Source organism: Aquabacterium humicola (genome assembly GCF_030167915.1).
Lineage (GTDB): Bacteria > Pseudomonadota > Gammaproteobacteria > Burkholderiales > Burkholderiaceae_C > Pseudaquabacterium > Pseudaquabacterium humicola.
The window spans coordinates 288,358-399,378 of the sequence record NZ_JARGNB010000003.1; the positions used below are offsets into that span (position 1 = coordinate 288,358).

Genomic DNA, 111,021 nt, shown 5'->3' on the forward strand with positions numbered 1-111,021 from the left:
CGAGGTGGAACTGCGGGTGCCCGACGGCCACGCCTACGTTGCGACCACGCAGGCCCGGCACTGGTGGCATGCGCTGCGGCGCGAGCGGGCGCCCGCGGAAAACGCCGACCGGCCAGGCCAGCACACTTGAGAAGCCCCACGCACCGGCGCCCTGGGCGGGGCAGGACCGCGGCGGCCCGGCTCGTCAGGGCTCCCAGCCGCCCCCCATCGCTTCGCTCGTGCACTTCTTCACCGACGACGTCTTCGCGGCGCCGGCCAGTTTCTTCTCGGCGGCGGCGGCTTCGCACTTGGCAGCGGCGTCCTTCTCGCACTTCTTGAGGAAGGCGGTGCGCGCGGCGCCGGCCAGCTTCTTCTCCTCGGCGGCCTTGGTGCAGGTCTGATCGGCCGCCCAGCCGGGGGTCGCGACGAGCAGCAGGCTGATGAACATCACGGTACGCATCGTTCGACTCCTGTTCAGGGCCTCGTTCCGGTGCCGGGACGAGCGGCCACCGTCGATCCTGCGCGCAACCGCGGCAGCGCCCAACGGTGACTTCCCCGAGGGGGCCGTGTGCGGGCCGTGTGCGGGCCGTGTGCGGGCCGGGCGCCGGGCCGCGCGGCACGCGACCCGCCTCAGCGCTTCCAGAAGCGCCGGGTGCGCTCGACGTTGCGCAGCGCTGCGCCCGCCGCGCCCGCGGTGACCGCCTGGTGCGCGCGCAGGAAGCCGGCGGCGAAGAGCGACAGCGGGTCGTGCTGCGCATCGGCCTGGAACTTCTGCTGCGCCACCACGATGTCGTTGTGGCGCCCCAGGGCGTCCTGCGCCGGCGCCAGCCGCTTCAGGTAGCGCCGGGCCGGCTTGCGCGGCCACAGCGAGGCGACGAACTCCGCAAGGTAGCGCAGGCGCTTCAGGCGCTTGCGCACCTGGTGCTGTTCCTCCGACGGCAGCTGCTCGAAATCCCGGCCGGCGCGGGCCGCCTGCTTGTGCAGCGTCGACAGGCGCCGCGCCACCTGCGTGCGCGCCGCCGCGGCGGACAACGCCGCCGCCGCGCCGGGCGCGCTCGAGGTCCAGCGCAGCAGCCCGATCAGGGTGTCCTGGAAGGTCGCCTCGCGCACGATCGCGGCGGCATCGGCCGCTGTCGTCTCCACCGGCCAGGCGAGCTTCGGCGCGCCGGCGCCCTCCAGCAGCCCGTGCACCGCGCGGGCCACCGTCGCATCGTCGCGCAGGCGCCCCAGGCGGCCGAAGGTCTGCGCCAGCGCTGGAGCCCACGCGGCGTCGATGCCCTGCGCCAGCGGGCCCAGCTCCTGCAGGGCGATGCGCAGCCGGCGCAGGCCGACGCGCAGCTGGTGCACATGGCCCTCGTCGGTGCTGCCGGCGGCCAGCTCGCTGGCGTTGGCCAGCACCTGCTCGAGCGCCGTGTCGACCACCGCGCGCACCAGCGCCTCGCTGTCCATCGCGGCATCCAGCAGCGGCAGGCGCGATGGCACCGCGGCGCCGTGCAGCAGGCCCTCGGCCAGCTGCGATCCACGCTGCGACTTCGGCCGCGCATCCAGCCACAGCTGCCCGGCACCGCGCCACAGCCGGGCCAGCTCGAACAGCTCGTGCAGACCGCCGGCGCAGTGCTCGAGCTCGAGCTCGCAGATCGGCAGCGCACGATCGCCGGCCCGCACCTGCCCGATGTCGAACGCCGCCTCGACCTCGCTGTCCGGCCATTGCAGGCGCACCGCCAACCGGGTCACGTCGGTGGCATAACGCTCGATCAGCGCGTCCTCCGGCCGGTCGCCGAGCGCCTCGCGCAGGCGCCGGCCGACCTCGGTGCCGTCGTGCCGCGCCAGGACCGGCACCGGCCGCGTGCCGGCCGCCACCCGGATCGGCACGTTGTGCTCCAGCCGGTCCAGCGCGCTGCCGCCGGCGGCCTTCAGCGTCTGCACCCAGCGCCGGCCTTCCTTGCGCAGGCGCAGCGCGACGCGGTGCTGCGCGAGCAGGCCGTCCGCGGTGTCGAAATAGAGCGCGGCCAGAGCGATCGATCGGGCGCCGCGGCGCCGCAGTTCGTTGCCCAGCGCGAGCCGCGCGGCCTCCGGCACCTGGAACTTGATCTCGAACTCGCGCATGCGCCCTGCCCCGGTCGAAAGCATCGATTGTGATCGGCCGCCGCCCCTGCCCGCCGCCCCCGGGCAGCCCGCAGGCCGCGCCACCCGGCCGCTGTCACGCGGCTGTCGCATGCCGGTCATAAACTGATTCGATGATTGCCGCCGTCAGCGCCGCACCCCGCATCGCGATGCCGCCGCTGCTCAACCGCGAGCGGGCCATCCTGGCGTTCAACCGGCGCGTGCTCGCGCAGGCCTGCCGCGACGACGTGCCGCAGCTCGAGCGGCTGCGCTACGTGACGATCGTCTCGTCCAACCTCGACGAATTCTTCGAGGTGCGCTTCGCGGACGCGCTGGAGAGCTCGCGCCCGTCGCCGCCGGACAGCGAGCAGCGTGCCTCGTTGCGCGAGGCCGCGCGCGAAGCCCACGCGCTGATCGACGAGCAGTACCGCATCCTCAACGACCAGATCATGCCGGCGCTGCAGCGCGAGGGCATCGTCATCATCAACCACGCCGAGCGCAACGAAGCGCAGCGCCAGTGGACCGACGCCTACTTCGAGCGCGACGTGCGGCCGCTGCTGGTGCCCGTCGGGCTGGACCCGGCGCATCCCTTCCCGCAGGTCGCCAACAAGTCGCTGAACTTCATCGTGCGGCTGGGCGGCCGCGATGCGTTCGGGCGCGACAGCTCGATCGCCATCGTCAAGGTGCCGCGCGCCCTGCCCCGCGTCATCCGGCTGCCGCAGGCGCTGTGTCCCCCCGGCGTGCAGGCCTTCGTGCTGCTGACCAGCGTCATCCGCGCGAACCTGGAGCGGCTGTTCACCGGCCGGCCGGTCGTGTCGTTCTCGCAGTTCCGGGTCACGCGGGATTCCGACCTCGAGGTCGATGGCGTCGACGTGGCCAACCTGCGCCAGGCGCTGCGCAGCGGCCTGACGACGCGCCACTACGGCCAGGCGATCCGGCTCGAGGTGGTGCAGAGCTGCCCCGAGGAGCTGTGGCGCTTCCTGCTCGACCAGTTCGGGTTGCCGGAGGCCGCGCTCTACCGCGTCAACGGGCCGGTCAACCTCGGCCGCCTGAACGAGCTGATCGACCAGGTCGATGCGCCGCCGCTGCGCTTTCCGCGCTACGAGCCGTCGTGGCCGAAGCGCCGGCTGGTGATCGGCAAGTCGATCTTCGAGCAGCTGCACGACGGTGACGTGATGCTGCACCATCCGTTCGAGAGCTTCGAGCCGGTGGTGCAGTTCCTGCGCGAGGCGGTGCACGACCCCGACGTGCTGGCCGTCAAGCTGACGATCTACCGCACCGGCAACGAGTCGGTGCTGATGGACCTGTTGATCGACGCGGCGCGGCGCGGCAAGGAAGTGACGGTGGTCGTCGAGCTGAAGGCGCGCTACGACGAAGAGGCCAACATCAACTGGGCCGAGCGGCTCGAGGCGGTGGGCGCCCAGGTGGTCTACGGCATCGTCGGCTTCAAGACCCACGCGAAGCTGATGCTGATCACGCGGCGCGAGCCGGGCTCCGACGGGCGGCCGGCGCTGCGCCGCTACGCCCACCTGTCGACCGGCAACTACAACTCGAAGACGGCCCAGCACTACACCGACATCGGCGTGCTGACCGCCGACCCCGACCTGACCGCCGACGCCGACTCGGTGTTCCTGCAGCTGACCAGCCTGACCCGGGTGCGGCCGCAGCGCGCGCTGCTGACCGCCCCCTTCGCGCTGCACCGCGGGCTGATGGGCCACCTGGCCGACGTCGCCCAGGCCGCGGCCGACGGCCAGCCGGCGCGGGTGGTGGTCAAGATCAACGCGCTGACCGAACCGCGCCTGATCGGCGCGCTGGCCGCCGCCGCGCAGGCGGGCGCGCAGGTCGACCTGATCGTGCGCGGCGCGTGCATGCTGCCGGCCGGGCTGCCGGGCGTCACCGACCGCATCCGCGTGCGCTCCATCGTCGGCCGCTTCCTCGAGCACACCCGCGTCATGTACTTCCGCTTCGGTCCGCGCGAGCAGGACGAGGTGCTCTACCTGTCGAGCGCCGACTGGATGGGCCGCAACATGTTCGGCCGCATCGAGGTGGCCTGGCGCGTGAATGACGCGGCCATGCGGCAGCGCGTGATCGACGAGTGCCTGGTGCCCTACCTGCACGACCGGCGCGACGCCTGGGTGCAGGCCTCCGACGGGACCTATACGCGCATCGACGACCCGGACGGCCCGTCGGCGCAGCAGGCGCTGATGGGGCGCTTCGGCGGCGGCTGAACGGTCGGCGGGCCGGCGACGGCACGCCGACCTGTCGTTACGCGGAACGTGCGCGGAACGTGCGAGGATCAAGGCGATCCTCAGTTGCCTGCCGTGCTCCGATGAAGCTTCGCGTCCCACGTGCGATGGCCGTCAGCGCCACGGTGCTGGCAGGCCTGTTCGTGGCGTGGCTGCTGTTCGCCTGGCTGGTCTTCGACCCGCTCGTCAGGTGGGCGCTGCCGCGCCAGGTGGCGCAGCACGGCGGCTACCAGCTGGCGATCGGCCAGGCGCGGCTGCATCCGCTGCGCCTGTCCGCCACGCTGCAGGACGTGGCGCTGCGCGAGCCCGGCGGCCGGCCGCTGCTGGCGCTGGGCGCCTTGACCTTGGACCTCGATGCCACCGGCCTGCTGCGCCGCGCCTGGACGTTCGATGAACTGACCATCGATGCGCCGGTGGTCAGCGTCGAGCTGCGACCCGACGGCCGGCTGAACTGGCTGGACTTCGCGCAGGCCTGGTCCGATCCGGCGGCACCGCCCGCGCCGCCCGAGGCGGCGCCGCCGCGACTGCTGGTGCGGCGCCTGGCCATCACGGGCGGCGCGGTGGACTTCGAGGACCGCCAGGTCGGCGGCGGCTTCCGCACGCGCGCCGACGCGCTGGCGCTGGAGCTGCATCGGCTGTCGACCTTGCCGGAGGACCGCGGCGACCACACGCTGTCGGTGCGCACGGGCCTGGGCGCCGAGCTGCGCTGGCGCGGCAGCTTCGGCCTGAACCCGGTCGCCGCCAGCGGCGAGCTCACGCTCGACACGCTGCTGCTCGACCGCCTGTGGCCCTACCTGCGCGGCCGCCTGCAGATGGCCCCGCCGCAGGGCGAAGCGGCGCTGCGGCTCGCGTACAACGCGCGTTATGCCCAGGGCCGCACCGAGCTGGCGCTGGAACGCGTCGAGGCGCGCCTGACGAAGCTGGCCCTGCGCGGTGCCGGGGCCGCCGAGCCGACGCTGGCGCTGGACGCGGTGGTGCTGCGCGGCGGACGGCTCGACCTCGGCAAGCGCGAGGCCGGCTTCGAGCAGGTGGAGATCGGTCCCGGCCGCCTGGCGCTCGTGCGGGCGGCCGACGGCCGGTTCGACGTGCAGGACTGGCTGCGGGCGCAAGCACCGGCGCCCGCAGCGGCGGCATCGGCTGCCGCGGCTGCTTCGGCGGCCTCGGTGCCGGCGGCCCGGGCGGCCCCGGCGACCCCGGCGACCGCCGCCTCGGTGCCGGCTGCCGCGTCGCCGGCCGCGCCGCCCTGGCAATTGCGGCTCGGCCAGGTCGACCTGCGCGGCCTCGGCGTGCAGTTCACCGATCGCGGCTTCGCGACGCCGCTGGAGGTGGTGCTGGACGCCGCGCAGGTCGGCCTGCGCCTGAACGCGCGCGTCGGCAGCGCAGCGGCACCGACGCTCGACGTCGAGGGCCTGAGCGCGCAGCTCACCGGACTGCGGCTGCGCGACGCTGCCGATGCGCCCCCCTGGCTGGAACTCGCCTCGGCCGCGCTCGACGGCGCCAGCCTGTCGCTGCACGAGCGCCGGGTGCTGGCCGGCGCGCTGACCCTGCGCGGCGCGCGTGTGCAGGTTGCGCGCGGCCGCGACGGCCGCATCGCGCTGGCCGAACGCTGGCGGCGCACCGCGGCGCTCGCGGCCGGGCCGGCGTCCGCCGAAGCCGCCGAGGCCGCCGAGGCCGCCGAAGCGCCCTGGCGCTTCCGCCTGGACAAGCTGCAGGTGCAGGACGCCGGCATCGGCCTCACCGACCACGGCGTGCAGCCGGCCGTCGCGCTGGCGATCCGCGACCTGCAGGCCGAGGCGCAGGCGCTCAGCGAGGACCTCGCCGCCGCGGTGCCGGTGGCGCTGCAGTTACGCATCGACGGCGCCGGCCGCCCCGGCACCCCGCCGGGCGGCCGCTTCGAGGCCCGCGGCCGCCTCGTGCCCGGCGCGCCCTCGGCCGACCTGCAATTGACGCTGCAGGACCTCGCGCTGACCCCGCTGCAGCCCTATGTCGCGCAGGCCACCACGCTGACACTGGCCAGCGGGCGCGCGTCGACACGCGGCCGGCTGCGCGTCGATCCGTCCCGCTGGCGCTATGACGGCCGCTTCGACGTCGCCGCGCTGCGGCTGGACGAGGCCGGCGAACGCCTGGTCGGCTGGGAGCGGCTGCACAGCGACACGCTCGCGCTCGGTCCGCAGGGCCTGCGCATCGGCGAGCTGCGGATCGACGGCCTGGGCGCGAAGCTGATCATCGCCAAGGACCGCAGCGTCAACGTCGCGCAGGTGATGAAGCCCGCGACAAAGGCGCCGGCCGCCTCGGCACCGGCGCCGGCCGCGTCAGTGCCCGGTGGCGCGGCGGCCGCACCACCCTCGGCCGCGTCACATTCTCGTTATGGCATCGCGATCGATCGCATCCGCGTCGCCGGCGGCAGCGTCGACTTCGCCGACCTCTCGCTGGCCCTGCCCTTCGGCACCCGCATCCACCAGCTGCAGGGCCAGCTGGTCGGGCTGAACAACCAGGGGCCGGCGCCGGCGCAGGTCGAGCTCGACGGCCGCGTCGACGAGTTCGGCCTGGCGCGTGCCGCCGGGCAGATCCGGCTGTTCGACCCCACCGCCTACACCGACCTGACGGTGGTCTTCCGCAACGTCGAGATGGCCAACCTGACCCCCTATTCGGCCACCTTCGCCGGGCGGCGCATCGCCTCGGGCAAGCTGTCGCTCGACCTGCAGTACAAGCTCGACCGCCGCCAGCTCGCCGGCGAGAACCGCATCGTGATGGACAAGCTGACGCTCGGCGAGCGCGTGGAGAGCCCGGACGCGAGCAACCTGCCGCTGGAGCTCGCCATCGCGATCCTGGAGGACGCCGACGGCCGCATCGACCTCGGGCTGCCGGTCTCGGGCAGCCTGGACGATCCGAAGTTCAGTTATGGCGCGCTGATCGGCAAGGCGATCCTCGGCCTGCTGACGAAGCTGGTGACGGCGCCTTTCCGCGCGCTGGGGGCGCTGTTCGGCGGTGGTGAGCAGGCGCCCGAGGCCATCGGCTTCGACGTCGGGCGCAGCGAGCTGCTGCCGCCGGAGCGCGAGAAGCTGCAGCGCCTGGCCGGTGGGCTGGCCAAGCGGCCCGGGCTGGCGCTGACGGTGCAGCCGCGTTTCGACGCCCAGGCCGATGCGCAGGCGCTGCGCGAGCTGGCGCTGCGGCGCGCGCTGGCGCAGGCCGCCGGCCGCGCGCTCGCCGAGGGCGAGGACCCCGGTCCGGTGAGCACCGCCGAGCCGGCCACGCGCGCGGCGCTGGAGAAGCTGTTCGCGCAGCGTTTCGGCGCCGCCGAACTGCAGGCGCTGCAGCAGCGCCACGCGCAGGCCAACCCGGCGCCGCCACCGGCCGGCGCCGGCGCGCAGGTGCTGTCCCGCCTGGGCAACCTGCTGAAGACCGCGCCGCCGCCGCTGTCGCCCGAGGAGGCCGAGCGCCTGCGCGGTGCCGATCTGCCAGCGCTGCTGCTGCAGCGGCTGCTGGCCGCGCAGGTGGTCGACGACGCCGCGCTGCGCCGGCTGGCCGAAGCGCGCGCGGCGGCGATCCGCGCCGAGCTGGCGGGCCGCGGCGTGGCGGCCGAACGCCTGCAGCTCGGCACGGCCGAGGCCCAGGCCGGCAGCGGCGACGGCCGGGTCGTCTCGCTGCCGCTGGGCCTGGCCGCCGGCCCACGCGCCGGGGCGACACCACCGCCGGCCGCGGCCAGCCTGCCGGGCGCCGGTGCCGCGGCCGGTGCCGCAGCCAGCGCGCCATCCCGATGACACCGAGGCCGAGCACTTTGCGCGTTGGCATCCGTGGCCTGCCGGCCGCGATTCCCGGCGCGCTGTCGCACTGGCGCGACCTGCTGCTGGCGGCCGGCCCGCTGCTGCTGCTCGGCGCGGCGCTGCTGGTCGCGGCCTACCTGGTGCTGCAGCCGCAGCCGCCGCGCCGCGTCGTGCTGGCCACCGGCATCGCGCAGGGCGCCTACGCGGAATTCGGCCAGCGTTACGCCGCCTGGCTGGCGGGGCACGGCATCACCGTCGAGCTGCGGCCGACGCAGGGCGCGGCCGAGAACCTGGCGCTGCTGCGCGATGCACGCTCCGGCGTCGACATCGCCTTCGTGCAGGGCGGCGCCGACCCGGCGGGCGACGCCGCGCGCGATGCCGACGCGGGCCTGGTCTCGCTGGGCAGCCTGTTCTACGAACCGGTGTGGCTGTTCTACCGCGAGGATTCGGCGCGGCGCCTGGCGCGCGCGCCGTCGATCAGCCACCTGACGCAGCTGGCCGGCTGGAAGCTCAACATCGGCGCACCCGGCAGCGGCGTGCCCCCGCTGGTGCAGCTGCTGCTGGAGGCGAACCGCATCGACCCGGCCACGATCGCGCTGTCGCGCCAGTCGACCACGCCGGCCGTGGTGGACCTGCTCGAGGGCCGGCTCGATGCGCTGGTGCTGTGCTCGGCCCCCGAGTCGTCGATGGTGCAGATGCTGCTGGCCACGCCCGGCATCCGCCTGCTCGATTTCGCGCAGTCCGAAGCCTATGCCCGCCGCTTCGCGTTCATGAGCCCGGTGGTGCTGCCGCGCGGCGTGATCGACCTGGCCCGCGACCAGCCGCCGGCCGATGTGCGCCTGGTCGCGCCCACCGCGACGCTGGTGGCGCGCGAATCGCTGCACCCGGCGCTGATGCAGCTGTTCGTGCAGGCGGCGCAGCGCGTGCACGGCGGCGCCGGCTGGTTCCAGCGCAAGGGCGAGTTCCCGAACGCGGCCAACAACGAGCGCCCCGTCGCGGCCGAAGCCCAGCGCATCTACCGCAACGGCGTGCCCTGGCTGCAGCGCTACCTGCCGTTCTGGCTGGCCAACCTGGCCGACCGCATGTGGGTCGTGCTGCTGGCCATCGGCGCGGTGCTGATCCCGCTGTCGCGCATCGTGCCGCCGATGTACGAGTTCCGCGTGCGCTCGCGCGTCTTCCGCTGGTACGGCCGGCTGCGCGACGTCGAGCACGCGCGGGGACAGCGCCGCACCGAGGACCTGCTGGCCGAGCTGGACGAGATCGAGCGCCATGTCGGGCAGGTGGCCGTGCCGCTGAGCCATGCCGACGAGCTGTATGCGCTGCGCAGCCACATCGAGGCGGTGCGCGCGCGGCTGCAACAGCAGGCGCCGGTCTCGGCCGAAGGTGATCGTCCGCCGTCGGCGTGACGCCGCGTGACGCCGCGTGCAGCGGCCGCGCGTCGGCCTGGCCGGGGGCCGCGCGGCGACTGACATCCGTCAAGCGCCGGCCGCAGGCGCTGGCCAGAATCGATGCATGCGCCTGCTGCTGGTGGAGGACGACGACCTGCTGCGCTCGACGCTGAAACGCGACCTGGAGCGCCTGGGCTATGCCGTCGACACCGCCGCGGACGGCGAACAGGGCGAGTTCCTGGGTGCCACCGAACGCTACGACGCCGCGGTGCTCGACCTTGGCCTGCCCGGGCTGCCCGGCCTGGAGGTGCTGCGGCGTTGGCGCGCTGCCGGCCAGGTCCTGCCGGTGATCGCGCTGACCGCGCGCGACCAGTGGCACGAGCGCGTCGAAGGGCTGAAGGCCGGCGCGGACGACTACCTCGGCAAGCCCTTCCACTTCGAGGAGCTCGCGGCCCGCGTCGCGGCGCTGCTGCGGCGCGGCGCGGCGCGCCACCCGCGCCTGGGCAGCTGCGGCGTCGAGCTCGACGAGGAGCACCAGAGCGCGATCATCGACGGCGCGCGTGTCGAGCCGCTGACCGCCCTCGAGTTCCGGCTGCTGCGCTGCTTCATGCACCAGCCCGGCAAGGTGCTGTCCAAGGCCTGGCTCGGCGAACACCTCTACGAGCTCGACGCCGACCCGGACAGCAACGTGATCGAGGTGTACATCAACCGGCTGCGGCGCAAGCTCGGCAAGGACCTGATCAGGACGCGCCGCGGCCAGGGCTACGTGTTCGACGGGGAGCCATGAACTCGCCGGTTGTCGTTGGCGCGCTTCCCACGGCGCGCCGGGAGGGTCCGCGGCCCGCGGTCTCGCTGCGCCGCCGCCTCGGGCGCATCGTGCTGGTGCTGCTGGGCGGCTTCGCGGCGCAATGGTTGATTGCCGACCGCATGATCGTGCACGTCGGCGAGAGCGAGATGGCCACGCGGCTGCAGCACGACGCCGATTCGCTGGTCACCACGCTGTCGGTCGACGCGCAGGGCGCGCTGCAGGTCGATGCGCGGCGGGCGGGCGTGGTCTACGAGCAGCCGTTTTCCGGCCACTACTTCGTGCTGCGCACTGGCGCGCAGCTGCTTCGTTCGGCATCGTTCGGCGAGGTGCCGCCGTTCGAGCCGCCGCCCGCCGATCGCGACGCGGTCGACCGCATCGACGGGCCGCGCGGCCAGCCGCTGCTGGTGCTGACGCGGCGCATCGACGTCGCCGGCCGGCCCGTGGCGCTGGCGGTGGCCGAGGACCTCACGGCGCTGCGCCACCAGCTGCGGGAGTTCCGCCTGCTGTTCTTCAGCGCGTCGCTGGGGGTGCTGCTCGCCGCGCTGCTGCTGCAGGCCCGCGAGATACGCCGCGCGCTGGCGCCGATCGAGTCGGTGCGCGACGCCATCCTGAAGCTGCCGGCCGGCGGCGAGCCGGTGGCGCTGGAGGGCGCGCCGGCGGAGATCCAGCCGCTGATCGACGAGATCAACCGGCTGATGGCGTTCGTCGAGACGCGCCTGCGCCAGTCCCGCACGTCGATCGGCAACCTGTCGCATGCGCTGAAGACGCCGCTGGCCGGGCTGTTCCGCCTGCTCGACGACGAGCGCCTGGCGCCCCATGCCGACCTGCAGCGGCAGATGCGGCAGCAGGCCGACGCGATCCGCACGCGCATCGAGCGCGAGCTCAAGCGCGCCCGCCTGGCGGGCGACCAGCGCGCCGGCACCCGCTTCGATCCGCGCGCCGAGATGCCCGCGCTGGTCGAGCTGCTCGGCCGCATCCACCGCGACAAGGCGCCGGTGATCGAATGGCACGCCCCCGCCGGCGTGCTGCCGTTCGAACGGGAGGACCTGCTCGAGCTGATCGGCACGCTGGCGGACAACGCCTGCAAGTGGGCTGCGCGCCGCGTCGTGATCGAGCTGCGGCTGCAGCACGGCCTGGACCTGGTCGTCGCCGACGACGGGCCGGGCTGTGCCGACGAGCTGCTGGCCTCGCTCGGCGCACGCGGGCAGCGCGCCGACGAGTCCGTGCCGGGCCACGGCCTGGGGCTGGCCATCGCCCGCGACATCGTCGAGGCCGCGGGCGGCCAGCTGGCCTTCCGGCGCTCCGCGGCGCTGGGCGGCCTGGAGGTGTCGGCGCACCTGCCGGGATAACCGAGGGCCGCGCTGGGGCTTGCATTGTTAAGCCTCGATTTATGTTCGATGCGTAGAACCCCGTACCTGGCACTCACCGCACCGCCAGGAGGATGATCATGGCCACTTTCACACCCTATACCGGAAACGGAGCGGGTGATACCGCCCTCGTCGCCGCGCTGTCGCCGAGCGCAGGACTGGCCATCGATGCCGCGTCGATCGTGCTCGTGCACGCGGGCGACGGTGCCGGCGGCAGCGTCAACTTCTACGACGGCTCGCTCGCCGCGCTGGGCATCGGCGCCGGGCTGCTGCTGACCTCGGGCACCACGCCCGGAACCGCCAACACGATGCCCTGGTTCGGGCAGGACAACAGCGGCGGCCCGGGCACCTTCTACAACGGCGATGCCGACATCGACGCGGTCGTCAACGCGGTGTTCAAGACGCAGTCCTTCGACGCCACGACCCTGTCCTTCGACTTCACCGTCACCGACCTGTCCGCGACGTCGATCAGCTTCGACCTGGTGTTCGGGTCCGACGAGTATCCCGAGTGGGTCGACCAGTTCGTCGACGCCGCGGTGGTGCTGGTCAACGGCGTCAACGTCGCGCTGTTCAACCACGACCCGATGCACCCGCTGAGCGTGATCGGCTCGAACCTCGCCGCCGGCTACTTCCAGGACAACGAGAACCCGGCGACCGCGCTGCCGATCGAGTACGACGGCGTCAGCCACGTGCTGAAGATCGTCGCGCCGATCCTGCCGGGCGGCGTCGTCAACCACCTGAAGATCGGCATCGCCGACACCGGCGACCACATCTACGACAGCGGCCTGTTCATCGCCAACCTGACGGCCGGCAACATCCCGGGCTCCGGTGTCGTCAATCCGGGCACCGGCTGCGACGACGGCGACAACAGCGTGTCCGGCAGTGCGCAGGACGAGTACTTCGACCTGAAGGCCGGCAACGACACGGCCTATGCGGGCGGCGGGGACGACATCGTCGTGGCCGGCGCCGGCGACGACCAGGTCTACGGCGGCAGCGGCAACGACCAGCTCGAAGGCGACGCCGGCAATGACCTGCTCGATGGCGGCAGCGGCATCGACACGGCCTGCTACGCCGGCAGCAGCGCGGATTACACGGTCGCGCCGGCCGGCGGTGGCTTCAGCGTCAGCGCCGGCCCCGGCGGCAGCGACGGCATCGACACGCTGCTGAACATGGAGCAGGCCAAGTTCAGCGACGGCCTGTTCGGCATCGCCGCGGACGGCAGCTTGCTGCCGGTCACCGATCCGGGCGTGACGCCGCCGGCCAATACGCCCGGCACGGTCTTCGTCACCGGCATCGCCGCCGCGGGCAAGACGCTGAGCGCCACCGTGAGCGATGCGGACGGCGTGGCCGGTGCGGTGACCTGGCAATGGGCGTCGTCGGCCGACGACGGCGCCACCTGGACGCCCATCGCCGGTGCCGACCAGAGCAGCTACGTGGTCGGCGCCGCCGACGACGGGCTGATGCTGCGCGCCGGCGCCTCGTTCATCGACGGCAAGGGCCATGCGGAGCAGGCGCTGAGCGAGGGCAAGGCCTTCGTGTCGTCGGACGACGGCGACTTCAGCGTCGAGCTCATCGTGCTGGCCACCCCGGCCGGCGCCAGCGTGATGAACCCGCTGACGACGCTGCTGGCGCAGGCGATCACGCTCGGCGTCTCGCCCAACCTGGCGGCGCAGACCATCAACCAGGTGCTGGGCATCGATCCGCCGATCGACCTGAAGCACCACGACGCTTGGGAGGCGCTGCAGTCCGGCCCGCCCGACGTGCCGCCGCTCGACGCCGCCGCGTTCGCGGTCGAGAAGCTGGCCGTGCAGGTGGCGGTGCTGGCGTCGCTGTCCGGCGACCAGACGGCCCTAGCGACGGCGCAGGCGGTGGTCTTCGCCGGCCAGGCCGGTGCGACGCTCGACCTGACGGACCTCGATCAGATTGCCGCCATCCTCGGCCTGCCGGCCGACGATCCGGTGGTGGCCGAGATCCAGGACCGCAACTGGAACATCTTCGAGGCCACGACGGTCGCCGACATCGAGGCCGTGTGGGCCGACATCCTCAACGGCGGCCTGTCGACGACGCTGGCCGACCTGAGCCTGCACGTCAACCAGGCGCCGACCGGCAGCGCCAGCGCCGAGCTGCCGCCCGCGCTGCAGGACACCGGCTACGACCTCGCCGCCGCGACGCTGCTGGCCGGCTTCAGCGACGCCGACGGCGATGCGCTGTCCGTCACCGGCCTGGGCACCGACCAGGGCAGCGTGACCGACCACGGCGACGGCCACTTCACGATCGAACCGCCGGCCGGATACGCCGGCCCGATCGAGCTGAGCTACCAGGTGAGCGATGGCCAGGGCGGCCTGCTCGACGCGACGCAGCTGCTCATCGTGCTGCCCGGCGACCACGAGGCGACCGGCGCACTGGCGATCGGCGGCACCGTGCAGGAAGGGGCCACCCTCTTCGCCAGCACCGCCGGCATCAGCGACGCCGACGGCAGCTTCGGCGCGAGCTTCCAGTGGCAGATCGACGGCGCCGGCGGCTGGACCGACATCGCCGGCGCGCACGCCGCCAGCCTGGCCATTCCCGCCGACCAGAGCTACGTCGGCCACCAGCTGCGGGTGCTTGCCACCACGACCGACAGCCAGGGCGGCACGACCGACTTCGTCAGCGCAGCGCAGGTGGTCGCCAACGTCAACGATGCGCCGACCGGCAGCGTGACGATCCAGGGCGCGGCGGTGGCCGGGCGCGCGCTGCAGGCGCAGCACACGCTGGCCGACGACGACGGCATGGCCGCGGCCGCGGTGACCTACCACTGGCTGGCGGACGGCGTGGAACTGGCCACCGGACCGACCTTCACGCTGACCGCGGCCGAGGCCGGCAAGGGCATCACCGTGGTCGCGAGCTACGTCGACGCGATGGGCACGCCCGAACAGGTCGGCAGCGAGGTGCTGGGCGCGGGCCTCACGCTCACCGGCGGAGCGAAGGCCGACACGCTGGTCGGCAGCCCCTGGAACGACGTGCTCAGCGGCGACCGCGGCGCCGACGTGCTGCTCGGCCAGGCGGGCGACGACAACCTGATCGGCGGCGCCGGCAACGACACGCTGTCCGGCGGCCTCGGCAACGACACGCTGATGGGCGGCACCGGCGCCGACCGCCATGTCTTCGACACCGCCTTGCAGGCGGCCCAGAACCTGGACCGCATCGTCGGTTTCCAGCACGGTGTCGACACCATCGTGCTGGCCCCGGCGATCTTCAGCCGGTTCGCAGGCCCGCAGCAGGTCACGCCCGACAACCTGGCGTTCGGCAGCGCGGCGACCACGCCGACCCAGTACCTCGTCTACGACCCGCTGCAGGGCACGCTGTCCTATGACGCCGATGGCAGCGGCGCGACGGCCGCGGTGGCCTTCGCGACGCTGGTCGGCGTCCCGGCGATCGACTGGACCGACTTCGGCGTCGGATCGTGATTTGAACGCCTGACCCCGCAATCCTGAGAGGCACCCCCATGCGACTTTCCACTCCCCTGCTGCTCGCCGCGGCCGCGCTGCCGTCGGTTCTCGCCGTCGGCGCCGCCGCCCAGACCAGCGTCCAGATCGGCACCAGCGGCAAGACCTATGCGTCGACCGCGGTGTCGTGCACCGCCCATCCCACCACCGGCTTGCGCACGCCGGCCGTCGAAGCCGGGCTCTTCAATCCGAAGCGCGGCGCGACCGCCAGCGTGTCGCTCGACGGCGCGCCCGTCGGCACCGTCACCACCGAGAGTCCCTCGGCGACCGTCTGGCTGTCCGACGGCTCGCACCTGGTCGTGGTCGCGCCGAGCCGCAAGACGGCCGACAGCTATCGCTTCACCGTCCCGGCCGGCTTCTGCGCCACACCCGATACCTCGGGCAACTGGTTCAGCGCCGACGGCACGCTCGAATACGCCGCCAGCGGCAAGTCGTACGCCACGGTCACGCCCGGCTGCGCGCTCAACGGCGCCACCGGTCTCGCGCAGCCCTACGTGCACCTCTTCGACAACGGCGGCTTCCTGCTCAACGTGTCGGTCAACGGCACGCCGCTGACGCAACTCAGCGCGAGCCGGCCGCACACCCCGGTCTTCCTGCGCGCCGGCCTCAACGTGATCTCCGCGGCCAACGGCAGCCTCTCCGTCGACTACTACGTGCGCGACGGCGGCAGCGGGACCTGCACGCTGCCCTGAGCAAGCCCGGAGATCCGGCACCTGCCGCGCGATGGCCTGCTTTCGTCAGCGCGTGGTCGAGCACGGGGGCCGCATCGGTGCAGCCCCCTCCCTCAGGCGTTGAAGTTCGAGCGCCTGCTCGACGACGGTCCGGCGCAACTGCTGGTTCTCCTGCTCGACGCGGCTGGTCGCGGGGTCGTGGTGCGCGGGAACGATCGGTTCGCCGCAGGCCAGCAGCGACGGGATGGCCCGTGTCAGATCCAGGCGCATCGTCTTGTGGATCTCCTGCAGCGTCTCGCCCAATTCGTCATCGGACCTCTGCGCCAGATGAGGGGGCATGTCCACCAGGTGGGTCCTGAAGCTGCTGCCGTTCCTGCCGCGCTTGTCGAGCGGTTCGGCACGCATCGAGATCTCTCTGGGATTCGCGGGATCGCTGCTGTAGGTGATGCGGCACACCGCAAGTCCGGCGATGTGTCCCGTGGAATCCGCGTAGACGGCGAGTTTCATGGCCGGCTCCTCATTCATGGCCGAGGATGTAGAACGACGTGTTCTGATAGGCCGTGGCTGTCAGGAAGAAGCGCGCGTACGGATCGGGTCCGTTCGAGGCCTCGCCGATGCTGGGCTGCTGGCTGCCCTGGTCCCTGGACGAGATGGTGCCGAACGACGAGGTGTTGGCGGGTTCGACGCCCACCAGCACCCCGGTCGGATCGGAATGAAAGCCCGAGACCCACCAGCGTGCTTCATGGCCTGCTTCCATGAAGGCGGGACCGCTCGCCCATCTGATTCCCATGGCATTCCCCTGTTATGGAGAACTCACGGTGGGCGCATTCAACGCAGATGCATACCCCTAGGATCGCGGCGAATGAAATTGAGATCCGGCGTGTGCGCTGCCCCACAGAGGCGAATGGGTGACGGGTGCGATAGTGCTGCGCCTGCGGGAGCCGCCGCGACGCGGCGGCCGTCCGCAAGGACCGATTCCACTCGCCTCTGCGCCCATGCAAGGCCCGCTGCAGCAGCGGGCGCCTGCCACGGGTCAGCGCGGCATCACAGCCACAGGCGCAGCAGCCCGAAGTCGTTGTTGCTGCCGCTCACTTCGCCGCCCAGGATCGCGCGCACCGTGGGCACGCGGTCGTCGCTCTGCAGCACCAGGCCACGTGCGCTGTCGGCCTTGGTGCCGGCGGCCACCGGACGGATCGCGATGCCACCTTCGCCGAAGAGCGCATCGAGTGCACCGCCCGGCAGCAGGCGCACCGCGACGAAGTCGCCGGCCGAGCTGTTGTCGCGGTAGCTCCAGCCGCCGAGCAGCAGCTTGCCGTCGGCCTGGCGCACCACCGCGGTCGCGTTGTCCCAGTTCGTCGGGTTCACAGCCACCGTGACGAGGCCGCCCTGGCCGAAGCTCGGATCGAGCGTGCCCGCAGCCGTCAGCTGTGCGGCGGCGAAGTCGTTGTAGATGCCGCCGGCCAGCACCATGCGCCCGCCGGGCAGCAGCGCGACCGACCGCGCGGCGCCGATGTTGCGGCCGAACAGGCCCACCACCTTGCCGCCGTTGCCGAAGCTGGCATCGAGCGTGCCGTTCGGCAGGTAGCGCGCGGCATGGAAGTCGCCTTCGCCGCCGACCGCGAGGATGCGCTGCTGGCCGTCGATCACCGGCAGCGCCAGCGCGTAGACGATGTCGCCGCCGCTGTTGGCCGTCATCGGCGTCACCACCTTGCCGCCCTGGCCGAAGCCGCTGTCCAGCGTGCCGTCGGTGTTCAGGCGGATCAGCGCGAAGTCCTGGCCGGTGATGCTGGTGCTGGTCAGCGTGGTGCCGCCCACGACGATCTTGCCGTCGTCCTGGATCGCGACCGCGAAGGCCCGGTCGGTGCCGTTGCCGGCGCCGATCGGCAGGATGAAGCGGCCGCCATCTGCGAAGGCCGGGTCCAGCGTGCCGTCGGCGCGGTAGCGCAGCACCAGGAAATTGGCATCGACACCGGTGGCGTCGGTCCAGCCGGCGACGACGATCTTGCCATCGGCCTGCACGGCGATCGCCCGGGCGCTGTCGCCGCGCGCGCCGACCTGGGTGACGACCTTGCCGCCGTTGCCGAAGGCCGGGTCGAGCCCGCCGTCACGCCCGTGGCGGGTCAGCGCGACCACGGTGCCGGCGCTGATCGCGGTGGTGCCCGCGGTCAGCACCTTGCCGTCGGCCTGCACCGCGACGGCATGCGCATAGTCCTCGCTGGTGGCGACCTGCGTGACCTGCGCGCCGCCGCCGAAGGAGGTGTCGATCGCCCCCGGCACGCCGCGCACGGTGAGCGTCAGGGGGCCGGTGGCGACGGCGGTGCGGGCACCGAAGGCGGCACTGGCGTTCAGCTGCACGGTGGTCGGCAAGGTGTGCGGCGCGGCGGCCTGCGCGGCGATGGTGAATTCGGCGAAGGGCGCGCCGGCGGCCACCGTGACCGGCGCCGCGCTGACGCCGGCCGGCAGGCCCGACAGCGACAGCTGCACCGGGCCGGCGAAGCCGTTCAAGCGCTCGACGTTCACTCGCAGCGTCGTGTGGCTGCCCTGCACGACCTGCAGCTTGTCGGCGGCCGGCGTGCTGCGCGCACCGGCGGCCGTCGGCACGATGAAGTCGGTCAGCGCGCCGACGTGCACCGGGTCGTTGCCGAAGGCGCCGCCCATCACGTAGACGCCGTTGCGCACATAGGGGCCGTCGTCGGTGACGACACCCAGGTAGACGCCGGTGGCCGGGTAGTGGCGGTAGGCGAACGGCGCCAGCGACCCGGTGGCCGCATGCCCCGGGAAGTGCTGCGGGAAGCTGGACTCGGCGAAGTCCATCAGCTGGTTGGCCGCGGCCAGCGGGTCGTGCACCGTCAGGCTCGCGGAGGCCTGGGCGGCCGCCAGCGCCTGGCGGCGTTCGCCGCCGGCGGCGGCCAGTGCGGTCGCCGCGGCCTGGGCCACGGCAGGGGTGGCGGCAAGGGTGGTGGCAGGGGTGGCGACCGCGGGCGCGGCGCTGTCATCGCCGCCGCCGCAGGCGGACAAGGCGGCGGCCAGCAGCGTGGTGATGGCCCATCGGGCAAGTCGGGAGTGCATCGGAAAGTCCTCGGTGACGATGCCAGGCACTCTAGGAAGCCGGCTTGCCGCCGGCATCGCCCGAACGGGCCATGGCCCGTCGGCGGTGGGCCATGCCCCGCACCGGCGCTGCGCGGGCGCGCGCGGCCGGTGCGCGCGTCAGCCGACCCGGTCCGTCGCCCGCAGGCGCACGCACTGCGGGTGCGCCTGCCAGCGCGCCTTCGCGCACTGCTGCTGCATGCAGCGGTACAGCGCGAAGTCGCTGCGCCCGCCGCACGACTGCCGCGGGCCGGTCGCCTTGCGGGCGGGCGGCGGCGGCTCGACCGCTGCGCCGGCCCGCGCGACGGGGGCTGGGGCCGGCGGCGTGGCGGGGGGCGGCGTCGTGGCCACAGCCGGCGCGGCCGGGGCGACCGTGGCGGCGGGCGGTGGCGGGCTCGGGGCCGGCGCGGGTTCGGGCGCGGGCGCGGCTGCGACCACGGGCGCGGCGGTGGTCGGCGTCGGCGCCGCGGGCGCAGCCGATGCCACCGGCTGCGACGCCGGCGGCGTCGATGGCGGGCGCCACGACCAGGCCAGCGCCGCCGCCACACCGGCGAGCGCGATACCCGCCAGCACGCGCGCGCCGGTGACTTGGCGCCGGGGGGGCGCCGGCAGCGGCGGATCGGGCAGGTCCAGCGCCGGTGCCGCGGCCTGTGTGACCGCCGCGGCCGGCTCGTCGCGCTCCGGGATCGACTCGAGCACGCGCCGGATCAGATCGACGGTGGCCGGGTCGACGGCCTCTTCGTCCGCGGCGGTCGCCACCGGTGCCGCGGCGGTCGCCATGGGTCCCGCGGCGGGCGCGGGTGGCCCGGGGATGGCCGGGGCGTCGGGTGGCGGGACGTCGGCCGCGGCCGGCGCCGGCCGCATCGACGGCGGCTTCACGCCCTGCGCGAGCCATTGCCGGAATTCGGCGACCGTCTGCGGCCGCTCGTCGATCTCCGGCGAGCCGGCGGCGTCCAGCGCCTGCAGCAGCCGTTCGCCGTAGCGCAGCTGCGGCAGGTCGAAGTACAGCTGCTCGATGGTGGCCGCCAGCGGTTCCGGCGCCGTGCCGTCGGGCGGCGGCAGCAGGCCGGTGAGCATGAACCGCAGCGTGCGCGACAGCGCGAAGAAGTCCGTCCACGGCCCGGTGCGGCGCTCGGCCGAGGGCTGCAGCAGCTCCGGTGCCAGGAAGCCCGGCTCGGCCGGCCGCGGGTCCACAAGCCGGGTCGCGCCGGCATCGGGCCGCCGCAACGTCGGCCCGAGCAGCAGCACCCGGCCGTCGTCGCCCAGCAGGATTCGCGACGGGTTGACGCCGCCGTGCACGCCGCCGAGGCGCTGGAAGGCCTCCAGCGCACCCAGCAGCGCCGTCAGCAGCCGGCGCAGCGTGGCCTCGTCGGGCGGCGTGCTGCGGTCGTGCCGGGCCTGGCGCCACGTGCGGCCGGCGAACCACGGCATCACCCAGTACGCGGTGCCGTGCAGGCGCAGCAGCTGGTGCACGCGGACCAGCGACGGGTGGTCGCAGCGCGCCAGCAGCCGTGCTTCGTCGATGAAGGCATCGAGGCCGCGCCGGAAGTCGGCCGGTGGGCGGTCCGGCAGCGGCTCGACCTGCCCGTCGTCGCGCCGTCGCGCGAGCGCCGATGGCAGGTATTCCTTGACCGCCACCGGGATGCGCAGCGCATGGTCCCAGGCCTGGTACACGACATGGTCGGCATCGCGGTGCGCCACCCGCTGCAGCTCGAAGCTGGCGAGGCGATGGCCGGGCGGCGCAACGCCGTCGAGCGGGTGGGTCGCGGGATCGGAGGCCTTCATCGGCAACGTCGTCGGCGGATCATCGGCGCGTCATCGTCGCGTCTTTGTGGGAAAGGGATGCCCATGGCGCGGCACGCTAGCCCAGCGGCCGCCGGCCCTGTTAGCCGATGTTGTGCCGGCGCCGCGGCGCCCCCGGGCAGCGGCCGAAGGCGGCTTACCTCCGCTTGCGACAAAGGCCGCGGCAACGAACGAAACGCGGTGCGCGGGCCGTCGAGACCGGCCTGCAACGGGCGCGTCGCAGACTGCGTGCTTCGACCGCCACCGCACCCGCTGCACCCCTGCCATGCGCACCCTGCCCTTCATTCCGTCGCTGCTGCTCGTGGGCGCTGCCGCGCTGCTGGTGGCCGCCCCGTCCGCCGAAGCGGCCGACGACGCGCCGCTGGAGCAGCTGGCCGCCTGCCAGCAGTCCTGGCTCGACTGGAAGCAGGACAACGCGGTGGCGGCGCGTTTCCGCGACTGGTTCCTGCCGCGCTTCGAGCAGGAGCCGCGCTCGCCGGCCTGGAAGCCGCGCCAGGCCTTCACCGTCTTCGGGCTGCCCGGCGTGGTGGTCTATCCGCAGAGCGTGGGCATGGCGCTGGGCTTCTCGGTCGAGGTGAACGCCGATGCCGCCACCGCCCAGCGCGCGATGGAAGCGGCGATCGGCCGGCCGATGAAATGCGAGAAGAGCGAGGGCGCCTGGGCCTGCGAGATGAAGCTCGGCGAGCGCCGCACCGCGCTGACGATGACCGAGAACGGTGGCCGCGGGCCGAAGACGCTGATCGGCTGCTACTACTTCTATCAGCAATGATGAGCGGCCAGCGCGGCGCTGCCGCGCGGCGCTATCGCGTGGCGGCCTCGCCGCGCAGCGCCGCGCCGATCGCCGCGGTGACCGCGCCCGACCACGCCGGGTCGAGCCAGCGCAGCACCACCACCGCGTCCAGCGCCGGATCGACCCACACCGTGTGGCCGCCGGCGCCGAGCATCATCATCGCGTCGTCCGACGCACCGGGGAAGGCCCGCCCGCCGCGGTTCAGCCACACCAGGCGGCCGTAGAACGGCGCGACCGGACACGGTTCGGCCATCGCGGCGATCCATTCGCGCCTCACCGGCCCCACCGTGCGACCGTCAGTGCGACCGCCAGTGCGTCCGGCCAGCACGTCCAGAAGGTGCTGGCCGATGCGCGCCTGGTCGCGCGCGCTGATCGACACGCCGCCGCCCCAGTGCGCGCCACCCGGCACCGAGGCCACGCGGCCCAGGCCCGGCACCTCGGCCCAGGACGCGTCGTAACCGCGCCACGCGAAGCCCTCGCCACCGCCGAGCGGCCGCAGCAGCGCCTCCAGGAAGAGCGCGGGCAGCGGCTCGCGCAGCAGGTGCAGCAGCGCCAGCGACAGCTGGTTGATGCGCACGTCGTTGTATTCCCAGTACGTGCCGGGCGCCTGCAGCGGGCGAGCCCCGCCCTTCGGCCCGCCGGCCGGCCGCGGATCCTGCGCCACCTGGCGCCAGCGGTCCACCGTGTCGGGCAGGCCGAAGCAGGTGCCTTCCCATTCGCTGGTCTGCGTCAGCAGCTGGCGCCACGTGACCGCGCGGTTGTGCGCGTTGTCGTCGAAGCCGATGCCGGGCAGGGCCTGGTGCACCGGCTGGTCGAGCACCAGCAGGCCGCGCGCGTCGGCGATGCCGGCGATCAGCGCGAGGTACGTCTTGGCGACGCTGAAGGTCAGATCCGCGCGCTCGGGTTCGCCCCAGGCGGCGAGCTCGCGGCCGTGCTGCAGCAGCACGCCCGATTGCGGCCCGCGCGCATGCACCGGCCCGAACAGCCGGTTGTACGGCGGCGGGTCGTCGTGGTGCACGCCCCAGGGCTGCTGGCCGGGCGCCGGTGCGGCGAACGGGTCGCGCGGCCACGGCGTTTCATGCGCTTGCGCGAGCTCGATCGCGTGGGCGAGGGCATCGTTCATCGGCCCGATGATGCCCTGCCCGCACGACACGAGCAGCGCTACAGCCGCACGTCCTCGATCGTGCGGCTCAGCCGGCTGCGTTCGGCGGCGAAGGCCATCAGGTGGCTCTCGACCGAGTCCTCGATCGACGACGACAGCAGCGCCGGGTTGCGCTGGCCCACCGCCTGCACCCAGTCCTGCACCAGCCGGTGGTCGCCACCGCCGTGGGCATCGGTCTTCATGCTCCAGGTGCGGCGCGTGCCGCCCTTGAAGGTGGTCAGCGTGAACGTCTCCATGTTGCCGACGATGTCGCCCATCGAACCCATGATGCGGGTGTGCCGGCCCTCGTAGGACACCAGCGCCTCCATCGAGAAGCCGGCGGTGACCCCGTTGCGGAACAGGATGTTCACCGTCAGGTGGTCGGGCTGGTCGTTGTCCATGCGGTAGACGCAGCGGCCGTAGTCGGTCTCCTTCAGCGCCTGCAGGATGATCGGGTCCCAGTCGCGCTCCTTCGGCGGCAGGTCGAAGACGTACAGGCGCTTGCGGTCGCGGTAGTAGATCTGCAGCGCCGAATACGGGCAGGTCGCCTCGACCGCGCAGCCGTCGGTGCAGCGTTCGGTGCTGCCGGGCGGCGCGTTGGCGTTGGTGAACCACTTCAGGTTGCCGAAGCAGTGCACGTTGTCGGCGTGCGCGTTCACCAGCCAGCGGATGATGTCGGTGTCGTGGCAGCTCTTGGCCAGGATGATCGGCGTGGCCGAGCGGCTGCTGCGCCACTTGCCGCGCACGTACGAGTGGCTCATGTGCACGTGCTCGATCGGCTCGAGGTGCTGCACGCTGACGATCTGGCCGATCATGCCGGCGTCGATCAGCGCCTTCAGCTCGCGGAAGTACGGCGTGTAGCGCAGCACGTGGCAGACGCCGACGATGCGCCGCTTGGCCTGCGCGGCCGCCAGGATCGCGCGGCACTCCGATTCGGTGGGCGCGATCGGCTTTTCCAGCAGCACGTGGTAGCCCTGGCCCATCGCCTGCAGGCAGGGCGCGGTGTGCTGCTGGTCGGGCGTCGCGATGATCACCGCGTCGGCCAGGCGCGGCTGGCGCAGCGCTTCTTCCCAGCTGTGGAAGCGGCGTTCCGCCGGCACCCGGTGCAGGTCACCCAGGTGCTCGCGGCGGCGCGGGTTCGGCTCGGCGATGGCCGCCACCTGCATCTCGCGCGGGCTCTTCGTCGCGTAGTCGGCATAGATCGAGCCGCGGTGGCCGGCGCCAATCAGCAGAACGCTCACCGGCCGCGCCAGCTCGCGGTGCAGCGGGTTCTCGTACAGGTCCTCGGCGAGCCCGAGGCGCTCGGCGACCTCCGACCAGCTGTAGACGACCGTGTTGCGCAGCGCGGACAGCGTGCGCACGAGCGTGCGGGTGGAGATGAACTCTCGCAGCGACATCGATCGGTGGCCTGGGTCTCCTCGCGGCAGCGTGCGCGCGTGTTCGGCGGTTGTCTGTAGGACGACGGCGCGATCGGGCATCGGCGGTCCTCGATCGGCGCATATCGATACGCCGTCCGGCCGCATGAGCAGCCGCGATTCGCTTCGTTCCCCCCGCTGCAGGCGCTGCGTATCGTGAAGCCACTCCCGATCCGCGAACGCCCGCCATGCACCTCGTCACCCTCGCCGGCAGCCCGTCTGCGCACTCGCGTTCCAGCTGGCTGCTGCAGCGCGCTGCCGCGGCCCTGAGCCGCCCCTCCCGCACGTCGCATCACATCGTGCTGCGCGAGCTGCCCGCCGAGGCGCTGCTGCACGCCGATGCCCGCCATCCGGCGCTGGCCGCCGCCATCGAGCAGGTGCTGGCGGCCGACCTGCTGCTGGTGGCGACGCCGATCTACAAGGCGGCCTACAGCGGCCTGCTGAAGACCTTCCTCGACCTGCTGCCGCCGGACGCGCTGCGCGACAAGCGCGTGCTGCCGATCGCCACCGGCGGCTCGCCGGGCCACCTGCTGGCGCTGGACTATGCGCTGAAGCCGGTGCTCGCCGCGCTCGGTGCGCGCCACATCGGCGATGCGGTCTACGTGCTGGACAGCCTGCTGCCTCTCGATGTGAGCGGCCAGTACCGGCTGGCCTCCGAGCTCGATCAACGCCTGCAGCGCGCGTTGCACGGCCTGCTTCCCACCCCTTCCCCCCTCGCCCTGGAACCCGCCTGATGACTGCTTCGCTGAAATCCTGGCTCGCCGCCGCCGCGCTGCTGGCCACCACCTCGATCGTCGCCGCGCAAGGCAGCGAGCTGCTGCGCATCGGCTACCAGAAGTCGGCCAGCCTGCTGGCGCTGCAGAAGGCGCAGGGCACGCTGGAGAAGCGGCTCGCGGCGCAGAACGTCGCCGTCAAGTGGGTCGAGTTCCCTGCCGGCCCGCAACTGCTCGAAGGCCTCAATGTCGGCGCGGTCGACGTCGGCTTCGTCGGCGAGGCGCCGCCGATCTTCGCGCAGGCCGCCGGCGCGAACTTCGTCTACATCGGCAACGACCCGGCCGCGCCGGAGGCCGAGGCCATCGTCGTGCCGAAGGACTCGCCGCTGAAGTCGGTGGCCGAGCTGAAGGGCCGCAAGGTCGCGCTGAACAAGGGCAGCAACGTGCACTACCTGCTGCTGCGCGCGCTGGAGAAGGCGGGGCTGAAGTACGGGGACATCACGCCGGTGTTCCTGCCGCCGGCCGATGCGCGCGCCGCGTTCGAGAAGGGCGCGGTCGACGCCTGGGTCATCTGGGACCCGTTCCTCGCCGCGGTGCAGAAGCAGAGCCAGGCGCGCATCCTGGCCGACGGCCGCGGCCTGGTGAACAACTACGCCTACTACCTCGCCGAGCGCACCTATGCCGCGAAGCGGCCCCAGGTGGTGCAGGCGCTGTTCGACGACAGCGTCGAGCGCGCGGCCTGGCTGAAGGCCCACCTCGCGCAGGCCGCCGCGCTGATCGCGCCGCTGCAGGGGCTGGAGGTCGAGGTGGTCGAGCTGAGCCTGAAGCGCTACCAGTTCGGCGTCGTGCCGGTCACCGCGGCCGTGGGCGCCGAGCAGCAGAAGATCGCCGACGCCTTCCACGAGCTGAAGCTGATCCCGAAGCCGATCCGCATCGCCGATGCGCTGCCGGGTGCGGCGGTGACGGCGCAGGCCACGAAGTGAGGCGGCGATGAGCGACATCAGCTTCCGCATTACCCGCCGCGAGGCGCTGCTGCTCGGTGCGGCCGCGATCGGCAGTGGGGCCGGCCTCGCGCAGGCGCAGCAAGCCGCCCTGCCCGAGCTGCCGACCTTGCGTGTGGGCTTCCAGAAAGGCTCGATCAACCTCGCGCTGCTGAAGAGCCTGCAGCTGCTCGACAAGCACCTGCCCGGCACCGCGGTGAAGTGGGTCGAGTTCCCGGCCGGCCCGCAGCTGCTGGAGGCGCTGGCGGTCGGCAGCGTCGATGTCGGCGCGGTCGGCGACTCGCCGCCGGTGTTCGCGCAGGCCGCCGGCAAGGACGTCGTCTACATCGGCGCCGAGCCGCCGAAGCCCGACAGCTCCGCGGTGCTGGTGGGGCCCGACAGCCCGCTGAAGACCCTGGCCGACCTGAAGGGAAGGCGCATCGCCGCGCAGAAGGGCTCCAGCGCGCACTTCCTCGCGGTGCAGGCGGTGAAGAAGGCCGGGCTGCAGTGGAGCGATGTGCAGCCGGTCTACCTGCCGCCGGCCGATGCACGCGCCGCCTTCGAGAAGGGCGCGGTCGACGCCTGGGCGATCTGGGACCCGTATTACGCGGCCGCCGAGATCGCTGGCAACGTGCGCGTGCTCGCCACCAGCCGCGGGCTGACCGGCAACAACAGCTTCTACCTCGCGTCGCGGGCCTTCGCCGAACGCGAGGACGTGGTGAAGAAGCTCTTCGCCGCGCTGAGCGAGACCGATGCCTTCGTGCAGGCCCACCGCAAGGAGGCGGCGCAGCGCTTCGCCGACTTCGCGAGCCTGAGCCTGGCGACGGTGCACCGCGTGCTCGAGCGCCGCCAGCCCTCGCCGGTCGGGCCGCTGACGCCGCAGATGGTCGCCGCGCAGCAGCAGGTGGCCGATACCTTCGCGCAGCTCGGGCTGATCCCGAAGCCGATCCGCGTCGCCGACGCGGTGTGGCAGCCGCGCGCGCGCCTCGCGCAGGCCGCGCGCTGAAAAGCATTCCAACGAACAAGGACCTCCCATGGGCCTCAAGATCCTCTGGTTCATCCCGACGCACGGCGACAGCCGCTACCTCGGCACGACACGCGGCGCGCGCCACGCCGACTTCGACTACTTCAAGCAGGTGGCGGTGGCCGCTGACAACCTGGGCTATGAAGGCGTGCTGATCCCCACCGGCCGCTCCTGCGAGGACCCGTGGACGGTGGCCGCGAGCCTGATCGACGCGACGAAGCGGCTGAAGTTCCTGGTCGCGCTGCGGCCCGGGCTGACCTTGCCGGTGCAGCAGGCGCGCATCGCCGCGACCTTCGATCGGCTGTCCGGCGGCCGCCTGCTGGTGAACCTGGTGACCGGCGGCGACGCCGACGAGCTGGCCGGCGACGGCCTGTTCCTCGACCATGCCGAGCGCTACGAGCTGTCAGGCGAATTCCTGCAGATCTGGCGCGAGGTGCTCGCGCGCAGCCACGGCGGCGAGCCGCTCGACGTCACCGGCAAGCACCTGCGCGTCGAGGGCGCGCGCCTGCTGTACCCGCCGCTGCAGGCGCCCTACCCGCCGCTGTTTTTCGGCGGCTCGTCGCCCGAGGCGCACGAGCTCGCCGCCGCGCAGCTCGACACCTACCTGACCTGGGGCGAGCCGCCGGCCGCGGTGGCGCAGAAAGTGGCCGACATCCGAGCGCGCGCGGCACGCCACGGTCGCACGCTGACCTTCGGCATCCGCCTGCATGTGATCGTGCGCGAGACCGAAGAAGCCGCGTGGGACGCCGCGGCCGAGCTGGTGCAGCACCTGGAGCCGGCCACCGTTGCCGCCGCGCAGAAGAAGTTCGCGCAGATGGATTCGGTCGGCCAGCGCCGCATGGCCGCGCTGCATGGCGGGCAGTACGACCCGAAGGACATCCGCAAGGGCCTGGAGGTCGCGCCCAACCTGTGGGCCGGCGTCGGCCTGGTGCGCGGCGGCGCGGGCACCGCGCTGGTCGGCAACCCGGAACAGGTGGCCGCGCGCATCCGCGAGTACGCGGACCTCGGGCTCGAGTATTTCGTGCTGTCCGGCTACCCGCACCTCGAGGAGGCCTACCGCTTCGCCGAGCTGGTCTTCCCACTGCTGCCGCTGGCCGTGCGCGAGAAGCTGGCGCAGCCCGCGCTCTCGGGTCCGTTCGGCGAGATCGTCGCCAACACCTACCTGCCGAAGACAGCGGCCAGCTGAAGGAGACGGCGATGACCCTTCCCGCCCCCCTCCTGGGCCTGGCCCGCCGCGGCGCACCGTGGGCCCTGCCCTTGCTGATCCTGCTGGCGTGGGAATTGGCGTCGCGCGCCGGCTGGCTGTCGCCGCGCGTGCTGCCCGAACCGCTCGCGGTGCTGCAGGCGTTCTGGCAGCTCGCGGCCTCCGGCGAGATGGCCACGCACGTGGCGATCAGCACGCAGCGTGCGGCGCTCGGCTTCGCGATCGGCGGCAGCCTGGCGCTGGCGCTGGGGCTGGTCACCGGCAGCTTCCGCGGCGCCGAGACGCTGCTGGACACCACGCTGCAGATGGTGCGCAACATCCCGGCGCTGGCGCTGATCCCGCTGGTGATCCTGTGGTTCGGCATCGACGAGTCGGCCAAGCTGTTCCTGGTGGCGCTCGGCGTCTTCTTCCCGATCTACCTGAACACCTTCCACGGCATCCGCGCAGTCGACCGCGGGCTGATCGAGATGGCGCGCAGCTACGGGCTGTCGGGCTGGTCGCTGTACCGCCAGGTCATCCTGCCCGGCGCGTTGCCGTCGATCCTGGTCGGCGTGCGTTTCTCGCTCGGCCTGATGTGGGTGCTGCTGATCGTCGCCGAGACGATCTCGGCGCAGGCCGGCATCGGCTACCTGACGATGAACGCGCGCGAGTTCCTGCAGACCGACGTCGTGCTGGTCGGCATCGGCCTGTACGCCGCGCTCGGCAAGCTGGCCGACCTGGCCGCCAAGGGCCTGGAACGCTGGTGGCTGCGCTGGCACCCGGGCTACCAGGCAGCAGCCTGATGCAACGAGGACTTCCAACATGGTGAGTGACGTGATGAATCCGCTGGCGCTCGAACTGCACCGCGCGGCGCTGCTGGCCGACCACGCCGACGCCGCGGCCGCCGATCCGACGAGCCCGACGAGCCCCGCGATCGTGCAGCGCGGCACGTTGCCGCAGCCGGGCCTCGCGCTGCAGCTGCGTGGCGTGCGCAAGGCCTACGGTGAACGGGTCGTGCTCGATGGCATCGACCTGGACATCGCCCCGGGCGAATTCGTCGCCATCGTCGGCCGCAGCGGTTGCGGCAAGAGCACGCTGCTGCGGCTGCTGGCGCAGCTGGAGACGGCGGACGCCGGCACGCTGGCGCTGGCCGACGGCACGCCGCTGGCGGCACAGCGCCAGGCGCTGCGCATCATGTTCCAGGACGCGCGCCTGCTGCCGTGGAAGCGCGTGATCGACAACATCGCGCTGGGTCTGAGCGGCGATGACGTGCGCGAACGCGCGCAGGAGGCGCTGGCGCAGGTCGGCCTGGCCGACCGCGCGCACGACTGGCCGGCGGTGCTGTCCGGCGGCCAACGCCAGCGCGTGGCGCTGGCACGCGCGCTGGTGCATGCGCCGCGCCTGCTGCTGCTCGACGAGCCGCTCGGCGCGCTCGACGCGCTGACGCGCATCGAGATGCAGCGCCTGATCGAACGGCTGTGGCAGCGCCACCGCTTCACCGCGCTGCTCGTCACGCACGATGTCGGCGAGGCCGTCGCGCTGGCCGACCGCGTGCTGCTGATCGGGGACCACGCCATCGCGCTCGACCGCCGCCTCGCGCTGCCGCGCCCGCGCCGCCACGGCAGCGCCGCGTTCGCGCAGCACGAGGACGAGCTGCTGCAGCGCGTGCTGCAGGAGATCGCCTGAGGCCGGGGGTCTCCCCCGCGGCACGCCGCGTTCACGACGGGCAGTACGTGCGCATCCGCTCGCGCTGCTCTTCGAGGCGCTTTTGTTGATACGCCGACGGCGCGCGCCCGCGCGCCGCCGCCGCGTCGATGTCGCGTTCGGCGGCCGCCGCATGCTGGCGCGCGAGGTGGCAGGCGACCTCGCGCCGGCGTTGATCCACATCGCCCGTGGGCAGCGGCGGCCTGGCGGGTCCGGCGGGGTCTGCCGATGGGTCGGGTGGCGACGCGGGCCGCGGCGCGCTCTGAGCCGGCGCGGTTTCGAAGGCGCGCAGGTCGGGCGGGCAGTCCACCAGCGCCCGCGTGCCCAGGCGGGCCAGCGGATGCGGCGTCGGCTGCGACAGCGTGCGGCTCCAGGCCGCCGCGCGCATCGGCGCGCTGCGGTACCAGCCCAGGCGCCGGACCTCCTTCACGAAGTCGTTGGTGGCCGGGTCGTCGTTGCGGTACCAGCACACCAGCACTTCCTGGCCTTCCAGCTCGCCACGCAGTTGCGCCTGCTGCGCCGGGCTCAGCCGGTAGGTCTCCAGGTAGACCCCATGCCAGGGCGCGACCTCGTGTCGCCGCAGCTCGTCTCGCGGCGTCGGCAAGGGGCGCTCCAGCAGGCGCACCGTGTTGGCCGCGACCGCGCGCACCGTCGGCGACTTGCAGCCCTCGGCCAGCATCGTGACGGTGCGGGCGTACATCGCATGGGCCCGGATCAGCGCCAGGCTCCAGCCATCGACGCCCTGCAGCAGGCGTTGCAGCAGCACCGGAAAGGGCGTCGGCGACTGCAGCTCGAAACGACAGCCCGAGTCGCCGAGCGCCTTCACCACCGCGGCCAGGTCGAGGCGGCCGGCCGGGCTCATGCTGATCTGCTCGAAGCGGCCGTCGCGCAGCTTGGCGAGCAGCGACGGATCGTGCTCCTGCTGCAGCTGCGCCAGGCCGCGCAGCGGGCACAGCAGCAGCACGCTCGACCACAGCGCGATCAACGCCGCGCGCAGGCACGACCGGTGGGGCAGACTCATCCGCGGCTCCTTGGGCAGCGACAACTCAGCGCACGCGCTGGAGCTCGGTGCGGCTGTAGACCTGGAACGGCTTGCCGGGCGGCGCCAGCTCGAAGACCTCGATCAAGCGGTCGTCGGCGCTGAACTCGTAGGTCTCGCGCGCCTTCCAGCGCTTGTCGAAGTTCTCGAAGTGTTCGCTCTCGAAGACCAGCCGGTCGGCGCCGGGCGGCGACACCTGCCGGTAGGTGTTCACGAAGCCCTCGATATGGAACTGCCGCAGCACCAGCGTCTGGCCGGCCTTGTCGTGGCTGAACATGCCGGTGTGCTCGTGCACCTCGCCCTTCTTGTTGCGCTCCTGGGGCGGGTAGGTGCTGGTGTTGGATTCGTGGATGAAGCGCCCGCCGAGCACCTTCGCATAGCGGCGGGCCACCGTGCCGCTGCCGGCCTGACCAGTGGCCGTGCCCTGCCACTCGCCGAGGAATCGGGCCATCGGCAGCCAGGGGTCGGGTGCGACGGTGTCCTGCGCGCGCACGAGCGGCGCGCACAGGAGGCCGAGAAGCAGAAGCCAGCGGGCGAGGGGCATGGCGTTCAGGGGCTCGGGAGCGGAGCCGCCATCTTAGGGCGGCGGACGAGCTGTTCCAGCCGCTGCGCATAGTCGGGATGCTCGGTGCCGCACAGGCGGTCCCAGCCGCGAAAGTACAGGCCGAAGTTGTGGCCGCCCTGCGCGTGGTGCAGGTCATGGTGCAGCGTGGTCGTGAACCAGCGGCCCCACCAGCCCGCCAGCCAGGCGCGCGGCAGCAGTTCGACGCCGGCATGGCCGAGCACGTTGCGCACGATCATGTGGGCGAGGAACATGAAGACCACCGCCGGATGCAGCGGCAGTACCCACAGCGCCAGCGGCAGGAACACGGCCTGCACCACCGCCTCGCCGAGCGCGAAGCTGTAGGCCGCCCACGGCGTGGGCGCGACCGATCGATGGTGCGTGCGGTGCAGCCAGCGGAAGAGTGCCGGCCGGTGCATCAGGCGGTGGGTCCAGTAGAACCAGGTGTCGTGCGCGAGCACCAGCACGACGAAGCTCGCCAGGCCGTACGCCGCGCCGAAGGCCGCCCAGTCGGTGTACAGCCGCAGCACCCCGGCGTGCACGCCGGCGACGATGAGCGCGCCGGTCGCGGAGAACACCAGCACGGTGAGCATCGAGTGCAGGAACTCCAGACGCCGCTGGCCGGGCGCCGGCACGCGCGCGCGCACCTGGCGCGACAGCCGCGCCGCCGCCGGCAGCAGCGCCAGGACCAGCGCGACCGCGGAGGCCGGGATCAGGTAGCGCATCAGGTCGATCAACCAGATCGCGGGCCAGGCGCGAACGGCCAGGTCGAAGGGGCAGGTCGGATCGGTCATGGTCGGGCTCCTCGGGTTGCACGAGCGGGACTCTGGCCGGCGCCGGCGCCGCCGTCGCGCCGATGCCTCGACGCCATGCGCCGTTTTCTCGAATCGGCGCGCGATTGCAGAATCCGGCGAGACACGGCCGCCCTGCGACGACGAACGTCGGCCCCATGATCGATCCCTTCAGTCCTGCCCTGCGCGGCCTCGCGGTCGGCCTGGTGCTCGCGTTGCTGCTCGGCAGCCTGCGGCTGCCGAGCCGCGCCCGGCTCGCGCTGTGGCCGTTGCTGGCCTGCCTGGCGGCCTACCTGGTGCGCGGCGAGCCGCTGGCGGCCGGCTGGCCGGTGGCCGCGCTGCTGCCGCTGTCGGTCGCGGCCCTGGTCTTCCCGGTGGCCTTCTGGTGGCTGGTGCACAACGTGTTCGATGACCGCGCCGACCTGCCGGCGCTGGTGCTGCCGTCGACGCTGCTGCTGCTGGCCACCGGCCTGCTGCCGCCGCCGGTCCCGGCCGACGCGTCACTGCTGGCCTTCGCACCGCACGCCGCGCAGAAGGCGATCGGCGCGGCCTTCGTGATGGCCGCGCTGTGGCAGCTGTGGCGCGGCCGCGCCGGCGACCTCGTGCCGCCGCGGCGCGTGCTGCGCGGTGCCCTGCTGGCCTACATCGGCGTGCACGGGCTGGTGGTGCTCGGCGTCGAGCTCTGGCTGCTCGGCCGCGCGCCGTTGCCGTGGCTGGACACACTGAATGTCGCGGTGATCGCCGCCGCCATGGCGGCGGCGCTGGCGCTGATGCTGGGCATCCGGAACGAGGTGGCGCAGGCCTTGTTCGGCGCCGGGCCGCCGGAGCCCAGTGACCCGCGCAGCGAGCCGCTGACCGAGCGCAGCGAGCCGCTAACCGAGCGCAGCGAGCCGCTAACCGAGCGCAGCGAGCCGCTAACCGAGCGCAGCGAGCCGCTAACCGAGCGCAGCGAGCCGCTAACCGAGCGCAGCGAGCCGCTGCCCGATCGCAGTGACGCCCCGCCCGCGCGCCGCGAGCCCGCGCGGCGCGCCGTCGACGCGGAGGACGGCGTCGTCGATCGACTGCAGCGCCTGATGGTGGTCGATCAGCTCTACCACGAGCCGGCGCTCGCGATCGGCGCGCTGGCCGAACGCTGCGGGCTGCCGGAGTACCGCCTGCGCGAGCTCATCCACCGCCGGCTCGGCTTCCGCAACTTCCCGGCCTTCGTCAACGAGTACCGCCTGCGCGAGGTCGAACGGCGGCTCGCCGATCCGGCCTGCGACCGCATGCCGATCCTGACGCTTGCGCTGGAGGCTGGCTTCGGCTCCATCGGTCCGTTCAACCGGGCGTTCCGCGAACGGCATGCCATGTCGCCGACCGAGTACCGCGGCCGGCGCGGCAGCGCAGCGCCGGCCGCCTAGGGGAGACGAGTACCAGGCATCGCGTGCGCGACCGTGTTCACGCCGGCGCCGAGGGCCGGCGCGGCGGCGGCGGATCGGCCACCGGCGGCTGCAGCCCCTTGCTCCACCAGCCGACGTCGCGCCAGGCGCCGAACTTGAAGCCGACCTGCTCGTAGACGCCGAGCGCGCGGTAGCCCACCGATTCGTGCAGCGCGACGCTCGCCGCATTCGGCAGCGCGATGCCGGCGAAGGCGCGGAAGTAGCCGAGCTCGACCAGCTGCGCGTGCAGCGCTTCGTACAGGCGCTTGCCGAGGCCCTGCCCGCGCCGGTCGTCGCGCACGTAGATGGAGGTGTTCACCGACCACTGGTAGCTCGGCGCGTCGCGATGGCTGCCGGCGTAGGCGAAGCCGGCCACGGCGCCGTCGGCCTCGTCCGCCGCGACGAGCCAGGGGTACTTCGCCAGCGTCTTCGCGATGCGCGCGCGCAGCTCGTCCGCCGTCGGCGGCACCCACTCGAACGAGATCGTCGTCTCGAGCACGATCGGGCGGTAGATCGCGGCGATGGCGTCGGCATCGGCGGGGGAGACGCTGCGGATCATCATGGGCGTGCAACCTGGGGTGGAGAGGGTTCGCGGGACCAGTTGGCCTGAAGCAGGAACAGTGCCGCGAAGGCCAGCGCGCCGATGCTGGCCGACAGCGCCAGCGCGCCGGCGCCCCAGCGGTCCAGCGCCATGCCGAACAGCCACGGCGCCGCCGCCTGCGCGACGCGCGCCGGCAGCATCAGCCAGCCCTGCCGGTGGCCGTAGCCCTGCGGTCCGAAGACCACCAGCGGCAGCGTGCCCTTGGCGATGGTCAGGATGCCGTTGCCCGCGCCGTGCAGCACGCCGAAGAGCGCGGCGGCCGGCGCGCCGCCGAGCACCAGCGCGAGCACACCCAGCGGATGCAGCGCGGCGGCGATGCGCGCCGACAGCAGCGGATGCACCTTGCGCAGCAGGCCGAATTCCAGCAGCCGTGCGCCGACCTGCGACGGGCCGATCAGCGCGCCGACGAACACCGCGGTGGCCAGCGTGGCGCCGGCCGCCTGCAGCAAACGCGGCAGGTGAGCGGCCATGGCGGTGGAGATGAACCAGGTGGCGGCGAAGACCGCGGACAGGATCACCGCAGCACGCCACGACGGCGCGGTGGCGGGCGCGGCGGCGACACCCGGCTCGGCCGCCATCGGCGCGCATTCGGCCGGCGGGCGCGGCAGCAGCGCGTTCAGCGGCAGGCCCAGCAGCAGGTGCAGGCCGGCCCAGGCGAGGCAGGCCTCGCGCCAGCCTAAGGCCCCTTCGAGCCAGGTCGACAGCGGCCAGCCGACGGTGCTGGCGAAGCCGGCGATCAGCGTGATGCCGGTGATGCTGTTGCGCGAGTCGCGGCCGTACAGCCGCACCAGCGTCGAGAAGGCGGCCTCGTACAGGCCGCTGCCCATGCCGAGGCCGATCACGATCCACGCGGCGAAGAGGCCCACCGGCCCCTGCGCCGCCGCCAGCGCGGCCAGGCCGAGCGCGAAGATCCCGTTGGTCGCCATCAGCACCGGCCGGCCGCCCCAGCGGTCGATCGCCGCGCCCGAGCGCGGGCCGGTCAGCGCCGAGACGACCAGCGCGACCGAGAAGGCGGCGAACACCGTCGGCATCGACACGCCCAGGTCGCGCGCCATCGGCGCCGCCAGGATGGCCGGCAGGTAGTAGGTGGACGCCCAGGCGAGCGTCTGCGCCGCGCCCAGCGCAGCGACGGTGCCGGAACGTCCGAGCGGCATCGGATCAGCCGCAGCAGGCCGTGGCGGTGGCCGGCCGGGCGGACGGGGTCGCGGCCGGCGTGGCGGAGGGCTTCGGTTCGCCGCATCCGCAGCCGGTCTCGCCCTCGGCCTTCTTCTGCTCGTCCAGCGCGCAGCAGGCCGTCTGGTCGGCCTTCGCCGGGCCGCCGCAGCAGCCCGCAGCCGCGACAGCGGGTAGCGGTGCAAGTGCCGGAGCAAGTGCCGGAGCAAGTGCCGGTGCCGACGTCGACGCCGGCGCGGTCCCGCACGAGCTCGTTCCGCACCCGCTGGCCCGGACCGCCGCCCCGGTGCCGGCGGGCGTCGTGTCGCCGCAGCAGCCACCGTCGCCCAGGCCCTCGGTCGCACTGCCGGCCACGCTGCAGACGCCGGTCTCCGGCAGGTCGAGCTCGACCCGGTCCGCCGCCTCGAGATCACCGGCGATCGCCGCGACCACCGAACGCACCTGCTCGAAGCCGGTGGCCATCAGGAAGGTCGGCGCGCGGCCGTAACTCTTGACGCCGACGGTGTAGAGCCCGGGCTCCGGATGCGCGAGCTCGCGGTGGCCATGCGGCCGCACGGTGCCGCAGCTGTGCAGGTTCGGGTCGATCAGCGGGCCGAGCGCCTCGTTCGATTCGAGCCACGGGTCGAGCTTCACCCGCAGCTCGCTGGTCAGCGACAGGTCGGGCCGCTGGCCCGTGGCGCAGATGATTTCATCGATGCCGTCGAGCTGCTGCGGCCGGCCGTCGGCATCGACGCCGACGATGCGCAGCCGGCCGCCGTCGTGCTCGATCGCGGTGATGCGCAGGCCGGCGCGGAATTCGAGGCCGCCGCCGTCGCGCAGCCGGCGCAGCGACGACCCCAACGCGCCGCGCGCCGGCAGCGCATCGGCATCGCCGCCGCCGAACACGCGCGTCAGCACCGGCGAGCGCACCGACCACGCCAGCCGCGTGCCGGGCGCTTCCTGCGCCAGCTCGGCCAGCGCCAGCAGCGCATTGGCCGCCGAGTGGCCGGCACCGACCACCAGCGTCCGCTTGCCGGCGTAGCGCGCGCGCTCGGCACCGAGCACGTCGGGGATGCCGTAGAAGATGTGGTCGGCGTGCTCGTGTTCACCGAGCGCCGGCAGGCCGCTGGCGCCGACCGGGTTCGGCGTGCCCCAGGTGCCGGTCGCGTCGATGACGGCGCGGGCGCGCAGCTCGATCGTGCGGCCATCGCGCGTCGCGCGGATCACGAACGGCGCCTGCTCGCGCCCGGCGCTCTTGACCTTGTCGAAGCCTTCGCGCGAAATCGACACGACGGTCGTCCGCAGCTGCAGCGCACGCGCGACCTCGGGCAGCGCCGCGAAGGGCTGCATCACGCGTTCGACGACCTCGCGCGCCAGCGGCAGCGCCTGGGGCTCGGGCGCCGTCCAGCCGGTCGCTGCGAGCAGCTTGGCCATCGTCGGGTCGATGTTGTACTGCCACGGCGAGAACAGCCGCACATGCCCGTAGTCGATCAGGTTCGCGCCGACCCGATCGCCGGCTTCGAGCACGAAGAACGGCAGGCCGCGATCGATCAGCTTCGCCGCCGCGGCCAGGCCGACCGGTCCGGCGCCGAGCACCGCCACCGGCAGCGCATCGATGCGTGTGGGTGCGAGCGCTTGAGGCTGCAGCGGCAGCACCATGAAGTCGGCGCTGTCCGGGCAGGCGCCGCGGAGCTCGGCCGACTGAAGCAGCGCCGCCGGGGCGCTCGCGCGATCGGCGAGCTCGAAGCCCAGGCGCGCGAAGTAGTCGCGCGCCGTCGTCGTCAGCAGGTAGAGCGACTTCAGCGAGCGCCGGCGCGCTTCGCCGATCAGCAGCGACAGCAGCTGTGCGCCGATGCCCTGGCGCTGCAGGCCGGGTGCGACGGCCACCGAGCGCAGCAGCGCGACGTCGCCGTAGGGCTCGGCGCCGGCGCAGCCGACCACCTCGTCGCCGGACAGCGCCAGCACGAAGGTCGACAGGTGCTCGCGCGCGCCGTCCAGCGGCAGGCGATTGGCGCTCAGCAGCGACTCGACCGCCGGCCAGTCCGAGGGACCCGCCTGGCGCAGGCGGAGGGCTTGATTCATCGACATGGCGTCATTTCCTTTCGGGGCCCGGTGGGCAGGCAGCAATTGGCTGCGGTGTCGTCACGCAGGGCCTTCATCAGCAGCAGGAGCGAGTTCTGCACGGCGGCGCGCTCGCGCTCGCTCAGCGAACCCAGCAATTGGTCGGCATGCTCATCGAGCGTGCGGTTCAGTTCGGCGACCGTGCGCGCGCCATCGGCGGTGAGCGTCACGAGCCAGCTCCTTGCGTCGTTCGGGTTCGGCTCCTTGGTGACCAGTCCACGCTCGACCATCGCGTCGACCGCGCGCGACACCCAGCTCTTTTCCAGGCACACCCGCGTGCCCAGCTCGGACAGCGGCAGCGGACCGGCGCGGCCCAGCTCGGTCAGCAGGTGGCACTGCGTGCTGGTGGTGCGGCAGCAGTCGGCGACCACCCGCTGCGCGCGGGTGTACAGGCGCGCCACCTCGCGCAGCAGCGCACCGGCCGGAGGATTCGATGCGGTCATTTGGATGTGTATAGCAACTATATGGCCGCACGATGCACTTCTTCATTTCGGTTGTCAATCGCAACTGGGTGGTGGCCAGCGCGGGCGTTCGAGCCGCGCGCGGAGTCTCAGGCCTTGGTGATGCGCCGTCCCTGGGCGTCGATCACCGGCTCGCCGTCCTCTTTCGTGAACGCGCCCTGCTGCGGCGACGGCAGGATGTCCAGCACCCGCTCCGAGGGCCGGCACAGGCGCGTGCCGAGCGGGGTCACGACGATCGGGCGATTGATCAGGATCGGGTGCTGCACCATCTGCTCGAGCAGCTGCTCGTCGGTCCACTTCGCATCGTCGAGGCCGAGCTCGTCGTACGGCGTGCCCTTGCGGCGCAGCAGTTGGCGCACGGGGATGCCCATCGCGGCGACCAGCTCGGCCAGCCGCGCTTGGCTCGGCGGCGTCTTCAGGTACTCGATGACCTCGGGCTCGACGCCGCTGTTGCGGATCATCGCCAGCGTATTGCGCGAGGTGCCGCAGGCGGGGTTGTGATAGATCGTGATCAGGGACATGGGACGCTCACTTTGCGGGGGGATGGCCTGGCTCGCCGGAGGCCTCGATGAGGTTCGGATGCCCGGCGGGATGCAGCCGCGGTTCGAACAGGTTGTGGATCGCCGCGCCAAGCGCCGCACCCGCGAGTTGCGCCAGCACGAAGCCGGGCGCGCTGCCGGGGGCGATGCCGGCGAAGCTGTCGCTGAACATGCGGCCGAACACCGCCGCCGGGTTCGCGAACGAGGTCGATGCGGTGAACCAGTAGGCCGCACCGATGTAGGCGGCCACCATCGCCGGCGCACGGCCGGCCGGCGCGCGCAGGATCACCAGCAGCAGGCCCGCGGTCGCGACGGCCTCGGCGATCCACTGGCCGAGGCCGGTGCGCAGCTTGCTCGACAGCTGCAGGATCGGCAGGTCGAACATCGCATGCGCCAGCCAGGCGCCGAGCAGCGCGCCGACCAGCTGCGCAACGGCGTAGGGCAACAGCGCAGCCCCGGGCAGTTCGCCGCGCCAGGCCATCACCGCGCTCACCGCCGGATTGAAGTGGGCACCGCTGATCGGGCCGAAGACCTCGATCAGGACGTACAGGCCGCCGACCGTGGCCAGCGCATTGGCCAGCAGCGCGAGCGCGGTGTTGCCGCCGGCGAGTCGCTCGGCCATGACGCCCGAGCCGATCACCACCGCCAGCAGCAAGGCGGTGCCGAGCGCTTCGGCGGCGAGCTTTCGACGAAGACCGGCCGCCATGGTCAGCTGCGGCAGCACGCGGGTTGCCAGGCGCCGATCAGCTGGCGCCAGTAGGAGGCGCGCGCCGGGAAGCCGCGCCCGTCGCCGAAGAGGCCGATGCGTTCGGGGCGGCCGCGGCCGGCGGGCACGCGGTAGGTGCCGAAGACGTGGTCCCACAGCAGCAGCGCGCTGCCGTAGTTCGCGTTCGCCTCGTGCGGCTGCGTGGAGTGGTGCCAGCGGTGGACCGCGTTGGTGCTGAGCAGCCGGTCGAGCCAGCCGCTGGCGAGGTCGACATTGGCGTGCTGCAGCATCAGCACCGGCTGCGTCAACGCGGTGGCGCCCAGCAGCACGACCTCTGGGGCGCCGAGCAGCCACAGCGGCAGCAGGCTGGCCGCGGTGTTGAACAGGTGGTTCAGCGGGTGGAAGCGGAAGTTGTTGAGCCAGTACAGGCGCTCGCTGCCGTGGTGCAGCGCATGCAGCTGCCACAGCAGCGGGCGTTCGTGGTGCAGGCGGTGCATCGTGTACTTGGCGAGCTCGATCCACAGGATCGCGGCCGCGATCTGCAGCGCCAGCGGCCCGTCCTGCGGCCACCAGCCGGCCGCGCGATCACCCAGCAGCGCGATGACGGCGACCGGCAGCGCGGCCTTCAGCAGCGGATCGACCACGCCGATCAGCAGCGCCGCGCTGGTGGCATCGGTGGCCGTGTCGCCGCGCGTTTGGCGCCACGTGGCATCGAAGGGCGCGACGCGTTCCAGCACGATGCCGGCGGCCAGCACGAGCAGGCTCCAGCCCAGCACGACGGCCTCGAGCGGCCATCCCAGGCGCAGGCCGAGGGCGAACGACGCGGCGCCGCCGGCGACGGCCAGCAGGTAGAGGTGGCGGGTGAGGAAGCGGACCATGGTTTTCATCGTGGATCGGGCCGGGGCGAGGTCAGGCGCAGGACGACCGGTTCAGGCCGCGCTCGGGGACGCAGGCCGCGCCCTGGCAGCAGTTCTCCGTCAGGTAGCGCAGCAGCGCGTTCATCTGCTCGAAGGCGGCGCGGTAGATGATGTGGCGGCTGGCGCGCTCCTGCGTCACCAGGCCGGCATGGCTGAGCTCCTTCAGGTGGAAGGACAGCGAGTTCTGCGGCACGTCCAGCGCCTCGGCCATCGTGCCCGGTGTCAGGCCCTCGGCGCCGGCGACGATGAGCGCGCGGAAGACCTGCAGGCGCAGCGGCTGGGCCAGTGCGGCGAGGGCGCGAACGACGGCTTGTTCATCCATAGTTCAAGAATACTGGAAGTATTGACCCAACGCAAGCACCTCTCCCCCTTTGCCCCCATCGGGCGCGACGGCACGGGGGTTGCTTGCGCCGGCGTGTTCAGCGCGCGCCGGCGGCTTCGAGCATGCGCACCATTGCCGCGTGGCCGCGTTCGCGCGCCAGCTGCAGCGGCGTGCGGCCGGCGCGGTCGGCCAGCTGCGTGCTGGCGCCGGCATCGAGCAGCGCGCGCAGGCAGGCCTGGTGGCGCGGGCCGCCGTCGCCGAGCACGATGGCCTCGATCACGGCGGTCCAGTGCAGGTTGTTGACGTGGTCCAGCGGCGCGCCGGCGGCGATCAGGTGGCGCACGATGCCGTCGTGGCCGAGGTGCGCGGCGGCGATCAGCGCGGTGCCGTCGTAGCGGCTGGTGGTGAGCTTCGCGCTGGCGCCCGCGGCCAGCAGCAGGCGCAGGCCGGGCTCGTCGTCGGCCACCGCGGCGATCGTCACGGCGTCGTAGCGGCCGTGCTCCAGCGCCGCGTGGTCTGCGCCGGCGGCCAGCAGCGCGCGCATCGCGTCGTGCCGGCGCGCGAAGGTGGCCACGTGCAGCGGCGTGCGGCCGTGGGCGTCGCGCGCATTCAGCGTTTCGCGCGACGTGGCGATCAGCCGCTCGATGGCCTTGCCGTCGCCGCGCTGCGCGGCGACATGCAGGCCGGTGTAGGCCGCGGCCTCGTCGGCTGTCGGCGGCACCTGCGCACGGACCGGCAGCGCCGCGGCCAGCCCCAGCCCCAGCCCCAGCAGCAGCGCAGCGATGCGAAGGCGCGGCGTCACTTCAGCAGGTCCTTGACCTTGTCGAGCGCGGCGACGGCGCACTGCTCGTCGAGGTGGCCACCCGGCGCACCGCCGATGCCCACCGCGCCGATGACCTCGCTGCCGGCTTTCACCGGCACACCGCCGCCCAGCAGCAGGAAGCCCGGCAGGTGCACGAGGTTCGCGGCGCCGGGGTTCTTCTGCGCGGTGTCCATCATCGCGAGCGTCGTGTTCTTCGCCGATGCCGACGTGAAGGCCTTCTGCAGGCTGGCCTCGACGGTGTGCGGGCCGGCGTTGTCGGCGCGCTGCAGCGCGCGCAGCGTGCCGGCGCGGTCGACCACCGCGACGGCGACCGCGTGGCCGTTGGCGCCGCAGGCGGCGACACCCTGGGCGGCGATCTGGTTGGCGAGCTCCAGCGACATGTTCTTCTCGGTGCGAACGAGCGCCGTCTGGGCCTGGGCCTGCAAGGTGGTGGCCAGCAGCGCGAGCGTGAGCAGCGGAACGGAAGTGATGGTCTTCATGGCGACGTTGATCCTGTGTCCTGTCTGGGAAGGCGGCCGCGGTCCGGCCGTGCCCGGCACTCTAGGAATTCGCGCGCCGTCCCGACATGCGGGCGCGCACGCGCGGCCCTCCGTAGATCTACGGACCCCCGGCGGCACCCTCCCCCGCTTCGGCCAGCGCCGCATAACGCCGGATCAGCTGCGCCAGCGTCGGCGACTCGAGCTTGGCCGACAGGTGCGCGCGATGCGTCTCGACCGTGCGCGGCGACAGCGCGAGCGCCCGCGCGATCTCCTTGTTCGTCAGGCCCGCGACCACCAGCGACAGCACCTCGCGCTCGCGATCCGAGAGCCTGGCGAAACGTTCTCGCGCCTCGCGGTCGGCCGTGTTGCGGCCGCGCACCTTCACATGCGCCCGCACGGCGTCGTGGAGGGCCTCGAGCAGGCGTTCGTCGTCCACCGGTTTCTCGAGGAACTCCGCGGCACCGGCCTTGAACGCGCGCCGGCACATCTCGACCGTGCCGTGGCCGGTCAGCATGATCACCGGCTGGTCGATGCCCGCGGCCTGCAGCTGCTCCAGCACCGTGAGCCCGCTGGCACCGGGCATGCGCACGTCGAGCACGATCGCGCCGATCGACTCGCGGTCGAAGCCGTCGAGGAAGGCCTGCGGATGCGACCACGCGGCCACGCGCAGGCCGACGGTGCCGATCAGCAGCGCCAGCCCGTCGCGCACGGCGTCGTCGTCGTCGACGAGCTGGATCAGCGGCGAGGTGGGGTTCACGTCTTGTCCTGAGTTGACGCGGTGTCCGCCGGCGCGGCCGCCAGCGGCAGCGCCAGCTCGAACTCGGCGCCGCGCGGCGGCGCCGGCCGGACCGCCAGTGTGCCGTGCATCGCGCGCGCCAGCGATTCGCACAGGCTCAGGCCCAGGCCCAGGCCGCCGGGTTTCGTCGTGTAGAAGGGCTCGAAGATCAGCGGCAAGGCGTCGGGCGGAATGCCGGGGCCGCTGTCGCGCACGCTGAGCAGGCCGCGCGCGCCGTCGCGCCGTACGCCGAGCACCAGCCGCCGTTCCGACGCCGGCACCGCCTCGAGCGCCTGCATCGCGTTGGCGGCGAGGTTGTGCACGATCTGCTCGACGGCCACCGCATCGCCCAGCACCGCCGGCGCGTCGCCTTCGATCACCAGCGTGATGCCGCGCCGGCGCGCTTCCGGCGCCAGCAGCGCGGCGGCGTTGCGCACGACGGCCTGCAGCAGCACCGGCGTTTGCGGGCGCGCGGCATCGGGCGCCTCGACCAGCCGGCGCAGCCGCGCCAGCACGTCGGCCGCGCGGCGCGCCTGCGCGGCGGCCTGGGCCATCGCGTCGCGCGCGGTGGCCAGTTCGGGCGGCTGATCGTCGAGCAGGCGCCGCGCCGCCTGGGTGTTGGCCAGCACCGCGGCCAGCGGCTGGTTCAGTTCGTGCGCGATGCCGCCGGCCAGCTCGCCCAGCGTGCCCAGCCGCGCCGTCTGCTCCAGGCGCAGCAGCGCCTGTGCGCGGTCGCGTTCGCGCCGCTGTGCGCGCCGCGTGGCCAGCACCGCCAGCGCCAGCCCGCTCAGCGCTGCCCACGCGGCGAGCCCCCGCCACGGCCACTGCGCCGGGCCGGTCGCGCGCTGCAGCTGCAGCTCGAAGGGCTGGCCCGGGCTGGCCAGCGCCTTCGTGAAGCTGAAGCCGCCGGTCAGGCCCACCGGACGCGACGCGACGGGTTCACCCGGCTGCAGCAGCACGCGCTGCGCGCCGTGCTGCAGCGCGACCTGCACCGGCCCCGCGCGCGGCAGCGGCCAGGTGTCCCATGGCACGGTGCGCTGCAGGTCGATGCGCAGCGCCACGCTGTCCGGCTCGCCGGCGAGCACCAGCGCGTAGCGGCCCTGGGCCGCATCGAAGGCCGCGACCTCGGCGTGGCGGCTGGCGCGCGAACGTGCCTCGGCTTCGCGCAGCGCTTCATCGGGCCAGGCGCCGTCGGGGCGGCGGCGATGCACCGCGAGCAGCTGTGGGTAGATCGCGCCGAGCCGGCGCTCCGCGCCTTGCGGGTCGGCCGCCGAAGACGGCCCCAGCAGCACCAGCGTCTCGACGATCGCGTCGTGCTGCACCATGCGCTGGCTGAGCAATCGGTGCGCGATGCGGGCGTCGGCCTGGAAGGCCTCGCGGCGCTCGGCGATGTCCATCCGCACGATGACGAAGCCGCCCGCCAGCAGCAGGGCCGTCCAGCCCAGCAGCCACGGCAGCGCCCCGCGCGCAGGCAGCGGGCCGCGCGCTTCAGGCACCGGGCGACCCGTCGGCGTCGTGCTCGATCAGCCGCCGCGGCCCGGCGCCGTGCTCGGCCAGCGCATCGCCCGGGTTGCGCAGCCGGCAGCGCTGCAGCGACAGGCAGCCGCAGCCGATGCAATCGGTGAGCTGGTCGCGCAGCGCCTGCAGCTGGCCGATGCGTTCGTCGAGCTCGGCGCGCCAGGCGGTGGACAGGCGCCGCCAGTCGGCCAATGTCGGCGCGCGTTCGTCGGGCAGCCGCGACAGCGCGTCGCGAATGATCTCCAGCGGCAGCCCCATGCGCTGCGCGATGCGGATCACCGCCAGCTTGCGCAAGGTGTCGCGCCGGTAGCGGCGCTGGTTGCCGCCGCTGCGGTGGCAGGCGATCAGCCCCTTGCGCTCGTAGAAATGCAGCGTCGACACCGCGACGCCGCTGCGCTCGGCCATCTGGCCCACGGTCAACAATTCGTTCGGCAATTCACTGCGCGGGTCCCGGCCCGGGACGTCCCGCTTGACCTGAAGTTAAGTTGAGGTTGCAAGCTTCGCGGCATCGTCGTTCACCGTCAAGCACCGCGCCGTCGCCGATCATCGCCATGAGCACCATCCTCACGAGCCGAGAAACCGCCTTGCCCACCCCGCCCGCCGGCGTGTTCTCCCCGTCCTTCGCCGCCGCGTCGATCGGCATGCTGGCGCTGATCTCGATCCTCGCGTTCGAGCAGCTCGCCGTCGCCACGGTGATGCCCGGTGTCGCCGCGGCGCTGAACGACAGCAGCCTCTACGCCGCGGCCTTCGGCGCCGCGGTGGCTGCGGGCATCGTCGGCATGGTGGCGGCCGGCCACTGGTGCGACCGCGCCGGCCCGGCCACGCCGATGACCGCCGGCGCCGCGCTCTTCGTGCTCGGCCTCGTGCTGGCCGGCTTTGCACCGGACATGCGCTGGCTGGTGGCCGGCCGGGCGCTGCAGGGCGGCGGCGGCGGGCTGATGTCGGTGGCGCTGTACGTGGTGGTCGGCCGGCACTATCCGGCCGCGCTGCATCCGCGAATCTTCGCGGCCTTTGCCGGCGCGTGGGTCGTGCCGGCGATCGTCGGGCCGGCGCTGGCCGGGCTGATCGCGCGCCACCTCGGCTGGCGCTGGGTGTTCCTGGCCGCCGCGTTGCTGACCGTGCCGGCCTGGCTGCTGCTGCAGCGCGGGCTGGCCGCGCTGCCCGCGGCGCCGGCGGCGCGCGACGCCCGTGCGCCCGCCAGGCGCGAGATCGTCGCCGCCGTCGGCGCGGCAGTCAGCGCCGCGCTGCTGTACGCCGGCGGCCAGTCGCTCGCCTGGCGCACGCTGGGGCTGGGCGCGCTGGCGCTGGCCGGCCTCGCGCTGTTCGCGCCGCGACTGCTGCCGGCGGGCACCTTGCGCGGTGCACCCGGCCTGCCGGCGGTGGTCGCGCTGCGCGGGCTGGTCGCGGCCAACTTCTTCGCCGCGGAAGTCTTCCTGCCGCTGTTGCTGAGCACCGAGCGCGGCCTGTCGGCGGTGCAGGCGGGCCTGGTGCTGACGCTCGGCGCGCTCGGCTGGAGCGCCGGCTCCTGGTGGCAGGGCCGCGAGGGTCGCGCCCGCGACGACGCGGCCTGCGTGCACCGGCTGCGCACCGGGCTCGGCATGATGGGCGGCGGCACGCTGGTCGTCGTGCTGGCGCTGCTGCCGGCGCTGCCGGATGCGACCGCGGTGGCGGTGACGGTGGCCGGCTGGGTGATCGCCGGCACCGGCATCGGCCTGAGCTTCCCGACCTTGTCGGTGCTGGCGCTGCGCTTCGCGCCGGCCGAGGCCCAGGGCCGCGCGTCGTCGGCGCTGCAGCTGGCGGATTCACTGTTCTCCGCCGTCGGCCTGGCCTTCGCCGGTGCGCTGCTGGCCGCGCTGCAGCCGCAGGCACCGCGGGCGGCCTTCGCCGCCGGGCTGGCGCTGGCGGCGTCGCTGTCGCTGGTGGGCATGGGGCTGGCGTCACGGGCGCGGCGCGCGCACTGACCTCCCTCGAATCAAGGACGGGGCGCAGGGCGGGCGCGTTGTCGTCATGGCGCACGGGGCGCAAACTCGCGCTCATCGTCCGGGGGGCTGCCCATGCCGTCGCGCCGTTGTGCCTTGGTGGGTGTCGCTGTGCTGGGAACCGCGGCGTGGTCGTCGGCGCGCGCCGAGGGCGCGCAGGACACCCTCGTCGCGATGGGTCGCTACCTGCAGGCCGTCGCCAGGCTCTTCGCCGACACCGGTTACCGCGTCGACGGCATCGAAGTCGGGGCCCTCGATGCCGACGTGCGCACCGCCCTGCGCCACGAGATCGCCCAACTCGCGCAGGCGCTCGACGGGCTGCTCGGGCCGAAGGCCGTCTTCGTGCAGGACCTGCGCGGCTACGCGCGGCGCGCGCGTGCCGGCGGCTTCGATTCGCCGCAGCAACGCCGCAACGCGTGGGGCGCGATCCAGCGCGAGGTCGAAGGCATCGCACGGGGCGCGGACGATGTGCTGGAGATCGTCAGCAGGGCCGACTCGCGGCTGGACGTCGTCATTCCGGACGAGGATCGGTTGCGGCTGGGACAGGTGATGCGGCAGCGCCGGCTTCTGCTGAGGCGCTTCCCGGAGATCCCGCCGCCGGAGGCGGCCGGCGAACTGCTGGCGCTCGACGAGATGGTCGAGCAGCACGAGCAGCTGCGCCTGGCCACCGAGCGCTTCCGGCTGACGCTGGAAGGCAAGCGGCGCACGCTGGCGGCCTGAGAAAGCTTCCGAGCAGGCGATGGCCCGGCTGTTCATCTCCTACGCGCATGACGACCGACCGCTCGCGCGCGCGCTGGCGGCGGCGCTGGCGCAGGATGGGCACGAGGTGTGGTGGGACCGGCAGCTGGCTACCGCGGGTCCGTTCCGGCTGCAGATCCAGCAGGCGCTGGACGCCGCGGACCTGGTGCTCGTGCTGTGGACGGCGCGCTCGCGCGTGTCCACCTTCGTCGCCGACGAGGCCGACATCGCGCTGTCCCGCGGCCGCCTGCTGTCGCTGCTGGTCGAAGGCGCGCGGCCGGCGCTGGGCTTCGGTGCGCTGCACGGCATCGCCCTGGCGCAGGGGATCGACCCGGACGACGACGACACCTTCCGCTCGCTGCGCACCGAGGTCGCGCGACGTCTCGCATCCGGGCCGCAGGCCCTGCCCAAGCGGCCGGCCGTGCGCGTCATGGCCGCGGGCGGGGCCTTGTCGGGACTGACGGCCATCGGCTTCGGCCTGGCGCAAGGCGCCGGCCAGGCGCTCGCCACCTCGCCCGGTGCGGCGCTTGGTTTCGGTCTCGAGCACGCGGCGTATGCCTTCGTGCTCTCGATGCCGCCGGCCGCCTTTGCCGCGGTGCGCAGCCGGCGCTTCGGGCTCGGCCGGTTCCGCGCCGTCGCGCGTCCCTACCTGCGCACGCTGGCGGCCGGACTTGTCGTCGCGCTGATCTTCGGTGCCGGGGCGCTGGCAGCGGGGGCCGATGCCGGGCTGGCACCGCAGGCCAGGGCCTGGCAACTCGCCTCGATCGTGCTGTTCGCGACGCTGGTCGCCGCGGCCGCCGTCGGCGCGGTCCGGCTGGCCCTGCTGATGGCGAGCGGCCGCAACGATTGAAACGCCGCGCGCGGCGCGTGCAACCAACGAAGCGTTCGCGCCGGCGGCGCGATACGCGCCTGCGACGGCGGCCGCCGATGCTGCGAGGCATTGCACCTCGCCTTGCCGCCACCGACCGATGTCCACGCTGATCGCCCCCCTCGCCCGCCCCGAGCCGCTGCCCGACACGACCCCCGCATCGGCCGATGACGACCGGCCCGCGCTGGCCTGCCAGCGCCGCGGCGACGGGCCGCTCGTGGTCTGCCTGCATTCGTCCACCGGCAGCCAGGGCCAGTGGCGCGCGCTGGGCGATCGGCTGGCCGACCGCGCGGAAGTGCTGACGCCTGATCTGTACGGCCATGGCCGCAGCCCGGCGTGGCCGGCCGGTGTCGCGAGCACGCTGGATGTCGATGCCGGCGCCGTGATGTCGCTGGCCCGGGCGCAGCGGCCGGGCCTCGCCCGCGAGGGCCTGCACCTCGTCGGCCATTCCTACGGCGCGGCGGTGGCGCTGCGCATCGCGCTGCGCCATCCGCAGCTCGTGCGCTCGCTGACGGTCTACGAGCCGGTGCTGGTCGGCCTGCTCGCGCCGGAAGCCGGCGCGCCGGTCGATCCGGCGCTGGACGAGATCCGCGACATCGCGCGGTCGGTGGCCGCGCTGGTGCGCGCCGGCGAGCTGGCCACGGCGGCGCAGGTCTTCGTCGCCTACTGGGGCGGCGCCGGCGCCTGGCATGCGATGAGCGAAGTGCAGCAGGCCACCATCGTGCACCGCATCCCGACGATCCCGCGCCACTTCGACGCGTTGTTCGCCGCCCGGGCCGACAACCGGCTGTGGCAACGTCTGCAGATGCCGGTGTGGCTGCTGCACGGCAGCGCCACGCGCGCCAGCGCGCGCGCGGTGGCCGAGCGACTGGCGACGCTGCTGCCCTGCGTGCAGCGCGAGCAGATCGCAGGCGCCGGCCACCTCGGCCCGATCACGCACGCGGCCGCCGTGGCCGACGCGATGGCGCTGCCGCTGGCCGCTTCGCTGGCCGCCGGCGCCGGTTGCGAGACCGCCGCCTGAAGCGCGGCCCGTCGCGGGCATCGTCCCCAAAACTGGGGACCGGCCTCGTTCAAATTCAGGATGTCCGCGCCAGACCCGATCGATAGGCTTGCCCGCCAACTACAGGAGGTGGGCCATGGGTCGGTTCGGAGCGGGGCATGTGAAGGCGCCGGCAGCGGCGCGGCAGTTCGTCGGAGGCTGGCGACGCGCGCTGGCGGCGTGGGTCTGTGCACTGGGCGGCGTGCTCGGCCTGCTGGCAGCCGGACCGGCGCTGGCCGCGGTGGTCGTCCAGTACGAAGTCACGTCGCTCGGCGGCGATGACTGGCGCTACGACTACGTCGTCAAGAACGATGGCTCGGTGAGCGAGCTGCTCGAGTTCACGATCCACTTCGACCTCGCGCTGACCAGCAATCTGGCGGTCGCCGGTTCGCCGGCCGGCTGGGACTCGCTGGTCGTGCAGCCCGACGGCGGCATCCCGGCCGACGGCTTCTTCGACAGCCTGGCGCTGGCCGGCGGCCTGCTCGCCGGCGATTCGCTCGGCGGCTTCTCGGTGAGCTTCACCTGGGCCGGCGCCGGCACGCCCGGCGCGCAGGCCTTCGACATCGTCGACCCGGTGAGCTTCGAGGTGCTCGAGTCCGGCACGACGCAGTTCGCCGCGGTGCCGGAACCGGCCACCTGGCTGCTGATGCTGGCCGCGGGTGGCGTCGCGCTGCTGCTGAGCCGGCGGCGCCGCTGGCTCGCGCTGGCCGGCGCCGGCGCGCTGCTGATCACCGCGGGCTGCGGCGGCGGCGCCGGTACCTCGGCGGCGCCGCAGGCCGAGACGGCGCGCATGCGCGCGCTGGCCGTCGGCTCGGGCAACGGCCTGGCCGGCGTGCAGGTCGATGCGCTGGTGCTGAAAGCCGAGCGGCGCGTCACGCGCACGGTCTACGAGTACGACTACCGGCTGCGCATCGCCAACGGCGGCGCGGCGCTGGCCGGCGTGACGGTCGAGCTGGTCGGCGTCGGTGCCGGCACGCAGATCGTCGAGCCCGTCGTCGTCGCCGGCGTGCTGCCAGCGGGCCAGAAGACGACGCCCGCCGACACCATCACGATCCGCCACGACCGCAGCAAGCCGTTGTCGCTGGCCGGCATGAGCTGGCACTTCGCCGTCGCGCCGGTGGTGCAGGGCACGGCCGCGGTCGGCGCCGCGCTGGCGAACGCCAAGGTCACGGTGATCGACACCGCGAAGGCCAACGCCTGCTACGAAGCGCCGATCTACACCAGCGGCGTCGGGCAGTTCACCTGCACCGTGCGAACGGGCCTGGTGGCGCCGCTGCTGGTGGTCGTCGGCGATCCGCAGGGGTCCTATGCGCCGATGGTCAGCATCGTCGAAGCCCTGCCGCCCTCGGGCAGCGCGCTGGTGGCCAATGCCACGCCGCTGACCAACGCGATCGTGTCGCAGCTGGCACCCAACGGCAATGCGCTGGCACTGCTCGACAACCCGTCGCTGATCGACCTCGCCAAGCTCGCCACCATCAAGGCCAACGTGCTGGCGCAGCTGGCCGGCGTGCTGGCCGCGGTCGGTGCGCCGACAGGCTACGACCCGTTCACGACGCCGATCGTCGCGGCGACGCCGAGCCAGCCCGGCAACACCGCCGACCACGTCATCGAGATGCTGAAGTTCAGCTCGGTGGCCGGCGTCAACCACATCGGCACGATCGACAACCCGACGGGCGTGCCGCTGGCCGGTCTCGCGCCGGGTGCGGTGCTGCCGCCGCCGAGCGCCGGCGCACTCGCGCTGGGCAGCACGATGCAGATGATGGCCAATGCGTTCAGGGCCTGTTTCGCGGTGCCGGTGAACCAGCGCGTGCTGGCCACCGACACGTCGATCCCGGCGACCAGCGGCGGCCCCGAGGTCACGCTGCTCGGCGCCGCGTGCCAGAACCACTGGCATGCCGACTACCGCAACTCCGGCTACCGCGCGGGCCAGCGCCACTATGGCCTGCTGCGTGACAGCGCGATGACCGGCGCGACCTTCTCGCTGCCCGAGATCATGCTCTACCGCGACGACACCAGCGCGGCCGACAACGACATCGCGGTGCTGAACTTCCGCTTCCTCGATGCCAACGGCATCGCGCTGAACACGGTCGAGGTCGCACGCAAGCTGCCCGGCAGCGCGACGGCCGCGCATCCCAGCGACTGGTGGCTGCATGGCAACCGCTCGGTGATCGACGCGGTGATCCGCTCGTTCGTGCGCCGCGGCGTGCAGTACGCGCCGAACCCCGGCACGCCGCCGTTCCAGCTCGCGGGCCTGAGCCGGTTCGACACCGGCATCGAGATCTACATCAACAAGGACGGCCCCAACAGCATCGGCCTGCGCGCGGCGCGTGTCACGGGTCCGGGCCTGCCGCCGCCCGGTGTCGTGCTGACGCGGCCGAACCCGGCCTTCATCACCGACCAGACCTGGTTGGGCATCAAGAACAAGAACGGCAACACCGATCCGGCGGTCGCGACCTTCACGAACGACGGCAACGTCTTCCTGCTGCAGCGTTCGCTGGGCCTGACGGGTGCCGCCGCGACCACCGTGCGTCCGAATCCGAACAACGGCAATGGCAACAACACGCAGTTCATGACCTGGGCGCACCCGCTGGACTACGGCTTCCCGATCGGCTCGACGAACTTCATCGACTTCACGCAGCTGGGTGCCGGCAACACCTACAGCGTCGAGTACTTCTATGACGGCGAGATCGCGCCGCGCTACATCGACTCCAAGACCATGCTGACGCCGATCACGCAGGCGATCTCGGCGTGGACGCTGCAGTGGATCGAGAACCTGACGCCCGCCACGCTGGGCTATCTCGACCCGTTCGATCCGAAGGCCCAGGCGCTGACGACGATGAACCTGGAATGGAGCGCCAACCCGTTCTCCGAGACGGTGTCCTCGGCCGGTGTCTACACAAGTGCCAGCGGCCAGGTGGTCAACGACTCGGTGGTCTTCGTTGCGCGTGGCGCCACCACCGCGCAGGCCATCGCGCCGCAGGGGGCGAGCTTCAAGGCGCTGACCGCCGACGGCACCAGCAACCGCAGCATCCAGCTGCGCTACCGCATGCTCGACGGCAGCTACAAGGACTCGACCTGGCGCTACAACTGAACGCGCATCCGTCCGCGCCGCCGGCCGCCTCCTCTCCGAGGGCGCGGCCCTTTCAGTTCAAGGCGCGGCCGGGATCGTCAGCCCGCGCTGCACCGCCGGCCGCTGCAGGAAGGCCTCCAGCACGCGGCCGACCTGCTTGAAGCGGTCGAACTGAACCAGCTCGGCCGCGCCGTAGAAGCCGACCAGGTTGCGCACCCAGGGCAGCACGGCGATGTCGGCGATCGTGTACTCGTCGCCCATGATCCACGCGCGGCCCTCCAGCCGCTCGTCGAGCACGCGCAGCAGCCGCGCCGATTCGGCGACGTAGCGGTCGCGCGGGCGCTTGTCCTCGTAGTCCTTGCCGGCGAACTTGTGGAAGAAGCCGACCTGGCCGAACATCGGCCCGACGCCGCCCATCTGCCACATCACCCACTGCAGCGTCTCGTAACGCGCCATCTGATCGGCCGGCACGAAGCGGCCGGTCTTCTCCGCCAGGTACCAGAGGATCGCGCCGGACTCGAACAGCGCCAGCGGTCGGCCGCCGGGGCCGTCGGGGTCGATGATCGCCGGAATCTTGTTGTTCGGGTTCAGCGACAGGAACGCCGGCGACAGCTGCTCGTTGCGGTCGAAGGCGATGCGGTGCGGCTCGTACGGCAGCCCGAGCTCCTCCAGCAGGATGGACACCTTGACGCCGTTGGGCGTCGGCAGCGAGTACAGCTGCAGCCGTTGCGGGTGGGCGGCCGGCCATTGGCGGGTGATCGGGAAGCGGTCGAGGGGATGGGAGGTCGTCGTCATGGCGGCCGATTGTGCGGGCCGGGGCGCTTGGCCCTGCGCGCGCCAAGGCCTTCGGAAATCAACCAACGAAACGCGGCCGGACGGCGGGTGAAACGGCCCGCCAACGCGGCGCCGCGAGCATCGTGGGCATCGCGCTGCACCGAGGACCGCTCCGCCATGCTTCCCCGTCGAACCTTCCTGCGCTGGCTGCCGCTGCTGGCCGCGCCCGTGGCCATGCTGCCGCCCTCGCCGGCCGCGGCCGCCGGCCCGATGACGCTGCGGCTGCGCGGCACCGACTACCTGCACCGCTGGTCCAAGGACGGCCAGCACGAGTTCACGCCGGCCGACCAGCCCGACCTGCAGGCCTGGCGCGACATGCTGACGATCAACGTGCACCGCGGCGCGGCCACCGGCGAGCAGCTGGCCGAGGTGGCCAACCGCGTCGTCGGCAACTACCAGCGCCACGGCCGCATCCTGCGCACCGATTCGCGCCCGCGCACGGCGCAGCAGCCGGCCGAGCACTTCGTCGCCGCCGCGCTCGGCGACCCGCGCTTCATCGAGGCGGTGTTCGCACGCTTCGTGCTGCGCGACGGCGTCGGCCTGGTGCTGGTGGCGTCGCACCGCGAGTACGGCGCGAAGGCCGGCCCCGCGGCCTCGGCCTGGCTGGGCGCGAACGGCGTGGCGATGGAAGACGCGCTGCGCGCCTGGACGCAGTGGCCGGGCGCGGCCGAGCTCGACAAGCTGCCGGCCCGCAGCGCCTGAGCCTTAGAACACCGACCGAGCGCGCCGCGACCGCGGCATGATGGCGGCATGGCCGCCCTGCCCTGGCTTCCCGTCGCGCGCCGCCTCCTAAGCATCGGGGCGCTGCTGGGCGTGTCGACGGCCGCGCTGCTGGCCGGCTGCGCCACCGAGCCGTCGAAGCCCGCGGTGCCGGTGCTGACGCCGGACGACGCCCGTGCGCTCACCATCCGCGCGCTGCCCGAGCGCCTGGCCGACCGCCGCGGCTGGGCCACCGACACGGTTGCCGCGCTGGCTTCGCTGGAGATCCCGCTGACGCGGGCGCACCTGTGCGCGGCACTGGCCGTCACCGAGCAGGAATCGAGCTTCCAGGTGAACCCGCGTGTGCCGGGGCTGGCGACGATCGCCTGGCGCGAGATCGATGCCAAGGCCGAGCGCCTGGGCATCCCGTCGATCGTCGTGCGCACCGCGCTGAAGCTGGATTCGCCCGACGGCCGCAGCTACGCCGAGCGCATCGACGCGGCGACCACCGAGGGCGAGCTGAGCCGCATCTTCGACGACCTGATCGAGCGCCTCCCGATGGGCCAGCGCCTCTTCGGGCGCTACAACCCGGTGCGCACCGGCGGGCCGATGCAGGTGAGCATCGCCTGGGCCGAGCAGCATGCGAAGCGCCGGCCCTACCCCTACCCGAACGACGGCAGCGTGCGCGACGAGGTGTTCACCCGCCGTGGCGGCCTGTACTTCGGCGTCGCGCACCTGCTGGACTACGACGCCGCCTACGACGCGCTGATCTTCCGTTATGCCGACTTCAACGCCGGCCACCTGGCCAGCCGCAATGCCGCGCTGCAGGCCGCGATCAGCGCCGCATCGGGCATTCCGCTGGCGCTCGACGGCGACCTCGTCGCCCCCGGCCGCGATACGGACAAGCCCGGCGCGACCGAGCTGGCGGCGCGCACCCTCGGCCGCCGGCTGGGCCTGGGCGACGGCGCGATCCGGCGCGCGCTCGAGCAGGGCGACTCGCGGGCGCTGGAAGACACCGCCTTCTACCGCGGCGTCTTCGAGCTGGCCGACAGCGCCACTGGCCGCCGCCTGCCGCGGGCGGTGATCCCGCGCATCGCGCTGAAGAGCCCCAAGATCACGCGGCCACTGACGACCGAATGGTTCGCGCACCGCGTCGACGAGCGCCAGCAGCGCTGCATGACGCGCATGGCGGCCGAGCCGTCCTGATCGAGCCGCTGAACGGGCGGTCCTGATCGAGCGGTCCTGGTCGAGCGGTCCGGGCCGCGCCTGCGATCCGGCTGCAACGATTGCGACGACCCCGGAAGCGCGTCCGAAACGCCGCCCCGCGAGCATGAGGCCTTCACACCTCACCTTGCGGCCACCGGCCGACGAAAGCCCGCGATGCACACGCCCTACCAGGATTCCGCGCTCGACTTCCTCTACAACGGCCTGTTCTGCGACGACCTGTCGCTGCTGACCTCCGGCGCGACCGCCGCCTGGGCGCGCACGCTGACGGCGCAGCCGGCCGACGTGCAGGCGCTGCGTGCGCTGGCCGCCGCGCCGGACACCGAGGCCCGCGTCGCCGCGATGGCGTACCGCCGCCTGCAGGCGCTGGGCCAGCGCGTGCCGGCGCGCGAGCTGCTTGGCGTGGTGCTCGAGGTGCCGATGCAGGGCGGCCGCCAGGACACGCTGGCCGCGTTCCGCGACGGCAGCGTGCGCTTCATCCACAACACCGGCCACTCGACGATCGTCGAAGGCCGCAACGCGCTGCTGCAGCCGACGGTCGAGCGCCTGCTGGCGGCCTCGCAGGCGGTGGTCGACCGCATCGGCCCCAGCGACAAGCCGCGCGGTGCGGCGCCGCAGGTGCACGTGCGCCTGAACTTCATCGTCAGCGATGGCCTGTACTTCGGCGAAGGCCCGATGCAGCCGCTGATGAACGACGGCCTCGCCGGCCCGGTGCTGCAGGCCGGCATCCAGCTGCTCAACGGCGTCACCAGCCTGGTGGCGCAGCCGGCCTGACGGCCGGGCCGCCCGGCGCATGAGGCTGGCCGCTGCGATCGTCCGTTAGAGCCCCAGCTCCTTCAGCACCGCCTCGCGCAGTGCCTGGGCCTCCGGGCTGCCGAGGCGGCGCGGGTGCGGCAGCGTTACCGCGAAGCGGGCCTGGATCGTCGCCGGCCGCGGCGACAGCACGAGGATGCGGTCGGCGAGGTAGATTGCCTCCTCGACGTCGTGCGTGATCAGCAGCACCGTGTGTCGCTCCTCGGACAGCACGCGCAGCAGCTCGTTGCGCATGCGCAGGTTCATCAGCGCATCGAGCGCCGAGAACGGCTCGTCCATGTACAGGATGTCGGGCTTGACGACCAGCGCGCGGGCGATCTCGGCGCGCTTGAGCATGCCGCCTGACAGCTCGTGCGGGTAGGCCTGCTCGAAGCCCTTCAGGCCGACCATCGCCGCATAGTGGTCCGCCAGCGCGGCCTGCGCCGCCGGGTCGCCGTGCGTGAGGCCGTTGAGGCCGAACATCAGGTTCTGCTGCACCGTCAGCCACGGGAACACCGAGCCGTGCTGCGAGATCACGATGCCCTTCGGCCCCGGCCGCCGCAGCGGTTCGTTGTCGACCAGCACCTCGCCGGCATCGGGCCGCTCGAAGCCGGCGACGATGTTCATCAGGGTCGACTTGCCGCAGCCCGACGGGCCGACGATGGCGACGAACTCGCCGTCGGCGATCGAGAAGTCGACGCCGTCGACGACCGGCAGCGGGCCTTTCGCGGTGGCGAAGGCCTTGCGCAGCGAGCGCACGTCGATCTTGGGGGATTGCTCAAGCGGCCGCCGCGGAACGGCTGAAGCCGGGCCGCTGGCGGCGCCCCCTCGAGGGGGCAGCGCCGCAGGCGCTCCGGGGGTGGTCATTTCAGCGGACATAGCGCCACCTCACGGTCTTCAGTCGCTCGAGCAGGCGCGTGCCGGTATCCAGCAGCAGGCCGATGGCGCCGATGATGACCATGCTCGCGATCACCAGGTCGTAGCGGTTGCCGGCGTTGCGCGAGTCCATGATCAGGTAGCCCAGGCCCGAGCGCAGCGCGATCATCTCGGCCGCGACGACCACCAGCCACGCGACGCCGATGCCGATGCGCATGCCGACGATGATCTCCGGCAGCACCGCCGGGATCACCACCTGGCGGAACAGCACCGAACGCGAGACGCCGAAGTTCGCCGCCGCGCGCAGGTAGCGGCGCTCGATGGTGTGCACGCCGGCGGTGGTTTGCACGATCATCGGGAACACCGACGAGATGAAGATCAGGAACACCGGCGAGACGTCGCCGACGCCGAACCACAGGATCGCGATCGGGATCCACGCGATCGGCGAGATCGGCCGCAGCATCTGGAAGATCGGGTTGAAGGTGCGGTAAGCACCGCCGACCCAGCCCATCCACAGCCCCAGCGGCACGGCGACCAGCAGCGCCAGGCCGAAGCCGATGCCGACGCGGGTCAGCGACGCGCCGATGTGCTCCCACAGCGTGCCGTCCTCGACCAGCTCGGCCGCGCCGGTCACCACCTGCCAGGGCGTCGGGAAGATCGCGCTCTCGGTGCGCACGACCACCCCCCACCACACGGCGATCACGATCGCCATCACGATCAGCGGCGGCACGATGCGCCGCACGCGTTCTGTCAGGTCCATCACTGAGAAGGATCTCCTTTGTCTTTCATCCGCACGAGGTTCAGCGTCGGTTCGCTGCCGCGTGCGATCCAGGCCTGCCAGCGGCGCTCCAGGCGCTGCGCGCGCCATTGCAGCCGCGGCCAGCCTGACTCCGGCGCCGGATCGACGATCACGCTCATCTGCCCGCTGGCATGCGCGGTGCAGGCGAAGCTGTAGGTCGACGCGGTCTCGAATGGCAGCCGGAAGCTCTGCCCGGGCATGATCAGCACCGGGCCGAAGACCTGCGGCACCTCGTCGCGGTTGCGCAGCAGCAGCACGTCGTTCAGGCCCAGGGTCAGGCGGATCGTGTCGGGCAGGATCTCCACCTTGTCGCCGGCCATGCGCCGCGCCCACGTGCCCTTCGGGATCTCGAAGGGTTCGTCGCGGTCGTCGAGCGCGATCGGCGCCAGCGCGGCCCAGCCGAGCGTGCCGCCGACGAGCGCGACGACGACGAGCAGCAGCAGCGCGAGGCGCCGCGACGACAGGCCCATGATCCTCACAGGGCCCCCTTGGGCCTGCGGCCCGTCCCCCCGAGGGGGAGCGAGCACCTTCGGAGCGGCCGGGCGGTGCTCACTGCCCCAGCAGGATGCGCAGGTCGTGCACGTAGTCCTTCGCGCTTCGGCCGTAGGGCATCATCGCGCGCAACCTGCCGGCGCGGTCGATGAGGTAGACCGACGAGGTGTGGTCGACCGCGTAACCGGCGCCCATCGGCACCTTCGTCGCGCTGACGCCGTAGCGCTTGCGCACCTCGGCCAGCCCCTCGGGCGTGCCGGTGGCGCCGACGAAGCCGGCATCGAAGGCCTGCACGTAGGCCTTCATCGTCTTCGGATCGTCGCGCTCGGGGTCGACGGTGACGAACATCACCTGCACGTCCGAACCGGCCGGGCCGAGCGCGCGGCGGGCCTCGGCCAAGGTGGCCAGCGTCGTCGGGCAGACCGCGGCGCAGTTCGTGAAGCCGAAGGACATCACCAGCACCTTGCCCTTGAAGCGCGCGGGGCCGAGGTCGGCGCTGCCGTCGGAGCCGCGCAGCGCGAAGGCGGGTGCGGGCGCGGCGGGCTCGAAGACGCCGGCCTTCAGCGTCGGCGCCGGCGCGGCGCGCACGCCCGTCGGCGCGAACGGTGCGGCGAAGCATGCGGCGAACAGGGCCGCGGCGAGCAGTCGGCGGCGCATCACAGGTTGATCGCTGCCGCGCGCGCGGCCTTCACGAAGCTCTCGTCCATGTACTTCTCGTAGGCCACCGGGCTTTTCAGCGTGCCGGCCTCGATCGACAGCTGCATCAGTTCCTCGAATTCGCTGCGGATCATACGCAGGTCGCCGTAGGTGACGCGGTCGGTCGGGTTCTCCATCACGAAGCGGATGATGTTCGGGTCCTGGTTGAAGAACTTGCGGCCGGCGGCGATGGTCACCGCCTTGTTGCGGTTGTCCTGCTTCTGGTCGAGCCAGATGCCGGCGCCCTGCACGTAGTTCACCAGCTCCTGCACCAGCGGCCGGTCCTTGGCGATCAGCTCCTCGCGCACCGTCAGCACGCAGCAGATGTAGTTGCGCCACTCGTCGCGCGTCATGCGCAACGGGCGTGCATAACCCGCACGCTGAGCGGCCGCGCCGAAGGGCTCGCCGGTGCAGTAGGCGTCGACCGCCTTGGCGTACAGCGCGGCCGGCATGTCCGGCGGCGCCATCTCGACGATGACGATGTCCTTGGGCGTCATGTTCTCGCGCGAGAGCATCTTGCGCAGGAACAGGAAGTCGACCGCGAAGCGGCTGGGGATCGCGATGCGCTTGCCCGCGAGGTCGCGGAACTTCTGGATCGTCGAGTCGGTGCGCACCATGATCACCGCCCCCGAGCGGTGGCCGAGCGAGACGATCTTCACCGGGATCTTCTTGTCCGCGAGGTCCATCACCAGCGGCGCCAGCATGTAGGCGGCCTGGATGCGGCCGGCCATCAGCGATTCCTTGATCTCCGGCCAGCCGTTGTACTTGCTGAACTCGAACAGCGGCCCGCCCGCGGCGGCCTTGGCCATGCAGGCCACCGGCAGCGTCAGGTTGCAGGTGACCGGCAGCCCGCCGACCTGCAGGGGCGCGTTGGCCGCGAAGGCGGACGCGCCGAGGGCCGGGCCGGCGGCCGCGATGGCACCGGCCTGCAGCAGGCGGCGGCGGGAAAGCGAAGACGGTGGAAGCAGGGTCACGGGAAACGGCGGTGGTCGGTGGCGCCAGGGCCGGATTGTCGGCCATCGCACTGCCCGGCCGGGGCCGGGTCCTCCCCATGAACGCGCTTTCAGAACATGAGCAATATTTCTTATGTCGACTACATGGCTGGCCCGACTTACCGTCCATTCGCCTGCGCGATCACCCAGAACAGGGGCCGGCCGCCCGGTCAGCGGCAGCAGCGGAAAGCGAGGCCCGCGCTCAGGCCCCAGGCCCGGGTCGACCTCGCCAGCGGGCTGAGCGCGGCGTCGCCGATCAGGCGCGAGCTGCCACCGCCGACGAACATCACCCAGTCGGCGTCGAGCGCGGTCGTGAAGACCCCGCCGGCATGCACGTCCTTGCCGCCGGCGCCCGGCATGAACGACGGCAGCCCGACGGCGGCCGATTGTTGCGGCGTGATGCCGTAGTAGCTGCGCAGGTGGCGCGCGTCGCCGAAGTCGACGCCGGCACCGGCCGACAGCTCGGTGCGCGGACTCAGGCGCAGCGTGTAACCGAGGCCCAGGCTCGCGACGGCGCCGCCGTCGCGCCCCAGCAGGTCTTGCGACACGCTGGCCCCGGCGCTCCACTGCGTCCCCAGCTTGTAGGCAGCGTACAGGCGCCCGCGCAGCGTGCGCTCCACGTCCGGCAGTCCCCGCAGGTAGTCCGAGCTGGCGGCGCGGCGGCCCGAGTCGACCCGCAACGACAGTCCGAGGCGCAGGCGGTCGGTCTCGATCAGCTCGGCGGAGGCGCCGGGTCCCGCGGCCGCGCCGCCGAAGTCCAGCAGCGCCCCTGCGCCGCCGGTGCTGAAGCGCCAACGTCCGAAACGAGCGGCCAGCAGCGGGCGGGTCTTCAGCACCTGCCGGTCCGAACCGGGGTACTCCGGCGTCCCGACCATGGCGGCGCCCAGGAGCCAGCGTGATTCGGAAGCGTTGCCGAGCGCCTGCGCGACCGCCCGAGCGCCCGGCAGCAGACCCAGCGCGACGAACAGCCCGGCAGCGGCCAGGCGGCGGTTTGCAAGGGCATGGTCCACGGGGCTCTCCACACGGCATCGCCGCAGCGGCCCAGTGTTGGGGCCGGCGGTTAAGGTCCGCTTAAGCGCATCCGACCGCTCGACGGGAAGCCGGCGGCGCGGGCACTGCCCGCCGGCCTGCGGTGAAATGCGCTGTCGCCTCGACATCGGACCGCCCATGCCCCGCAACCCGTTCTACAACCCGGCCAAGCCGCATCACCGGCCCGACGGCTTCCGCAACCCGGGCGGCGACGAGGTGAGCAAGTCGCTGGCGCAGGTGCTGCGCTGGCGTCTGGAGGCCCGCCGCGACGGCTTGCCGCGGCCGCCCAGCGACCCCATTCCCACCGCCCGGCCCGATCTGGCCAGGCTGCATGGCTATGCGGCGCGCCATGCCCATGATCCGGCGGGCCATGGCCCCAGCATCACCTGGGCCGGCCACGCGACGGTGCTGGCCCAGCTGGGCGGCCTCAGCCTGCTGACCGACCCGATCTTCTCGGAGCGCGCGTCGCCGCTGCCCGGCGTCGGGCCGAAGCGGCACCAGGCGCCCGGGCTGGCGCCGCACGAGCTGCCGCATGTCGACGTGGTGCTGATCTCGCACAACCACTACGACCATCTCGACGATGCGTCGGTCCGCGCGCTGGCCGCGCAGGCGGGTGGACCGCCGCTGTTCGTCGTGCCGCTGGGCCTGAAGCGCTGGCTGGCGGCGCGGGGCATCACCCGCGTGGCCGAGCTCGACTGGTGGCAGTCGGTGTCGGTCGATCACGGCGCCGGCACCGGGGCCGAGGTCGTGCTGCTGCCGGCTCAGCACTGGTCCGCGCGGGGCATCAACGACCGCCAGCTGACGCTGTGGGGCGGCTACGCGGTGCTGGCCCGTGACTGCCACCTCTTCTACCCCGGCGACACCGGCTACTCGCGCGAGTTCGTCCGCGTGCGCGAGCACTTCGCGCCGCGCCAGCACGAGGCGGCCGGCGGCGGGTTCGACATCGCGCTGATGCCGATCGGCGCCTACGCGCCACGCTGGTTCATGTCGGCGCAGCACGTCGACGTCGACGAGGCGCTGAAGGTCTGCGCCGACGTCGGCGCCAAGCGCATGCTCGGCGTGCACTGCGGCACCTTCGCGCTCAGCGACGAAGCGCTCGACGAGCCGCCGCGCGTGCTGAAGGCCTTGCGCGAGGAACGTGGGCTGTCCGAGGACCAGTGCTGGCTGATGGCGATCGGCGAGACGCGCTCGCTGCCGCCGCGCGGAACCGGCCCGCGGTGAACCGGGCGCGGCGCGGCGATCAGTCGACGCGGTCGTCGGCGCTGAGCTGCACGCATTGCGGATGCCGCTTCCACGCCGCGGAAGCGCATTGCTGCTGCATGCACCGATAGAGCGAGAACGGCGTGCGCTCGCCGCAGACCTGCCGCGGGCTGTCCGCGGCGCTGCGCACGGGCTGCTTCACCGGTGGCGAAGCGGGCACGGGGTCGGGCGCCGCGGCAGCGGCCGGTGTCGGCGCTGCGGCGGGCGCGTCGGCGGCCGGTGTCGGCCCTGCGGCCGGCGCTTCGGCGGCCGGCGTGGACGCGGCCGCGTCGACCGGCCCCGCGGCCGGGGCGCCCTCGGCGCGTGCGTCGGGCGGCGTGGTCGTCGACGTTGCGGCGGCGGCGCTCTGCTGGCCGTTCACTTCGGACGTCATGACCGGGGCCGGCAAGGCCGCCGCGGAAACCTCGGCCGGTGGCGCGGCGCCGACCAGCGCGGCCGCCGGCCCCGCGGCTTGCTGCTCGACGCGCCAGATCATCCACCAGCCTTCGTCCGCCGCGCCATAGCCGACGGCCGCCAGCAGCAGCGTGGCCAAGGCCAGCCACCACGGGCGCCGGGACGGTCGCCGCGACCATGTCGCCGGCGCCGGCATCGGCCGCGGATCGGCCTGCACCGGCCGCTCCGCCGGCGCGGGCACGGGGGCCGCGGGCCGCGGCGCTGACTCGGCGCGTTCCGCGACGGCGTCGACCGCGCGCCGGATCAGGTCGATCGTGGCCGTCTCCGGCGCGGCTTCGTTCGCCGGCGGCACAGCCACGGCCGCGGCCGCGAACGCAACCGGCGGCGCCGCGGGCGCCGGGGCCGCGGCCGGTTCGAGCGCCTCCATGGGCTCGCGGGGCGGCCCGTGCAGCAGCCACTCCCTGAACTCGCCGACCGTGCGCGGACGGCGGGCGATGTCCGGCGAAGCCGCCGCGTCGAGCGCGCGCAGCAGGGCCTCGTCGTAGCGCACCGGGGGCGCGTCGGCCGCCCGCCGTTGCACGATCTGCGCCAGCGGTTCGACCGGCGAGGCACCCGGCACCGACGGCAGCAGCCCGGTGATGCAGAACCTGGCGACCTGGGCCAGCGAGTAGAAATCGGACCAGGGGCCGCTCGGCGCCGCGGCCGACGGCACGCGCATCTCCGGCGCCATGAAGCGCTCGGGCAGCGCAGGAACGGGTGGCTTGGGCGCGCCACCGGTGGGGTCCGGCCGGACCCCGCGCGGCCCCAGCAGCAGCGCGCGGTCGTCATCGAGCAGCAGGATGCGGGCCGGGTTCACGCCACCATGCGCGCCGGCCACGCGATGCCAGGACGACAGCGCGTCCAGCAGCTCCAGCAGCAGCCGGCGCAGCGCCGGCTCGTCCGGCGGCGCGTCCATCTCGTGGCGCAGCTCCAGCAGCGGCCAGCCGGCGTACAGCGGCATCACGCGGTACACCGTGCCGTGCGCGCGCAGCAGGTGGCGCACGCGCAGCAGGGAACCGTCGTCGCAGCGCGCCAGCTGCCGCGCTTCGTCGACGAAGGCGTCGCGGCCGGCCTCGAACGCGACACCGGCGCCCACGTCCAGCGCTTCGACGCCAAAGCCCGGCGTGCGCCGGATCAGGCGCCGCGGCAGGTACTCCTTGATGGCCACCGGGATCCCGAGCTCCAGGTCCCAGGCGCGGTACACCACGTCGTTCTCGTCCGCGGCAAGCGTGCCGCGCACTTCGAAATGACCCAGCCGATGGCCGGGCGGGACCGCACCATCGGCCATCGGAGGCAGCGGATCGGGAGCGTTCATCGAGCGGCCGCAAGTCGACAGATGCAGCACGCTAGCGTGCAGGCCGAGCGGCCTGTTAGCCGATGTAGTGCGACGCCGCCCCGGGCGGGCCGCCGCGGCTTACCTTCGCTTGCGATAAAAAGGGCGGCGGGGTTTTCAGTCGCAGGTGATCGCCACCGTCTTGGTGACCAGGTAGGCCTCCAGCGCCTCCGGGCCACCCTCGCTGCCGTAGCCCGAATCCTTGACGCCGCCGAAGGGCAGCTCGGGCACCGGCAGCGCCGGCTGGTTGATCCACAGCATGCCGACCTCCAGCCGCTGCGACAGCTGGTGGATGGTCTTGATCGACTGGCTGTAGGCGTAACCCGCCAGGCCGTACGGCAGCCGGTTGCTCTCGGCGATCGCCTCGTCCAGCGTCTGGAAGCCGCGCACCGCGGCCATCGGGCCGAAGGGCTCGTCGTTGAACACCCGGGCGGACAGCGGCACGTCGGTGAGCACGGTGGGCGCGTAGAAATTGCCCGTCGAGCCGATGCGCTCGCCGCCCGCGGCCAGCGTCGCGCCGTGGCGCAGCGCGTCTTCGGTCAGTGCCTGCATCGCGACCAGGCGCCGCGGGTTCGCCAGCGGCCCCATCGTGATGCCCTCGGCCAGGCCGTCGCCGACCTTCAGCGAGCGGGTGTGCGCCACCAGCTGACGCACGAACTCCTCGCGGATCGAGTCGTGCACGAGGAAGCGCGTCGGCGCGATGCACACCTGGCCGGCGTTGCGGAACTTGGCCGCGCCGGCGGCCTTCACCGCGCGGCCGATGTCGGCGTCCTCGGCGACGATCACCGGCGCGTGGCCGCCGAGCTCCATCGTCACCCGCTTCATGTGCTGGCCGGCCAGCGCCGCCAGCTGCTTGCCCACCGGCGTGCTGCCGGTGAAGGTGATCTTGCGGATCACCGGGTGCGCGATCAGGTAGGACGAGATCTCGGCCGGGTCGCCGTAAACCAGCCCGATCACGCCGGCCGGCACGCCGGCATCGACGAAGGCCTTGACCAGCGCGGCCGGCGACGCCGGCGTTTCCTCCGGCGCCTTGATCAGGATCGAGCAGCCGGTGGTCAGCGCGGCACTGAGCTTGCGCACCACCTGGTTGATCGGGAAGTTCCACGGCGTGAAGGCCGCCACCGGGCCCACCGGCTCCTTCAGCACCTGGGCCTGCACGTTCAGGCTGCGCGGCGGCACGATGCGGCCGTAGACCCGCCGGCCTTCGTCGGCGAACCACTCGATGATGTCGGCGGCGGACAGCGTCTCGACCTTCGCTTCCGCCAGCGGCTTGCCCTGCTCCTGCGTCATCAGCGCGGCGATCTCGCCGGCGCGCTCGCGCAGCAGCGTGGCGGCCGCGCGCATCAGCTTCGCGCGTTCGATCGCCGGGGTCGCGCGCCAGGTCTCGAAGCCCTTCTGCGCCGCCGCCAGCGCGCGGTCGAGGTCGGCGGTGCCGGCGCGCGCCAGGCGGCCGATCTCGGCACCGCTGGCGGGGTTCACCACCGGCAGCGTGCGGCCGTCGGCGGCATCGCACCACTGGTTGGCGATCAGCAGTTGGGTCGAGGGATAGGCAGGAGTGATCATGGGGAGAGGGGGCAGGGGGTGGATGACGCGGGCCGCATGGGGCGCCGCGATGCTCAATTGTTGATGACCCGGCGGGTGAAGGCTTCGAGGTAGTCGAGCAGCGCGTCGGCGCCCTGGATGGCGTCGGCTTCGCTGCCGGTGGCGATGCCGCGCGCCAGCAGCGCATGGCAGCGCGCGCCCTCCTTGATCTCGCCGGCATGCTGGTAGGCATACCAGAAGCGCCGGCACTGGATCACCAGCGGCACGACCGCGGTGACGGCCGAGGTATTGCGGCAGGCCGCATGGTTGACGAGGTCGAGCTCGTGGTCGGCCTGCATGTAGCGGTTCAGGTCGTCGCGCTTCGCCGCCGCGAGCATGCGGTCGGCGCAGACGACGAACTGCTCGCGCTCGGCCATGCTGGCTCGCCGTGCCGAGCAGGCGGCGATCACGCGTTCCAGCGCGCGCCGGGTGGCGATCACGTCGAGGTGGTTGGCCAGGTCGATCGGCGAGACCAGCAGCCCGCGCCGCGGCTGCTGCACGATCAGGCCGACCGACATCAGCCGCATCAGCGCCTCGCGCACCGGCGTGCGGCCGAGCCCGATGCGCTCGGCGAGCTCGCCTTCGACGATCGGGCTGCCGGGTGTCAGCGCCATCGTCGAGATCAGCGACTCGATGGCGTCGTAGGCGACGTCGGCGTCGCGGCGCCTGGGCGCAGGCGCCGCGATCGGTTTCTTCTTCGGGATCACGTCGGTTCTCTTCGGAAGTTCGGGCAAACCCTGCGCAATTGACTCTGGCATCGCGCTTGCAACGGATGCTAGCATGGCGCTAATATATTTCGAATATCTGTGATGCATACCGAGATGGACGATTCGACCGCACCAAGACCGCGCCGCCGGCTGTCCGGCCTGGTGCTCGATGCCTCCGGTTGGGTGCTGCGCGCGGAACGCCAGGCGATCCTGTGGCTGATGTGGCTGCTGCTGGCGCTGATCCTGGTGAACGTCGCCACGCGGTATGCCGGCGCGCCGATCTACTGGATCGACGAGGCCGCGGTCTACACCGTGGTCTGGCTCGCCTTCATCGGCGGCTCGGCGATGTGCCGGCTGCGCATGGACTTCGCGGTGACGCTGCTGTCCGAGCGCCTCGGCCCGGCCGGCGCGCGCCGGCTCAAGCTGGCCGCCGGCACGGGCGTGCTGGTCTTCGCGCTGGCGCTGGTGGGGATGTGCTGGATCTGGATGGACCCGGTCGGCATCGTGCGCCAGGGCTTCGACGCCAGGGAGTACGCCGCCCGGTCCTTCAACTTCCTCTACACCGAACGCACGCAGACGCTGAACTGGCCGACCTGGGTGCTGATGCTGGTGCTGCCGCTGTTCGCGTCGACGCTCCCCTTGCACGCCACGGCGAACCTGATCGAGGACCTCGGCTGGCACGAGCGGCGCCGCCACGTCGGCTTCCCGAGCGCCGACGCCGAAGCGGTCGTGAACTGAAGGACGCACCCGATGCTGACCACCGCGTTCTTCCTCGCGATCCTGCTGATCGGCGTGCCGATCGGCATCTGCCTGTGCCTGGCGGGCATCGTCTACATCCTGGCGTCGGGCAACCCGGTGCTGTTCCAGTCCTTCCCGCTGCAGATGTTCGGCGGCGTCGACAGCTACGGGCTGATCGCGATCCCGCTGTTCATCCTGATCGGCGAGATCATGAACAGCGGCGGCATCACCCGCCGGCTGGTCGACCTGTCGATGGCCTTCGTCGGCGCGGTGCGCGGCGGCCTGGCCTACGTGAACATCCTGGCCAACATGCTGGTGTCGTCGATCATCGGCTCGGCCACCGCGCAGGTGGCCATCATGTCGCAGGTGATGGTGCCGGAGATGGAGCGCCAGGGCTACGACAAGACCTTCGCCGCCGGCATCACGGTCTACGGCGGCATGCTGGGGCCGATCATCCCGCCGTCGGTGATGTTCGTGGTCTACAGCGTGCTGGCGCAGGTGGCGGTGGGCGACATGCTGATCGCCGGCATCCTGCCCGGCATCCTGCTGACGGTGCTGTTCTTCATCGTCATCGCGGCGATGGGCTTCTTCTACAACTACCCGCGCAGCGAGCAGCGCACGCTGCGCCAGCGTGCGCACACCGTGCTCACCGCCAGCCCGACGCTGCTGCTGCCGGTGGTCATCGTCGGCTCGATCCTCGCCGGCCTGGCCAACCCCACCGAAGCGGCGGCCGTCGGTGCGCTCGGGGCCGCGCTGATAGGACGTTATGTCACGAAGGAATTCGACCTGCGCCGCATGCCCGAGCTGCTGGTGCGCACCGGCATTTACTCGGCCATCGTGCTGTTCCTGGTCGCCGCCGCCGCGGTGTTCTCGTGGATCCTGATCTTCGGCAAGGTGCCGCAGGCCGCGGCCGAGTGGATCCGCACCGTCGCCAAGGACCCGGTGAGCTTCATGCTGCTGACCAACGTGATCCTGCTGGTCATCGGCACGGTGATCGACGGCATTCCGGGCCTGATCATGACGGTGCCCATCCTGCTGCCGATCGCCACCGACGTGTACGGCATCGACCCGCGCCACTTCGGCGTCGTCGTGGTCGTCAACCTCGTGCTCGGGCTGATGTCACCGCCGGTGGGCCTGAGCTTCTTCGTCGCCGCCGCTGTCACCGGCGCCAAGCCGGGCCGCATGTTCATCGTCACGCTGCCGTTCTTCCTGATCTGCTGCGTCGCGCTGGTGCTGCTGTCGATCTTCCCCAGCCTGTCGCTCGGGCTGCTGAAGTAGTGCCTTCCCTGTCCCCTCCCCCCGCCTGGAGTCTTTCCATGACCCTCTCCCGCCGTCCGATTTCTCGTCGCGATTTCCTCGGCTCGGCCGCCGCCGCCGGTTCCCTCGGCTTTACGCCGCTGCTGCGCGCGCAGGCCAAGGAGTTCCGCATCGGCCTGATCACGCCGGCCGGCCATTCGTGGAACCGTGCCGCGCTGCACTTCGCGGAAGACCTGAAGAAGGAAAGCGGCGGCCGCTTCAGCGCCACCGTGTTCCATTCGGGCCAGCTCGGCAACGAGTCGGCGATGATGCAGCAGCTGCAGTCGGGCGCGCTCGACATGGGCTGGATCCAGGCCGCCGAGCTCGGTTCGCGCGTGCCCAGCGTCGCGGCGATCAACGCGCCCTACCTCGTCAGGTCCACGGCCAACGTCGCGAAGCTGGTGCGGCACCCGGCGGCGCTGAAGCTGCTGGAAGCGCTGCCGCGCGAGACCGGTACCATCGGCCTGGGCTGGGGCATCACCGGCATGCGCGCGGTCTTCGCGACCAGGGACATCAACAGCTCGGCCGACCTGAAGGGCATGAAGCTTCGCATCAACCCGACGCCGGTGTACCGCGACTTCTACCAGTCGTTCGGTGCGGCCCCGACGCCGATCCCGACGCCGCAGGTCTTCGACGCGATGGCCAACGGCCAGGTCGACGGGCTGGAGGCCGACCTCGAGTTCTCGTGGAACGCGCGCTTCGACAAGGTCTCGAAGGCGATGCTGCAGATGAACGCGCTGTTCATGCCCTTCGCGCCGCTGGTGTCCGGCCGCGTATGGGCGACGCTCGCCGACAAAGACAAGGCGCTGATCCAGGATCTGGTGCGCAAGGCGCTCAACGCGCAGATCGACGAGATCGTCGCCACCGAGGGCGGCCACATCGAGAAGTTCAAGGCCACCGGCATCCCGATGAAGGTCGAGCCCGCGACCAGCGTCGCCGCGAGCATCGCCGAGTTCGACAAGCTGTGGCTGCCGAAGGCGCCGGCGATCGCCGAACTGCGCAAGGCCGGCGCGAGCCTCTGATCCCGGCTGCACTGTCCACCCCTTCTCCACGAACGAGTCACCATGACCCAGAAAGTCCACTGGAGCGGCGTCTTCCCCGCCGTGACCACCCAGTTCCGCCCCGACCTGTCGGTCGACGTCGACGCCACCGCCCGGGTGATGGACGCGCTGATCAAGGACGGCGTCTCCGGCCTCATCGTCTGCGGCACCGTCGGCGAGAACTGCTCGCTGTCGACGCGCGAGAAGGTGCAGATCATGGAAGCCGGCCGCGCGGTCTCGAAAGGCCGCGTGCCGGTGATCTGCGGCATCGCCGAGTTCACCACCGCCTTCGCGATCGACACCGCGCGCGAGGCGCAGCGCATCGGCGTCGACGGCATCATGGTGATGCCGGCGCTGCTGTACTCGTCGAAGCCGCACGAGACCGCGGCGCACTTCCGCAGCGTCGCCAAGGCCACCGACCTGCCGGTGATGGTCTACAACAACCCGCCGATCTACCGCAACGACGTGACGCCGGACATCCTGGCCTCGCTGGCCGACTGCGAGACCATCGTCTGCTTCAAGGACTCGTCGGGCGACACCCGCCGCTTCATCGACACGCGCAACATGGTGGGCGACCGCTTCGTGCTGTTCGCCGGCCTCGACGACGTGGTGGTCGAAAGCGTCGCGATGGGCGCGCAGGGCTGGGTGTCGGGCATGTCGAACGCCTTCCCGAAGGAAGGCGAGACCCTGTTCCGCCTGGCCAAGGCCGGCCGCTTCGCCGACCTGATGCCGCTGTACGAATGGTTCATGCCGCTGCTGCACCTGGACGCGCGCCCCGACCTCGTGCAGTGCATCAAGCTGTGCGAGCACATCATGGGCCGCGGCACCTGGCGCACCCGCCCGCCGCGGCTGGAGCTGCCGCCGCAGGACAAGGCGCATGTCGAGGAGATCATGCGCCGGGCGCTGGCGAACCGGCCGGCGCTGCCGGAGGTGGGGCTGGCGGGGCGCTGACACGCCATGGCCACGGCGGGGGCGCGTCGCCCGCGTCAGGCGTTTGCGTCCGCCTCGCCGCCGTGCAGCCGCCGCAGCCAGTTGCGCGTCAGCTGCATCGTGCCGTCACGCTCGCTCCAGTAGCGCGACGCAAGCGCCGAGCCGCCGGTGATGAACTCGCGCCGGCGCTCGATGCGCCGCTCGCCGAGCACGCTCTTGCCGATCGCGAAGCGCAGCTCGCCCTGCGGCGAGAACAGCAGCGTCGCACCGCCGACGAAGCTGAAGGCCGGCTTCTTGCCGGACTTGGCGACATGGACCTGCTGCGTGACGACCGACACCGTCTCGAACCGGACTTCCTCGCCCGCGCCGACGCGGCGGGTCGTCTGCAGCGTGCTGATCTCCGGCCGCGTCACCCGGGCGCCATGCTTGGCCAGGCGCGGGTCGTCCTGCGCGACGAGGCCGATCTCCTCGAAGGCGCCGGGCTGCTCGAGCCAGCGCGCCAGCGCCTCGGCCTGGCGGCGCAGGGCGCCCGGGGGCACCGGGCGACCGGGCGCGCTGCCGAAGCGGGTCTGCGCGAAGCTCAGCTCGGGCAGCGGCGGCAGCGAGATGCGCGGCGGCAGCCACAGCAGCGAGTCCTCGGACAGGCTGAAGACGTAGCGCGGCAGGATGTCGCGCACGCGGAAGGCGTCGATCAGCGTCTCGCGGATCGACCACGGGTCGCCGGGGTTGAGCTCGGCGTCGGCGGTGACCATCGCGCGCAGGAACTCGCCCAGCTGCAGGTCGGCTGGTGGGCAGTAGTCGATCGCGCGCACGACGAGGGCGCAGAACTGGCGCGCCAGCGCCGCGGCTTCCTCGGCCAGCGCATCGAGCAGCTCGCCGGCAAGCTCGCCCTGCGGCAGCACGCCGCTGCCGTTGGTGGCCAGGCGGCGCAGGCGCGCGGTGCGCCGGCGGAACACGTTGTCGAAGGCATCGAAGACGGCCGACAGCAGCACCTCGCCCATGTCGTGCTCCTCGAGCTTGGACGAGTACACCAGGTCGGTGCGGTCCGCGCGCCGCAGCGCCGGCCGGCCGTCGGCCTGCCCGAACTGGCGCGCGATGCAGCACAGCCATTCCGAGGCCTTGTCGTCCGGCTCGCGCGCGACCACCACCGAGCGCGACTGGCGCAGCGCGTTGCGCAGCGCCTCGGGGTACTCGAAGTGCTGGAACAGCGCGACGAGGTCGGCGAAGCCTTCGTGGAAGCCGGGCACGTCGGGCGAGGTCGGCGACATGAAGTGCGGGCGCTGGCTGTCGAGCAGCGCATGCGTGAGCTCATGGGCGACGATGTCGTGCGACAGCGCGGTCAGGATCCAGCCCTGCTGCTTGCGCTGGAAGTAGCCGAAGCGCAGCTCACCGGCGTCGGGGTCGTACCACGCATTCTCCTCGTCCGTGCCGAGCGGGAAGACGCGCAGCCGCGCCGCTTCGCCATGGCCGCGCGCGAACGACCAGCCGGGTTCGCGGCCGAGCGCATGGCGGAAGGCCGCATGCACCTGGCTCGCCACCGCGTAGACCATCTGCGCATGGAAGCGCGGGTTGGTCTCCGAGGGCAGGTAGCCGTCCTGCAGCAGCTGGTGCGGCTCGTCGAGCTGCGGCGGCGCGAGCAGCCGCCCGGCGGCGTCCTGCATCCACAGCTCGAACACGCTGCCGCACAGGCAGGGCACGCCGTCGATGGTCTCGACCGCGAGCGGTTCGTACGGCACCGTGGCGATGGCCGTGCGGCCTTCGATGCGCTTGGCGATCGGATCGCTGGTGAAGACATGCAGGCGCCGCCACGGCGGTTCGCCGCGGCGATGCTCGTGGCTCTGCGCCACCGGCCGCGCCAGCCGGGTGGAGAGGTCGACGCTGCGAGGGTTCGCCATGGAGCGCGCCGTTCAGCGGCCGAACAGCGGCTGGTCGAGCCGCGCCGCCGGCCCGTCGAGCAGCGGCTGCTGGCGCGGCTGCGCGCCGAAGGCGGCCTCGACCTGCTGCTGCAGCTCACGCGGCGACAGGCGCCCGCCGCTGCCCGCCAGCACCGTCGTGGCATGCAGCGTGAATTCGCCCTGGCCGTTGCTCTCCCAGGCCACCTGGTCGGAGCGGCAGGCGCTGAAGAGCAGCTCGCTCCGGGTGCTGCTGCCGCCGCTGCGCGCGCCGGCAGCGGCCGCGGCATGCTGCGCGCGCCAGGCGCGGTGCGCATCGCGCCGCTCGGGCGTGGCGCGAACGAAGCGCGGCCGCGCATCGGCGGACGGCGGGCGGTCCGCGGCGCCGCGGCCCAGGCGGCTGATCGTGCCGGAGTGGCAGCAGTCGATGAACAGCGTCAGCGCCACGCCGGGCGCCAGGCGGTCGATCAGCGCGCCCAGGTCGTCGTCGATGAAGAACGCGCCGCTCTCGAAGTCCAGCGGGCAGAAGGCTTCGTCCAGGCCCGGCGTGTCGCCGCCGAGCTCGTCGCCGTCGAGGTCGTCGACCTGCGTGCCGTGGCCGGCGAACTGGATCACGAGCTGGTCGCCGGCGACGGCGCGCCCGAACAGCGATTCGATCGCGCCGACCATCGCGGCCCGGTCGACGTCCAGGCGCGTCTCCACCGCGAAGCCGCAGCCGGCCAGGGTGCGCGCCCAGCGCTCGGCATCGTTGCAGCAGCCGAACAGCGGCGCCGTCGGATAGGCGTCGATGCCGATGCACAGCGCGAGCCGGCGCCCGCCCGCCGAGGGCAGCAGCGCCGGCGAGGATGGCATGGAGGCCGGCAGCGCCGGCGGACGGGGTGGCGCGGGCGGCGTGGGCGGCTGCCACGCCGCATAGCTCAGCAGCTCGGGCGGCCAGTCGACTTCGTCGAGCCACGACCGCGCGCCACGCGAGGCGCCGGCCGGATACGGCTGCGGCAGCGGATCGGCGTCCGCCAGGTCGAGCACGCGGCGCATCACCGAGTTCATCGTCGGCGCGTCGTCGTCGAAGTCGCCGTGGCTCACCGCGTGGCTGGCGCTGCGGCCGTCGGCGATCGGGCTCTTCGACCACACCATCTGCGCGCGCGGGTTCGGCGGCGCCATGCCCAGGCCGAACAGCTGCACCAGCGCGGCATCGGCCCGCAGGCTGTCCTCCAGGCCCAGCACCGGCGCGTCGTCGTCGCTCTCGCAGGCGCGGCTGACCAGGTACAGCAGCGATTTGCGGTAGACGCCCGCGCAGTTGTCGTCGCGCTCGAAGTCGCGCTTCATCGTGAAGACGGTCAGCGCATCGATGCCGGCGCCGACCAGCGGCGCGACCAGCGCCGAGAACGCATCGCAGCGGATCGCCGGCGCCAGCAGCTGCACGCTGCGCAGCGCGGGCCAGCCGGCGGCGCCGCCGGCCTGCAGCAGCTCGGCATGGAAGATCGCGCCGGCGCTGTGGCCCACTGCATGCAGTTCCAGCGGCACCCCCCGGGCCATCAGCTCGGCCAGGCGCTGCACGAAGTAGTGCGCGCCGCCCCCTTGTTCGCTGGCCTGGCGCGCCGAGAGCTTCATCGTCGCCCAGACGCGCTCGCCGCCCAGCGCGCGCACCGCGGCCTCGAGCACCGGGTCGCTGATGTGGTCGCTGAACCAGTTGCGCACGCCGCGCGGCGCCACGCGGCCGCGGGCGCGCTCGAGCATGCTGCCGAGCGTCTCGAAGAGGCCGGTCTCCCAGACGAAGTGGATCGGGTAGACGTTGTTGGCGCGCCACCATGGCAGCTTGCCCAGCGCACCGCCCAGGCCCGCGCTTTCGGACACCAGCCCGCCATGCGCGAACAGCACCACGCGCAGCGTCTCGCCCTGCGCCTGCGCGGCCTCGGCCGCGGCGCGCAGGTGCTCGCCGACGAGGCGGTCGACGTCGGCCTCGTTGGTCGTCATCAGGCCGTGCGACGAGAAGCGGCCCATGCGCAGGTTGATCACGTGGGGGCGCAGCCGGTCGATGTCCTCGGGCGTCAGCGGCGCATCGCGGCGTGCGGCGCGCGCGGCCCTGGCGTCGGACACGGCATCGACCTGTCCGCAGGCGCATTCGTCGTCGTGGGCCGGCGCGGCGGGCGTCGCATTCATGCGCGCCAGCGTGCGCTGCACGAGGTCGGCGCCGGCCAGCGCGTGCTCGGGCAGCGGCAGCAGCGCGCGCGCCGCGCCGCCGCGGGCGCGCGAGCGCGGCGCCGCGGGGGCCGCGGCGGCGACGGGCTGCAGCGCGTGCGCGCGCAGCTCGTCGAGGAAGGCCTCGCGGTCGATCGCGCTGCCCGGGCAGCTCTTGCCCGACAGCTGGTTGTGGAACAGCAGGCTCTCGGGCGCCAGGCCGAAACGCTGCTGCACGAGCTTGATCACGTCCAGCACCGCGCGGCGCTGCGCGCCCTGCAGCAGGTCGCGGCCGATGTCGAAGTCGCCGACGGTCTCGAACATGAACGGCCCGGCCACCGCATTGCCGTTGTGGCCGACGGCGCTGGCCGGGGCCGAGTTCCAGTCGCGGCCGGTCCAGACGAAGCCTTCGGGATCGATCGTCAGGTGCTGCGCGATGTCGGAGAACTTGCGCTCGTGCGTGTGGAAGTGCCACATGCCCACCATCGAGTCGTGGCCGCGCCACTGCGCATGGTTCGGCCGCCAGGTGTGGTGCATGTGCACGGCGGTGATGCGCCGCCGCATGGGAAACGCCGCCAGCACGGCGGCGAACTGGGCGATGGTCAGGCGCTCGAACGGCGGCATGTCGGTCCTTCGGCAGGAAGCAGTCCGCCATCGTGGAGTCGCTCGCGGCGCGGCGCAACAGCAATTCAGGGGAGCCGCCGGCGTCGCGCCGGCCGGCGACCCGCCCTGCACGAGCAAGCGGCGCCCGCGCGCCGCCCGGGCCGTCAGCCGATCACGATGTCGGCGTTGCCGACGAAGCCGCCGGTCGTCGTGACGACGCCCAGCAGCACCAGCTCGGCCGCGGCGATGGCGTCGTCGCCGTCGGCATCGCGCCAGAGCAGCAGCGCGCTCACGTTGTCGGCATCGTCGGCCGCGATGCTGAACAACGCGTCAGCGCCGGCCGCGTCATTCAGCGACACGGCGCGCGTCAGCGCGGCGGCCACTTGCGTCAGGTCGGCGAGGGCCTCGACCGGCAGGTGCGCGTCGCGCGCCGCCACGGCGATGGCTTCGTTCACCCGCAGGTCCACCGCCTGGCGCGTGACGCCGATGGTGTCGGTGCTGAACCACGCGAGGCGGCCGTCCGCGCGCACATCGTCGAGCTGCGCGTCGAGCGCGGCCGCGAGGCGCACGCGGTCGATGCCCGGTTCGAAGCCGAAGACGATGTCGCCGCCTTCGTCCGCGTCGCGCAGCACCAGCACGTCGCGCGCGCGATCGGCCTCGCCCAGGTCGATGCGGTCGCGGCCGCTGCCGCCGAAGAACTGCTGCGCGCCGGCGCCGCCGCGCAGCGTGTCGTCGCCGCTGCCGCCGGCGACCATCGGCAGCGCGGTGGCGTGGCCGCCGCTGCCCTGGTGGCTGGTGCCGTCGAACCAGATGTCCCCGATGTAGTTGTGGACGGTGTCGGTGTGGTCCAGCGGATTGCGCGGATAGGCGTCGACGATGACGAAGCCGCCGGGCGCATCGGCCGGCATCGATTCGACGCCGTCGCGTTCGATCACGCCGTCGCCGTCGAGGTCGATGCCGACGATCCCGCGCGACGGGTCCGTCAGGTCGATGCGCACGCTCTGGCCGCCGGTCAGGCGCAGCGTGCCGGTGGCCGCATCGACCGTCGCGCTCAGCGCCTGCGAGGCCGCGCCATGCACGGCCATGTCGGTGCTGCCGTCGATCGCGGCATGGGCCAGCGCGGCATCGGTGGCCCGCACGAACGCGCGGGCGGCGGCGGCGATGCCCGGGTCGGCATGGCCGCCGGCCTGCGCCAGTTCGGCCAGCAGCGCGAGCATCGTCTCGCCCTCGTGGCCGGCGCCGGCCGCATCGAGCCGCGCGATCACCAGCGCGGCGGCGGCATCGGCCGACGCCCCGCGCAGGCCGACGTGGTGCACAGCGGTTTCGGCCAGCCGGTGGTGGTCGCCGCCGAGGTCGGTGTCGATCAGCGATTGCAGCAGCGCCGCCACGCCGCCGCGTGTGCATCGCCTGGTCCAGCGCCCAGGACATCGCGTCATGGCCCAGGCGCAGGTCGTAAAGCGCGACCGCGGCGCGCGCGAGCTGGGTGGCGGCGAAGCTGGGCATGGCGGGGACGCAGGAGGCCGGGGACAAGGAGCGATCGAGCATAGCCCGCGGGCCGGCTGAAACGATCCCATACCCCTGCCGTGGCGAGCAGCGTTTCACAATCGCCGCGTGAAGGCCTCCCGTCGCCGTTCCGCCGCTGTGGACATCGGCCCCACCACGGCCGCCGACCTGCGCGAGCTCGACGCGCTGATCGTCAAGCCCGAGGTCATGCGCGGCTACTTCGGCGCGGTGCTGGCGCCGCGCCATGCACGGGAGATCCTGCTGGGCGAGTGGCAGTCGTGCCAGGCGAATCCGGCGGCTGCGCACCTCGTTCTTCGCTGCCCGCAGCACGGCCGCATCGAGATCGCGGGCGCCGGTTTCCTGCTCGAAGGCGAGCTGCGCTTCTTCGTCGCGCCGGCCCGGCAGCGCCAGGGGCTGGGGCGCGCGCTGGTCGCCGCGCTGCGCCGCGCCGCCGAAGAACACCAGCTCAACGAGCTCAGCGCCTGGGTCTTTCCGGAGAACCACGCCTCGGCGAAGCTGCTCGAGGCCTGCGGCTTCACGGCCCGCGCGGCGATGCATGTCGTGCCCTACGAACGCTGCTCGGCGCGTCCGGTGCTGCAGTACCGGCTGTCGCTCGATGCCAGGCCCGCTGTCGTGTTCGGCCTGGCCGCGCAGCCGCGGGCCGGTCACTGATTCCGGCCCATATCCCGGCCCCTCGTTCCGGCCCTGGTTCCGGCCGCTGATCCGCGGGTCCGGCAGGGGCGGTGGCCGCGCGCGGCGGTCTCAGCCGAACACCGTGTCGCTCTCCGCATGCGCGTTGCCGACGAACAGGCGCAGGATGGTCGACGCGCCGTCGTGTTCCCACAACCGGCCCTGGATCAGGAACTGGCGGCCGCCGACGCGGATCACGTCGCCTTGCGCCGGCGGCACCGAATGGCCCTGCCAGAACTGCGGCACGTTGATCTGTTCGCGGCGTATCCAGGCCTGGTCGTCGCGGCTGAAGACCAGCACCACGCGCAGGTTCGAACTCATGGCGACTCCCAGCCGGAACGACGGTCCCGGCGCGAGCCGCAGCTTAGCGCCCGAGCGGCCCGCCTTCGAGCCGGTCGCCGCCTTCGGGCGCGTGCGACACGTTGTCTTCCGGCGCAGTGCTGCCTTCCGGGTCGCGCTTGCGCCGCGACGGCGGCGCGGGCGGCTCCTGCTGTTCGACGGTGCGGCGCTTGGACACCTCGCCTGCGCGGGCAGCGTCGGGTGCCTCCCCCGAACGGGCGACGTCGGGGGCCTGGCCCGGGCGCGCGGCGTCGGGCTTGTCGCCGCTCTCCGGCGCGTCGTGCGGGTCGTCCTTCGGACGCTGCGTCTGGTCGCGGTTCATCGGCGGCTCCTGCAACAAAGCAAACTCGATGCTTCGGGGCAAGCGCGGTGCCCGAGGCAAGAATGGGCCCATGGTTTCCCCGCCCCTCTTCGAAGCCGCCGGCCTGCAGGCCCGCGAGCTGCAACCGGCCGACGTGCCCCGCCTGCAGGCGCTGTTCGACGCCAACCCGGATTACTTCCGGATCGTCAACCACCGCGATGCGCTGCCCGACGAGGCGCAGCAGGAATTCGACGAGCGCCCGCCGCCATCGATGAGCTACACCCGCCACTGGTGCGCGGGGCTGTTCGATGCGGACGACCGGCTGCAGGGCGTCGTCGTGGTCGTCTCCGACCTCATGGCGCCCGGCGTCTGGCACCTGACGCTGATGCTGCTGGCCACGGCACTGCACGGCCGCGGCATCGCGCGAGCGGTGTTCGATGCCATCGAGTCCTGGGCGGTCGTGCAGGGCGCGCGCTGGCTGCGCCTGGGCGTGGTGGCGGGCAATGGGCGCGCCGAACGCTTCTGGCAGCGCTGCGGCTTCACCGAGGTGTGCCTGAGGCGCGACGTCGACACCGGCGGACGGCTGAACACGCTGCGGGTGATGGTCAAGCCGCTCGGCGCCGACGGCATCGCGCCCTACCTCGCGCTGGTGGCGCGCGATCGGCCGGAGGCCCCGTTACCCTGAGCAACCGTCTTGATGCCGGAGGCCCGCGTGAGGCGCCGTCCTACAGCGCCGGCACGCGCGGGCGCTTCACAATGCGCGCCATGAAGCACCGCCCCGCCCTGTCGTCGCGCCTGCTGGCCCTGCTCGCCACCCTGCTGCTGGCCGGCACCGCGCCCGGCGCGCAGGCCCAGACCGTCGCGCAGAACGTCGCCCAGAAGGCCTCGGACGTCGCGACCCGCGTCGGCGACGCGGTCGAACGCGGCGCGACGGCCGCCGCCAGCGGCGTGGCCCGCGGTGTCGATGCCGCCGCCAGTGGCGTGCGGCGCGGCGCGAAGGCGGTCGAGCGCGGCGCCAAGGCCGCGGCCAGCGGTGTCGAGCGCGGCGTCAAGGCCGGCGCCCGTGGTGTCGAGCGGGGCGCCCACGCGGCCGCCAGTGGCGTCGAACGCGGTGCCAAGGCCACCGGCCGGGCGGTCGACACCGCCGCGCGCAAGGTCGGCCTGCCGGCGTCCGCGCCGGCGTCATCGCCGAACTGATCGATCCGTTTCAGCCCGACGGCCCGGCCGGGCGGCCCGCCAGCACGCTGGCCACCAGCGGCAGCAGCTCGTCGACGAGGTGCTCCTTGCGCATCGTCGGCCCGCTCTGCGGCGGGTGCTCGTCGCCGGCGAGGTTGCCGGAGCTGACGATCACCGGCAGGTCGGGCCGCAGCGCGCGCAGCTGCGCCCGCAGCTCGAGTCCCGACAGCTCGGGCATGTTCATGTCGGTGACCACCAGGTCGATCGCACGCGGGTCGCGCCGCACCAGCTCAAGCGCGGCGCGCGGGTCGTTCAGCGCGGTCACCTCGTAGCCGGCGCGCTGCAGCAGCTCCTGCCCGACCGTCGTGATGACCTCGTCGTCGTCGACGAACAGCACGTGCCGGCCGGCACCGCCCACCGCGGCGGCGGCCGGCGCCTGCGCGGTGGATTCGCCGGTGGCCTGGGCGGCCGGCAGCCACAGGTGCACGGTGCAGCCGCGGCCGAACACACTGTCGATGCGGATGCGGCCGCCGTGCGCGCTGACGATGCCGTGCACCACCGCGAGCCCGAGGCCGGTGCCCTGGCCGGACGGCTTGGTGGTGAAGAAGGGTTCGAAGATGCGGTCGCTGACGACGGGGTCGATGCCCGGCCCGTCGTCGGCAACGAACAGGTGCACCTGGTCGCCGCCCTGCGGCTCCGCCGCGGCGCCGATGCGGATCAGGCCGCTGCGCCCGTCCAGCGCCTGCCAGGCGTTGGTGCACAGGTTGATCAGCACCTCGATCACCTGCGTCGCGTCGGCACGCACCCACAGCGGCTCGGCGGGCAGTTCGGCCTGCAGCTGCACGCCGGCGGGCAAGGTGGCGCGCAGCAGCTCGAGTGCCTCGTGCACCAGCGGCTGCACCACGCAGGGCGCCAGGCGCAGCGGCTGCCGGCGCGCGAAGGCCAGTAGCTTGGCCACCATGTCGCGCGCACGCACGCCGGCGCGGCGGATCTGCTGCAGCCGCTGGTCGACCGGCCGTCCCGCCGCGAGGTCCTGGGTCGCGAGCTCGACGCTGCCGAGGATGCCGGCCACGACGTTGTTGAAGTCGTGCGCGATGCCGCCGGCGAGCACGCCGATGGCTTCCATCTTCTGCGCCTGGCGCAGGCGGTCCTCGCTGATGCGCAGCTCCTCCTCGACGCGGCGGCGGTCGCTCAGGTCGCGGATGTAGGCCGCGAACAGGCGCTCGCCGTCGACGTGGATCTCGCTGAACGCGATCTCCACCGGCCGCTGCGAACCGTCGGCGCACAGCGCGCTGGTCTCGACGGCGCGCCAGTTCAGACGCCGCTCGCCGCTGCGCAGGTAGCGCTCCAGGCCCGCGGCATGGGCCGCCGCGAGCGCGGGCGGCTGCAGCACCTGCAGGGACTGCCCGCACAGCGACTGCGGGGCATGGCCGAACAGCGCCTCGACGGCGGGGTTGGCGAAGCGGATGCGGTTGTCGGTGCCGATGACCAGCACCGCGTCGTTGGTCGTCTCCCACAGCTGCCGGTAGCGGTCCTCGCTGGCCTGGCGCGACCGTTCGGCCTGCACCAGCGCGTCGGCGAGCTCGCGTTGCTTGAGCTGCTCCGCCCCGAGCAGCGCCTGCTGGTGACGCAGCTCGAGCAGGTCGGCCACGGCGCCGGCCAGGTCGCGCAGCGCGCCGATGCCGTCCTCGTCCGCTTCGCCTGGCCGGTGGTCCATCACGCAGACGGCGCCCAGGGCGCAGCCGTGGAAGACGATCGGGTGGCCGGCATAGAAGCGGATGGGGTCCGCGCCGGTCACCAGCGGGTTGTCGCTGGTGCGCGCATCGGCCCTGGCATCGCCGATGGCCAGCGGCTGCGATGACGGCAGCGTGTAGCGGCAGATGGACTCGGCCAGCGTGGTCGTACGGCGGGCGAAGCCGTGGCGGCCGCGCACGATCTGTTGCCCCTCGTCGATGAAGGTCACCAGCCCGATCGGCCGGCCCAGCGCCCGGGCGGCCATGCGGGCAAGCCGGTCCAGCGGCGGATCGTCCACCTGGTCCAGCAGGCCGAGCGCGCGCAGCCACTGCACGCGCCGTTCATCGGGACTGGCGGGACGCTCGTTCAAGGCGGTAGGCGGTCACCCGGTCGCCCGAGCATACCCCTCACCGCCCCCGTTCACCGAGCGCACGCAGCTTGTCGAGCTCGCGGCGCCGGGCACTGTCCTTGCCTTCGACCATGCCGATCAGCGTCTCGTCGATCGGCCCGATGCCGACGAAACCGAGGATGTTGCGCTCCAGGGCCTTCAGGCTGTGCGCGCGGTAGATCCAGCGGTACACCGCCGCCGGCATGCCCATCGTGACGACCAGGCGCGCCGATCGGCCGCCGAGCAGCTTGCGCGGCAGGTGCCCGGCCGGCGGCTGGGCGAGCGCGAAGCCCGGCCGCGCGACCTGCTCGAGAAACCCCTTCAGCAGGGCCGGCATGCCACCCAGCCACAGCGGGAAGAAGAACACCAGGTGCTCGCTCCACTCGATCGCTTCCTGCGCGGGCTTCAGGGCCGGCGGTAGCGTCGCCGGGTCGTCCCATTCGGCCTTCGAGCGCAGCAGCGGGAAGTCCAGCGTCGCCACCGACAGCATGCGCAGCTCGTGGCCGGCGCTGCGCGCGCCGTCGGCATACGCCTCGGCCAGCGCGTGCAGGTAGTGGCCGCCCGCGGGGTCGGGATGACCCTGGATCAGCAGCAGGCGTCGGGAAGTCGTCATGCGCGGCATGGTCCGACGCGGCCGGGTCCGCGGTCTTGAGCTAGCGCAAGGCGCGCGCGCAAGCTGCTACCCTTGCCACCTTCCGACGCGCCATGCCGCCCGTGCCCTCTGCCGCCGCCACCCACATCGCCGTGCTCGACGACGAGCCGGACATCACGCAGCTGCTCGCCAACTACCTGACGATGCAAGGCTTCCGCGTGAGCCAGGTGCACCAGGGGCCGGCGCTGATGAGCCTGATGCAGTCCGACCCGCCGGCGCTGGTGCTGCTGGACCTCGGCCTGCCCGGCGAGGACGGCTTCTCGATCGCGCGCCAGCTGCGCGAGCACTGGCACTGCGGGCTGGTGATCGTCACCGGCCGCGGCGACGCGATCGACAAGGTGGTCGGCCTCGAGGTCGGCGCCGACGACTACGTCACCAAGCCTTTCGACCTGCGCGAGCTGCTCGCCCGCATCAAGGCCGTGCTGCGCCGCCTGGCCCCGGCCGCCGAAGCGCCCATGCCGGCGCCCTCACCGGCCGCCGTGCCCGCTGCGCCAACGGGGGCCGAGCTGCCGCCGCGCAGCCGGCTGCGCTTCGCCGGCTTCGAGCTCGACACCGCCGCGCGCCGGCTGAACGATGCGCAGGGCCGCGAGATCGCGCTGACCACCGGCGAGTTCGACCTGCTGTGCGCATTCGCGCAGCACCCGGGCCGCGTGCTGTCGCGCGACTTCCTGCTCGAGCACACCCGCGGCCGCGAGGCCGGCCCCTTCGACCGCACGATCGACGTGCAGGTGGGCCGGCTGCGCCGCAAGATCGAGGCCGATGCCGAGGACCCGCAGATCATCAAGTCGGTGCGCGGCGCCGGCTACCTGTTCGTGCCGCCAGTGACCCATCTCTAGAGGACGCGCCATGGCCCAGCACAGCGCCGGTCCGCCGATCGAGCCCGTGCCCGATCCGGCGCTGCCGCCCGGCATCGACGACAACCAGGTCTTCCGCACCCTGTTCGCCGCGTACCCCGATTCGCTGATCGTCGCCGACGCGTCGGGCCGCATCGTGATGGCCAACCCGTCGGCCGCTCGCCTGATGGGTTATGAGGCGGCCGAGCTGGTCGGCATGAACGTCGACGCGCTGGTGCCCGACAGCATCCGCCCGCGCCACGCCGCGTACCGCGAAGGTTATGCGCACAACCCCCGACCGCGGCCGATGGGCACGCAGATGGAACTCGTCGCCAGGCGGCGCGACGGCAGCGAGGTGATGGTGGAGATCGCGCTGAGCCCGCTGCAGAGCGCGGGCCTGCCGCTGGTGGTCGCCGCGATCCGCGACATCGGTGCCTACCCGCGCGTCAGGCAGGCGCTGCAGCGTGCACGGTATGCCGAGCATGTCGCGCAGCTGGGCCGGCTGGCCGTCGACACCCGCGATCCGCAGGCCCTGCTGCAGCAGCTGCCGGCGATGGCCGCGCAGGCGCTGGAGGCCGAGATGGCGCTGGTGTACCTGCTGGAGCCGAACCGGCTGGAGTTCCGCCTCGCCGGCGGCATCGGCATGCTGCCCACCGAAGGCCTGGGCACGCGCGTGGCGAACCGGCCCGACACGCCGCCGGGCTTCGTGCTGGCGCACGGGGAGCCGGTGATCGTCGCCGACTACCGCGAGGAGAAGCGCTACGCCGTGCCGCCGGCCTACCTCGAGGCCGGGCTGGTCAGCGCGGTCGCTGTGCCGCTGTCCGAGCGTGGCCGCACGATCGGTGCGCTGACCGTGCGCTCGCGCGCGGCCAAGCGCTTCGGCGAGGACGAGGTGCGCTTCCTGCAGTCGCTGTCGAACCTGCTGACGACGACGCTGCAGCGCGCGCAGACCGAGGAGGCGCTGAACCACGCGCAGCGGCTGGAAAGCGTCGGCCAACTGACCGGCGGCATCGCGCACGACTTCAACAACCTGCTCACCGTGATCCAGGGCAACCTGCAGGTGTTGGAGGAGCTGCCGGCACTGGCCGACGATGCCTTCGGCCAGCAGCTGGTGGCCGCCGCCGGCCGGGCGTCGCGCCGCGGCGCCGAGCTGACCGGCAAGCTGCTGGCCTTCTCCCGCCGCCAGGTGCTGCAGCCGGCGCCGATCGACGTCGGCGCGATGCTGACCGCGCTGGCCGACATGCTGCGCCGCACGGTCGACCAGCGCATCCGCATCGACGTGCAGGTGGCCCCCGACTGCCCGCCGGCTCTGGCCGACCCGGGCCAGCTGGAGTCGGCGCTGCTGAACATCGCGATCAATGCGCGCGACGCGATGCCCGACGGCGGCACGCTGGGCTTTCGCGCGACGCCGGTCGACGGCCTGCCGGCCGAACTGCGGCACGACCTCGATCCGATGGGCACGCCCGATGGCCGTTTTGTCGCCATCGCCATCGCCGACACCGGCCAGGGCATGTCCGACGAGGTGCGCGAACGCGCCTTCGAGCCTTTCTTCACCACCAAGGAAGCCGGCCGCGGCACCGGGCTCGGGTTGTCGACCGTCTACGGCTTCGTGCGCCAGTCGCGCGGCGCGATCGCCATCGACAGCTGGGTCGGCGTCGGCACGACGCTGACGCTGTACATCCCGCAGCCGGCGCGACAGGCGGACGCCGCGGTCGACGAGGCCGGCGGCGCGCAGGCGGTGCCCGAGGGCCTGCGCGTGCTGATGGTGGAGGACGACGTCGAGGTGCGCACCGTCGTGCTGCACTTCCTGCGCTTGCTGCGATGCGAGGTCACAATCGCCACCAGTGGCGAGCAGGCGCTGCTGGCGCTGGACCCTGACGCCCGCTTCGACCTGCTGCTGACCGACATCGCGCTCGGTGCCGGCATGCGTGGCACGCAGCTCGCGACCGAGGCGCAGCAGCGCTTCCCCGACCTGCCGGTGCTGCTGATGTCGGGCTACTCGTCCGACCTGCTGGCCTCCACCGGCGCCAAGCCGCCGCCGTGGGAGCTTCTGCGCAAGCCGTATACACGAGAGCAGCTCGCCGCGGCCATCGCGCGCGCGCTGCGCACGGGCTGACGGCGCCTGAGCGTCGGCGGCAGCGAAGGGCTCCAGCGGGCCATCGCTTCGCCCAGCGTTATATTCCGAAAGATATGTCGATCGTGGATGCATCGTTGCCGGCGGCCCGTGCGAAGAATCCGATGATCGGAAAGGCGAGCTGCGCCATCGTGCTCGCCGCGTGGGCCATCGGCGTGGCCGGTGCCGCCGAGGTCGACGTCGCGGTGGCCGCGAACTTCACGGCACCGATGAATGCGATCGCGGCCGAGTTCGAGAAGCACACCGGCCACAAGGCCAGGCTGGCGTTCGGTGCAACGGGCCGGTTCTATGCGCAGATCAAGAACGGCGCGCCGTTCGGCGTGCTGTTGTCGGCCGACGACGAGACGCCTGCCAGGCTGGTGCAGGAAGGCTTCGCCGAGCCGTCCAGCCGCTTCACCTATGCCATCGGCAGCCTCGTGCTGTGGTCGGCCAGGCCGGGTTTCGTCGACGCCAAGGGGGCCGTGCTGCGCAGCGGAACGTTCAACAAGCTGGCGATCGCCAACCCCAAGACGGCGCCCTATGGCCGGGCGGCGATCGAGACGCTCACCAAGCTGGGCGCACTGGCCGCCGTCGAGCCGAAGTTCGTGCAGGGCGAGAACATCGCGCAGGCGTTCCAGTTCGCCAGCACGGGCAATGCCGAGCTCGGATTCGTCGCGCTGTCGCAGGTGATGAAGGACGGCCGGATCGTCGAGGGCTCGGGCTGGATCGTTCCGGCCGACCTGCATGAACCGATCCGGCAGGACGCCGTCGTGCTGACGTCGGCCAAGGGCAACCCGGCGGCCGTCGCGTTGCTCGAGTACCTCAAGAGCGACAAGGCGAAGCAGGTGATCCGGTCGTTCGGCTACACACGCTGAGCACAGCGGCGGCAACAGCGCATGGCCTTCAGCGACGCCGACCTCGGGGCCATCTGGCTGACCCTGCGCCTGGCGACGGTGGTGACCATCCTGCTGCTGCTGATCGGCACGCCCATCGCCTGGTGGCTGGCGCGCACCAAGTCCTGGTGGAAGGCGCCGGTGGGCGCGGTCGTGGCGCTGCCGCTGGTGCTGCCGCCGACGGTGCTGGGCTTCTACCTGCTGGTCACGATGGGCCCGAACGGGCCGGTGGGGCAACTCACCCAGTGGCTCGGCCTGGGCCTGCTGCCGTTCACCTTCTGGGGCCTGGTGGTGGGTTCGGTCTTCTATTCGCTGCCCTTCGTCGTGCAGCCGGTGCAGAACGCCTTCGAGGCGATCGGGGAGCGCCCGCTGGAAGTCGCGGCGACCCTGCGCGCCGGACCGTGGGACCGCTTCTTCAGCGTCGCCGTGCCGCTGGCCCGGCCCGGCTTCGTCACCGCCGCGATCCTCGGCTTCGCGCACACCGTCGGCGAGTTCGGCGTCGTGCTGATGATCGGCGGCAACATTCCAGACAAGACGCGTGTCGTCTCGGTGCAGATCTACGACCACGTCGAGGCGCTCGAATACGCACAGGCGCACTGGCTCGCGGGCGGCATGGTGGTGTTCTCGTTCGCGGTGCTGCTGGCGCTGTACGTCTTCAACCCGGGCAGGCCCAGGGCGTGAGCACCGGCCCCGCCCCGACAGGCCGCCTGCGCGACGACCGCCCGCCGGGCATCGAGGCCCGCTTCGAGCTGGGCTTTCCCGGCTTCACGCTCGACGTGGACCTGGCCTTGCCGGGACGGGGCATCACGGCCCTGTTCGGCCACTCGGGGTCGGGCAAGACCACCCTGCTGCGCTGCATCGCCGGGCTGGAGCGCGCGCGGGGTCGCCTGTCGGTCAACGGCGAGCGGTGGCAGGACGATGCGCACTTCCTGCCCACGCACCGGCGTCCGCTCGGTTATGTGTTCCAGGAGGCCAGCCTGTTCCCTCACCTGTCGGTGCGCGGCAACCTGGCGTACGGGTTGAAGCGCGTGCCGGACGCGTCGCGCAACGGCGGCGAGCTCGCGGCCATCGAGCTGCTGGGCATCGGTCCGCTGCTCGACCGGGCCACCGGCGGCCTGTCGGGCGGCGAACGCCAGCGGGTGGCCATCGCCCGGGCGCTGGCCGTCGGACCCCGGCTGCTGCTGATGGATGAACCGCTCGCGGCGCTGGACGTGGCGCGCAAGCAGGAGATCCTGCCCTACCTGGAGCGCTTGCACGACGACCTCGACATCCCCGTGCTGTACGTCAGCCACTCGCCGGACGAAGTGGCGCGGCTCGCGGACCATGTGGTGCTGCTGGCCGACGGGCGCGTCGTGGCGCAGGGCGGGCTGCACGAGACGCTGGCACGGCTGGACCTGTCGGCGGCGTTCGCCGACGACGCCAGCGTCGTGATCGACGCCGAGGTGGCCGAGCACGACGATGCCGACGGCCTGACCCGGCTCGATTTCCGCGGCGGTTCGCTGCAGGTGAGCCGTTGCCGCGAACCCGTCGGCCAACGCCTGCGCGTGCGCGTGCGGGCCAGCGACGTCAGCCTGGCGAGCCACCGGCCCGAGCAGACCAGCATCCTCAACGTGCTGCCGGCCCGCGTCGTCGAACTGGCCGATGCCGGCAAGCCGGGTCAGGTGCTGGTCCGGCTGGACATGGCCGGCACGCCGATCGTCGCGCGCGTCACGCGCCGCTCGTGCCGGCTCCTGCAGATCGAACCGGGCCGGCCCATGTGGGTGCAGGTCAAGAGCGCAGCGGTGCTGCGGTAGCGGCGCACGCCGCTGCGCTGGCGAACGGGAGGGTCCGGGGGCGGTCGGTCGCGGATGCGGCCGGTCAGCGGGCGAGCAGTTCCAGCATCCGGTCGATGTCGCCGCGGCAGGCCTGCTCGGCGGTCTGCTCGATTCGCCGGTACAGCGCGACCAGCGCGCGCCCCGTGTCGGTGAGCGTGCTGCCGCCTCCGAGCGCGCCCCCCTTGGCGGACTCGACGGCCGGCGCCCGCAGGGACCGGTTCAGTTCGTCCAGCAGCAACCAGGCGCGGCGGTACGACATGTCCAGGCGCCTGGCGGCCGCGGTGATGGAGCCGGTCTGCTCGATCGCCTCGATCAGCGAGATCTTTCCCGGGCCGATGGCGATCAGGTCCCCGACCGTGATGCGCAGGCGAAAGCGCACGACGGCCTGCCGGCCCGGACGACGCGCGCGTGCCGGGGTGCGGGCCGTGATGGGCGCGGCCGGTGAACGACGACGGGACGGGGGGGCGGGCATCGACAAAGCATAGCCCGGCGATCGCCCGTGGCAGCGGCGGCTGCACGCCCCCTGACGTGGCGAACCGCGGCGCAGGGATGCCACTCTAATGTGGGGTCCCCCTGGTACGCAGGCGTACCGGGATCGGCCACACTCGCCAGCCATGTCGCGCGGTCCGCCGCGCACCGGAGGCCGCATGCACCAGACCCTCGAAGAAACCCTTAGGCTCGCGCTCGAGCACCAGCGCGCGGCCTTCGCCGCCGAGCCGATGCCGACCGTGGCGGTGCGGCGCGACCGGCTGCAGCGCCTGCATCGGCTGGTCAGCGACAACGCCGACGCGCTGGCCACCGCCATCGCCGCCGACTTCGGCCACCGCGCGCACCAGGAAAGCCAGCTGGCCGACATCTTCACGGTCGTCTCGGCGGCGCGGCATGCGCTGCGCCACCTGCGCGGCTGGGCCAAGGCCCGCCGCGTGCCGACGCAGCTGCACTTCCTGCCGGCCCACAACCGGCTGATCCGCCAGCCGCTGGGCGTGGTCGGCATCGTGGCGCCGTGGAACTACCCGGTGAACCTGGCGCTGTGCCCTGCTGTGGCAGCGCTCGCCGCCGGCAACCGCGTGATGATCAAGCCCTCGGAGCTGACGCCGAGGACCTCGGCGCTGATGGCGAAGCTGATCGCCGAACACTTCGCGCCCGAGGAGATGCAGGTGATCGTCGGCGACGCGCAGGTCGGCCGCGCCTTCACCGAGCTGCCCTTCGACCACCTGTTCTTCACCGGCTCGACGGCGGTCGGCCGCCTCGTCGCGCAGGCCGCGGCGAAGAACCTGACGCCGGTGACGTTGGAGCTGGGTGGCAAGTCACCGGCCATCATCGACCGCAGCGCGGACCTCAAGCTCACCGCCGAGCGCCTGGCCTTCGGAAAGCTCTTCAACGCCGGCCAGACCTGCGTCGCGCCCGACTACGCCCTGGTGCCGCGCGAGCTGGTCGAGCCGCTGGTGCAGGGCGTGACCGACGCGATGCGCCGCATGTACCCGCGCATCGCCGGCAACCCCGACTACACCAGCATCGTCGCGCCGCGCCACCGCGCGCGGCTGCAGCAGCTGATCGACGACGCCCGCGCGCAGGGCGCGCGCATCGTCACCACGCACGACGAACAACCGGCCGACAACCGCCTCGTGCCGCACCTGCTGCTCGACGTCAACGACCGCATGGCGGTGATGCGCGAGGAGATCTTCGGCCCGCTGCTGCCGATCGTGCCGTACGGCGACGTGTCCGAGGCGCTGGCCTACGTGACGAAGCACGACCGGCCGCTCGCGCTGTACTGGTTCGGCCGGGATGCCGCGGTGCAGCGCCGCGTGCTCGACGAGACGCATGCCGGCGGCGTGACGATCAACGACTGCATCTGGCACCTCGGCCAGGAAGAGCAGCCCTTCGGCGGCGTCGGACCCAGCGGGATGGGCAGCTACCACGGCGAATGGGGCTTCCGCACCTTCAGCAAGGAAAAGCCGGTGTTCGTGCAGTCGCGCTTCGCCGGCACGAAGCTGTTCCTGCCGCCGTACGGCCAGACGTTCGATCGCCTGCTGGGCCTGTTGAGGCGCATCGCCGGCTAGCGCACGAAGGACGCGTACCCGCTGGCCGCCATGGCCGCGGGCGCCAGCGGGTGCGTCAGACCTGCGCGATCCCGCCGTCCACCGCGTACTCCGCACCCGTGACGAAGGACGCGTCGTCCGACAGCAGGAAGGCGGCGACCGCGGCCACCTCCGACGGCTGGCCGAAGCGCCCCAGCGGCACCGAGGGCACGATGGCCGCGCCGAGCGCGGCCTGGTCCGCCGCCGGCATGCCCATGCGGTCGAAGAAGCCGGTCTCGATCGGCCCCGGGCTCACCGCGTTGACGCGGATGCGCCGCGGCGCCAGCTCGTTGGCCAGCACGCGCGTCAGCGTGCGCAGCGCGCCCTTGGTGGCGGCGTAGACGCCCAGGGTCGCCATGCCCTTCTCGTGGGCGATCGAGGTGTTCATCACCAGCGCCGCGCCGTCCGCCAGCAGCGGCGCCAGCGCCTTGGCCTGCAGCAGCGGGCCGCGAACGTTGACCGCGAACTGCGCGTCGAAGTCGTCGGCCGACACGTCGGCGAGCGGCGCGAAGCGGCCGAAGCCGGCGTTGAAGAACACGCCGTCCAGCCGCGGCGTCACGCGCCGGATCGCCTCGGCCAGCGCGTCTTCCGCACCCGGAGCGCCCGCGTCATTCAGCAGGTAGTGCGCACGGTCGCCGAGCACCGCGCGTGCCGCATCCAGCGACGATGCGCGGGAGGCGGTGACGATCACGCGCGCGCCCTCGCCGGCCAGCCGCCGGGCCGTGGCCAGGCCGATGCCGCTGGTGCCACCGGTGACCAGCAGCGTCTTGTTGTCGAATCGGTTCATGGGCATGGCCTCTCGTGAAGAAGTGGAACGGCCGCTACCTTACGATGCGCATCTGCACAAGGAAATTCACGAAGTGGGCAAGAAGAACTTGCATGCACGCACAGGGCCGGCCGGCAGCGTGCTGGACTGGAACGATCTGCGCACGGTGCTCGCGGTGGCGCGTTCGGGCAGCCTGGCGGGCGCCGCGCGCGAGCTCGAGCTGCGGCACTCGACGGTGTTCCGCCGGATCGAGGAGGCCGAGGCGCGGCTCGGTGCGCGCCTGTTCGAGCGCGCGCGCACCGGCTGGGCGCCGAACGCGCAGGGCGAAGCGATGGCGCGCGCGGCCGCCGAGATGGAAGCCGCGGCGCTGGCCGCCGAACGCGCGATCAGCGGCGCCGATGCGCGCGTCGAAGGCGTGATCCGCATCGCCACCAGCGAGATGCTCGCCGGCTGGCTGCTGCCGCCGCTGCTGACCCGCTTCCTCGCCGAGCACCCCGGCATCCAGATCGAGGCCGACGTGTCGAACCGCACCGTCGACCTGACGCGGCGCGAGGCCGACCTCGCGCTGCGGGCGACGCACACGCCGCCGGAGAGCATGGTCGGCCGCCGGGTCGCCGAGATGCGCTACGCGGTCTATGCGACCCGCGCGCTGGTGCCGGCGCGCCGTGGCGTGCCCGAGCTCGCCGAGCTGCCGTGGGTCGGCTTCGACGAACGCCTGGCCTACACCGAGATCGCGCGCTGGTTCGCGGCGGCGCTGCCCGAGGTGCAGCCGCGCCTGCGCGCCGATTCGCTGCCGGCGATGCTGAAAGCCGCCGCGGCCGGTGCCGGCGCGGTGGTGCTGCCGATGTTCGCCGCCGCGCAGGAGCCGCGCCTCGTGCGCATCACGCCGCCGATCGAGGGCCCGGCGATGGGCCTGTGGCTGCTGCACCACCCGGACGTGCGCGGCAATGCGCGCGTGCGCACGCTGATGTCGTGGCTGGCCGAAACGATCCCGCCGGAGATGGCGCGGCTGGCCGACAGTGGCGCCTGCGCGCGCGACTTCGCGCCCTGCCCGGTGAAGCCGCGGCGGCGGCGTGCTGCGGCCGCACCGGGCTAGCGAGACCCAGATTCGCGCGGCGCCTTCAGTCGGCGCCGTCGGGTGCGTCCGGCGTGTCCGCCAGCGTGCCCCCGCAGCGGCCATCCACCGTGACCCACAGGTGCGGCAGCCCCGACGCGGCCAACCACGCGGGTCCGTCCGCGTCCTTCAGCATGCCGATCGTCGACGCGCTGCCGGCCACCACGCACAGCGGCGCGACGACGGTGGCGGCGGCCATCGTGCGCACCGGCCAGCCGCTGCGCGGATCGAGGATGTGGCCGTAGCGCACGCCGTCGATCACGATGCAGCGCTCGTAGTCGCCGCTGCTGGCCATCGCGCCCTGCGACAACGCGACCGTCGCCAGCAGGCCTTCCGGCTCGCGCGGATGGCGCAGGCCGATGCGCCAGGGGCTGCCGTCGGGCTGCGGGCCGATCGCGCGGATGTCGCCGCCGAGGTTGACGAAGCCATGCCGCAGGCCCGCTTCCAGCAGCATCACCGCGGCGCGGTCGACCGCGTATTCCTTGACGATGCCGCCGAAGTCGAGCTCCATGCCGGGCTGCGGAAACTCGAGCCGCGGCGCCTGCCAGCGCACGCGCTGCCAGCCGACGAGGGGCAGCCAGCGCCGCACCTCGTGCGGGTCGGGCAGGCGGCCGTCGGCGAAGCGCCCCCAGGCGCGGCGCAGGATGCCCGAGCTGATGTCGAACAGGCCGCCGCTCTGCGCATGGCAGGCGTCGGCATAGTTCAGCAGCGCCGCGGTCTCGTGATCGACCTCCACCGCGCCGCCGGCAGCCGCCACGCGGTTGATCGCGGAAAGCACGTTGTCGTCGCGGTAGCGCGAGTAGCGCGCCTCGAGGCGGTGCACGTCGTCGACGGCGCGCTGCACGGCCTCGCCAGCACCCGCATCGGCGGCGGCCACCTGGATCTCGCAGGCCGTGCCCATCGCGCGGAACTCGACGCGGTGCAGCGTCATCGGTGCGCCGCGGGGGCCGGTGTTCAGGGTGCGCGCCGCCCCGTGCGCGCGGGGCCGCCCAGGCCGCTGAAGGTCGTGCGCGTCATCCAGTCGACGATCTGATCGTCGTCGTGCTGGCCCTGCGACTTCAGCAGGCCCAGCACCGGGTCGCAGGCGCGCGCGAACAGCGTGAACAGCACCAGCTCGGGCGGCAGCGTGTCGTCGATCGCACCGTCGCGCTGCGCGCGGCCGATCCACTCGCCGAGCTTGTCGCTCAGCTCCATCAGCCGGTCCATGTAGTCGCCGTTGCCCATCAGCGCCGCGGTCAGCTTGGAGTTCTGCGACGGCAGCGTCGGCATCTCGCCGGCCAGCTGCACGCGCAGCGCCCAGCGCACGACCTCGCGCAGCTGCTCCACCGCCGGGACATCGGGCCCGCGCGCGCGCAGGCCGTCGACGTACTCCAGCGCGCGCTGCAGCAGGCGCACCATCGCCGCGCCGGCCAGCTGTTCCTTCGAGCTGAAGTGCTTGTACAGGCTGGCCTTCGCGATGCCGGCCTCGGCGGCGACCTCGTCGACGGTCATCAGGTCGTAGCCCTTGCTGACCAGCAGGCGGTTCACCGCGGCGAGCACGACGTCCTCGCGCATGCGCTGCACCTGCTCCTTGTATGAGGGTCGTTCCATCGGGGGGATTGTAGGCGTGTTCATACCGTCATGTACGCAAATTGAACCAAGTCGGTTGCAGTATGAACCGAATAGTCATACACTGAACTGATCAGTTCACGCACCTCGGTCCCACCGGCCCGACGCACCCACGATGAAGCGCATCGCCGTCATCGGCTCCGGCATCGCCGGCCTCGCCGCCGCCCGAACCCTGCATGCCGGCGGCGCCCGCGTGACGCTGTTCGAGGCCTCCGCGCGATTCGGCGGGCATGCGCACACCGTCGATGTCACGCTCGACAACGTCACGCACGGCGTCGACACCGGCTTCCTGGTCTACAACGAGCGCACCTATCCGCTGCTGACACGGCTGTTCGCCGAGCTCGGCGTCGAGACCGCGCCGTCGGACATGTCGTTCTCCGTGCAGGTGCGCTCGCTCGGCCTCGAATGGAGCGGCTCGTCGGCGGCGACCGTGTTCGCGCAGAAGCGCAACCTGCTGCGGCCGCCCTTCTGGCGCATGCTGGCGGACCTGCTGCGCTTCAACCGCGAGGCCACGGCGCTGGCCGCGCAAGGTGACGTCGACGCACTGGCCCAGCCGGTCGAGGACTTCCTGCGCGAGCGGCGCTACGGCCGCCCCTTCGTCGACTGGTACCTGCTGCCGATGGTCGGCTGCATCTGGTCCTGCCCGCCCGGCCAGATGCTGCGCTTCCCGGTCGCCACGCTGATCCGCTTCTGCCACAACCACGGGCTGCTGCAGCTGGCCGACCGGCCGCCGTGGCGCACCGTGCAAGGCGGCTCGCGCCGCTATGTCGAGCGCATCGTCGCGGCGCTGCCGGATGCACGCGCGCAGATGCCGGTGCTCGCGGTGCAGCGCGGCACGGCCGGCGTGCGCGTGAGCACGGCCGCCGGCGCCGAACGCTTCGACGAGCTGGTGTTCGCCTGCCACGCCGGCCAGGCGCTGCAGCTGCTGGGCGACGATGCCAGCGCCGACGAGCGCCGGCTGCTCGGCGCGATCCGCACGCAGACCAACCTCGCGGTGCTGCACACCGATGTCTCGGTGCTGCCGCGCCGGCGCAGCGCGTGGGCGGCATGGAACCACGATGCGCGACCCGCCGGCGAAGACGGCGGCATCTGCCTGCACTACCTGATCAACCGGCTGCAGCCGCTGCCCTGGCAGCGCCCGGTGATCGTCACGCTGAATCCGCTGCGCGAACCGGCCGGCGTCATCGGACGTTATGCCGTCGCGCACCCGATCTTCGACCAGGCAGCGATCGACGCGCAGCGCGCGCTGCCGCGGCTGCAAGGGCAGCGGCGCAGCTGGTTCTGCGGCGCGTGGACCGGCTACGGCTTCCACGAGGACGGCCTGGCGTCCGGCCTGGCGGTGGCCGATGCGCTGCTGCGCCAGCTGGCGCAGCCGACCAGGGAGGCCGCATGACGGAGACGGCCGCGCCGGGCAAGGCGGTCGCGCTGATCGGCACCGGCCGCGTCTGGCACCGCCGGCTGCGCCCGGTGACGCACGCCTTCGCCTACCCCACCACCTTCCTGATGCTGCCGATGCGCCGCCTGCGCGCGTTGCCCTGCGCCGCGCTGGCCCGCAACCGGCGCGCGGCGCTGTCCTTCCACGATGCCGACCATGGCGATGGCGGCCCCGACGCGCTGGCCTGGTTCGATCGCCTGCTCGCCGAGCACGGGATCGACGACGCCACCGGCGAGGCCTGGCTGCTGACCTACCCGCGCATCTTCGGCCGCGTCTTCAAGCCGGTGAGCTTCTGGTGGGCCGAACGCGCCGACGGCTCGCTGGCGGCGATGCTCGCCGAGGTCAACAACACCTTCGGCGAACGCCACGGCTACCTGCTGCCGGGCGACGCGCTCGAGGCCGGCGGCCAGGCGCAAGCCGCCAAGGTGATGCACGTCTCGCCCTTCTGCGCGCTCGAAGGGCGCTACCGCTTCCACGCCCGCCGCCACCGGTCGGCCGAGGGCGGGCCGACGGCGGTGCAGCTGCAGGTCGACCATGACGACGCGTCCGGCCCGCTGCTGCAGACGCGGCTCGGCGGGCGGCTCGCGCCGCTGGATGCAGCAGCCGTACGGCGTGCCGCCTGGCGCACGCCGTGGGCCGGCCTGCAGGTGCTGGCCCGCATCCACTGGCAGGCGCTGCGCTTGGCGCTGAAGCGCGTGCCCTTCTTCCACCACACGCCGGTTCGCGGACCGGCCGTCACGCGATGAACCCTTCCTGGCTCCTCCCTTCGTTGCGGCGTGCCGCGGCCCGCCCGCCCCTGGCCGCGCGCCTGCTGCTGCCGATGCTCGCGCGGCTGCGCGGCGGCCTGCTCGACCTGACGCTGCCCGACGGCCGCCGCGAATGCTTCGGCAGCGGCGACGGCCCGGTCGCGCGGCTGGTGGTGCATGACTGGCGGGTCTTCGGCCGCGTGCTCGCCGCCGGCGACATCGGCTTCGCCGACGCCTTCATCGCCGGCGAGTGGCAGTCGTCCGAACCCGCCACCCTGCTGCGATTGCTGCTGGCCAACCGCGGTGTGCTCGACGCCGCGATCCACGGCCGCGGACCGGCGAAGCTGCTGCACGGCTTGCGCGCGCTGGCGCAGCGCAACACCCGGCGCGGCAGCGAACGCAACATCCACGCCCACTACGACATCGGCAATGCGTTCTACCGCGAGTGGCTCGACGAGACCATGAGCTACTCGAGCGCCTGGTTCGACGGCGACCTGACGCGCTCGCTGGCCGACGCGCAGCGGCTGAAGATGCGGCGCGCGCTCGCCGAATGCGGCATCGCCCCGGGCGGCCGGCTGCTCGAGATCGGCTGCGGCTGGGGCGCGCTGGCCGAGCTGGCGGCGCGCGAGACGGGCGCCGAGGTCACCGGCATCACGCTGTCGCGCCAGCAGCTGGCCTGGGGCCGCGAGCGCATCGCCGACGCCGGTCTGGCGCAGCGCTGCCGGCTGCAGTACGCCGACTACCGCGACCTGCCAGCGCTGGCGGAAGGCCGGCCCTTCGACGCGGTGATCTCGATCGAGATGTTCGAGGCGGTCGGGGCCGCTTACTGGCGCAGTTACTTCGATGTGCTGCGCCGCAGCCTGAAGCCCGGCGGGCGGGCCTGCATCCAGACGATCACGATGCACGAGGCGCTCTACGACCGCTACGTGCGCTCGACCGACTTCATCCAGCAGACCATTTTCCCCGGCGGCCGGCTGCCGAGCGCGAGCGTCTTCCGAGCCGAGGCCGAGCGGGCCGGCTTCGAGGTCGAGCGCACGCTGCACTTCGGCGCCGACTATGCCGAGACGCTGCGGCGCTGGCGCGAGCGCTTCCTGGCGCGCAGCGCGGTGCTGCCGGCGCTGGGGCTCGACCAGCGCTTCGAGCGCACCTGGCACTACTACCTCGCGACCTGCGAGGCGGCCTTCGCTGTCGGCGACACCGACGTCGTGCAGTTCACGCTGCGCCGCGCATGAAGCGCGCCGCGCTCGCAGTCGCGTGGCCGGTGGGGCTGCTGCTGGCCGCGAGTGCGGCGCTGGCATCGCCCCCGCCGCCGGCGGTGCGCGACGCGCTGCCGCAGGCGCAGCTGCGCGGCGAGGCCACGCTGCGGATCTTCGGCTTCGCGCTCTACGACGCGCGGCTGTGGGCGCTGCCGGCCTTCGATGCCGGCCGCTATGCCGAGCAGCCCTTCGTGCTCGAGCTGCAGTACCGGCGCGCGATCGCGGCCGAAACGATCGCCGAGCGCTCGATCCTCGAGATGCGGCGCCTGCAGGGGGTCGACGAGGCGCGCGCGCTGGCCTGGCGCACCGCCCTGCTGCAGGCGCTGCGCGACGTGCGGCCGGGCGACCGCCTCGGCGCACTGCACCTGCCCGGCCGCCCGGTGCGCTTCTACTTCAACGACCAGCACACCGCCGCCATCGACGACACGGCCTTCGCGCGGCCCTTCTTCGGCATCTGGCTCGCCGAAGCGACGCGGGACACGGCGCTGCGCGACGCGCTGCTCGGCCGCGCCGCGGGCAGGCCATGACGATGACCGTCCACCGCTCGTCGCCTGGCGCGCCGGCGGCCTTCGGCAGCAGCGACGGCCTGCGCTACGGGCTGCTCGGCCTGCCGGTGGCCTTCGTCGCGCTGCCGCTGTACGTGCAGCTGCCCGCCCTCTACGCCGGCGAGCTCGCTGCGCCGGTGGCGCTGGTCGGCCTGGCGCTCGGTGCCACGCGCCTGGTCGACGCCGCGGCCGACCCCTTCATCGGCCGCGCCGCCGACACGCTGTTCGATCGCGACGGCGGCCGCCGCGTGCTGCCGGCACTGGCCGCTGCGGCGGTCCTGCTGGCCGCGGGCGCCGCGGCGCTGTTCTTCCCGCCGCTGCGGGGCGAGGCCGCGGTGGCCTGGCTCGCGCTCGCGCTGCTGCCGACATCGCTCGCCTTCAGCGGCCTGGCGATAGCGCACCAGGCCTGGGGCACGCGGCTCGGGGGCGATGCGCCGCAGCGGGCGCGCATCGTCGCCTGGCGCGAGGGGCTCGGCCTCGTCGGCGTGCTGGCGGCCACCTTGCTGCCGGCGCTGGCCGGGCTGGCGGCGAGCTGGTGCGTGCTGACCGCGACGCTCGCGCTCGGCCTCGCCGCGCTGGCGCGCTCGCCGTTCCCGCGTGCCGCCCCGCGCAGCGCCGGCGCCAGCGCGCCGTCGTGGCGCGCGCCGTGGCGGGACCGCGCGTTTCGCTCGCTGCTCGTGGTGTTCGTCGCCAACGGCATCGCGGCGGCGCTGCCGGCGGCGCTGGTGCTGTTCTTCATCCGCGACCGGCTGCAACTGCCGGCCTGGGAACCGCTGTTCCTGGCCGCGTACTTCGGCTGTGCATTCGCATCGATCCCGTTCTGGCTGGGGCTCGTGCGCCGTCGCGGGCTGATCGCCGCCTGGGGCATCGGCATGCTGCTGGCGGTTGCCGCCTTCTGCGCCACGCCGGCGCTGGGGGCCGGCGCGGGTGTCGCCTTCGTCGCCGTCTGCGTGGCGACCGGCCTGGCGCTGGGCGCCGACCTGGTGGTGCCCGGCGCGCTGCTCGCCGGCTGCGTGCAGCGGGCCGAGCCGCGGGCTGCCGGTGCCTATGCCGGCTGGTGGACGCTGGCAACGAAATTGAACCTGGCGCTGGCCGCCGCCACTGCATTGCCCCTGCTGGGCGCACTGGGCTACGCGCCGGGCACGCGCGACGAGCGTGCGCTCGATGCGCTGGGGGGTGTCTATGCCGGCCTGCCCTGCCTGCTCAAGCTCGGCGCCTTCGCGCTGCTGTGGCGCTGGCGCGATCGATTGGAGGAACGCACGTGAAGTCATCGACGATGTCCCCCCCGCCGGGCTGGCCCGGCCGGCGCCGCGCGCTCGGCGCCGCGCTGTCGGCCGTGCTGGCACCGGGGTTGCTGGCCGGTTGCGCCGGTCCGCAACTGGCCGACCATGCGCAGCAGCGCCCGGTGCTCGACCTGCGCCGCTACTTCGACGGCCCGGTCACCGCGCACGGCATGCTGCTCGACTGGCGGGGCCAAGTGACGCGCCGCTTCGTCGTGCGCATCGACGGCCGGTGGCAGGGCGACGAGGGCCGGCTCGACGAACACTTCGAGTTCGCCGACGGCGAGCGCCAGCGCCGCATCTGGACGCTGCGCCGCGAGGCGGACGGCCGCTACAGCGGCACCGCCGACGACGTGGTCGGCATCGCCCGCGGCGAGCAGGCCGGGCCGGCCTTCCGCTGGACCTACACGCTGCGCATCCCGGTCGACGGCCGCGACTGGGACATCCAGTTCGACGACTGGATGTTCCTGATCGACGAGCGCACGTTGCTGAACAAGGCGACGATGCGCAAGTTCGGCCTGCCGGTGGGCGAGGTCCTGCTGTCCTTCAGCCGGCCATGAGACGCGCATGGCGATGAACCCGCCGATCGAGCAATGGACCGGCCGCGTGGCCTGGCTGGTCGGTGCCTCGTCGGGCATCGGCCGCGCCACGGCCGAACGGCTGCACGCGGCCGGCGCGACGGTGGTGCTGTCGGCCCGCAATGCCGCGGCGCTGCAGGCTTTCGCGGCCCGGCATCCGGGCAGCATCGCGGCGCCGCTGGATGTGACCGATGCCGCCGCGGTCGCGCGGGTCGCCGACGAGCTGCTGCAGCGGCACGGGCGGCTCGACCTCGTCGTCTACTGCGCCGCGCACTACCGCGCGATGGGCGTGGACGACTTCGACCTGGCCGACGCGCTGCAGCACCTGCAGGTGAACTACGCCGGCGCGCTGCATCTGCTGAACGCGGTGCTGCCGGCCTTGCGCGCGGCGGGCTCGGGCCACCTGAGCCTGGTGGCCAGCGTGGCCGGCTACCGCGGGCTTCCGCAGGCGCTGGCCTACGGGCCGACCAAGGCGGCGCTGCAGCACCTGGCCGATACGCTGTACCTGGACCTGCGGCCGCGGGGCATCGGCGTCTCGGTGATCAACCCGGGCTTCGTCGACACGCCGCTGACGGCGCGCAACGGCTTCCGCATGCCGGCGCTGCTGACGCCGGAGGAGGCGGCGCGCCACATCGTCGACGGCTGGCGCCGTGGCCATTTCGAGATCCACTTCCCCGCGCGCTTCACGCTGTGGCTCAAACTGCTGAACCACTTCGGCCATGCCGGCTACTTCCGCGCGGTGCGCTGGGCCACCGGCAGCTGATCTCACAGGCCCCCCGACGATGCCCGCACCCGCCACCGCCGCGCCGCACGTGCAGCGCATCGTGCGCTACTTCGAGACGTTGACGCCGGCGTCGCTGGCCTCGATCGGCGACGTCTACACCGCGGACGCGCATTTCAGCGACCCGTTCAACGACGTGCGCGGGCTCGACGCGGTGCGCCACGTCTACCAGCGCATGTTCGACACGCTGGCCGAGCCGCGCTTCGAGGTCACCGAGGTGCTGGCGGCGGACACGCGCTGCCTGCTGGTCTGGGATTTCCACTTCCGCCGCGCGAACGGCGAGCCCTGGCGCATCCACGGCAGCAGCCTGATGCATCTCGCCGCGGACGGCCGCATCCGCGCGCACCGCGACTACTGGGACGCCGCGTCGCAGGTGTACGAACGCGTGCCGGTGCTCGGCGGGCTGCTGCGGCTGCTGAAGCGCCGCCTGGCCTGAGAAGCTGTGAACGAATCCGACACACCCGCTCAGCCCGCCCAAACGGGGACACTCGTCGTTGCAAATGCTCGCCATGGCTCGAGCCATGGCTGCGCTTTGCGCCTAGATTGGCCCCGCTTGCGCGGCCTGCTCGGGCGCGCCGGATTCATTCACAGCTTCTGAGCCCGCACCGGGGCACAACGCCCGTCAGAAGTGGTGGCTGAAGTTCAGCGCCAGCCCGCCACGCCGCGGCAGCTGCACGCCGCGCACCGCGTGGCGAAGCGCGTGCGTCCATTCAAGCGACAGCGACGTGCCCGCGTAGGCACCGGGCAGGCGGTCGATCGCCAGGCCGAGGCCCAGCTCGTCGAGGCGGCCGCCGTGGTTCCGAATATGGTCCGCCGGTGACCACGTCGGGTGCGCGTCGCGGCGGTCGCCGCGGATCGCACCGTCGACGGTGCGCGACAGCCGCGCGGTGACGGTCAGCGGCGCGGCGATGCGCCAGCCGGCCCAGCCGGCCGCCTGCCAGCGGTCGCCGAGCGCGTAGCCATCGGCGTTGGTGCCGAGGCGCCTGGTGCCGCCGAGCTGCAGGCCGCCGCTGAAGCGCCCCGACTGTCCCAGCCAGGCCACGCCGGGCAGCAGGTCCCAGGTGCCGCTGCCGGTCTGCATCGCGATGTCCATCGCGCCGCCGTCGGCCTGGTGGCTGCGGCGATGGCGCAGGTCGGTCTTGCCGGTCGGCGCGCTGACGCCCAACGTCAGCAGCCAGCGTGACGCCGGCGTCGCGTTCAGCGCCACCGTCGCCAGCAGCGCCGTGTCGCCGACCGCGCCGGATTCATGACGTCCGAAGTGCACGGCCGGATCCGCCGGGGTCGACGACGGCAGCAGCCGCGAGTCCATGCGCATCGTCATGTACTGCGGCATCACCATCAGGCCGAACGCATCGTCGACCGAATAGCCGATGTGAAGCATGTGCATCGTCATGCGCATCGCGACCGGGCGCGTCGCGCAGACGGCGGGTGCGCAGGCTGTCGCGGTCAGCGTGGCGTCGTCGGTCGGCGCGGTGCCGCGCCGCGGCGCGCCGCCGTCGCGCTGCAGGCCGATGCGATAGCCCAGCATGATGCTGCCGGCGGGGCCGGGTGCATGCACCGTCAGGCCGGCCGGCACGACGGCGCCGTGGCCGCCACCCCCGGCGTGGCCCTCGTGCCCGGCGCGTGCGGCGTGGGCGGCCGCCGGCGACGCCTGCGCGCGGGCGCTCGCCGCCGCGTCGTCGAAGCTGATGCCGAGGCCGGCATGCGCGGTGGTGTAGCGGTGGGCCGCGCCGCCGTCGAGCACGCCGGCCTGGCGGGTGCGCTCGGCACCGAGCTCCAAGGTCAGGTCGCGGCCGATCGGCATCGACAGCCCGAGGCCGATCGTCGTCGCGCGGAAGGCGGCCAAGCGCGGGTCGCTCGAGAAGTGCGCCGGCAGCTGTGCCGGGTCGAAGCTGCGCACGACCGGCTGGCCGTCGGGGCCGATGCTGACCTGGCGATACGCCTGCGCGGACACCAGGTAGGGCGTGTAGAAGGCCGCCGCGCCCTGCGTGTAGCGCTTGAGCCGCGCGCTCGCCAGCGCGCCGCGGGCGAGCTGCGGCAGCGGCTGGAACCATTCGGCTTCGAGCCGGCGTGCGCGCAGGCCCCAGTCGTCGCGGTAGTGGCCGGCGCCCAGGTGCAGTGCCGCGTCGAGGCGCGGCACGTGCAGGATCAGCTTGCCGTCGAGACTGGTCTGCCGGCGCGTATCGGGCCGCTGCTCGAGCAGCGCCTGCAGGTTGCCGGGCACCGGATCGCTGCCGGCGGCGGCGAGGCCGGGCGCGAAGATCACGCTGGTCGCGCGGTAGGGGTCGGACAGGGACCCGCGCTGCCGCGTGTGCGTCGCGCGTCCTTCCATTACCGCGCCGCGGCCGAGCACCTGGAACAGGCCGGCGCTCAACGACGCCTCGTCGCGCCGGCCCTGCAGCACGGCATGGCCGCCGCGGTTCGCGAGGCGGCCCGCCTGCAGCGTCTTCGTGAGGTAGGGCGCGGCGTCGTGGTCCAGCGTCGCGGCGATCTCGCTGCGGGTGCGGCTGGCGCCGAGCGTGAGCGTCGTCAGCGCATCGTTGAGGTCGACGCGGCGCTCGGCGTTGACGAAGCGCGAGCGGAAGTCGCGTTCGTCCGACAGGCCGCCGCCCCAGCTCCAGCTGCCGCCGCCGAGGCCCGAGGCGCCCTCCTCCAGGCGGTGCGACCAACGCGCATCCAGCTGCTGGCGGGTCTCGGGCGACGCGCTGGCCAGCGTGTGCACCACCTGGTCGTCGCGGACGAGGCGGCCGCTGGCGGGGTCGACCGTCACCGGCCGGCGGGCGCGGTCGAGCAGCACCGAGCCGGTCAACATCGGCGAGGCGCCGACCACCAGCAACGCGCCGCCGGCGCCCGTGCCGAGGATCGGGCGGTTGCCCGCGGCCGAGCGCGGCGCGGCGGCGATCGGCGTCGCGCCGGACCAGGTGTCCTGGCTCAGCGTGATGCTCAGGCCGTCGCCGTCGGGCAGGCGCCGGCTGGCCTTGAAGACCAGGCTGACGGCGCCGAGCGGGCGGGCCGTGTTCGGCGCGTCGGCGACCGGCCGCGGCGCATCCCGGTAACGGCTGAACTGCACGGCCACGCTCGGCGTCTCGGCCGACTGCGCGTGCGCGCTGCCGGCCAGCCCGGGCAGCAGCAGCGCCGCGGCGGTCAGGACCTCCAGCGCGCCGCCGGTGCGCTCAATAGCAGCCACACGCCGCGCCTTCGGCCGCCCGCGCGGCCGGGGCCGCCTGGCGGCTGTTCTCGACATGGGCGCGCCAGGCGCTGCGCATCGGCTGCGGGTCCGAGGCCATCTGCGGCTTCATCAGCACGCCGCGGTCCCAGGGCTCGACGGTGGCGCAGCCGCCCAGCGCTGCGCACAGCAGGGCCGCGGCGAGCAGCGTCGGACGTTGCGGACTCACCGGGACCCCTTCGGGCTGCGCCCTGCGGAGTTCGCCCTTCGGGCGGCCGCGCGGGCTCATCGGTCCTGGTACTGGTAGACGACGCCATCGGTGCCGGTGTGCTGCGTGCCGGTGACGTCCAGGCAGTGCGCGTTCACCGCGAAGGTCACGACGCCGGGCCCGGCCTTGTTGATCAGCACCTGGTACAGCCCGTTGCCGCCGCGCGTGCGCGTGGCCGGGCTGAAGGCCACGTCGCCGCCGACGGGATCGGTGGTGTTGGTGGCAACAGGGCCCTTGATCACCTGCGCGCTGACTGCCGGCGCGTTCGAGGTGGTGGTGCGCAGTTCGAGGAACAGGTGGTCGGTGTCGTTGCCGCCTTCGCCGGAGCAGATGACGCCGAAGTAGTGGGTGGCGGCGGCGGCGTCGCCGAGCGTGAAGACGAAGCTGTGGGCGCCGGCGGCGGTCGTGAGGGCCGCGGTCGACACGGCCAGCGCGGCGCGGCGCAGTGCGCGGGGCATCGGGGAGTTCATCGTCGGGGCCTCGCGTTCAGTTCAGGTAGCCGTCGAGCTTCAGGTTGGCGTCGACGTCCTCGGCCGATGGCGACACCGTGAAGGTGTAGCCCGCGCCGCAGCTGGCCGGCAGCGGGTTCTTCGCCAGGTCGCGGTTGAAGGTCAGCGAGGCCGGCGAGCCGATGCCGTCGACGTTCGGATCGGCGTACTTCGCGGTCAGCGCGGGGATCCACAGGTTGCGCAGGCCGTTGCGCTGGCAGATGTCGGCGATCGCCACCCGCACCACCAGCTTGCTGGCGCAGGAGTCGGCCGGGAAGGTGATGCCGGCGGTGCGGAACGGCACCAGGCCGTGCAGGCTCGGGTCCAGCGAACCTTCGCTGCCTTCGAAGCCGATGACCTGGCCGGCGGCGTTGAGCTTCTCCCGCTGCCGGCTGAAGATGTCCTTGCTCTGGATGAGCTGCGCGATGTTGGCGAAGCTGGTGAGCGAGACCACCGCCGGGTTGCCCGAGACGGTGCCGGTGGTGCTGTAGACCGGCCGCACCGTCGGGAACAGCACGCTCTGCGCGATCACCGGCAGCCTGGTGCCGTCGGCCGCGGTGCAGCCGTGGCCGATGACGATGTGGTTGTAGGTGGTCTGGCCTTCGGCGGCCTGGACCTGGATGGTGGTGTGCGCCAGCAGCGGCGTCGCAAGGCTCGCGCAGGCCAGCGCGGCCGCGAGGCGGAGAACGGGGTTCATCGGAAATTCCTGATGTCTGAGCGTGAGTGCCCGCGAACGGGCCGCTCGGTGCAAGGCCGGCCGTGCGCGGGGCGCAGGCTGCGGCGTCGTCGGGACGATCAGGCGGACAGGGGTGGCGCGTGCAGGCGCGCGACGAGCCAGCGCTGGTGCGCGTCGATCGGGGCCGGCGCGGGCGGGGCGATACGTTCGGTGCGCGCCGCGCCCGGCGCATGCAGCGCGACGGCCGACGCATCCACCGGCGCCGGGCCGGCCACCAGCGCGCCGAGCGCGCAGGCGTCCGATGCGCCGTGGGCGGCGGCCGGTGCGGAATCATGGTCGCCGAGCGCCACCGTGCGCACGCCGTACACCGAACACACGCTGGCCATCGACACGTCCTGCCGGCTGGCGGCCAGGCTGGCCAGCATCGGCACCGCCGCCTTCAGGACCAGCACCCCGACCAGCAGCATCAGCCACGCGGCAGCGGCGGGCGATGTGCGGGCGGACGGTCGGTGCATGGCGGGCGGGATCTTACCGGGCGCGAGGCCCGATCACTGCACCATGGCCGGCGCCAGGTAACGCTGCACGAAGCCGGCCAGCCCGCCGACATCGGGAATCTGCACGTCGCGGCGACCCTTCTCGGCGAAGGCGATCAGGCCTTCGCGGGCCAGGCGCGACAGCGCGCGGCTGACGGATTCGAGCGTCATGCCCAGGAAGTTGCCGATCTCGGCACGCGTCATGCGCAGCGTGATCTGGTCGGTGCGCATGCCGCGCTGCTCCAGCGCTTCGGCCCAGTGGCGCAGGAATTCGGCGACACGCGCGTCGGCCGGCAGCGTGCAGACCGACATCATCGAGTCGCGGTCACCGGCGATCTCGCGGCTCATCGCACCGTGAAGCAGCGCCAGCAGCGCCGGGCGCGTGGCGCAGGCGGCCAGCAGCGCGTCGTAGCGGATGACCCAGACTTCGCCGGTGTCCAGCGCGATCGCGTCGCAGCCGTAGCAGCCGGTGGCGATGCCGTCGAAACCCAGCCAGTCGCCGCGGAACTTCAGGCCCACCACCTGCTCGCGGCCGTCGGCGGCCAGATTGACGACCTTGGCGACGCCGGAATTCAGCACGTACAGCGCGCCGAAGTCGGTGCCGGCCTGGCAGATGCGGTCGCCGGCGCGCACGATGCGGCGCTGCGGCTGCAGGGCTTCGTTCAGGGTCTCCAGCATCGCGGCGATCGGCACGGCGTCGAAGCGCTCGCGGCGCGGGGCCGGGGCCCGCTCGTCACGGCCCATCGCCTGCAGGGCGGCCTGGCTGATCACGGCCTGGTGGCGGGTGGTGACGGCGGTGGCGGTGTTCAGCATGTCGGGCTCCTGGGGACTCTGTCGGGGTGGAACGGGGTCGTTCGTCGATGGAGTCACTGTAGGAAGCGGCGGGCAACGGCCGATCAATGCCCGATGTCGCTCGGAAACGCTGTGTGAACACACGGTATCGTCAACGTAACAGCACGCGGCAGGCGGCTGCTTGCGCCACGTCAAGCGCGCCCATCGGGTCGCCCCCTAGCCTTGCGTTCCATGAGCATTCGCAACCTCGAACCCCTGTTCGCGCCCGCCTCGGTGGCCCTGATCGGTGCCACCGACCGCCCCGGCAGCGTCGGCGCCACCGTCTGGCGCAACCTGCGCGAAGGCGGCCTGCGCGGCCCGCTGTGGCCGGTCAACCCGTCGCGGCGGGAATTGGACGGCGTGCCGGTGTTTCCGTCGGTCGAGGCGCTGCCGCAGGCCCCGGCGCTGGCGGTGGTCTGCACGCCGCCGGCCACCGTGCCGGGCGTGATCGCCGAGCTGGCGCGGCGCGGCACCCGCGCGGCGATCGTGATGACCGCCGGGCTCGACGCGACCCAGAAGCAGGCGATGCTCGACGCGGCGCGGCCGGCGCTGCTGCGGGTGCTGGGCCCGAACGGGCTCGGGCTGCTGGCGCCGCATGCCGGCCTGAACGCCAGCTTCGCCCATGCCGGCGCGCTGCCGGGCGAACTGGCCTTCGTGTCGCAGTCCGGCGCGCTGGTCACCGCGGTGCTTGACTGGACGCGCTCGCGCGGCATCGGCCTGTCCTGCATGGTGTCGCTGGGCGAGCAGGCCGACGTCGACGTCGGCGACCTGCTCGACTACCTGGCCAGCGACGGGCGCACCCGCGCCATCCTGCTGTACGTGGAATCGATCGCCGATGCGCGCAAGTTCATGTCGGCCGCGCGCTCGGCGGCACGCAACAAGCCGGTCATCGTCGTCAAGGCCGGCCGCTCCAGCGACGGCGCGGCCGCCGCGGCCTCGCACACCGGTGCGCTGGCCGGTGCCGACGCGGTGATCGACGCGGCGATCCGCCGCGCCGGCCTGCTGCGCGTGGACACGCTGGCCGAGCTGTTCACCGCCGCCGAGACGCTGGCCCGCTTCCGCGACAACCGCGACGAGGCGCTGACCATCGTCACCAATGGCGGCGGCGCCGGCGTGATGGCGGCCGACGCCGCCGGCAGTGCCGGCATCCCGCTGGCGCCGCTGGGCGACGCGGTGCGGGCGCGGCTGGACGCCGTGCTGCCGGCCAACTGGTCGCGCCGCAACCCGGTCGACCTGATCGGCGACGCCCCGGTCGAGCGCTACACCGCGGCGCTGCAGGCGCTGACCGACGAACCCGCCGCCGGCGCGCTGCTCTTCGTGCACGCGCCCACGGCCATCGTGCCCAGCGACGCGATCGCCCGCGCCTGCGTGCCCATCGTGCGCGCGGCGCCGCAGCGGGTGATGGCCTGCTGGCTCGGCGACGGCGCGGTGGCCGACGCGCGCCGGCAGTTCGAAGCCGCCGGCATCGCCGACTACGCGACGCCCGAGGACGCCGTGCGCGCCTTCGGCCTGCTGCGCACCTGGCGACGCAACCAGGCCCTGCTGACGGAAGCGCCGCCTGCGCTGCCGGAAGGGCCGGCGCCGGACGTCGCCGCCGCCCGCGCGGTGATCGCCGCCGCGGTCGCCGACGGCCGCACGCTGCTGGCCGAGCACGAGGCCAAGGCGGTGCTGGCGGCCTTCGGCATCCCGGTGCTGCCCACGCGCGCGCTGGGCCCGGACGTCGACGCTTTGGTCGACGCGGCCGGCGCCATCGGTTATCCGGTGGTGCTGAAGATCCGCTCGCGCGACATCAGCCACAAGTCCGACGTCGGCGGCGTGGCGCTGGACATCGGCGATGCGGACGCGCTGCGCCGCGCCGCCGCGCGCATGCAGGCCGCGGTGCAGAAGGCGCAGCCGCAGGCGCGCATCGACGGCTTCACGCTGCAGCCGATGCTGCGCCGGCCGCGCGCGCACGAGCTGATCTGCGGCGCCTCGGTCGACCCGGTGTTCGGCCCGGTGCTGCTGTTCGGCGCCGGCGGCACCGCGGTGGAGGTGCTGGCCGACAGCGCGCTCGCGCTGCCGCCGCTGAACCGGCCCCTGGCGCGCGCACTGATGGAGCGCACCCGCATCGCGCGGCTGCTGGCCGGCTGGCGCGACCGCCCGGCCGCCGCGCGCGACGCGGTGGCCGACGTGATGGTGGCGCTGTCGCAGCTCGTCGCCGAGCTCGACACCGTGGCCGAGCTCGACATCAACCCGCTGATCGCCGACGAGCACGGCGTGGTCGCGCTCGATGCGCGCATCCGCATCGATGCCAGGGCGCCGGCCGGCCGCGCGCACTTCGCGATCCTGCCCTACCCGGGCGAGCTGGCCGAGCAGGTGGTCTGGCAGGGACGGCGCGTGCGCCTGCGCCCGGTGCGGCCCGAGGACGAGGCGCGCCACCGCGAGTTCCTGGCCACGCTGGCGCCGGAGGACCTGCGGCTGCGCTTCTTCAGCAGCCGCCGCGAGCTGCCGCGCAGCGAGCTCGCACGGCTGGTGCAGATCGACTACGCGCGCGAGATCGCCTTCGTCGCCGAAGACCTCGACGGCGGCGCCGCCGAGCCGCTGCTGGGCATCGCGCACGCGGTGTGCGACCCGGACAACGTCGAGGCCGAGTTCGCGCTGATCGTGCGATCGGACCTGCAGCGCCGGGGGCTCGGCCGGCTGCTGCTGGACAAGCTGCGGCGCACGCTGTGCGCGCGTGGCACGCAGCGGCTGGTCGGGCACGTGCTGCGCGAGAACCGCAACATGTGCTCGCTGGCGCTGGCTTGCGGCCTGTCGGCCGAGACGCCGGACCCCGCCCAGCCCCGCGACGCTTCGCTGCGTTTCGTCGGCGCGCTGCAGGGCTGATCGGTCGCGGGCGTGGCCCTCGGCGCACCCGCGCCGCGCCCATCCGGCGCACCCGTGGAGCGCCCATCCGGCGCACCCGCGGAGCGCCATCCGGCGCACTGCGCCGAGCCAATCCGATGCCCGGGCGCCGAGCAGGCACCGGCCTTGCCCGGAGGCCATCGTCCTCGACGAAAGGAGCGACACCATGGCCCACGAACTCCACGACACCTGCATAGAAGCCTGCGATTCCTGCGCGTCCGCCTGCAACCACTGCGCGGCCGCCTGCCTGGCCGAACCCGACGTGCAGGCGATGGCCCGCTGCATCCGCCTGGACCTGGACTGCGCGGCGATGTGCCAGCTGGCCGCTGCCGCGATGCAGCGCGGCAGCGAGCTCGCGCCGCAGATCTGCGGCTGGTGCGCCGAGCTGTGCGATGCCTGCGGCACCGAGTGCATGAAGCACGCGCACGAGCACTGCCAGCGCTGCGCCACGGCCTGCAAGGCCTGCGCCGACGAATGCCGGCGCATGCCGCAGATGGCTCCCGCCGACGTGCCTGCGCGGGTCGGCGGCGACCTCAGCCGCGCTGCGCACTGACGCTACCGCGTCGGTCACGCGTCCGCAGCAGGGCCAGCGCAAGCACGCCGCTGGCCAGCAGCACCCCGTCCTGCGGAACGGCGAGCAGGAAGGCCGCACTGCCGCCGATCAAAGACCACGCGACCGGCACGACCAGCACCCACCACGGCACCGCGCCGATGGTGAGCAGCAGCAGGCCGAAGGTGAAGAGCGTCAGCGGGCACGGGGTGATGCCGAACATCGGCAGCGCGGGATAGGCATGCCCGGTCCACAACCCGATCAGCGGATACAGCACGAGCGCGTAGACGACCAGCGCAACGCCGACCCAGGCGGTGGGCGTCGACGGCCTGGCGAACCGGAGGCGGTCATGCACGACCGCAGCCTGCACGAAGAGCACGGCCTGCAGCATGAACAGGGCCGCGAACAGCAGGGCCGCGCGGTTGATCGACGAGAAGTACAGCCCGTGGTAGACCAGGCCCGTCCAGCCCCACAGGAGGGCCAGGACCCCGCCCACGGCGCGGTTCGCGTGCCTGCCGCCGCGGGCCAGCGCGGCGAGCGCCACCAGGCCCAGCAGGTAGGCCAGGGCCTGCACCGGCCACACGGCGGTGTTGTAGCTGGCGAAGACGTCGAAGAACTGCGCCCGGGTGAAGGGCAGCATGGCGGGCTCCTCGTCGAGCGTGCCCGCGCAGGCTAGCGCCGCCGCGGGTCGAGCGCTTGATGGCGCGCAACGCGCCGACCGACAGGCCCCGGCGCCGCCGCGCCGCCGTCACTCGAAGGTGATGACCCGGTTCAGCCGCGCGATCACCTCGTCCGGCACCTGCTTGCTGCACATGATGTGGCGGCGCTCGCCCCGGGGCACGTCGGCGAAGCGGATCAGGTGGAACTCGCGCGCGCTCAGGCCGGCTTCCTCGACGAGGTAGGCGGCCTCCTCCTCGGCGACGAACATGAAGTCGGCGCGGTTGAAGCGCACCATCTCGACCATCGCCGAGTTCTCGCTCGTCGTGTAGATGATCGTCGGCTTCAGCCGCGCCAGCAGAGCGTCGATCGTGGGCCCGTACGAGTAGTTGTCCTTGGCGAGCACGCGCAGGCCCTTCATCGCCAGCACGTCTTCCAGCCGTGAGCCCTCGCGCACGGCCTTGAAGTCGCGGCTGGCCAGCGCCACGGTGGGCAGGTCGCGGTAGATGGCCTTCGTGAACTTCGCGTACTGCTCGCGTTCGGCGTTGCGGAACCAGCCGATGCCGCATTCCGGGCCGGCGTCGCGGCGGATGCTCATCAGCTGGCGGTTGGTCGGCACCTTGGCCCACTGGACGGCGATGCCCGCGGCCTTGAAGGCCGCCGCGGCCGGAGACCCGGTGAGGCCCGAGGCCGAGCCGTCCGCCGCCGGCACCAGGTAGGGCGGCCGGTCGTTGTAGTACAGCGTGATCGTCGGCAGCGTCTCCTGCGCCGGCGTCACGCCCGCGCCGCACAGGCACAGCAGCATCCCGAACAGACCCGCTGCCCCGTGGCGCCGCGTCTTCATGGTCCGACCTCGCTGCATGACGTCGACCCGTCACCGGCCGATTTCAGCGCTTGGCGGCCCGGCTGTAAAGAATGAAATTGCTATTTCTCAAAGTGACGCATATATTTCATGCATGTGGGCCGTGCTCTTCCTCACCCTGCCGACGCAGCCGAACGCGGTGCGGCTGCGCGTCTGGCGCGGCCTGAAGGCCGTCGGCAGCGCCGCGCTGCGGGATGGCGCCTACCTGCTGCCGCAGGCGCAGGCCGCGCTGTTCGAGCCGCTGGCCGACGAGGTGCGCGAGCACGGCGGCAGCGCGACGCTGATGGATCTGGCGCCACGAGGCGAGACGCAGCGCATCGAGATCGAGGCGCTGTTCAGCCGCCGCGACGCGTATGCCCAGTGGCGCAGCGAGGCCGATCAGTTCGCCGCGCAGCTCGAGACGCTGGACGAGACAGACGCGCGCCGCCGCCTGCGCACCTGCGCCGACGCCCTGGCCGCGCTGCAGCGCATCGACTACTACCCGGGCGCTGCCGGCGAGCAGGCCGAGGCGCACCTCGCCGCGCTGCGCCGGGCGCTCGATGGGCGCTTCTCGAAGGGCGAGCCGCTGGCGCAGGCCGCGCAGGGCCTCGTGCGGCTGGACGTGCGCAAGCACCAGGGCCGGCGCTGGGCCACGCGCGCGCGGCCGTGGGTCGACCGCCTGGCTTGCGCGTGGCTGATCCGCCGCTTCATCGATGCCGAGCCCACGTTCGTCTGGCTCGACGACCCGGCCCGCGCGCCGCGCGGCGTGCTGGGCTTCGACTACGACGGCGCCCGCTTCACCCACGTCGGCGCGCTGGTCAGCTTCGAGGTGCTGGCCGCCAGCTTCGGGCTGGACGGGGATGCGAAGCTGCAGCGCATCGCCCAGGCGGTGCACTACCTCGATGTCGGCGGCATCCCGGTGCCCGAAGCGCCCGGCCTGGAGGCCGTGCTCGCCGGCCTGCGCGCCGTGCATGCCGACGACGACCAGCTGGCCGCCGCCGCCGGCGCGGTCTTCGATGCCCTCTACGCCGCCCCCGGCGCTTCAACGATGCCTAACCCATGATGTCAGCGACCAATCCAGCCGCCGCGCCGCCGGGCACCGACGCCCCCGCGCTGCAGCCGCCCGCGCCGGTAAGCTTCGCCGAGGCCTTGCGCTTCTGGCTCAAGCTCGGCTTCATCAGCTTCGGCGGCCCGGCCGGGCAGATCGCGATCATGCACGGCGAGCTCGTCGAGCGCCGGCGCTGGATCAGCGAGAACCGCTTCCTGCACGCGCTGAACTACTGCATGGTGCTGCCGGGCCCCGAGGCCCAGCAGCTGGCCACCTACATCGGCTGGCTGATGCACCGCACCTGGGGCGGCATCGTCGCCGGCGCGCTGTTCGTGCTGCCCTCGCTGTTCATCCTGATCGCGCTGAGCTGGATCTACCTGCGCTTCGGCGACGTGCCGGTGGTCGCCGGCGTGTTCTACGGCATCAAGCCGGCGGTGACCGCGCTGGTGCTGCATGCGGCGCACC

Annotated in this window: 104 protein-coding genes (2 of these 104 cut by a window edge); 51 read left to right on the forward strand and 53 right to left on the reverse strand. The window is 72.9% G+C overall.

What is annotated here, in order from left to right; translation table 11 throughout:
* On the forward strand, positions 1-130 hold the 3' end of the coding sequence (locus tag P1K89_RS17420; RefSeq protein ID WP_284617750.1) for a sensor histidine kinase. The gene continues 3,119 nt to the left of window position 1, outside the view; the window shows 130 of its 3,249 coding nt (coding positions 3,120-3,249); the start codon falls outside the window, past its left edge; the stop codon is at positions 128-130.
* A 54-nt stretch (positions 131-184) separates the two neighbouring features.
* Here the strand turns inward: P1K89_RS17420 and P1K89_RS17425 are convergent, their stop codons facing one another.
* Positions 185-439 (reverse strand): PsiF family protein, encoded by a 255-nt coding sequence (locus tag P1K89_RS17425; RefSeq protein WP_284617751.1) that lies wholly within the window; start codon positions 437-439, stop codon positions 185-187.
* Between the two features lie 170 nt (positions 440-609).
* The gene (locus tag P1K89_RS17430) at positions 610-2,109 is read right to left on the reverse strand and encodes a CYTH and CHAD domain-containing protein (RefSeq protein ID WP_284617752.1); all 1,500 of its coding nucleotides are present in this window, start codon (positions 2,107-2,109) and stop codon (positions 610-612) included.
* A 107-nt stretch (positions 2,110-2,216) separates the two neighbouring features.
* On the opposite strand from P1K89_RS17430, the gene ppk1 reads away from it, so the two are divergent.
* The 7 genes from ppk1 (at position 2,217) to P1K89_RS17465 (ending at position 15,832) form a co-directional block, all read left to right on the forward strand.
* Entirely contained in the window at positions 2,217-4,310 is a 2,094-nt protein-coding gene (gene ppk1, locus P1K89_RS17435; RefSeq protein WP_284617753.1) for a polyphosphate kinase 1, read from the forward strand.
* A gap of 101 nt (positions 4,311-4,411) precedes the next feature.
* The gene (locus P1K89_RS17440; RefSeq protein WP_284617754.1) at positions 4,412-8,089 is read left to right on the forward strand and encodes a DUF748 domain-containing protein; all 3,678 of its coding nucleotides are present in this window, start codon (positions 4,412-4,414) and stop codon (positions 8,087-8,089) included.
* Positions 8,090-8,106: 17 nt separating this feature from the next.
* Positions 8,107-9,498 (forward strand): TAXI family TRAP transporter solute-binding subunit, encoded by a 1,392-nt coding sequence (locus P1K89_RS17445; RefSeq protein ID WP_284617755.1) that lies wholly within the window; start codon positions 8,107-8,109, stop codon positions 9,496-9,498.
* A 106-nt stretch (positions 9,499-9,604) separates the two neighbouring features.
* On the forward strand, positions 9,605-10,267 hold the full coding sequence (locus P1K89_RS17450) for a response regulator transcription factor (protein WP_284617756.1): 663 nt from the start codon (positions 9,605-9,607) through the stop codon (positions 10,265-10,267).
* Positions 10,264-11,637 carry a sensor histidine kinase gene (locus P1K89_RS17455; protein ID WP_284617757.1) on the forward strand — a complete coding sequence of 458 codons (1,374 nt, stop codon included), beginning with the start codon at positions 10,264-10,266 and terminating at the stop codon, positions 11,635-11,637. Before P1K89_RS17450 ends, P1K89_RS17455 begins: the two co-directional genes overlap by 4 nt.
* Before the next feature lie 98 nt (positions 11,638-11,735).
* Complete coding sequence (locus tag P1K89_RS17460) at positions 11,736-15,101, forward strand: choice-of-anchor L domain-containing protein (protein WP_284617758.1); 3,366 nt, start codon at positions 11,736-11,738, stop codon at positions 15,099-15,101.
* Between the two features lie 38 nt (positions 15,102-15,139).
* Positions 15,140-15,832, forward strand: coding sequence for a hypothetical protein (locus P1K89_RS17465; protein WP_284617759.1), 693 nt, complete (start codon positions 15,140-15,142; stop codon positions 15,830-15,832).
* Between the two features lie 45 nt (positions 15,833-15,877).
* Here the strand turns inward: P1K89_RS17465 and P1K89_RS17470 are convergent, their stop codons facing one another.
* From P1K89_RS17470 to P1K89_RS17485, 4 genes are all read right to left on the reverse strand, one after another.
* Positions 15,878-16,318 carry a hypothetical protein gene (locus P1K89_RS17470; RefSeq protein WP_284617760.1) on the reverse strand — a complete coding sequence of 147 codons (441 nt, stop codon included), beginning with the start codon at positions 16,316-16,318 and terminating at the stop codon, positions 15,878-15,880.
* Between the two features lie 10 nt (positions 16,319-16,328).
* A complete protein-coding gene (locus tag P1K89_RS17475; RefSeq protein WP_284617761.1) occupies positions 16,329-16,601 on the reverse strand; it encodes a hypothetical protein in 273 nt (90 codons plus the stop codon).
* A 254-nt stretch (positions 16,602-16,855) separates the two neighbouring features.
* Positions 16,856-18,880, reverse strand: a complete 2,025-nt coding sequence (locus tag P1K89_RS17480) for a delta-60 repeat domain-containing protein (protein WP_284617762.1) — start codon at positions 18,878-18,880, stop codon at positions 16,856-16,858.
* Positions 18,881-19,018: 138 nt separating this feature from the next.
* Entirely contained in the window at positions 19,019-20,683 is a 1,665-nt protein-coding gene (locus tag P1K89_RS17485; protein ID WP_284617763.1) for a protein kinase family protein, read from the reverse strand.
* A 283-nt stretch (positions 20,684-20,966) separates the two neighbouring features.
* Between P1K89_RS17485 and P1K89_RS17490 the strand changes: the two genes are divergently transcribed.
* Positions 20,967-21,470 carry a hypothetical protein gene (locus tag P1K89_RS17490; RefSeq protein WP_284617764.1) on the forward strand — a complete coding sequence of 168 codons (504 nt, stop codon included), beginning with the start codon at positions 20,967-20,969 and terminating at the stop codon, positions 21,468-21,470.
* A 31-nt stretch (positions 21,471-21,501) separates the two neighbouring features.
* Here the strand turns inward: P1K89_RS17490 and P1K89_RS17495 are convergent, their stop codons facing one another.
* Both P1K89_RS17495 and P1K89_RS17500 read right to left on the reverse strand, forming a co-directional pair.
* The gene (locus P1K89_RS17495; RefSeq protein WP_284617765.1) at positions 21,502-22,614 is read right to left on the reverse strand and encodes a serine hydrolase domain-containing protein; all 1,113 of its coding nucleotides are present in this window, start codon (positions 22,612-22,614) and stop codon (positions 21,502-21,504) included.
* 38 nt (positions 22,615-22,652) lie between these two features.
* A complete protein-coding gene (locus P1K89_RS17500; protein ID WP_284617766.1) occupies positions 22,653-24,029 on the reverse strand; it encodes a Gfo/Idh/MocA family protein in 1,377 nt (458 codons plus the stop codon).
* A 206-nt stretch (positions 24,030-24,235) separates the two neighbouring features.
* On the opposite strand from P1K89_RS17500, the gene ssuE reads away from it, so the two are divergent.
* From ssuE to P1K89_RS17530, 6 genes are read left to right on the forward strand one after another with little or no spacing between them, the layout of a single operon-like run.
* Positions 24,236-24,781, forward strand: a complete 546-nt coding sequence (ssuE, locus tag P1K89_RS17505; protein ID WP_284617767.1) for an NADPH-dependent FMN reductase — start codon at positions 24,236-24,238, stop codon at positions 24,779-24,781.
* Positions 24,781-25,743 carry a sulfonate ABC transporter substrate-binding protein gene (locus tag P1K89_RS17510; RefSeq protein ID WP_284617768.1) on the forward strand — a complete coding sequence of 321 codons (963 nt, stop codon included), beginning with the start codon at positions 24,781-24,783 and terminating at the stop codon, positions 25,741-25,743. The genes ssuE and P1K89_RS17510 overlap by 1 nt, the downstream gene beginning before the upstream one ends.
* Before the next feature lie 7 nt (positions 25,744-25,750).
* Positions 25,751-26,746: an aliphatic sulfonate ABC transporter substrate-binding protein gene (locus tag P1K89_RS17515; protein WP_284617769.1), complete on the forward strand. Its 996-nt coding sequence runs from the start codon at positions 25,751-25,753 to the stop codon at positions 26,744-26,746.
* Between the two features lie 28 nt (positions 26,747-26,774).
* On the forward strand, positions 26,775-27,950 hold the full coding sequence (gene ssuD / locus P1K89_RS17520; protein ID WP_284617770.1) for an FMNH2-dependent alkanesulfonate monooxygenase: 1,176 nt from the start codon (positions 26,775-26,777) through the stop codon (positions 27,948-27,950).
* Between the two features lie 11 nt (positions 27,951-27,961).
* Complete coding sequence (gene ssuC / locus P1K89_RS17525) at positions 27,962-28,750, forward strand: aliphatic sulfonate ABC transporter permease SsuC (protein WP_284617771.1); 789 nt, start codon at positions 27,962-27,964, stop codon at positions 28,748-28,750.
* 19 nt (positions 28,751-28,769) lie between these two features.
* Complete coding sequence (locus P1K89_RS17530; RefSeq protein WP_284617772.1) at positions 28,770-29,633, forward strand: ATP-binding cassette domain-containing protein; 864 nt, start codon at positions 28,770-28,772, stop codon at positions 29,631-29,633.
* 31 nt (positions 29,634-29,664) lie between these two features.
* Here the strand turns inward: P1K89_RS17530 and P1K89_RS17535 are convergent, their stop codons facing one another.
* Genes P1K89_RS17535 through P1K89_RS17545 form a run of 3 tightly spaced genes read right to left on the reverse strand, consistent with a single transcriptional unit; the run spans position 29,665 to position 32,046 of the window.
* Positions 29,665-30,672 carry a hypothetical protein gene (locus P1K89_RS17535; RefSeq protein WP_284617773.1) on the reverse strand — a complete coding sequence of 336 codons (1,008 nt, stop codon included), beginning with the start codon at positions 30,670-30,672 and terminating at the stop codon, positions 29,665-29,667.
* A gap of 25 nt (positions 30,673-30,697) precedes the next feature.
* A complete protein-coding gene (locus tag P1K89_RS17540) occupies positions 30,698-31,234 on the reverse strand; it encodes a hypothetical protein (protein ID WP_284617774.1) in 537 nt (178 codons plus the stop codon).
* 5 nt (positions 31,235-31,239) lie between these two features.
* Positions 31,240-32,046, reverse strand: coding sequence for a sterol desaturase family protein (locus P1K89_RS17545; RefSeq protein ID WP_284617775.1), 807 nt, complete (start codon positions 32,044-32,046; stop codon positions 31,240-31,242).
* Between the two features lie 155 nt (positions 32,047-32,201).
* Here P1K89_RS17545 and P1K89_RS17550 point away from each other — a divergent pair, with 155 nt between their 5' ends.
* The gene (locus P1K89_RS17550; RefSeq protein WP_284617776.1) at positions 32,202-33,443 is read left to right on the forward strand and encodes an AraC family transcriptional regulator; all 1,242 of its coding nucleotides are present in this window, start codon (positions 32,202-32,204) and stop codon (positions 33,441-33,443) included.
* 37 nt (positions 33,444-33,480) lie between these two features.
* Here the strand turns inward: P1K89_RS17550 and P1K89_RS17555 are convergent, their stop codons facing one another.
* From P1K89_RS17555 to soxR, 13 genes are all read right to left on the reverse strand, one after another.
* A complete protein-coding gene (locus P1K89_RS17555; RefSeq protein WP_284617777.1) occupies positions 33,481-34,023 on the reverse strand; it encodes an arsinothricin resistance N-acetyltransferase ArsN1 family B in 543 nt (180 codons plus the stop codon).
* Positions 34,020-35,216 (reverse strand): MFS transporter, encoded by a 1,197-nt coding sequence (locus tag P1K89_RS17560; RefSeq protein WP_284617778.1) that lies wholly within the window; start codon positions 35,214-35,216, stop codon positions 34,020-34,022. Before P1K89_RS17560 ends, P1K89_RS17555 begins: the two co-directional genes overlap by 4 nt.
* A gap of 4 nt (positions 35,217-35,220) precedes the next feature.
* Positions 35,221-37,302: an arsenic resistance N-acetyltransferase ArsN2 gene (arsN2, locus tag P1K89_RS17565; protein WP_284617779.1), complete on the reverse strand. Its 2,082-nt coding sequence runs from the start codon at positions 37,300-37,302 to the stop codon at positions 35,221-35,223.
* Complete coding sequence (locus P1K89_RS17570; protein WP_284617780.1) at positions 37,293-37,778, reverse strand: MarR family winged helix-turn-helix transcriptional regulator; 486 nt, start codon at positions 37,776-37,778, stop codon at positions 37,293-37,295. The genes arsN2 and P1K89_RS17570 overlap by 10 nt, the downstream gene beginning before the upstream one ends.
* A 107-nt stretch (positions 37,779-37,885) precedes the next feature.
* Positions 37,886-38,317 carry an arsenate reductase (glutaredoxin) gene (gene arsC, locus P1K89_RS17575; protein ID WP_284617781.1) on the reverse strand — a complete coding sequence of 144 codons (432 nt, stop codon included), beginning with the start codon at positions 38,315-38,317 and terminating at the stop codon, positions 37,886-37,888.
* 7 nt (positions 38,318-38,324) lie between these two features.
* The gene (locus tag P1K89_RS17580; protein WP_284617782.1) at positions 38,325-39,041 is read right to left on the reverse strand and encodes an aquaporin; all 717 of its coding nucleotides are present in this window, start codon (positions 39,039-39,041) and stop codon (positions 38,325-38,327) included.
* A 2-nt stretch (positions 39,042-39,043) separates the two neighbouring features.
* The gene (locus tag P1K89_RS17585) at positions 39,044-39,928 is read right to left on the reverse strand and encodes a sterol desaturase family protein (protein WP_284617783.1); all 885 of its coding nucleotides are present in this window, start codon (positions 39,926-39,928) and stop codon (positions 39,044-39,046) included.
* Positions 39,929-39,950: 22 nt separating this feature from the next.
* A complete protein-coding gene (locus tag P1K89_RS17590; RefSeq protein ID WP_284617784.1) occupies positions 39,951-40,280 on the reverse strand; it encodes an ArsR/SmtB family transcription factor in 330 nt (109 codons plus the stop codon).
* Between the two features lie 97 nt (positions 40,281-40,377).
* Positions 40,378-41,082: an ankyrin repeat domain-containing protein gene (locus tag P1K89_RS17595; RefSeq protein ID WP_284617785.1), complete on the reverse strand. Its 705-nt coding sequence runs from the start codon at positions 41,080-41,082 to the stop codon at positions 40,378-40,380.
* The gene (locus P1K89_RS17600) at positions 41,079-41,582 is read right to left on the reverse strand and encodes a GlcG/HbpS family heme-binding protein (protein WP_284617786.1); all 504 of its coding nucleotides are present in this window, start codon (positions 41,580-41,582) and stop codon (positions 41,079-41,081) included. Before P1K89_RS17600 ends, P1K89_RS17595 begins: the two co-directional genes overlap by 4 nt.
* A gap of 118 nt (positions 41,583-41,700) precedes the next feature.
* Positions 41,701-42,339 carry a response regulator transcription factor gene (locus P1K89_RS17605; RefSeq protein ID WP_284617787.1) on the reverse strand — a complete coding sequence of 213 codons (639 nt, stop codon included), beginning with the start codon at positions 42,337-42,339 and terminating at the stop codon, positions 41,701-41,703.
* Positions 42,336-43,853, reverse strand: a complete 1,518-nt coding sequence (locus P1K89_RS17610) for a sensor histidine kinase (protein WP_284617788.1) — start codon at positions 43,851-43,853, stop codon at positions 42,336-42,338. The genes P1K89_RS17605 and P1K89_RS17610 overlap by 4 nt, the downstream gene beginning before the upstream one ends.
* A complete protein-coding gene (gene soxR / locus P1K89_RS17615; protein WP_439898002.1) occupies positions 43,846-44,310 on the reverse strand; it encodes a redox-sensitive transcriptional activator SoxR in 465 nt (154 codons plus the stop codon). Before soxR ends, P1K89_RS17610 begins: the two co-directional genes overlap by 8 nt.
* A gap of 116 nt (positions 44,311-44,426) precedes the next feature.
* Here soxR and P1K89_RS17620 point away from each other — a divergent pair, with 116 nt between their 5' ends.
* The 5 genes from P1K89_RS17620 to P1K89_RS17640 all read left to right on the forward strand — a co-directional run bounded on the left by P1K89_RS17620 (position 44,427) and on the right by P1K89_RS17640 (position 51,590).
* The gene (locus tag P1K89_RS17620; RefSeq protein WP_284617789.1) at positions 44,427-45,836 is read left to right on the forward strand and encodes an MFS transporter; all 1,410 of its coding nucleotides are present in this window, start codon (positions 44,427-44,429) and stop codon (positions 45,834-45,836) included.
* Positions 45,837-45,965: 129 nt separating this feature from the next.
* On the forward strand, positions 45,966-46,574 hold the full coding sequence (locus P1K89_RS17625) for a hypothetical protein (protein ID WP_284617790.1): 609 nt from the start codon (positions 45,966-45,968) through the stop codon (positions 46,572-46,574).
* Between the two features lie 19 nt (positions 46,575-46,593).
* A complete protein-coding gene (locus P1K89_RS17630) occupies positions 46,594-47,442 on the forward strand; it encodes a toll/interleukin-1 receptor domain-containing protein (RefSeq protein WP_284617791.1) in 849 nt (282 codons plus the stop codon).
* A 118-nt stretch (positions 47,443-47,560) separates the two neighbouring features.
* Positions 47,561-48,481, forward strand: a complete 921-nt coding sequence (locus P1K89_RS17635; RefSeq protein ID WP_284617792.1) for an alpha/beta fold hydrolase — start codon at positions 47,561-47,563, stop codon at positions 48,479-48,481.
* Positions 48,482-48,596: 115 nt separating this feature from the next.
* Positions 48,597-51,590, forward strand: a complete 2,994-nt coding sequence (locus P1K89_RS17640; protein WP_284617793.1) for a PEP-CTERM sorting domain-containing protein — start codon at positions 48,597-48,599, stop codon at positions 51,588-51,590.
* Between the two features lie 57 nt (positions 51,591-51,647).
* Here the strand turns inward: P1K89_RS17640 and P1K89_RS17645 are convergent, their stop codons facing one another.
* Entirely contained in the window at positions 51,648-52,364 is a 717-nt protein-coding gene (locus tag P1K89_RS17645) for a glutathione S-transferase N-terminal domain-containing protein (protein WP_284617794.1), read from the reverse strand.
* A gap of 156 nt (positions 52,365-52,520) precedes the next feature.
* Here P1K89_RS17645 and P1K89_RS17650 point away from each other — a divergent pair, with 156 nt between their 5' ends.
* From P1K89_RS17650 to P1K89_RS17660, 3 genes are all read left to right on the forward strand, one after another.
* Positions 52,521-53,105 (forward strand): hypothetical protein, encoded by a 585-nt coding sequence (locus P1K89_RS17650; protein WP_284617795.1) that lies wholly within the window; start codon positions 52,521-52,523, stop codon positions 53,103-53,105.
* A 48-nt stretch (positions 53,106-53,153) separates the two neighbouring features.
* A complete protein-coding gene (locus tag P1K89_RS17655; RefSeq protein WP_284617796.1) occupies positions 53,154-54,308 on the forward strand; it encodes a DUF1615 domain-containing protein in 1,155 nt (384 codons plus the stop codon).
* 174 nt (positions 54,309-54,482) lie between these two features.
* Positions 54,483-55,100: a hypothetical protein gene (locus P1K89_RS17660; protein WP_284617797.1), complete on the forward strand. Its 618-nt coding sequence runs from the start codon at positions 54,483-54,485 to the stop codon at positions 55,098-55,100.
* Positions 55,101-55,145: 45 nt separating this feature from the next.
* Here the strand turns inward: P1K89_RS17660 and P1K89_RS17665 are convergent, their stop codons facing one another.
* The 6 genes from P1K89_RS17665 to P1K89_RS17690 all read right to left on the reverse strand — a co-directional run bounded on the left by P1K89_RS17665 (position 55,146) and on the right by P1K89_RS17690 (position 59,983).
* Positions 55,146-55,877: an ABC transporter ATP-binding protein gene (locus P1K89_RS17665; protein ID WP_284617798.1), complete on the reverse strand. Its 732-nt coding sequence runs from the start codon at positions 55,875-55,877 to the stop codon at positions 55,146-55,148.
* 109 nt (positions 55,878-55,986) lie between these two features.
* Positions 55,987-56,754 (reverse strand): ABC transporter permease, encoded by a 768-nt coding sequence (locus P1K89_RS17670; protein WP_284617799.1) that lies wholly within the window; start codon positions 56,752-56,754, stop codon positions 55,987-55,989.
* Positions 56,754-57,263: a cupredoxin domain-containing protein gene (locus P1K89_RS17675; protein ID WP_284617800.1), complete on the reverse strand. Its 510-nt coding sequence runs from the start codon at positions 57,261-57,263 to the stop codon at positions 56,754-56,756. Before P1K89_RS17675 ends, P1K89_RS17670 begins: the two co-directional genes overlap by 1 nt.
* Positions 57,264-57,342: 79 nt before the next feature.
* Complete coding sequence (locus P1K89_RS17680) at positions 57,343-57,942, reverse strand: SCO family protein (protein WP_284617801.1); 600 nt, start codon at positions 57,940-57,942, stop codon at positions 57,343-57,345.
* Positions 57,942-58,955, reverse strand: a complete 1,014-nt coding sequence (locus P1K89_RS17685; protein WP_284617802.1) for an ABC transporter substrate-binding protein — start codon at positions 58,953-58,955, stop codon at positions 57,942-57,944. The genes P1K89_RS17680 and P1K89_RS17685 overlap by 1 nt, the downstream gene beginning before the upstream one ends.
* 188 nt (positions 58,956-59,143) lie before the next feature.
* Complete coding sequence (locus tag P1K89_RS17690) at positions 59,144-59,983, reverse strand: MipA/OmpV family protein (RefSeq protein WP_284617803.1); 840 nt, start codon at positions 59,981-59,983, stop codon at positions 59,144-59,146.
* A 157-nt stretch (positions 59,984-60,140) separates the two neighbouring features.
* Here P1K89_RS17690 and P1K89_RS17695 point away from each other — a divergent pair, with 157 nt between their 5' ends.
* The gene (locus P1K89_RS17695) at positions 60,141-61,223 is read left to right on the forward strand and encodes an MBL fold metallo-hydrolase (RefSeq protein ID WP_284617804.1); all 1,083 of its coding nucleotides are present in this window, start codon (positions 60,141-60,143) and stop codon (positions 61,221-61,223) included.
* Positions 61,224-61,242: 19 nt separating this feature from the next.
* Here the strand turns inward: P1K89_RS17695 and P1K89_RS17700 are convergent, their stop codons facing one another.
* The 3 genes from P1K89_RS17700 to P1K89_RS17710 all read right to left on the reverse strand — a co-directional run bounded on the left by P1K89_RS17700 (position 61,243) and on the right by P1K89_RS17710 (position 65,315).
* The gene (locus P1K89_RS17700; RefSeq protein ID WP_284617805.1) at positions 61,243-63,009 is read right to left on the reverse strand and encodes a serine/threonine-protein kinase; all 1,767 of its coding nucleotides are present in this window, start codon (positions 63,007-63,009) and stop codon (positions 61,243-61,245) included.
* A 135-nt stretch (positions 63,010-63,144) separates the two neighbouring features.
* Positions 63,145-64,590: an NAD-dependent succinate-semialdehyde dehydrogenase gene (locus P1K89_RS17705; RefSeq protein WP_284617806.1), complete on the reverse strand. Its 1,446-nt coding sequence runs from the start codon at positions 64,588-64,590 to the stop codon at positions 63,145-63,147.
* A 53-nt stretch (positions 64,591-64,643) separates the two neighbouring features.
* Positions 64,644-65,315: a GntR family transcriptional regulator gene (locus tag P1K89_RS17710; RefSeq protein ID WP_284617807.1), complete on the reverse strand. Its 672-nt coding sequence runs from the start codon at positions 65,313-65,315 to the stop codon at positions 64,644-64,646.
* 114 nt (positions 65,316-65,429) lie between these two features.
* Here P1K89_RS17710 and P1K89_RS17715 point away from each other — a divergent pair, with 114 nt between their 5' ends.
* The 4 genes from P1K89_RS17715 to P1K89_RS17730 are packed head-to-tail and all read left to right on the forward strand — an operon-like array spanning position 65,430 to position 69,340.
* Positions 65,430-66,053, forward strand: a complete 624-nt coding sequence (locus tag P1K89_RS17715; protein WP_284617808.1) for a TRAP transporter small permease — start codon at positions 65,430-65,432, stop codon at positions 66,051-66,053.
* A gap of 12 nt (positions 66,054-66,065) precedes the next feature.
* Positions 66,066-67,331: a TRAP transporter large permease gene (locus P1K89_RS17720; RefSeq protein WP_284617809.1), complete on the forward strand. Its 1,266-nt coding sequence runs from the start codon at positions 66,066-66,068 to the stop codon at positions 67,329-67,331.
* 38 nt (positions 67,332-67,369) lie between these two features.
* Positions 67,370-68,371 (forward strand): TRAP transporter substrate-binding protein, encoded by a 1,002-nt coding sequence (locus tag P1K89_RS17725; protein ID WP_284617810.1) that lies wholly within the window; start codon positions 67,370-67,372, stop codon positions 68,369-68,371.
* A gap of 42 nt (positions 68,372-68,413) precedes the next feature.
* Positions 68,414-69,340 (forward strand): dihydrodipicolinate synthase family protein, encoded by a 927-nt coding sequence (locus tag P1K89_RS17730; protein ID WP_284617811.1) that lies wholly within the window; start codon positions 68,414-68,416, stop codon positions 69,338-69,340.
* Positions 69,341-69,375: 35 nt separating this feature from the next.
* On the opposite strand, the gene P1K89_RS17735 is transcribed toward P1K89_RS17730, so the two are convergent.
* The 3 genes from P1K89_RS17735 to P1K89_RS17745 all read right to left on the reverse strand — a co-directional run bounded on the left by P1K89_RS17735 (position 69,376) and on the right by P1K89_RS17745 (position 75,380).
* The gene (locus tag P1K89_RS17735; RefSeq protein WP_284617812.1) at positions 69,376-71,214 is read right to left on the reverse strand and encodes a gluzincin family metallopeptidase; all 1,839 of its coding nucleotides are present in this window, start codon (positions 71,212-71,214) and stop codon (positions 69,376-69,378) included.
* Positions 71,215-71,226: 12 nt separating this feature from the next.
* On the reverse strand, positions 71,227-74,013 hold the full coding sequence (locus tag P1K89_RS17740) for a caspase family protein (protein ID WP_284617813.1): 2,787 nt from the start codon (positions 74,011-74,013) through the stop codon (positions 71,227-71,229).
* Between the two features lie 143 nt (positions 74,014-74,156).
* Positions 74,157-75,380, reverse strand: coding sequence for a hypothetical protein (locus P1K89_RS17745; protein ID WP_284617814.1), 1,224 nt, complete (start codon positions 75,378-75,380; stop codon positions 74,157-74,159).
* 223 nt (positions 75,381-75,603) lie between these two features.
* On the opposite strand from P1K89_RS17745, the gene P1K89_RS17750 reads away from it, so the two are divergent.
* Positions 75,604-76,167: a GNAT family N-acetyltransferase gene (locus P1K89_RS17750; RefSeq protein WP_284617815.1), complete on the forward strand. Its 564-nt coding sequence runs from the start codon at positions 75,604-75,606 to the stop codon at positions 76,165-76,167.
* Between the two features lie 90 nt (positions 76,168-76,257).
* On the opposite strand, the gene P1K89_RS17755 is transcribed toward P1K89_RS17750, so the two are convergent.
* On the reverse strand, positions 76,258-76,506 hold the full coding sequence (locus P1K89_RS17755) for a hypothetical protein (protein ID WP_284617816.1): 249 nt from the start codon (positions 76,504-76,506) through the stop codon (positions 76,258-76,260).
* Positions 76,507-76,549: 43 nt separating this feature from the next.
* Positions 76,550-76,846, reverse strand: a complete 297-nt coding sequence (locus tag P1K89_RS17760) for a hypothetical protein (protein WP_284617817.1) — start codon at positions 76,844-76,846, stop codon at positions 76,550-76,552.
* A gap of 70 nt (positions 76,847-76,916) precedes the next feature.
* Here P1K89_RS17760 and P1K89_RS17765 point away from each other — a divergent pair, with 70 nt between their 5' ends.
* Together P1K89_RS17765 and P1K89_RS17770 are read left to right on the forward strand one after the other, a co-directional pair.
* Positions 76,917-77,510, forward strand: coding sequence for a GNAT family N-acetyltransferase (locus P1K89_RS17765; RefSeq protein ID WP_284617818.1), 594 nt, complete (start codon positions 76,917-76,919; stop codon positions 77,508-77,510).
* A gap of 80 nt (positions 77,511-77,590) precedes the next feature.
* A complete protein-coding gene (locus tag P1K89_RS17770; RefSeq protein WP_284617819.1) occupies positions 77,591-78,022 on the forward strand; it encodes a hypothetical protein in 432 nt (143 codons plus the stop codon).
* 10 nt (positions 78,023-78,032) lie between these two features.
* On the opposite strand, the gene P1K89_RS17775 is transcribed toward P1K89_RS17770, so the two are convergent.
* Both P1K89_RS17775 and P1K89_RS17780 read right to left on the reverse strand, forming a co-directional pair.
* Positions 78,033-80,105 carry a hybrid sensor histidine kinase/response regulator gene (locus P1K89_RS17775; protein ID WP_284617820.1) on the reverse strand — a complete coding sequence of 691 codons (2,073 nt, stop codon included), beginning with the start codon at positions 80,103-80,105 and terminating at the stop codon, positions 78,033-78,035.
* A gap of 37 nt (positions 80,106-80,142) precedes the next feature.
* Positions 80,143-80,736, reverse strand: coding sequence for an NAD(P)H-dependent oxidoreductase (locus P1K89_RS17780; protein ID WP_350081570.1), 594 nt, complete (start codon positions 80,734-80,736; stop codon positions 80,143-80,145).
* 101 nt (positions 80,737-80,837) lie between these two features.
* Here P1K89_RS17780 and P1K89_RS17785 point away from each other — a divergent pair, with 101 nt between their 5' ends.
* From P1K89_RS17785 to modC, 5 genes are all read left to right on the forward strand, one after another.
* Entirely contained in the window at positions 80,838-81,611 is a 774-nt protein-coding gene (locus tag P1K89_RS17785; RefSeq protein ID WP_284617822.1) for a response regulator, read from the forward strand.
* Between the two features lie 10 nt (positions 81,612-81,621).
* Positions 81,622-83,724: a PAS domain S-box protein gene (locus P1K89_RS17790; RefSeq protein WP_284617823.1), complete on the forward strand. Its 2,103-nt coding sequence runs from the start codon at positions 81,622-81,624 to the stop codon at positions 83,722-83,724.
* A 122-nt stretch (positions 83,725-83,846) separates the two neighbouring features.
* The gene (modA, locus tag P1K89_RS17795) at positions 83,847-84,596 is read left to right on the forward strand and encodes a molybdate ABC transporter substrate-binding protein (protein ID WP_284617824.1); all 750 of its coding nucleotides are present in this window, start codon (positions 83,847-83,849) and stop codon (positions 84,594-84,596) included.
* A gap of 21 nt (positions 84,597-84,617) precedes the next feature.
* Entirely contained in the window at positions 84,618-85,295 is a 678-nt protein-coding gene (modB, locus tag P1K89_RS17800; RefSeq protein ID WP_284617825.1) for a molybdate ABC transporter permease subunit, read from the forward strand.
* 26 nt (positions 85,296-85,321) lie between these two features.
* Complete coding sequence (modC, locus tag P1K89_RS17805; RefSeq protein ID WP_439898007.1) at positions 85,322-86,407, forward strand: molybdenum ABC transporter ATP-binding protein; 1,086 nt, start codon at positions 85,322-85,324, stop codon at positions 86,405-86,407.
* A 64-nt stretch (positions 86,408-86,471) separates the two neighbouring features.
* Here the strand turns inward: modC and P1K89_RS17810 are convergent, their stop codons facing one another.
* The gene (locus tag P1K89_RS17810; protein ID WP_284617827.1) at positions 86,472-86,900 is read right to left on the reverse strand and encodes a winged helix-turn-helix domain-containing protein; all 429 of its coding nucleotides are present in this window, start codon (positions 86,898-86,900) and stop codon (positions 86,472-86,474) included.
* Positions 86,901-87,075: 175 nt separating this feature from the next.
* Here P1K89_RS17810 and P1K89_RS17815 point away from each other — a divergent pair, with 175 nt between their 5' ends.
* The gene (locus P1K89_RS17815) at positions 87,076-88,488 is read left to right on the forward strand and encodes a coniferyl aldehyde dehydrogenase (RefSeq protein WP_284617828.1); all 1,413 of its coding nucleotides are present in this window, start codon (positions 87,076-87,078) and stop codon (positions 88,486-88,488) included.
* A 55-nt stretch (positions 88,489-88,543) separates the two neighbouring features.
* Here the strand turns inward: P1K89_RS17815 and P1K89_RS17820 are convergent, their stop codons facing one another.
* Positions 88,544-89,293, reverse strand: coding sequence for an SDR family oxidoreductase (locus tag P1K89_RS17820; RefSeq protein ID WP_284617829.1), 750 nt, complete (start codon positions 89,291-89,293; stop codon positions 88,544-88,546).
* Positions 89,294-89,366: 73 nt separating this feature from the next.
* On the opposite strand from P1K89_RS17820, the gene P1K89_RS17825 reads away from it, so the two are divergent.
* Entirely contained in the window at positions 89,367-90,368 is a 1,002-nt protein-coding gene (locus tag P1K89_RS17825) for a LysR family transcriptional regulator (protein WP_284617830.1), read from the forward strand.
* A 25-nt stretch (positions 90,369-90,393) separates the two neighbouring features.
* Here P1K89_RS17825 and P1K89_RS17830 read toward each other — a convergent pair whose 3' ends face one another.
* The gene (locus P1K89_RS17830) at positions 90,394-91,317 is read right to left on the reverse strand and encodes an FAD:protein FMN transferase (protein ID WP_284617831.1); all 924 of its coding nucleotides are present in this window, start codon (positions 91,315-91,317) and stop codon (positions 90,394-90,396) included.
* A 23-nt stretch (positions 91,318-91,340) separates the two neighbouring features.
* Positions 91,341-91,976 (reverse strand): TetR/AcrR family transcriptional regulator, encoded by a 636-nt coding sequence (locus P1K89_RS17835; protein ID WP_284617832.1) that lies wholly within the window; start codon positions 91,974-91,976, stop codon positions 91,341-91,343.
* Positions 91,977-92,109: 133 nt separating this feature from the next.
* Here P1K89_RS17835 and P1K89_RS17840 point away from each other — a divergent pair, with 133 nt between their 5' ends.
* The 8 genes from P1K89_RS17840 to P1K89_RS17875 are packed head-to-tail and all read left to right on the forward strand — an operon-like array spanning position 92,110 to position 99,051.
* Positions 92,110-93,387 carry an NAD(P)/FAD-dependent oxidoreductase gene (locus P1K89_RS17840; protein ID WP_284617833.1) on the forward strand — a complete coding sequence of 426 codons (1,278 nt, stop codon included), beginning with the start codon at positions 92,110-92,112 and terminating at the stop codon, positions 93,385-93,387.
* Positions 93,384-94,175 carry a DUF1365 domain-containing protein gene (locus tag P1K89_RS17845; RefSeq protein WP_284617834.1) on the forward strand — a complete coding sequence of 264 codons (792 nt, stop codon included), beginning with the start codon at positions 93,384-93,386 and terminating at the stop codon, positions 94,173-94,175. Before P1K89_RS17840 ends, P1K89_RS17845 begins: the two co-directional genes overlap by 4 nt.
* Entirely contained in the window at positions 94,172-95,407 is a 1,236-nt protein-coding gene (locus P1K89_RS17850; RefSeq protein WP_284617835.1) for an SAM-dependent methyltransferase, read from the forward strand. Before P1K89_RS17845 ends, P1K89_RS17850 begins: the two co-directional genes overlap by 4 nt.
* Complete coding sequence (locus P1K89_RS17855; RefSeq protein WP_284617836.1) at positions 95,404-95,958, forward strand: chalcone isomerase family protein; 555 nt, start codon at positions 95,404-95,406, stop codon at positions 95,956-95,958. The genes P1K89_RS17850 and P1K89_RS17855 overlap by 4 nt, the downstream gene beginning before the upstream one ends.
* Positions 95,955-97,241: an MFS transporter gene (locus P1K89_RS17860; protein ID WP_284617837.1), complete on the forward strand. Its 1,287-nt coding sequence runs from the start codon at positions 95,955-95,957 to the stop codon at positions 97,239-97,241. Before P1K89_RS17855 ends, P1K89_RS17860 begins: the two co-directional genes overlap by 4 nt.
* Positions 97,242-97,252: 11 nt before the next feature.
* Positions 97,253-97,816, forward strand: a complete 564-nt coding sequence (locus P1K89_RS17865; protein WP_284617838.1) for a DUF3833 domain-containing protein — start codon at positions 97,253-97,255, stop codon at positions 97,814-97,816.
* Positions 97,817-97,823: 7 nt separating this feature from the next.
* Entirely contained in the window at positions 97,824-98,597 is a 774-nt protein-coding gene (locus P1K89_RS17870) for an SDR family NAD(P)-dependent oxidoreductase (RefSeq protein WP_284617839.1), read from the forward strand.
* Between the two features lie 19 nt (positions 98,598-98,616).
* On the forward strand, positions 98,617-99,051 hold the full coding sequence (locus P1K89_RS17875) for a nuclear transport factor 2 family protein (RefSeq protein ID WP_284617840.1): 435 nt from the start codon (positions 98,617-98,619) through the stop codon (positions 99,049-99,051).
* Positions 99,052-99,237: 186 nt separating this feature from the next.
* Here the strand turns inward: P1K89_RS17875 and P1K89_RS17880 are convergent, their stop codons facing one another.
* The 6 genes from P1K89_RS17880 to P1K89_RS17905 form a co-directional block, all read right to left on the reverse strand.
* Positions 99,238-101,802 (reverse strand): DUF3570 domain-containing protein, encoded by a 2,565-nt coding sequence (locus P1K89_RS17880; protein WP_284617841.1) that lies wholly within the window; start codon positions 101,800-101,802, stop codon positions 99,238-99,240.
* Complete coding sequence (locus P1K89_RS17885; protein ID WP_284617842.1) at positions 101,789-102,010, reverse strand: DUF4266 domain-containing protein; 222 nt, start codon at positions 102,008-102,010, stop codon at positions 101,789-101,791. Before P1K89_RS17885 ends, P1K89_RS17880 begins: the two co-directional genes overlap by 14 nt.
* Positions 102,011-102,066: 56 nt before the next feature.
* A complete protein-coding gene (locus tag P1K89_RS17890; protein WP_284617843.1) occupies positions 102,067-102,519 on the reverse strand; it encodes a hypothetical protein in 453 nt (150 codons plus the stop codon).
* A 16-nt stretch (positions 102,520-102,535) separates the two neighbouring features.
* Entirely contained in the window at positions 102,536-103,234 is a 699-nt protein-coding gene (locus tag P1K89_RS17895) for a hypothetical protein (protein WP_284617844.1), read from the reverse strand.
* Positions 103,235-103,332: 98 nt separating this feature from the next.
* On the reverse strand, positions 103,333-103,728 hold the full coding sequence (locus tag P1K89_RS17900) for a hypothetical protein (RefSeq protein WP_284617845.1): 396 nt from the start codon (positions 103,726-103,728) through the stop codon (positions 103,333-103,335).
* A 33-nt stretch (positions 103,729-103,761) separates the two neighbouring features.
* On the reverse strand, positions 103,762-104,559 hold the full coding sequence (locus P1K89_RS17905) for a Crp/Fnr family transcriptional regulator (protein WP_284617846.1): 798 nt from the start codon (positions 104,557-104,559) through the stop codon (positions 103,762-103,764).
* Positions 104,560-104,769: 210 nt separating this feature from the next.
* Here P1K89_RS17905 and P1K89_RS17910 point away from each other — a divergent pair, with 210 nt between their 5' ends.
* On the forward strand, positions 104,770-107,442 hold the full coding sequence (locus P1K89_RS17910) for a bifunctional acetate--CoA ligase family protein/GNAT family N-acetyltransferase (RefSeq protein WP_284617847.1): 2,673 nt from the start codon (positions 104,770-104,772) through the stop codon (positions 107,440-107,442).
* Positions 107,443-107,626: 184 nt separating this feature from the next.
* Positions 107,627-108,013: a four-helix bundle copper-binding protein gene (locus P1K89_RS17915; protein ID WP_284617848.1), complete on the forward strand. Its 387-nt coding sequence runs from the start codon at positions 107,627-107,629 to the stop codon at positions 108,011-108,013.
* Here the strand turns inward: P1K89_RS17915 and P1K89_RS17920 are convergent.
* On the reverse strand, positions 107,994-108,650 hold the full coding sequence (locus P1K89_RS17920) for a DUF6064 family protein (protein ID WP_284617849.1): 657 nt from the start codon (positions 108,648-108,650) through the stop codon (positions 107,994-107,996). The two genes, P1K89_RS17915 and P1K89_RS17920, sit on opposite strands and share 20 nt — an antisense overlap.
* 108 nt (positions 108,651-108,758) lie before the next feature.
* Entirely contained in the window at positions 108,759-109,511 is a 753-nt protein-coding gene (locus P1K89_RS17925; RefSeq protein WP_284617850.1) for a transporter substrate-binding domain-containing protein, read from the reverse strand.
* 112 nt (positions 109,512-109,623) lie between these two features.
* On the opposite strand from P1K89_RS17925, the gene P1K89_RS17930 reads away from it, so the two are divergent.
* Both P1K89_RS17930 and chrA read left to right on the forward strand, forming a co-directional pair.
* A complete protein-coding gene (locus P1K89_RS17930; protein ID WP_284617851.1) occupies positions 109,624-110,571 on the forward strand; it encodes a chromate resistance protein ChrB domain-containing protein in 948 nt (315 codons plus the stop codon).
* Positions 110,568-111,021 carry the 5' portion of a chromate efflux transporter gene (chrA, locus tag P1K89_RS17935; protein ID WP_439898003.1) on the forward strand. The gene runs 926 nt beyond the window's last position, so 454 of the gene's 1,380 nt are visible here — the first part of the coding sequence; its start codon is at positions 110,568-110,570; the stop codon falls past the right edge of the window. The genes P1K89_RS17930 and chrA overlap by 4 nt, the downstream gene beginning before the upstream one ends.

Bases quoted from the DNA above. Each gene is read 5' to 3' on its own strand.
- P1K89_RS17425 (WP_284617751.1), bottom strand. From the start codon at position 439: ATGCGTACCGTGATGTTCATCAGCCTGCTGCTCGTCGCGACCCCCGGC.
- P1K89_RS17430 (WP_284617752.1), bottom strand. From the start codon at position 2,109: ATGCTTTCGACCGGGGCAGGGCGCATGCGCGAGTTCGAGATCAAGTTC.
- ppk1 (WP_284617753.1), top strand. From the start codon at position 2,217: ATGATTGCCGCCGTCAGCGCCGCACCCCGCATCGCGATGCCGCCGCTG.
- P1K89_RS17440 (WP_284617754.1), top strand. From the start codon at position 4,412: ATGAAGCTTCGCGTCCCACGTGCGATGGCCGTCAGCGCCACGGTGCTG.
- P1K89_RS17450 (WP_284617756.1), top strand. From the start codon at position 9,605: ATGCGCCTGCTGCTGGTGGAGGACGACGACCTGCTGCGCTCGACGCTG.
- P1K89_RS17455 (WP_284617757.1), top strand. From the start codon at position 10,264: ATGAACTCGCCGGTTGTCGTTGGCGCGCTTCCCACGGCGCGCCGGGAG.
- P1K89_RS17460 (WP_284617758.1), top strand. From the start codon at position 11,736: ATGGCCACTTTCACACCCTATACCGGAAACGGAGCGGGTGATACCGCC.
- P1K89_RS17465 (WP_284617759.1), top strand. From the start codon at position 15,140: ATGCGACTTTCCACTCCCCTGCTGCTCGCCGCGGCCGCGCTGCCGTCG.
- P1K89_RS17470 (WP_284617760.1), bottom strand. From the start codon at position 16,318: ATGAAACTCGCCGTCTACGCGGATTCCACGGGACACATCGCCGGACTT.
- P1K89_RS17475 (WP_284617761.1), bottom strand. From the start codon at position 16,601: ATGGGAATCAGATGGGCGAGCGGTCCCGCCTTCATGGAAGCAGGCCAT.
- P1K89_RS17480 (WP_284617762.1), bottom strand. From the start codon at position 18,880: ATGCACTCCCGACTTGCCCGATGGGCCATCACCACGCTGCTGGCCGCC.
- P1K89_RS17485 (WP_284617763.1), bottom strand. From the start codon at position 20,683: ATGAAGGCCTCCGATCCCGCGACCCACCCGCTCGACGGCGTTGCGCCG.
- P1K89_RS17490 (WP_284617764.1), top strand. From the start codon at position 20,967: ATGCGCACCCTGCCCTTCATTCCGTCGCTGCTGCTCGTGGGCGCTGCC.
- P1K89_RS17495 (WP_284617765.1), bottom strand. From the start codon at position 22,614: ATGAACGATGCCCTCGCCCACGCGATCGAGCTCGCGCAAGCGCATGAA.
- P1K89_RS17500 (WP_284617766.1), bottom strand. From the start codon at position 24,029: ATGTCGCTGCGAGAGTTCATCTCCACCCGCACGCTCGTGCGCACGCTG.
- ssuE (WP_284617767.1), top strand. From the start codon at position 24,236: ATGCACCTCGTCACCCTCGCCGGCAGCCCGTCTGCGCACTCGCGTTCC.
- P1K89_RS17510 (WP_284617768.1), top strand. From the start codon at position 24,781: ATGACTGCTTCGCTGAAATCCTGGCTCGCCGCCGCCGCGCTGCTGGCC.
- P1K89_RS17515 (WP_284617769.1), top strand. From the start codon at position 25,751: ATGAGCGACATCAGCTTCCGCATTACCCGCCGCGAGGCGCTGCTGCTC.
- ssuD (WP_284617770.1), top strand. From the start codon at position 26,775: ATGGGCCTCAAGATCCTCTGGTTCATCCCGACGCACGGCGACAGCCGC.
- ssuC (WP_284617771.1), top strand. From the start codon at position 27,962: ATGACCCTTCCCGCCCCCCTCCTGGGCCTGGCCCGCCGCGGCGCACCG.
- P1K89_RS17530 (WP_284617772.1), top strand. From the start codon at position 28,770: ATGGTGAGTGACGTGATGAATCCGCTGGCGCTCGAACTGCACCGCGCG.
- P1K89_RS17535 (WP_284617773.1), bottom strand. From the start codon at position 30,672: ATGAGTCTGCCCCACCGGTCGTGCCTGCGCGCGGCGTTGATCGCGCTG.
- P1K89_RS17540 (WP_284617774.1), bottom strand. From the start codon at position 31,234: ATGCCCCTCGCCCGCTGGCTTCTGCTTCTCGGCCTCCTGTGCGCGCCG.
- P1K89_RS17545 (WP_284617775.1), bottom strand. From the start codon at position 32,046: ATGACCGATCCGACCTGCCCCTTCGACCTGGCCGTTCGCGCCTGGCCC.
- P1K89_RS17550 (WP_284617776.1), top strand. From the start codon at position 32,202: ATGATCGATCCCTTCAGTCCTGCCCTGCGCGGCCTCGCGGTCGGCCTG.
- P1K89_RS17555 (WP_284617777.1), bottom strand. From the start codon at position 34,023: ATGATGATCCGCAGCGTCTCCCCCGCCGATGCCGACGCCATCGCCGCG.
- P1K89_RS17560 (WP_284617778.1), bottom strand. From the start codon at position 35,216: ATGCCGCTCGGACGTTCCGGCACCGTCGCTGCGCTGGGCGCGGCGCAG.
- arsN2 (WP_284617779.1), bottom strand. From the start codon at position 37,302: ATGTCGATGAATCAAGCCCTCCGCCTGCGCCAGGCGGGTCCCTCGGAC.
- P1K89_RS17570 (WP_284617780.1), bottom strand. From the start codon at position 37,778: ATGACCGCATCGAATCCTCCGGCCGGTGCGCTGCTGCGCGAGGTGGCG.
- arsC (WP_284617781.1), bottom strand. From the start codon at position 38,317: ATGTCCCTGATCACGATCTATCACAACCCCGCCTGCGGCACCTCGCGC.
- P1K89_RS17580 (WP_284617782.1), bottom strand. From the start codon at position 39,041: ATGGCGGCCGGTCTTCGTCGAAAGCTCGCCGCCGAAGCGCTCGGCACC.
- P1K89_RS17585 (WP_284617783.1), bottom strand. From the start codon at position 39,928: ATGAAAACCATGGTCCGCTTCCTCACCCGCCACCTCTACCTGCTGGCC.
- P1K89_RS17590 (WP_284617784.1), bottom strand. From the start codon at position 40,280: ATGGATGAACAAGCCGTCGTTCGCGCCCTCGCCGCACTGGCCCAGCCG.
- P1K89_RS17600 (WP_284617786.1), bottom strand. From the start codon at position 41,582: ATGAAGACCATCACTTCCGTTCCGCTGCTCACGCTCGCGCTGCTGGCC.
- P1K89_RS17620 (WP_284617789.1), top strand. From the start codon at position 44,427: ATGAGCACCATCCTCACGAGCCGAGAAACCGCCTTGCCCACCCCGCCC.
- P1K89_RS17630 (WP_284617791.1), top strand. From the start codon at position 46,594: ATGGCCCGGCTGTTCATCTCCTACGCGCATGACGACCGACCGCTCGCG.
- P1K89_RS17635 (WP_284617792.1), top strand. From the start codon at position 47,561: ATGTCCACGCTGATCGCCCCCCTCGCCCGCCCCGAGCCGCTGCCCGAC.
- P1K89_RS17640 (WP_284617793.1), top strand. From the start codon at position 48,597: ATGGGTCGGTTCGGAGCGGGGCATGTGAAGGCGCCGGCAGCGGCGCGG.
- P1K89_RS17645 (WP_284617794.1), bottom strand. From the start codon at position 52,364: ATGACGACGACCTCCCATCCCCTCGACCGCTTCCCGATCACCCGCCAA.
- P1K89_RS17650 (WP_284617795.1), top strand. From the start codon at position 52,521: ATGCTTCCCCGTCGAACCTTCCTGCGCTGGCTGCCGCTGCTGGCCGCG.
- P1K89_RS17655 (WP_284617796.1), top strand. From the start codon at position 53,154: ATGGCCGCCCTGCCCTGGCTTCCCGTCGCGCGCCGCCTCCTAAGCATC.
- P1K89_RS17660 (WP_284617797.1), top strand. From the start codon at position 54,483: ATGCACACGCCCTACCAGGATTCCGCGCTCGACTTCCTCTACAACGGC.
- P1K89_RS17670 (WP_284617799.1), bottom strand. From the start codon at position 56,754: ATGGACCTGACAGAACGCGTGCGGCGCATCGTGCCGCCGCTGATCGTG.
- P1K89_RS17675 (WP_284617800.1), bottom strand. From the start codon at position 57,263: ATGGGCCTGTCGTCGCGGCGCCTCGCGCTGCTGCTGCTCGTCGTCGTC.
- P1K89_RS17680 (WP_284617801.1), bottom strand. From the start codon at position 57,942: ATGCGCCGCCGACTGCTCGCCGCGGCCCTGTTCGCCGCATGCTTCGCC.
- P1K89_RS17695 (WP_284617804.1), top strand. From the start codon at position 60,141: ATGCCCCGCAACCCGTTCTACAACCCGGCCAAGCCGCATCACCGGCCC.
- P1K89_RS17700 (WP_284617805.1), bottom strand. From the start codon at position 63,009: ATGAACGCTCCCGATCCGCTGCCTCCGATGGCCGATGGTGCGGTCCCG.
- P1K89_RS17705 (WP_284617806.1), bottom strand. From the start codon at position 64,590: ATGATCACTCCTGCCTATCCCTCGACCCAACTGCTGATCGCCAACCAG.
- P1K89_RS17715 (WP_284617808.1), top strand. From the start codon at position 65,430: ATGGACGATTCGACCGCACCAAGACCGCGCCGCCGGCTGTCCGGCCTG.
- P1K89_RS17720 (WP_284617809.1), top strand. From the start codon at position 66,066: ATGCTGACCACCGCGTTCTTCCTCGCGATCCTGCTGATCGGCGTGCCG.
- P1K89_RS17725 (WP_284617810.1), top strand. From the start codon at position 67,370: ATGACCCTCTCCCGCCGTCCGATTTCTCGTCGCGATTTCCTCGGCTCG.
- P1K89_RS17730 (WP_284617811.1), top strand. From the start codon at position 68,414: ATGACCCAGAAAGTCCACTGGAGCGGCGTCTTCCCCGCCGTGACCACC.
- P1K89_RS17735 (WP_284617812.1), bottom strand. From the start codon at position 71,214: ATGGCGAACCCTCGCAGCGTCGACCTCTCCACCCGGCTGGCGCGGCCG.
- P1K89_RS17740 (WP_284617813.1), bottom strand. From the start codon at position 74,013: ATGCCGCCGTTCGAGCGCCTGACCATCGCCCAGTTCGCCGCCGTGCTG.
- P1K89_RS17755 (WP_284617816.1), bottom strand. From the start codon at position 76,506: ATGAGTTCGAACCTGCGCGTGGTGCTGGTCTTCAGCCGCGACGACCAG.
- P1K89_RS17760 (WP_284617817.1), bottom strand. From the start codon at position 76,846: ATGAACCGCGACCAGACGCAGCGTCCGAAGGACGACCCGCACGACGCG.
- P1K89_RS17765 (WP_284617818.1), top strand. From the start codon at position 76,917: ATGGTTTCCCCGCCCCTCTTCGAAGCCGCCGGCCTGCAGGCCCGCGAG.
- P1K89_RS17770 (WP_284617819.1), top strand. From the start codon at position 77,591: ATGAAGCACCGCCCCGCCCTGTCGTCGCGCCTGCTGGCCCTGCTCGCC.
- P1K89_RS17780 (WP_350081570.1), bottom strand. From the start codon at position 80,736: ATGACGACTTCCCGACGCCTGCTGCTGATCCAGGGTCATCCCGACCCC.
- P1K89_RS17790 (WP_284617823.1), top strand. From the start codon at position 81,622: ATGGCCCAGCACAGCGCCGGTCCGCCGATCGAGCCCGTGCCCGATCCG.
- modA (WP_284617824.1), top strand. From the start codon at position 83,847: ATGATCGGAAAGGCGAGCTGCGCCATCGTGCTCGCCGCGTGGGCCATC.
- modB (WP_284617825.1), top strand. From the start codon at position 84,618: ATGGCCTTCAGCGACGCCGACCTCGGGGCCATCTGGCTGACCCTGCGC.
- P1K89_RS17810 (WP_284617827.1), bottom strand. From the start codon at position 86,900: ATGCCCGCCCCCCCGTCCCGTCGTCGTTCACCGGCCGCGCCCATCACG.
- P1K89_RS17815 (WP_284617828.1), top strand. From the start codon at position 87,076: ATGCACCAGACCCTCGAAGAAACCCTTAGGCTCGCGCTCGAGCACCAG.
- P1K89_RS17820 (WP_284617829.1), bottom strand. From the start codon at position 89,293: ATGAACCGATTCGACAACAAGACGCTGCTGGTCACCGGTGGCACCAGC.
- P1K89_RS17830 (WP_284617831.1), bottom strand. From the start codon at position 91,317: ATGACGCTGCACCGCGTCGAGTTCCGCGCGATGGGCACGGCCTGCGAG.
- P1K89_RS17835 (WP_284617832.1), bottom strand. From the start codon at position 91,976: ATGGAACGACCCTCATACAAGGAGCAGGTGCAGCGCATGCGCGAGGAC.
- P1K89_RS17840 (WP_284617833.1), top strand. From the start codon at position 92,110: ATGAAGCGCATCGCCGTCATCGGCTCCGGCATCGCCGGCCTCGCCGCC.
- P1K89_RS17845 (WP_284617834.1), top strand. From the start codon at position 93,384: ATGACGGAGACGGCCGCGCCGGGCAAGGCGGTCGCGCTGATCGGCACC.
- P1K89_RS17850 (WP_284617835.1), top strand. From the start codon at position 94,172: ATGAACCCTTCCTGGCTCCTCCCTTCGTTGCGGCGTGCCGCGGCCCGC.
- P1K89_RS17855 (WP_284617836.1), top strand. From the start codon at position 95,404: ATGAAGCGCGCCGCGCTCGCAGTCGCGTGGCCGGTGGGGCTGCTGCTG.
- P1K89_RS17860 (WP_284617837.1), top strand. From the start codon at position 95,955: ATGACGATGACCGTCCACCGCTCGTCGCCTGGCGCGCCGGCGGCCTTC.
- P1K89_RS17865 (WP_284617838.1), top strand. From the start codon at position 97,253: ATGTCCCCCCCGCCGGGCTGGCCCGGCCGGCGCCGCGCGCTCGGCGCC.
- P1K89_RS17870 (WP_284617839.1), top strand. From the start codon at position 97,824: ATGGCGATGAACCCGCCGATCGAGCAATGGACCGGCCGCGTGGCCTGG.
- P1K89_RS17875 (WP_284617840.1), top strand. From the start codon at position 98,617: ATGCCCGCACCCGCCACCGCCGCGCCGCACGTGCAGCGCATCGTGCGC.
- P1K89_RS17890 (WP_284617843.1), bottom strand. From the start codon at position 102,519: ATGAACTCCCCGATGCCCCGCGCACTGCGCCGCGCCGCGCTGGCCGTG.
- P1K89_RS17895 (WP_284617844.1), bottom strand. From the start codon at position 103,234: ATGAACCCCGTTCTCCGCCTCGCGGCCGCGCTGGCCTGCGCGAGCCTT.
- P1K89_RS17900 (WP_284617845.1), bottom strand. From the start codon at position 103,728: ATGCACCGACCGTCCGCCCGCACATCGCCCGCCGCTGCCGCGTGGCTG.
- P1K89_RS17905 (WP_284617846.1), bottom strand. From the start codon at position 104,559: ATGCTGAACACCGCCACCGCCGTCACCACCCGCCACCAGGCCGTGATC.
- P1K89_RS17910 (WP_284617847.1), top strand. From the start codon at position 104,770: ATGAGCATTCGCAACCTCGAACCCCTGTTCGCGCCCGCCTCGGTGGCC.
- P1K89_RS17915 (WP_284617848.1), top strand. From the start codon at position 107,627: ATGGCCCACGAACTCCACGACACCTGCATAGAAGCCTGCGATTCCTGC.
- P1K89_RS17920 (WP_284617849.1), bottom strand. From the start codon at position 108,650: ATGCTGCCCTTCACCCGGGCGCAGTTCTTCGACGTCTTCGCCAGCTAC.
- P1K89_RS17925 (WP_284617850.1), bottom strand. From the start codon at position 109,511: ATGAAGACGCGGCGCCACGGGGCAGCGGGTCTGTTCGGGATGCTGCTG.
- P1K89_RS17930 (WP_284617851.1), top strand. From the start codon at position 109,624: ATGTGGGCCGTGCTCTTCCTCACCCTGCCGACGCAGCCGAACGCGGTG.